This window comes from Streptomyces sp. NPDC005423 (assembly GCF_040606415.1).
Taxonomy (GTDB): domain Bacteria; phylum Actinomycetota; class Actinomycetes; order Streptomycetales; family Streptomycetaceae; genus Streptomyces.
This window is the reverse complement of the sequence record NZ_JBEXET010000010.1, coordinates 1-115343: the sequence shown is the minus strand read 5'-3', so window position 1 is coordinate 115343 and position 115343 is coordinate 1. Positions and strand designations below refer to the sequence as shown.

At 72.0% G+C, this 115343-nt stretch carries 91 protein-coding genes, 3 pseudogenes and 1 riboswitch (1 of these 95 running past the window's edge); of the genes and pseudogenes, 69 read left to right on the top strand and 25 right to left on the bottom strand.

Translation table 11 applies throughout. The annotated features are described in order from the left end of the window. The 8 genes from lepB to ABZT12_RS14230 all read left to right on the top strand — a co-directional run. Positions 1-275: the end of a signal peptidase I gene (lepB, locus tag ABZT12_RS14265; RefSeq protein WP_356382630.1), read on the top strand. Its footprint begins 502 nt before the window's first position; only the last 275 of its 777 coding nucleotides appear in the window; its start codon lies beyond the left edge, outside the window; the stop codon is at positions 273-275. Then, the gene (locus ABZT12_RS14260; protein WP_356382627.1) at positions 265-810 is read left to right on the top strand and encodes an NUDIX hydrolase; all 546 of its coding nucleotides are present in this window, start codon (positions 265-267) and stop codon (positions 808-810) included. The genes lepB and ABZT12_RS14260 overlap by 11 nt, the downstream gene beginning before the upstream one ends. Positions 811-866: 56 nt before the next feature. Next, a complete protein-coding gene (locus ABZT12_RS14255) occupies positions 867-1175 on the top strand; it encodes a DUF2469 domain-containing protein (RefSeq protein WP_003965949.1) in 309 nt (102 codons plus the stop codon). A 107-nt stretch (positions 1176-1282) separates the two neighbouring features. Then, on the top strand, positions 1283-1645 hold the full coding sequence (locus ABZT12_RS14250) for a YraN family protein (RefSeq protein ID WP_356382624.1): 363 nt from the start codon (positions 1283-1285) through the stop codon (positions 1643-1645). 1 nt (position 1646) lies between these two features. After that, positions 1647-3272 (top strand): YifB family Mg chelatase-like AAA ATPase, encoded by a 1626-nt coding sequence (locus ABZT12_RS14245; protein WP_356382622.1) that lies wholly within the window; start codon positions 1647-1649, stop codon positions 3270-3272. Next, positions 3269-4429, top strand: a complete 1161-nt coding sequence (gene dprA / locus ABZT12_RS14240; protein WP_356382619.1) for a DNA-processing protein DprA — start codon at positions 3269-3271, stop codon at positions 4427-4429. Before ABZT12_RS14245 ends, dprA begins: the two co-directional genes overlap by 4 nt. Positions 4430-4700: 271 nt before the next feature. Then, on the top strand, positions 4701-5543 hold the full coding sequence (gene whiG / locus ABZT12_RS14235; RefSeq protein WP_356382616.1) for an RNA polymerase sigma factor WhiG: 843 nt from the start codon (positions 4701-4703) through the stop codon (positions 5541-5543). 170 nt (positions 5544-5713) lie between these two features. Then, entirely contained in the window at positions 5714-6271 is a 558-nt protein-coding gene (locus ABZT12_RS14230) for a helix-turn-helix domain-containing protein (protein ID WP_356382826.1), read from the top strand. Between the two features lie 565 nt (positions 6272-6836). On the opposite strand, the pseudogene ABZT12_RS14225 reads toward ABZT12_RS14230, so the two are convergent. Continuing rightward, positions 6837-7439, bottom strand: a pseudogene (locus tag ABZT12_RS14225) (M23 family metallopeptidase); the annotation flags it as partial. 291 nt (positions 7440-7730) lie between these two features. On the opposite strand from ABZT12_RS14225, the gene rpsB reads away from it, so the two are divergent. From rpsB to ABZT12_RS14175, 10 genes are all read left to right on the top strand, one after another. Further along, positions 7731-8708 carry a 30S ribosomal protein S2 gene (gene rpsB, locus ABZT12_RS14220; RefSeq protein ID WP_356382613.1) on the top strand — a complete coding sequence of 326 codons (978 nt, stop codon included), beginning with the start codon at positions 7731-7733 and terminating at the stop codon, positions 8706-8708. A 170-nt stretch (positions 8709-8878) separates the two neighbouring features. Continuing rightward, on the top strand, positions 8879-9715 hold the full coding sequence (tsf, locus tag ABZT12_RS14215; RefSeq protein WP_356382611.1) for a translation elongation factor Ts: 837 nt from the start codon (positions 8879-8881) through the stop codon (positions 9713-9715). Positions 9716-9918: 203 nt separating this feature from the next. Further along, positions 9919-10677: a UMP kinase gene (gene pyrH / locus ABZT12_RS14210; protein WP_356382608.1), complete on the top strand. Its 759-nt coding sequence runs from the start codon at positions 9919-9921 to the stop codon at positions 10675-10677. Positions 10678-10807: 130 nt separating this feature from the next. Continuing rightward, the gene (gene frr, locus ABZT12_RS14205; protein WP_356382605.1) at positions 10808-11365 is read left to right on the top strand and encodes a ribosome recycling factor; all 558 of its coding nucleotides are present in this window, start codon (positions 10808-10810) and stop codon (positions 11363-11365) included. Beyond that, positions 11365-12492: a phosphatidate cytidylyltransferase gene (locus ABZT12_RS14200; protein WP_356382602.1), complete on the top strand. Its 1128-nt coding sequence runs from the start codon at positions 11365-11367 to the stop codon at positions 12490-12492. Before frr ends, ABZT12_RS14200 begins: the two co-directional genes overlap by 1 nt. Before the next feature lie 231 nt (positions 12493-12723). After that, positions 12724-13209, top strand: coding sequence for a hypothetical protein (locus tag ABZT12_RS14195; RefSeq protein WP_356382599.1), 486 nt, complete (start codon positions 12724-12726; stop codon positions 13207-13209). Between the two features lie 412 nt (positions 13210-13621). After that, positions 13622-14728, top strand: coding sequence for a 23S rRNA (adenine(2503)-C(2))-methyltransferase RlmN (rlmN, locus tag ABZT12_RS14190; RefSeq protein ID WP_356382596.1), 1107 nt, complete (start codon positions 13622-13624; stop codon positions 14726-14728). A 24-nt stretch (positions 14729-14752) separates the two neighbouring features. Next, positions 14753-14857: riboswitch (TPP riboswitch) on the top strand. Between the two features lie 76 nt (positions 14858-14933). Next, the gene (locus tag ABZT12_RS14185) at positions 14934-16031 is read left to right on the top strand and encodes a thiamine ABC transporter substrate-binding protein (RefSeq protein ID WP_356382592.1); all 1098 of its coding nucleotides are present in this window, start codon (positions 14934-14936) and stop codon (positions 16029-16031) included. Next, positions 16007-17749, top strand: a complete 1743-nt coding sequence (locus tag ABZT12_RS14180; protein WP_356382589.1) for an iron ABC transporter permease — start codon at positions 16007-16009, stop codon at positions 17747-17749. The genes ABZT12_RS14185 and ABZT12_RS14180 overlap by 25 nt, the downstream gene beginning before the upstream one ends. Continuing rightward, complete coding sequence (locus tag ABZT12_RS14175) at positions 17750-18769, top strand: ABC transporter ATP-binding protein (RefSeq protein WP_356382586.1); 1020 nt, start codon at positions 17750-17752, stop codon at positions 18767-18769. A gap of 63 nt (positions 18770-18832) precedes the next feature. Here the strand turns inward: ABZT12_RS14175 and ABZT12_RS14170 are convergent, their stop codons facing one another. The 6 genes from ABZT12_RS14170 to ABZT12_RS14145 all read right to left on the bottom strand — a co-directional run bounded on the left by ABZT12_RS14170 (position 18833) and on the right by ABZT12_RS14145 (position 25294). Then, entirely contained in the window at positions 18833-19522 is a 690-nt protein-coding gene (locus ABZT12_RS14170) for an LAETG motif-containing sortase-dependent surface protein (protein WP_356382583.1), read from the bottom strand. 158 nt (positions 19523-19680) lie between these two features. After that, the gene (locus ABZT12_RS14165; RefSeq protein ID WP_356382580.1) at positions 19681-20805 is read right to left on the bottom strand and encodes a Rossmann fold nucleotide-binding protein; all 1125 of its coding nucleotides are present in this window, start codon (positions 20803-20805) and stop codon (positions 19681-19683) included. Between the two features lie 382 nt (positions 20806-21187). Continuing rightward, positions 21188-22510, bottom strand: a complete 1323-nt coding sequence (locus ABZT12_RS14160; RefSeq protein ID WP_356382577.1) for a hypothetical protein — start codon at positions 22508-22510, stop codon at positions 21188-21190. After that, positions 22492-23232 (bottom strand): ATP-binding cassette domain-containing protein, encoded by a 741-nt coding sequence (locus ABZT12_RS14155; RefSeq protein WP_356382574.1) that lies wholly within the window; start codon positions 23230-23232, stop codon positions 22492-22494. Before ABZT12_RS14155 ends, ABZT12_RS14160 begins: the two co-directional genes overlap by 19 nt. Before the next feature lie 197 nt (positions 23233-23429). Next, positions 23430-24809: an aspartate aminotransferase family protein gene (locus ABZT12_RS14150; protein WP_356382571.1), complete on the bottom strand. Its 1380-nt coding sequence runs from the start codon at positions 24807-24809 to the stop codon at positions 23430-23432. Then, on the bottom strand, positions 24794-25294 hold the full coding sequence (locus ABZT12_RS14145) for an Lrp/AsnC family transcriptional regulator (RefSeq protein WP_356382568.1): 501 nt from the start codon (positions 25292-25294) through the stop codon (positions 24794-24796). The genes ABZT12_RS14150 and ABZT12_RS14145 overlap by 16 nt, the downstream gene beginning before the upstream one ends. A gap of 194 nt (positions 25295-25488) precedes the next feature. Here ABZT12_RS14145 and ABZT12_RS14140 point away from each other — a divergent pair, with 194 nt between their 5' ends. The 8 genes from ABZT12_RS14140 (at position 25489) to ABZT12_RS14105 (ending at position 31965) form a co-directional block, all read left to right on the top strand. Next, the gene (locus ABZT12_RS14140) at positions 25489-26946 is read left to right on the top strand and encodes a gamma-aminobutyraldehyde dehydrogenase (RefSeq protein WP_356382565.1); all 1458 of its coding nucleotides are present in this window, start codon (positions 25489-25491) and stop codon (positions 26944-26946) included. A gap of 203 nt (positions 26947-27149) precedes the next feature. Further along, the gene (locus tag ABZT12_RS14135) at positions 27150-28340 is read left to right on the top strand and encodes a spermidine/putrescine ABC transporter substrate-binding protein (RefSeq protein ID WP_356382562.1); all 1191 of its coding nucleotides are present in this window, start codon (positions 27150-27152) and stop codon (positions 28338-28340) included. A 9-nt stretch (positions 28341-28349) separates the two neighbouring features. Further along, positions 28350-28958: a VWA domain-containing protein gene (locus tag ABZT12_RS14130; RefSeq protein WP_356382559.1), complete on the top strand. Its 609-nt coding sequence runs from the start codon at positions 28350-28352 to the stop codon at positions 28956-28958. Continuing rightward, positions 28955-29647 carry a DUF6308 family protein gene (locus ABZT12_RS14125; protein ID WP_356382556.1) on the top strand — a complete coding sequence of 231 codons (693 nt, stop codon included), beginning with the start codon at positions 28955-28957 and terminating at the stop codon, positions 29645-29647. The genes ABZT12_RS14130 and ABZT12_RS14125 overlap by 4 nt, the downstream gene beginning before the upstream one ends. A gap of 154 nt (positions 29648-29801) precedes the next feature. After that, a complete protein-coding gene (locus ABZT12_RS14120) occupies positions 29802-30173 on the top strand; it encodes a sortase-dependent protein (RefSeq protein ID WP_356382553.1) in 372 nt (123 codons plus the stop codon). Continuing rightward, positions 30170-30781 carry a class F sortase gene (locus ABZT12_RS14115; protein WP_356382550.1) on the top strand — a complete coding sequence of 204 codons (612 nt, stop codon included), beginning with the start codon at positions 30170-30172 and terminating at the stop codon, positions 30779-30781. Before ABZT12_RS14120 ends, ABZT12_RS14115 begins: the two co-directional genes overlap by 4 nt. Before the next feature lie 118 nt (positions 30782-30899). After that, complete coding sequence (locus ABZT12_RS14110; protein ID WP_356382547.1) at positions 30900-31391, top strand: RNA polymerase sigma factor; 492 nt, start codon at positions 30900-30902, stop codon at positions 31389-31391. A 112-nt stretch (positions 31392-31503) separates the two neighbouring features. After that, positions 31504-31965 (top strand): hypothetical protein, encoded by a 462-nt coding sequence (locus tag ABZT12_RS14105; protein WP_356382823.1) that lies wholly within the window; start codon positions 31504-31506, stop codon positions 31963-31965. A 17-nt stretch (positions 31966-31982) separates the two neighbouring features. On the opposite strand, the gene ABZT12_RS14100 is transcribed toward ABZT12_RS14105, so the two are convergent. Next, on the bottom strand, positions 31983-33143 hold the full coding sequence (locus tag ABZT12_RS14100; RefSeq protein ID WP_356382544.1) for a serine hydrolase domain-containing protein: 1161 nt from the start codon (positions 33141-33143) through the stop codon (positions 31983-31985). Between the two features lie 239 nt (positions 33144-33382). On the opposite strand from ABZT12_RS14100, the gene ABZT12_RS14095 reads away from it, so the two are divergent. Continuing rightward, entirely contained in the window at positions 33383-33463 is an 81-nt protein-coding gene (locus ABZT12_RS14095) for a tryptorubin family RiPP precursor (protein WP_356382820.1), read from the top strand. A gap of 86 nt (positions 33464-33549) precedes the next feature. Then, complete coding sequence (locus ABZT12_RS14090; RefSeq protein ID WP_356382541.1) at positions 33550-34596, top strand: cytochrome P450; 1047 nt, start codon at positions 33550-33552, stop codon at positions 34594-34596. A gap of 9 nt (positions 34597-34605) precedes the next feature. On the opposite strand, the gene ABZT12_RS14085 is transcribed toward ABZT12_RS14090, so the two are convergent. Further along, complete coding sequence (locus ABZT12_RS14085; RefSeq protein WP_356382538.1) at positions 34606-35289, bottom strand: glycerophosphodiester phosphodiesterase; 684 nt, start codon at positions 35287-35289, stop codon at positions 34606-34608. Between the two features lie 19 nt (positions 35290-35308). Further along, positions 35309-36437: pseudogene (locus tag ABZT12_RS14080) on the bottom strand (adenosine deaminase); the annotation flags it as partial. A 401-nt stretch (positions 36438-36838) separates the two neighbouring features. On the opposite strand from ABZT12_RS14080, the gene ABZT12_RS14075 reads away from it, so the two are divergent. Beyond that, positions 36839-37714, top strand: a complete 876-nt coding sequence (locus ABZT12_RS14075) for a DUF4190 domain-containing protein (RefSeq protein WP_356382535.1) — start codon at positions 36839-36841, stop codon at positions 37712-37714. A 115-nt stretch (positions 37715-37829) separates the two neighbouring features. On the opposite strand, the gene ABZT12_RS14070 is transcribed toward ABZT12_RS14075, so the two are convergent. Next, positions 37830-38465, bottom strand: coding sequence for an NADAR family protein (locus ABZT12_RS14070; protein WP_356382533.1), 636 nt, complete (start codon positions 38463-38465; stop codon positions 37830-37832). A 212-nt stretch (positions 38466-38677) separates the two neighbouring features. Between ABZT12_RS14070 and ABZT12_RS14065 the strand changes: the two genes are divergently transcribed. The 7 genes from ABZT12_RS14065 (at position 38678) to ABZT12_RS14035 (ending at position 46442) form a co-directional block, all read left to right on the top strand. Next, positions 38678-40213 (top strand): gamma-aminobutyraldehyde dehydrogenase, encoded by a 1536-nt coding sequence (locus tag ABZT12_RS14065; protein ID WP_356382530.1) that lies wholly within the window; start codon positions 38678-38680, stop codon positions 40211-40213. Between the two features lie 65 nt (positions 40214-40278). Continuing rightward, entirely contained in the window at positions 40279-41526 is a 1248-nt protein-coding gene (locus ABZT12_RS14060; protein ID WP_356382527.1) for a spermidine/putrescine ABC transporter substrate-binding protein, read from the top strand. 5 nt (positions 41527-41531) lie between these two features. Next, the gene (locus tag ABZT12_RS14055) at positions 41532-42683 is read left to right on the top strand and encodes an ABC transporter ATP-binding protein (RefSeq protein WP_356382524.1); all 1152 of its coding nucleotides are present in this window, start codon (positions 41532-41534) and stop codon (positions 42681-42683) included. Further along, positions 42683-43606 carry an ABC transporter permease gene (locus ABZT12_RS14050; RefSeq protein WP_356382520.1) on the top strand — a complete coding sequence of 308 codons (924 nt, stop codon included), beginning with the start codon at positions 42683-42685 and terminating at the stop codon, positions 43604-43606. The genes ABZT12_RS14055 and ABZT12_RS14050 overlap by 1 nt, the downstream gene beginning before the upstream one ends. Further along, entirely contained in the window at positions 43607-44404 is a 798-nt protein-coding gene (locus ABZT12_RS14045; protein ID WP_356382517.1) for an ABC transporter permease, read from the top strand. Positions 44405-44442: 38 nt separating this feature from the next. Then, positions 44443-45867, top strand: a complete 1425-nt coding sequence (locus ABZT12_RS14040) for an FAD-dependent oxidoreductase (protein WP_356382509.1) — start codon at positions 44443-44445, stop codon at positions 45865-45867. 122 nt (positions 45868-45989) lie between these two features. Beyond that, positions 45990-46442, top strand: coding sequence for a hypothetical protein (locus ABZT12_RS14035; RefSeq protein ID WP_356382506.1), 453 nt, complete (start codon positions 45990-45992; stop codon positions 46440-46442). 68 nt (positions 46443-46510) lie between these two features. Here ABZT12_RS14035 and ABZT12_RS14030 read toward each other — a convergent pair whose 3' ends face one another. Together ABZT12_RS14030 and gabT are read right to left on the bottom strand one after the other, a co-directional pair. Continuing rightward, entirely contained in the window at positions 46511-47380 is an 870-nt protein-coding gene (locus ABZT12_RS14030) for a phosphatase PAP2 family protein (protein WP_356382503.1), read from the bottom strand. Positions 47381-47497: 117 nt separating this feature from the next. Beyond that, a complete protein-coding gene (gabT, locus tag ABZT12_RS14025; RefSeq protein ID WP_356382500.1) occupies positions 47498-48832 on the bottom strand; it encodes a 4-aminobutyrate--2-oxoglutarate transaminase in 1335 nt (444 codons plus the stop codon). Between the two features lie 238 nt (positions 48833-49070). Here gabT and ABZT12_RS14020 point away from each other — a divergent pair, with 238 nt between their 5' ends. From ABZT12_RS14020 to ABZT12_RS14010, 3 genes are all read left to right on the top strand, one after another. Beyond that, positions 49071-51524, top strand: coding sequence for an ATP/GTP-binding protein (locus ABZT12_RS14020; RefSeq protein ID WP_356382497.1), 2454 nt, complete (start codon positions 49071-49073; stop codon positions 51522-51524). A gap of 124 nt (positions 51525-51648) precedes the next feature. After that, the gene (locus ABZT12_RS14015; protein ID WP_356382494.1) at positions 51649-53331 is read left to right on the top strand and encodes a PucR family transcriptional regulator; all 1683 of its coding nucleotides are present in this window, start codon (positions 51649-51651) and stop codon (positions 53329-53331) included. Between the two features lie 142 nt (positions 53332-53473). Continuing rightward, entirely contained in the window at positions 53474-54919 is a 1446-nt protein-coding gene (locus tag ABZT12_RS14010; protein ID WP_356382491.1) for an aldehyde dehydrogenase family protein, read from the top strand. Between the two features lie 119 nt (positions 54920-55038). Here ABZT12_RS14010 and ABZT12_RS14005 read toward each other — a convergent pair whose 3' ends face one another. After that, the gene (locus ABZT12_RS14005) at positions 55039-57873 is read right to left on the bottom strand and encodes a glycoside hydrolase family 3 C-terminal domain-containing protein (RefSeq protein ID WP_356382488.1); all 2835 of its coding nucleotides are present in this window, start codon (positions 57871-57873) and stop codon (positions 55039-55041) included. Positions 57874-58218: 345 nt separating this feature from the next. On the opposite strand from ABZT12_RS14005, the gene ABZT12_RS14000 reads away from it, so the two are divergent. The 6 genes from ABZT12_RS14000 (at position 58219) to ABZT12_RS13975 (ending at position 66978) form a co-directional block, all read left to right on the top strand. Next, complete coding sequence (locus tag ABZT12_RS14000) at positions 58219-59907, top strand: extracellular solute-binding protein (RefSeq protein WP_356382485.1); 1689 nt, start codon at positions 58219-58221, stop codon at positions 59905-59907. Positions 59908-59934: 27 nt separating this feature from the next. Beyond that, positions 59935-60969 (top strand): ABC transporter permease subunit, encoded by a 1035-nt coding sequence (locus ABZT12_RS13995; RefSeq protein ID WP_356382482.1) that lies wholly within the window; start codon positions 59935-59937, stop codon positions 60967-60969. Further along, entirely contained in the window at positions 60966-61910 is a 945-nt protein-coding gene (locus ABZT12_RS13990; protein ID WP_356382479.1) for a carbohydrate ABC transporter permease, read from the top strand. The genes ABZT12_RS13995 and ABZT12_RS13990 overlap by 4 nt, the downstream gene beginning before the upstream one ends. 141 nt (positions 61911-62051) lie before the next feature. Continuing rightward, positions 62052-64019 carry a beta-galactosidase gene (locus tag ABZT12_RS13985; RefSeq protein WP_356382476.1) on the top strand — a complete coding sequence of 656 codons (1968 nt, stop codon included), beginning with the start codon at positions 62052-62054 and terminating at the stop codon, positions 64017-64019. Further along, positions 64016-66229: a glycoside hydrolase N-terminal domain-containing protein gene (locus ABZT12_RS13980; RefSeq protein WP_356382473.1), complete on the top strand. Its 2214-nt coding sequence runs from the start codon at positions 64016-64018 to the stop codon at positions 66227-66229. The genes ABZT12_RS13985 and ABZT12_RS13980 overlap by 4 nt, the downstream gene beginning before the upstream one ends. Positions 66230-66264: 35 nt before the next feature. Then, a complete protein-coding gene (locus tag ABZT12_RS13975; protein WP_356382470.1) occupies positions 66265-66978 on the top strand; it encodes a hypothetical protein in 714 nt (237 codons plus the stop codon). A gap of 69 nt (positions 66979-67047) precedes the next feature. On the opposite strand, the gene ABZT12_RS13970 is transcribed toward ABZT12_RS13975, so the two are convergent. Continuing rightward, positions 67048-69117, bottom strand: coding sequence for a TIM-barrel domain-containing protein (locus ABZT12_RS13970; protein WP_356382467.1), 2070 nt, complete (start codon positions 69115-69117; stop codon positions 67048-67050). A gap of 81 nt (positions 69118-69198) precedes the next feature. After that, positions 69199-70248, bottom strand: coding sequence for a LacI family DNA-binding transcriptional regulator (locus tag ABZT12_RS13965; RefSeq protein WP_356382464.1), 1050 nt, complete (start codon positions 70246-70248; stop codon positions 69199-69201). A 296-nt stretch (positions 70249-70544) separates the two neighbouring features. On the opposite strand from ABZT12_RS13965, the gene ABZT12_RS13960 reads away from it, so the two are divergent. Then, positions 70545-72485, top strand: coding sequence for an acyl-CoA dehydrogenase family protein (locus tag ABZT12_RS13960; RefSeq protein ID WP_356382461.1), 1941 nt, complete (start codon positions 70545-70547; stop codon positions 72483-72485). A 2-nt stretch (positions 72486-72487) separates the two neighbouring features. On the opposite strand, the gene ABZT12_RS13955 is transcribed toward ABZT12_RS13960, so the two are convergent. Continuing rightward, positions 72488-72937, bottom strand: a complete 450-nt coding sequence (locus ABZT12_RS13955) for a lamin tail domain-containing protein (RefSeq protein WP_356382458.1) — start codon at positions 72935-72937, stop codon at positions 72488-72490. Positions 72938-73126: 189 nt separating this feature from the next. Here ABZT12_RS13955 and dxr point away from each other — a divergent pair, with 189 nt between their 5' ends. The 6 genes from dxr to ABZT12_RS13925 all read left to right on the top strand — a co-directional run bounded on the left by dxr (position 73127) and on the right by ABZT12_RS13925 (position 80766). Beyond that, positions 73127-74407, top strand: a complete 1281-nt coding sequence (gene dxr, locus ABZT12_RS13950) for a 1-deoxy-D-xylulose-5-phosphate reductoisomerase (RefSeq protein ID WP_356382455.1) — start codon at positions 73127-73129, stop codon at positions 74405-74407. 8 nt (positions 74408-74415) lie between these two features. Beyond that, positions 74416-75708: a site-2 protease family protein gene (locus ABZT12_RS13945; RefSeq protein WP_356382817.1), complete on the top strand. Its 1293-nt coding sequence runs from the start codon at positions 74416-74418 to the stop codon at positions 75706-75708. A gap of 169 nt (positions 75709-75877) precedes the next feature. Further along, on the top strand, positions 75878-77035 hold the full coding sequence (gene ispG / locus ABZT12_RS13940) for a flavodoxin-dependent (E)-4-hydroxy-3-methylbut-2-enyl-diphosphate synthase (protein ID WP_356382452.1): 1158 nt from the start codon (positions 75878-75880) through the stop codon (positions 77033-77035). 442 nt (positions 77036-77477) lie between these two features. Beyond that, the gene (locus ABZT12_RS13935) at positions 77478-78326 is read left to right on the top strand and encodes a GNAT family N-acetyltransferase (RefSeq protein WP_356382449.1); all 849 of its coding nucleotides are present in this window, start codon (positions 77478-77480) and stop codon (positions 78324-78326) included. Between the two features lie 97 nt (positions 78327-78423). Further along, positions 78424-78990 (top strand): GNAT family N-acetyltransferase, encoded by a 567-nt coding sequence (locus tag ABZT12_RS13930; protein ID WP_356382446.1) that lies wholly within the window; start codon positions 78424-78426, stop codon positions 78988-78990. A gap of 72 nt (positions 78991-79062) precedes the next feature. Then, a complete protein-coding gene (locus tag ABZT12_RS13925; RefSeq protein WP_356382443.1) occupies positions 79063-80766 on the top strand; it encodes a proline--tRNA ligase in 1704 nt (567 codons plus the stop codon). Positions 80767-80942: 176 nt separating this feature from the next. Here ABZT12_RS13925 and ABZT12_RS13920 read toward each other — a convergent pair. The 4 genes and pseudogenes from ABZT12_RS13920 to ABZT12_RS13905 form a co-directional block, all read right to left on the bottom strand. Further along, a pseudogene (locus ABZT12_RS13920) lies at positions 80943-81017 on the bottom strand (DUF6342 family protein); the annotation flags it as partial. Positions 81018-81025: 8 nt separating this feature from the next. Continuing rightward, positions 81026-81925: an aminoglycoside phosphotransferase family protein gene (locus ABZT12_RS13915; protein WP_356382440.1), complete on the bottom strand. Its 900-nt coding sequence runs from the start codon at positions 81923-81925 to the stop codon at positions 81026-81028. A gap of 50 nt (positions 81926-81975) precedes the next feature. After that, complete coding sequence (locus ABZT12_RS13910; protein WP_356382437.1) at positions 81976-82467, bottom strand: ferritin-like domain-containing protein; 492 nt, start codon at positions 82465-82467, stop codon at positions 81976-81978. Next, positions 82464-82979, bottom strand: a complete 516-nt coding sequence (locus tag ABZT12_RS13905; protein WP_356382434.1) for a hypothetical protein — start codon at positions 82977-82979, stop codon at positions 82464-82466. Before ABZT12_RS13905 ends, ABZT12_RS13910 begins: the two co-directional genes overlap by 4 nt. A gap of 214 nt (positions 82980-83193) precedes the next feature. Between ABZT12_RS13905 and rimP the strand changes: the two genes are divergently transcribed. The 9 genes from rimP to ABZT12_RS13860 all read left to right on the top strand — a co-directional run bounded on the left by rimP (position 83194) and on the right by ABZT12_RS13860 (position 95172). After that, on the top strand, positions 83194-83712 hold the full coding sequence (gene rimP, locus ABZT12_RS13900; RefSeq protein ID WP_356382431.1) for a ribosome maturation factor RimP: 519 nt from the start codon (positions 83194-83196) through the stop codon (positions 83710-83712). A gap of 2 nt (positions 83713-83714) precedes the next feature. Then, the gene (gene nusA, locus ABZT12_RS13895; protein WP_356382428.1) at positions 83715-84725 is read left to right on the top strand and encodes a transcription termination factor NusA; all 1011 of its coding nucleotides are present in this window, start codon (positions 83715-83717) and stop codon (positions 84723-84725) included. Between the two features lie 101 nt (positions 84726-84826). After that, complete coding sequence (locus tag ABZT12_RS13890) at positions 84827-85105, top strand: YlxR family protein (protein ID WP_356382425.1); 279 nt, start codon at positions 84827-84829, stop codon at positions 85103-85105. 146 nt (positions 85106-85251) lie between these two features. Next, entirely contained in the window at positions 85252-88404 is a 3153-nt protein-coding gene (gene infB, locus ABZT12_RS13885) for a translation initiation factor IF-2 (protein WP_356382422.1), read from the top strand. 136 nt (positions 88405-88540) lie between these two features. Then, positions 88541-88834: a DUF503 domain-containing protein gene (locus ABZT12_RS13880; protein WP_019064765.1), complete on the top strand. Its 294-nt coding sequence runs from the start codon at positions 88541-88543 to the stop codon at positions 88832-88834. A 36-nt stretch (positions 88835-88870) separates the two neighbouring features. Beyond that, positions 88871-89317 (top strand): 30S ribosome-binding factor RbfA, encoded by a 447-nt coding sequence (rbfA, locus tag ABZT12_RS13875; RefSeq protein WP_356382417.1) that lies wholly within the window; start codon positions 88871-88873, stop codon positions 89315-89317. Further along, a complete protein-coding gene (gene truB / locus ABZT12_RS13870) occupies positions 89314-90219 on the top strand; it encodes a tRNA pseudouridine(55) synthase TruB (RefSeq protein ID WP_356382414.1) in 906 nt (301 codons plus the stop codon). The genes rbfA and truB overlap by 4 nt, the downstream gene beginning before the upstream one ends. Before the next feature lie 413 nt (positions 90220-90632). Further along, complete coding sequence (locus ABZT12_RS13865; RefSeq protein WP_356382412.1) at positions 90633-93971, top strand: trypsin-like peptidase domain-containing protein; 3339 nt, start codon at positions 90633-90635, stop codon at positions 93969-93971. A 244-nt stretch (positions 93972-94215) separates the two neighbouring features. Then, positions 94216-95172, top strand: a complete 957-nt coding sequence (locus ABZT12_RS13860; protein ID WP_356382410.1) for a bifunctional riboflavin kinase/FAD synthetase — start codon at positions 94216-94218, stop codon at positions 95170-95172. Between the two features lie 178 nt (positions 95173-95350). Here the strand turns inward: ABZT12_RS13860 and ABZT12_RS13855 are convergent, their stop codons facing one another. The 3 genes from ABZT12_RS13855 to eccE form a co-directional block, all read right to left on the bottom strand. Continuing rightward, the gene (locus ABZT12_RS13855; protein ID WP_356382407.1) at positions 95351-98947 is read right to left on the bottom strand and encodes an SCO5717 family growth-regulating ATPase; all 3597 of its coding nucleotides are present in this window, start codon (positions 98945-98947) and stop codon (positions 95351-95353) included. A 322-nt stretch (positions 98948-99269) separates the two neighbouring features. Continuing rightward, the gene (locus ABZT12_RS13850) at positions 99270-100037 is read right to left on the bottom strand and encodes a hypothetical protein (RefSeq protein ID WP_356382404.1); all 768 of its coding nucleotides are present in this window, start codon (positions 100035-100037) and stop codon (positions 99270-99272) included. Further along, positions 100037-101308, bottom strand: coding sequence for a type VII secretion protein EccE (eccE, locus tag ABZT12_RS13845; protein ID WP_356382814.1), 1272 nt, complete (start codon positions 101306-101308; stop codon positions 100037-100039). Before eccE ends, ABZT12_RS13850 begins: the two co-directional genes overlap by 1 nt. A gap of 321 nt (positions 101309-101629) precedes the next feature. On the opposite strand from eccE, the gene eccB reads away from it, so the two are divergent. The 7 genes from eccB to ABZT12_RS13810 all read left to right on the top strand — a co-directional run bounded on the left by eccB (position 101630) and on the right by ABZT12_RS13810 (position 109318). Next, positions 101630-103162: a type VII secretion protein EccB gene (eccB, locus tag ABZT12_RS13840; RefSeq protein WP_356382401.1), complete on the top strand. Its 1533-nt coding sequence runs from the start codon at positions 101630-101632 to the stop codon at positions 103160-103162. Between the two features lie 26 nt (positions 103163-103188). Next, on the top strand, positions 103189-104499 hold the full coding sequence (mycP, locus tag ABZT12_RS13835; RefSeq protein ID WP_356382398.1) for a type VII secretion-associated serine protease mycosin: 1311 nt from the start codon (positions 103189-103191) through the stop codon (positions 104497-104499). Positions 104500-104912: 413 nt separating this feature from the next. Beyond that, complete coding sequence (locus tag ABZT12_RS13830) at positions 104913-105359, top strand: DUF2563 family protein (RefSeq protein WP_356382395.1); 447 nt, start codon at positions 104913-104915, stop codon at positions 105357-105359. A 2-nt stretch (positions 105360-105361) separates the two neighbouring features. Continuing rightward, positions 105362-107152, top strand: coding sequence for a hypothetical protein (locus ABZT12_RS13825; RefSeq protein ID WP_356382392.1), 1791 nt, complete (start codon positions 105362-105364; stop codon positions 107150-107152). A gap of 90 nt (positions 107153-107242) precedes the next feature. After that, positions 107243-108466, top strand: a complete 1224-nt coding sequence (locus tag ABZT12_RS13820; RefSeq protein WP_356382811.1) for a S8 family serine peptidase — start codon at positions 107243-107245, stop codon at positions 108464-108466. 72 nt (positions 108467-108538) lie between these two features. Beyond that, complete coding sequence (locus tag ABZT12_RS13815; RefSeq protein ID WP_356382389.1) at positions 108539-108880, top strand: WXG100 family type VII secretion target; 342 nt, start codon at positions 108539-108541, stop codon at positions 108878-108880. 138 nt (positions 108881-109018) lie between these two features. Further along, positions 109019-109318 carry a WXG100 family type VII secretion target gene (locus ABZT12_RS13810; protein ID WP_356382386.1) on the top strand — a complete coding sequence of 100 codons (300 nt, stop codon included), beginning with the start codon at positions 109019-109021 and terminating at the stop codon, positions 109316-109318. Between the two features lie 157 nt (positions 109319-109475). On the opposite strand, the gene eccCa is transcribed toward ABZT12_RS13810, so the two are convergent. Then, positions 109476-113450, bottom strand: a complete 3975-nt coding sequence (eccCa, locus tag ABZT12_RS13805; RefSeq protein WP_356382383.1) for a type VII secretion protein EccCa — start codon at positions 113448-113450, stop codon at positions 109476-109478. Positions 113451-113783: 333 nt separating this feature from the next. Between eccCa and eccD the strand changes: the two genes are divergently transcribed. Then, on the top strand, positions 113784-115298 hold the full coding sequence (gene eccD / locus ABZT12_RS13800; protein ID WP_356382808.1) for a type VII secretion integral membrane protein EccD: 1515 nt from the start codon (positions 113784-113786) through the stop codon (positions 115296-115298). The last annotated feature ends 45 nt before the right edge of the window (positions 115299-115343 follow it).

Sequence of the window (115343 nt, the reverse complement as noted above, 5' to 3'; positions counted from 1 at the left end):
GCGCCCACCTCACGGACGCCGCCAGCGGCACCGTCGCGCGCAGCGCCGTGACCGCCCGGGTGGACGCCGTCGCCTGGCCGATGAAGGGCATGCTGGAGCGCCCCACCGGCTTCGAACAGCTCGGCGCCCTCTCGCAGACCGGACCGCTGCGCGTGATCCTCCTCCTGATCGTGGCCGGCGCGGTCCTCGTGCTGGGCGGCGGAGCGTACGGCCCGGTCGCCAAGGTTCTGGGGGGCCGTTCCCGCGCCCGGACGGAGCCCGCGAGTGCCCACTGAGGCCACGGACGGCGGCCCGCCCGGCCCGGCCGACTCGTACGACGGCGGTCTGCGCAGGGTCGCCCGGGTCATCCTGCTCGACCCGCGGGACCGGATCCTGCTCCTGCACGGCCATGAACCGGACGATCCCGCCGACGACTGGTGGTTCACGCCCGGCGGCGGCCTGGAGGGCGACGAGACCCACGAGGAGGCGGCGCTGCGGGAACTGGCGGAGGAGACCGGGATCACCCGGGTCGAGCTGGGTCCGGTGCTCTGGCGGCGCCGGTGCTCCTTCCCGTTCGCGGGCCGGCGCTGGGACCAGGACGAGTGGTACTACCTGGCCCGTACGGTCCATACGGCCGACGTGGTGCCCGCGGCGACGGCTCTGACCGAGCTGGAGCGCCGCAGTGTGGCCGGAGCGCAATGGTGGACGTGCCGAGAACTGACCCGGACGCATGAGACGGTATATCCGACGAGACTCGCCGAGCTGCTCAGCAGGCTGCTCGACGAAGGTCCCCCGCCCGCACCCGTGACCCTGGACACCGAAATCGTCTAGGGGCTCGCGGTACTGGCGCACAATGGTGGGATCGCACGGGTGAAGGGGAACATGCCATGAGCGCCGAGGACCTCGAAAAGTACGAGACCGAGATGGAGCTGAAGCTCTACCGGGAGTACCGCGATGTCGTCGGTCTGTTCAAATACGTGATCGAGACCGAGCGGCGCTTCTACCTCACCAACGATTACGAGATGCAGGTGCACTCGGTCCAGGGCGAGGTGTTCTTCGAGGTGTCGATGGCGGACGCCTGGGTGTGGGACATGTACCGGCCGGCCCGGTTCGTGAAGCAGGTGCGCGTTCTCACGTTCAAGGACGTGAATATCGAGGAGCTCAACAAGAGCGACCTCGAACTGCCGGGCGGATGACGGACCCCCGCACGGCTGAGGAAGTTTTCCACAACCGCTGAGTAACTCACCAAGATCCACTTCCGCTGCCCTGACCCGTCACGGTGGGTGCCGGAGGTGGTGCCGACATGAACGCACGCGGTGCACTCGGCAGGTACGGCGAGACGCTGGCCGCCCGGCGGCTGACCGAAGCCGGAATGACCGTCCTGAAGCGCAACTGGCGCTGCGGCAGGACCGGCGAGATCGACATCGTGGCACGGGACGGTGACGTCCTGGTCGTCTGCGAGGTCAAGACCCGACGGGCCGGTGCCTTCGAGCACCCGATGGCCGCGGTGACCCCGGACAAGGCGCGCCGCCTGCGCGGTCTCGCCGAACGCTGGATCCACGCCCACGGCGGGGCCCCGCCCGGAGGGGTCCGCATCGACCTGGTGGGAGTCGTCCTGCCCCGGCGCGGCGGCCCCGTGGTCGAGCATGCGCGGGGGGTGGCCTGAGATGGGGTTCGCTCGTACGTGCTCGGTGGCGCTGGTCGGCGTCGAGGGCGTGGCGGTCGAGGTCCAGGCCGACCTCGAACCGGGCGTCGCCGCCTTCACCCTGGTCGGGCTCCCCGACAAGAGCCTGACGGAAAGCCGGGACCGGGTCAGGGCGGCGGTGGTGAACTCGGGTGCCGAGTGGCCGCAGAAGAAGCTGACCGTGGGACTCAGCCCGGCGTCGGTACCCAAGGCCGGCAGCGGGTTCGACCTTGCCATCGCCAGCGCGGTGCTCGGCGCGGCCGAGCGGATCGACCCGCGCGTGCTCACCGACATCGTGATGATCGGCGAGCTGGGCCTCGACGGCCGGGTCCGGCCGGTCCGCGGCATCCTGCCGGCTGTACTGGCCGCGGTCGACGCCGGCTACGAGCAGGTGGTCGTGCCGGAGTGCGCCGCCGCCGAGGCGTCCCTCGTGCCCGGGGTGTCGATCCTGGGCGTCCGCACCCTGCGGCAGCTGATCGCCGTCCTGGCCGACGAACCCGTACCGGACGAGGAACCCGAGGAACAGGGCCGCCCCGACCCGCTGCTCGCGGGACTGCGCCTGCCCGGCTCCGGCGCCGCCACCGGAATGCACGGCGCGGGCGCGGCCCAGCACGACCAGGGACACGACCTCGCCGACGTCGTCGGCCAGTTCTCGGCGCGTACGGCGGTGGAGGTCTCCGCGGCCGGCGGCCACCACCTGTTCCTCGAAGGCCCGCCGGGCGCCGGGAAGACCATGCTCGCGGAACGGCTGCCCGCCATCCTGCCCCGGCTCGGCCGGCAGGATTCGCTGGAGGTCACGGCGGTGCACTCGGTGGCGGGCCTGCTGCCCCCGGGCAAGCCCCTGATCGACGTCGCCCCCTACTGCGCCCCGCACCACTCGGCCACGATGCAGGCCCTCGTCGGCGGCGGGCCCGGCATGGCACGGCCCGGTGCCGTGTCGCTCTCCCACAGAGGCGTGCTCTTCCTGGACGAGACGCCCGAGTTCGGCAGCCAGGCGCTCGACGCGCTGCGCCAGCCCCTGGAGGCCGGGCACGTGGTGATCGCGCGCAGCGCCGGTGTCGTACGGTTCCCGGCGCGCTTCCTGATGGTGCTCGCCGCCAACCCCTGCCCGTGCGGCCGGTTCTCGCAGGCCGAAGACTTCTGCGAGTGCGCGCCCTCGGCGGTACGGCGCTACCAGGCCAGACTCTCCGGGCCGCTGCTCGACCGGGTCGACCTGCGGGTGGGGGTGGAGCGGGTCACGCGTGCCCAGCTCACCGGGCGCGGCACGCGGGGCGAGTCCACCTCGACGGTCGCGGACCGGGTGCGGGCGGCCAGGGAGCGGGCGGCGGCGCGGCTCGCCCAGACGCCGTGGCGCACCAACAGCGAGGTACCGGGCCGGGAACTGCGCAGCCGCTGGCACGCCGAGCGCGGGGCCATGGACGAGGCCGAGCGCAGCCTGGAGCGGGGCATGCTCACCGCCCGGGGGCTCGACCGGGTCCTTCGGGTCGCCTGGACGGTCGCCGACCTCGTGGGCCGCGACCGCCCCGGGGCGACCGACGTCGCCCTCGCGCTGCAACTGCGCACGGGCGTACCGCGAGGCGTGCCGATGACGATCGGAGCGCTGACATGACCGGCGACACCCCCCTGGACGGCGACCTGCACGCCCGCGCCTTCCTCGCCAGGGTTCTCGAACCGGGGGACGAGGTGGGCGGCCGGTGGGTCCGGGAACTGGGGGCGGCGGAGGTCGCCCGACGGCTGCGCACCGGCGGCCCGCAGCTCGCGGGGGTGACCGACAGGCGGTGGAACGGGCTGCGCGCACGCGCCGAAGGCACCGAACCGGAGCGGGACCTGTCCGCGGCGGACGAGGCCGGGGTGCGGTACGTGTGTCCCGGGGACGTCGAGTGGCCCGCTCAGCTCGATGACCTGGGGGACGCGCGGCCCCTCGGGCTGTGGGTGCGCGGCCGGCCCAGCCTGCGGATGTGGGCACTGAGGTCGGTCGCCGTCGTCGGCGCCCGCGCCTGCACCGGCTACGGCGCCCATGTGTCCGCCACCCTCGCCGCCGGCCTCGCCGAGGCGGGCTGGGTGGTGGTGTCCGGCGGAGCCTACGGCGTCGACGGCGCCGCCCATCGCGGTGCCCTCGGGGCGGGCGGTGCCACCGTCGCCGTACTCGCCTGCGGTGTCGACCGGCCGTACCCGCGCGGGCACACCGAGTTGATCACCAGGATCGCCGAACAGGGGCTCGTGGTAGGGGAGTTGCCGCCGGGTGAGCATCCGACTCCGAGCAGATTCATCCTCCGCAACCGAGTGATCGCAGCGCTCACCAGAGGCACGATCGTCGTCGAGGCCGCCCATCGCAGCGGCTCCCTCGTCACGGCCCGGGCGGCGCGGCGCCTGGGCCGCCACACCATGGGGGTGCCCGGGCCGGTCACCAGCGGACTCTCCGCGGGCGTCCACGAACTCCTGCGCGGGGACGCCGTACTGGTCGCCGACGCGGCCGACGTGGTCGAACTCGTCGGTGACATGGGTGAACTGGCTCCGGACCGGCGCGGACCGGTGCTGCCGCGCGACCTGTTGGAACCGGCCGCCCGCCGTGTCCTCGCCGCACTGCCGGGACGCGGGACGGCGGCGCCGTACGACATCGCCCGGGGCGCGCAGACCACGGAGGACGACGCGATCGCGAGACTGTACGAACTCCGATCGCTCGGCTACGTCGAACGACACGGCGACGGCTGGAAGTTGACACGCCAGGCGGTGATCTCGGTCCGCGCCGGTCGGGGCCGCGGCTGACCGGATGGGTTCGGCCGTCCGGGGGAACCCCGACACCCTTGGGAATGCCCGCAGTTGACGCGTTCCGCTGATCGCGCGCGGCGAGCGGGGTGCCCCGGCGAGGCGTCCCGCCGGGCCCCTCCGCGCGGGCCCGACGCCCCGACGTTCGCTCACCGCGACACCCCAGTCACGCTACGCTCACGGGATTCCGGCACAGACCGGCGATCTCGGTACCAGACAGACAGCTCCCCCAGTCACCCCCACTTCACGGCAGAACGACACAAGGCGACGAATGCCCCAGCACACCTCCGGGTCCGACCGGGCGGCCTTCCCCCCAGCCGCCCGCGACGGTGGCAGCGTGCGGCCGCCCGCCCCCGCCACCCTCGACGAGCTGTGGCGGTCGTACAAGACCTCGGGCGACGAGCGGCTGCGTGAGCAGCTGATCCTGCACTACTCGCCGCTCGTGAAGTACGTGGCCGGACGGGTCAGCGTGGGGCTGCCGCCCAACGTCGAGCAGGCGGACTTCGTCTCGTCAGGGGTGTTCGGGCTGATCGACGCGATCGAGAAGTTCGACATCGAGCGGGAGATCAAGTTCGAGACCTACGCGATCACCCGGATCCGCGGCGCGATGATCGACGAGCTGCGGGCGCTTGACTGGATCCCGCGCTCGGTGCGGCAGAAGGCGCGGAATGTGGAGCGGGCGTACGCGACGCTGGAGGCGCGGCTCAGGCGCACGCCGTCGGAGTGCGAGGTGGCCGCCGAGATGGGGGTCGCGGTCGACGAACTGCACGCCGTCTTCAGCCAGTTGTCGCTGGCCAACGTAGTCGCGCTGGAGGAACTGCTGCACGTCGGCGGCGAGGGCGGCGACCGGCTGAGCCTGATGGACACCCTGGAGGACACCGCTGCCGACAATCCGGTGGAGGTGGCCGAGGACCGGGAGCTGCGCCGGTTTCTGGCCCGGGCGATCAACACGCTGCCCGACCGGGAGAAGACCGTGGTCACGCTCTACTACTACGAAGGACTCACGCTCGCCGAGATCGGGAACGTGCTGGGGGTGACCGAGAGCCGGGTCAGTCAGATCCACACCAAGTCCGTGCTCCAGTTGCGGGCGAAGCTGGCGAGCTTCGGACGCTGAGCCGAGCCCGCCCGGCCCCCGCGCCCCCTTGGCCCCCGATTCTCCGTCCGCCCCGACCTCCTTTCAGGCCCGCTGATCTCGCAGAATCGTGCCTGCATGGCCGGACTCACTCCCGCCCGGGAAGGTCCGTCCGTAGAGTGGTTGACGTGCCAAGGATTCGAGCGGCCTCCGTGGCCGAGCACCGGTCGATGCAGCGAGCCGCCCTCCTGGACGCGGCGCGCTCCCTGTTGTCCGAGGGCGGGACGGACGCGCTGACCTTCCCGGCCCTCGCCGAACGCACGGGGCTCGCGCGGTCGTCCGTGTACGAGTACTTCCGCTCCCGGGCCGCCGTGGTCGAGGAGCTGTGCGAGGCCGACTTCCCCGTCTGGGCCGCCGAGGTCTCGGCCGCCATGGCGAGCGCGGAGACGGCCGAGGGCAAGATCGAGGCGTACGTGCGCCAGCAGCTCGCCCTGGTCGGCGACCGCCGGCACCGGGCCGTGGTCGCCATCTCCGCCAGCGAACTGGAAGCGGGCGCCCGCGAGAAGATCCGCGCCGCCCACGGCGGTCTCGTCGCGATGATCGCCCAGGCCCTGGACGAACTGGGCCACGCCCAGCCGAGACTGGCCGCGATGCTTCTCCAGGGGATCGTCGACGCGGCCGTACGCCGCATCGAGCTGGGCGCGGCGGAGGATCCGCCCGCGATCACCGACGCGGCGGTGAACATGGCGTTGCGGGGCGTACGCGGCTGAACCGCCCAGGGCGGAGAAACGCCCTCGCGCGCCGCTCTGCCCGTACCGGTCTGCCCGCAGCTGGTAGGTGGCCGTGCACCGGTGCGTCTGAGACCGGTACGTGCCCGTGCACCGGCCCGTCGGCGCCCGGTGCGTGCTCGTGCACCGGTGTGTCCGCGGCCGGTATGTGCTCGCGGGCCGGTCCGCCCGCGCCCGGTAAGTAAGCGGGCACCGGTGCCTCCGCGGCCCGTAGGCCCTCGCGCACGGGTGCGTCCGTGGCCGGTGTGTGCCCGTGCGCCGGTGCTTCCGCGAACGGTGCGTGCTCGTGCACCGGTGCGTCCGCGGCCGGTATGTGCTCGCGGGCCGGTCCGCCCGCGCCCGGTAAGTAAGCGCGCACCGGTGCGTCCGCGGCCCGTAGGCCCTCGCGCAGGGGCGCGTCCGTGGCCGGTGTGTGCCCGTGCACCGGTGCTTCCGCGGACGGCGCGTCCGTGGCCGGTAGGTGCTCGGGTACCGGTCCGTCCGGTGTCGCCACGTGCTCGCGCACTCGTCCGTCCCGTGTCGCTGCGTGCTCGGGCGCCGGTGCGGTCGGCGTCGGTAGCCCGAGTACCGGGAGCAGCCTCGACGGACCCTGTCGCAGCAGCCAGGGCGGCAGCAGCGAGAGCGGATCGAGGTAGACGTCCTTCCGCAGCAGGCCCCAGTGCACGCACGGAGCGGCTCCGCAGTGGGAGCGTTCCGGTTCCACCGTGCCGAGGACCGCGCCCGCCGCGACCTCGGTCCCCTTCGTCACCGACGCCCGTACCGGCTCGTACGTCGTGCGCAGCGGCGGGGTGCCCGTGCCGGTCAGTTCGACGGAGACCACGCCCCGTCCCGCCACCCGTCCCGCGAAGGACACCCGCCCCGGCGCCACCGTCCGCACCGGTGCGCCGGCCGGGGCCGCGAGGTCCACCCCGCGGTGCCCCCGGGAGTAGGCCGTCACCGGGGGCTCCCAGCCGCGTAGCACCTGAGGGCGGGAGCCGACCGGCCAGTTGCGGGCGACCGCGGGGACCGCCGGGTCGCCGCCCGCCGGCGGGGCAGGGGGCGGAACGCCCGCTCGGGCGGCCGTGGCCGCGCAGGTCAGAGCCGTCAGCAGCAGGCTCAGCAGGAGTCCGGGCAGGACCGGTGCCGTACGCGCACTTCGCTTCGTTCGCATGACGGAACCGTCCCGCACCGCGGGCGGTCCTTGACGATCATGGCCCGGTTCTGTGCAGGGCCGCGGGGTTGTGGACAACGGCGTCACCCGGTACCTCGCGGGTCCCGTACACTTCCTTTGGCGATCCGGGTCACCGGGTCGACTTCGCACGCCCCGACATTCGGTCCACCGTCGCAAGACGAAAGCCGGTGTCAGCGCCCCTCGGTCCCTCGTGGCACGGCGCATCGCGGGCGTCAGGCGCGGGTGCCGTCCGGTACCCGCGGCACAACCGAGAAACCAAGGAGAACGGCCATGGCCGTCGTCACGATGCGGGAGCTGCTGGAAAGCGGCGTCCACTTCGGTCACCAGACCCGTCGCTGGAACCCGAAGATGAAGCGCTTCATCTTCACCGAGCGCAACGGCATCTACATCATCGACCTGCTCCAGTCGCTGTCGTACATCGACCGCGCCTACGAGTTCGTCAAGGAGACCGTCGCCCACGGCGGCACGGTCATGTTCGTCGGCACGAAGAAGCAGGCGCAGGAGGCCATCGCCGAGCAGGCCACCCGCGTCGGCATGCCCTATGTCAACCAGCGCTGGCTGGGCGGCATGCTCACCAACTTCTCCACCGTCTACAAGCGTCTGCAGCGCCTCAAGGAGCTGGAGCAGATCGACTTCGAGGACGTCGCCGCGTCCGGTCTGACCAAGAAGGAGCTTCTCGTGCTCTCGCGCGAGAAGACCAAGCTGGAGAAGACCCTCGGTGGTATCCGCGAGATGTCCAAGGTTCCCAGCGCCGTCTGGATCGTGGACACCAAGAAGGAGCACATCGCGGTCGGTGAGGCCCGGAAGCTCAACATCCCGGTCGTCGCCATCCTCGACACGAACTGCGACCCCGACGAGGTCGACTACAAGATCCCGGGCAACGACGACGCGATCCGCTCCGTCACCCTGCTCACCCGTGTGATCGCCGACGGCGTCGCCGAGGGCCTCATCTCCCGCTCCGGTGTCGCCACCGAGGCCAAGGGCGAGAAGGCCGCCGGCGAGCCGCTCGCCGAGTGGGAGCGCGACCTGCTCGAAGGTGGCGAGAAGAAGGCCGACGAGGCCCCCGCCGCCGAGGCCGAGGTGCAGACCTCCGCCGAGACCGAGAAGGTCGCCGACGCCGAGGAGACTGAGGCTGCCGCCGAGGCCGCTCCGGTCGCCGAAGAGGCCCCCGCCGCCGAGGCCGCCCCGGTCGCCGACGAGGCCCCCGCCGCCGAGGCCGCTCCGGCCGCCGACGCCGAGCAGGCCTGACCTTCCGGCCCAGCGGGCTGAACCGACAGCGGGTGGTGCCGACCGTGCCACCCGCTGTTCAGCCGCAGCCCCCAGATCTGCGTAGCCCGTAGATCCTTGGCGGGAGCCCGCTCACCCCGCGGCCGCCGCCGACTCCGAGACTTCGAACTCCGAGAAGAGATTCACAGATCATGGCGAACTACACCGCCGCCGACGTCAAGAAGCTCCGTGAGCTCACCGGCGCCGGCATGATGGACTGCAAGAAGGCGCTGGACGAGGCCGAGGGCCACGTCGACAAGGCCGTCGAGGCGCTCCGCATCAAGGGCCAGAAGGGCGTCGCCAAGCGCGAGGGCCGCTCCGCCGAGAACGGCGCCGTGGTCTCCGTCATCGCCGACGACAACACCTCCGGTGTCCTGGTCGAGCTGAAGTGCGAGACGGACTTCGTCGCCAAGGGTGACAAGTTCCAGGCCGTCGCGAGCGCGATCGCCACGCACGTCGCCAAGTCCTCCCCGGCCGACATCGAGGCGCTGCTCGCCTCCGAGATCGAGCCCGGCAAGACCGTCCAGGCGTTCGTGGACGAGGCCAACGCCAACCTCGGCGAGAAGATCGTCCTGGACCGCTTCGCGCGGTTCGACGACGGCTACGTGACGGCGTACATGCACCGCACGATGCCTGACCTGCCCCCGCAGATCGGTGTCCTTGTCGAGCTCGACAAGGAGAACGCCGAGATCGCCAAGGGTGTCGCCCAGCACATCGCCGCCTTCGCGCCGAAGTACCTCTCCAAGGAGGACGTGCCGGCCGAGGTCGTCGAGACCGAGCGCCGCGTCGCCGAGGAGACCACCCGCGCCGAGGGCAAGCCCGAGGCCGCCCTGCCGAAGATCGTCGAGGGACGCGTCAACGGCTTCTTCAAGGACGCCACGCTGCTCGGCCAGCCGTACGCGCTCGACAACAAGAAGTCGGTCCAGAAGGTTCTGGACGAGGCGGGTGTCACCCTGAAGCGCTTCACGCGCATCAAGGTCGGCATCTGAGTCCGTACCGCGATCGGCGCGCGGCGCCCGGCGGAATCCCGCTAGGGTCGTCAGCAGTCGTCCCGGGACGTCGCTGCGCACGCGCGCGTAGCGGACGACAGCAGATCTGACGAGGAGGCCATTGCCGGGCATGGGATGCGAACGACACCCCACCGGCAGTGGCCTTCTTCGTATGTGCGACACGTAAAAGAGGCGAGAACGGAATGACCACCAAGCCCCAGAAGAGCGACGACGGCAACGTACGCGGCCGGTTTATGCTGAAGCTGTCCGGAGAGGCCTTCTCCGGCGGCGGGGGCCTGGGCGTCGACCCCGACGTGGTGCACAAGATCGCCCGCGAGATCGCGGCTGTCGTGCGGGACGGCGCGGAGATCGCCGTCGTGATCGGCGGCGGCAACTTCTTCCGCGGCGCGGAGCTTCAGCAGCGCGGTATGGACCGGGCCCGTTCGGACTACATGGGCATGCTCGGCACGGTGATGAACTGCCTCGCCCTCCAGGACTTCCTGGAGAAGGAGGGCATCGACAGCCGGGTCCAGACCGCCATCACCATGGGCCAGGTCGCCGAGCCGTACATCCCGCTGCGCGCCGTGCGCCATCTGGAGAAGGGCCGGGTCGTCATCTTCGGCGCCGGCATGGGCATGCCGTATTTCTCCACCGACACCACCGCCGCCCAGCGCGCCCTGGAGATCAACGCCGAGGCGCTGCTGATGGGCAAGAACGGCGTGGACGGGGTCTACGACTCCGATCCGAAGACCAACCCGGACGCGGTCAGGTTCGACGCGCTCAGCTACGGCGAGGTCATCACCCGCGACCTCCGGGTCGCCGACGCCACCGCCGTCACGCTGTGCCGCGACAACAAGTTGCCGATCCTGGTCTTCGAGCTTCTGGCGGAGGGCAATATCGCGCGCGCCGTCAAGGGTGAGAAGATCGGCACGCTTGTGGGTGACCAAGGCAGCCAGGGCTGAGGAGCCCCGCCGGGGGATGGACAATGTCCTGCCGGTCGGGAACCGTGCAGGAACAAGACGCGACGCAGCCGGCCGCCGAAGCCGACACAGCACGGCAGCCGGGCCTACTCAAGACACGCAGGAGCAAGTGGTGATCGAAGAGACCCTCCTCGAAGCCGAGGAGAAGATGGAGAAGGCCGTCGTTGTCGCCAAGGAGGACTTCGCCGCGATCCGCACCGGTCGTGCGCACCCGGCGATGTTCAACAAGATCGTGGCCGACTACTACGGCGCGCTGACGCCGATCAACCAGCTGGCCTCGTTCTCCGTGCCGGAGCCGCGCATGGCCGTGGTGACGCCGTTCGACAAGAGCGCGCTGCGCAACATCGAGCAGGCGATCCGGGACTCGGACCTCGGCGTCAACCCGAGCAACGACGGCAATATCATCCGGGTGGTGTTCCCCGAGCTGACCGAGGAGCGCCGCAGGGACTACATCAAGGTCGCCCGGACCAAGGGCGAGGACTCCAAGATCTCGATCCGCTCCGTCCGCCGCAAGGCGAAGGACGCCATCGACAAGCTCGTCAAGGACGGCGAGGTCGGTGAGGACGAGGGCCGCCGTGCGGAGAAGGAACTCGACGACACCACCTCGAAGTACGTCGCCCAGGTGGACGAGCTCCTCAAGCACAAGGAAGCGGAGCTGCTAGAGGTCTGATGAACGACTCTCCCTGGGGCGCACCGCCACAGACCGGGTACTGGGGGCCGCCCGGCCAGGGGCCTGTCCAGGGGGCTGCCCCGGCGGGTCCCGCATACGATGTGCAGCAAGCCCAGCACACTCGCCCCATGCCCATCGTGCCCGACGTACCCGCGCAGGGCGGAGACCAGGACGACGACCGGGGGACCGCTCGGCTGAGTGGTCCCCCGGTCCTCGACGACGCCTGGCAGCAGACGACGCCCCACGGGGCCCCTTCGCAGAATCCGGAGCCCATGTCCGACGCCCCGCAACCGGCACCCGTGCCGCAGAAGAAGAGCGCGGGCCGGGACCTGGGCGCGGCCATAGGGGTCGGCGTCGGGCTCGGCGTGGTGATCGTCGCGTCGCTCTTCATCGTCAAGGCCGCTTTCGTGGGCGTGGTGGCGGTCGCCGTCGTGGTCGGCCTCTGGGAGCTCACCTCACGGCTGCGGGAGCGCAAGAACATCAAGGCGCCCCTCGTACCGCTCGCGGTCGGCGGGGCGGCGATGGTCGTCGCCGGTTACGTACGAGGTGTCGAGGGCGCCTGGGTGGCCATGGCCCTCACCGCCCTGGCGGTCCTGGTCTGGCGCATGACCGAGCCGCCCGAGGGCTACCTCAAGGACGTCACGGCGGGCGTCTTCGCGGCGTTCTACGTGCCGTTCCTGGCCACGTTCGTCGCCCTGATGCTCACCGCCGACGACGGTCCGCTCCGGGTCGTCACCTTCCTGCTTCTGACGGTGGTCAGCGACACCGGCGCCTACGCCGTCGGATGGCGCTTCGGCAAGCACAAACTGGCTCCGCGCATCAGCCCCGGCAAGACCCGAGAGGGCCTGGTCGGGGCCGTGTCGTTCGCGATGGTGGCGGGCGCGCTGTGCATGCAGTTCCTGATCGACGACGGCAGCTGGTGGCAGGGGCTCGTCCTCGGCTTCGCGGTCGCCGCCAGCGCGACCCTCGGCGACCTCGGCGAGTCCATGATCAAGCGCGACCTGGGCATCAAGGACATGGGCACCTTGCTCCCGGGCCACGGCGGCATCATGGACCGACTGGACTCACTGCTGCCGACAGCGCCGGTGGTGTGGCTCCTGCTGGTCCTCTTCGTCGGCGCCGGCTGACCGACACGCACCGCTGACCAGCGGTTCCGTACGGGAGGGGCACGTTGTCCACAGGACGGCGAGCCCCTCTTCGTATGTCTGCGACACTGACGGGGTTGTGCCCGTTCCGCGCCCTGGGATCGCAGTTCCGACGCGTCGCGGCGGAGACAGGGGGGCGGCGTAAGCGGAAACGCCGAGTGGTGCACAAGTCTCGGGAGTACGTCGAGCCTCGCGCAGAAGGATGAGGGGTCGTTGCGAAGTCTGCGGATCCGGGCCCCGAAGCAGCGGTGGCACGCGCTCCTCGCCGCGGTCCTCCTGGGCGCCATCGGGCTCATAGGAGCCATGATGCTGCGCGAGTGGCAGCAGGCGGAGTTGCTCGACGAGACCGGGATACGCGTTACGGGCGTCGTCTCCCGCGTCGTGCTGTCAACCGGCAAGGGGGAGCCCGTTCGCGGTGAGATCGTGTACACCGTGGCAGGCCGACGGCACACCGTCCGCAAGGCACCCAACGGCGGTTATCCCCCTCCCCGGAAGGGCGACCGGGTGTGCCTGGAGGCAGCCCGTGAGCGACCTCGGCTGGTCCGGCTGTGCGGTGACCGCTACCCGGACGGAGACGACGGATTCCCCACCCTTGTCCTGGTCGCCGTGGCCGCCACGATCGGACTGCTCGTCGTCGCCGGGCACTGGATCAACACGCGCCGAGAACTCCTGACCGCGTCCGCGCGCACAACGAGCTGACGGCGACGCCGGCGAAGAGGGGGCGGGCGACGCCGGCGGCCGAGTTCCCACTGCAGTCCGTGTGACTTCCGTGCCGGAACGGGCGTGGACTCAGGCTGGCTTGGCGCCAACAGCGGTGCGGGAGCGCTTACTTGCCCCGGTGCACGTCGCCTGCGGACGAGCAGCGAACGACGGCGGCAACGGGGCGACCGGCCCCCACAGTTGTCGAGATACCGCGTTGCTCCAAGCTGCCGCCACTGACGGCACCCGTCCAAGAAGTAGCGATCGCGACAGCTGAGCCCTCCGCCCCTGCTCCTGGCCCTCCCCGGCCCGTGCGGAGCCGGCCGACGCCGGCTGTCGGTAGCCACAGGTGACCACCCCCCACCCCGCTCCGGCCGGGCCACCGGAGTTGATCTGCGACACTGGAAGGGTTATGCCTGCACCCGGAGAACTTACTTTCGTCGCCCCCCGCGGAGCTCAGAAGCCGCCGCGGCATCTTGCCGACCTCTCGCCTGCCGAGCGGAAGGAAGCGGTCGCCGCGGTCGGTGAGAAGCCGTTCCGCGCTCGGCAGCTCTCGCAGCACTACTTCGCGCGGTTCGCGCACGATCCCGAGCAGTGGACCGACATCCCCGCCGGTTCGCGCGCCAAGCTGCGGGACGCGCTGCTTCCGGAGCTGATGACGGTCGTACGGCATCTGTCGACGGACCAGGACACCACCCGTAAGACGCTGTGGCGGCTCTTCGACGGGACGCTGGTGGAGTCCGTGCTGATGCGGTACCCGGACCGGGTGACCATGTGCATCAGTTCGCAGGCCGGATGCGGGATGAACTGCCCGTTCTGCGCCACCGGGCAGGCCGGGCTCGACCGGAACCTCTCGACCGCCGAGATCGTGCACCAGATCGTGGACGGGATGCGGGCGCTGCGCGACGGGGAGATTCCCGGCGGGCCGGCCCGGCTGAGCAACATCGTGTTCATGGGGATGGGCGAGCCCCTCGCCAACTACAAGCGGGTGGTCGGCGCCGTTCGCGCGCTCACCGACCCGGAGCCGGACGGGCTGGGCCTCTCGCAGCGCGGGATCACCGTCTCGACCGTGGGACTGGTGCCGGCGATCCACCGGTTCGCCGACGAGGGCTTCAAGTGCCGGCTCGCGATCTCGCTGCACGCCCCGGACGACGATCTGCGCGACACGCTGGTCCCGGTGAACACGCGGTGGAAGGTGCGCGAGGTCCTCGACGCGGGCTGGGAGTACGCGGCGAAGTCCGGGCGCCGGCTCTCCATCGAGTACGCGCTGATCCGTGACATCAACGACCAGGCGTGGCGCGGTGACCGGCTCGGGCGGCTCCTCAGGGGCAAGCCCGTGCACGTCAACCTGATCCCGCTGAACCCGACGCCGGGTTCCAAGTGGACCGCCTCGCGCCCCGAGGACGAGAAGGCCTTCGTGGAGGCGATCGCGGCGCACGGGGTGCCGGTGACCGTGCGGGACACCCGCGGCCAGGAGATCGACGGCGCCTGCGGTCAGCTCGCCGCGACCGAGCGGTAGTCTGACCGGTGCAGGTACATCTTCATATTCCGACAGGGGAGCGCCACAGCGCTGAGAGTGCGGGAGAACCGCAGACCCTCTGAACCTCGCCCAGGTCATTCTGGGTAGGAAGTTCGGTCATCACTCAAGCTGTTGCGCCCTGCCCGGGTTCCGCGAGGACCCCGGGCAGGGCCGCGTCTCTTCCTGGTCATCCAGGAGGAATCCAGTGCACGACAGAAGCCATGCCGGGACGCCCGCCAGAACGTTCCTCGCCGCGGCCCTCGGGCTCGGTCTCGTCACGCTCTCCGCGTGCGGCTCGTCCGGCGGCGGCAGCGGCGGGGACTCCAAGACCGTCACGCTCGTCAGCCACGACTCGTGGGCCGCGTCGAAGAGCGTGATCAAGGACTTCGAGAAGCGGTCCGGCTACACGGTCAGGGTCCTCAAGGACGGCGACGCCGGCCAGGCCGTCAACAAGGCGATCCTGACCAAGGACAACCCCCAGGGCGACGTCTTCTTCGGCGTCGACAACACCCTCCTCTCCCGCGCGCTCGACAACGGTCTCTTCCAGTCCTACGCCGCGAAGGGCGCCGACCGGGTCCTGCCGAAGTACCGCGTAGACCAGAGCCGGCACCGGGTCACGCCGATCGACACCGGGGACATCTGCGTCAACTACGACAAGGCCTACTTCAGCAAGCACAAGCTGGCCCCGCCGAGCTCCTTCGCCGACCTCGCCGAGCCCGCGTACAAGAACCTCCTCGTCACCGAGAACGCGGCCACCTCCTCGCCGGGTCTCGGCTTCCTGCTGGGCACCGCGGCCCAGTACGGCGACGACGGCTGGCAGGCGTACTGGAAGAAGCTCAGGGCGAACGGCGTGAAGGTCGTCGACGGCTGGGAGCAGGCGTACGACGAGGAGTTCTCCGGTTCCGCCGGCGGCAGGAAGGCGGGCGCCGACCGGCCGCTCGTCGTCTCCTACGCCTCCTCGCCGCCCGCCGAGGTCGTCTACGCGGACCCGAAGCCGTCCACCGCGCCCACCGCCGTCGCGCAGGGCACCTGCTTCCGGCAGACCGAGTACGCGGGGCTGCTGAGCAACGCGGGCAACACCAAGGGCGGCAAGGCGTTCATCGACTTCCTGGTCTCCAAAGAGTTCCAGGAGGACATGCCGCTCAACATGTTCGTCTACCCGGTGGTCGAGGGCGCCAAGGTGCCGGCCGAGTTCACCGCGTACGGTCCCGCGGCCAAGGACCCCGAGACCATGGCGCCGTCGAAGATCGCCGCCAACCGTGACCAGTGGGTCAAGTCGTGGACCTCTCTCGTACTGAAGTAGCCGGGCGCGGGCGCCGCCGGGGGAGCGCGGTGCGGCTCGGGCTGATGGCCGGGCCCGTCGCGTTCTTCGCGGTGTTCTTCGCCTACCCGGTCGCCGCGATCGTCGCGCGCGGCCTGCACCCGGACGGGGTCTGGCGGCTCGGCCGGATCGGGGACGTGCTCGCCCGGTCCGACATCCGGCACGTGCTCTGGTTCACCACCTGGCAGGCGTTCGCCTCCACCGCGCTCACCCTGCTGGTCGCGCTGCCGGGCGCCTACGTCTTCGCCCGCTTCGCCTTCCCGGGCAAGCAGGTGCTGAGGGCCGCCGTGACGGTCCCCTTCGTGCTGCCGACGGTCGTCGTCGGTACGGCCTTCCTCGCGCTCGTCGGCCGCGGCGGCCTCCTCGACGACCTGTGGGGCGTACGGCTGGACACGACCGTCTGGGCCATCCTGCTCGCGCACGTCTTCTTCAACTACGCGGTCGTCGTCCGGACGGTGGGCGGCCTCTGGGCGCAGCTCGACCCGCGTCAGGAGGAGGCCGCGCGGGTGCTCGGCGCGTCCCGGTGGGGGGCCTGGCGGCGGGTCACGCTGCCGGCGCTCGCCCCGGCCGTGGCAGCCGCCGCGCTGATGGTGTTCCTCTTCACCTTCACCTCGTTCGGTGTGGTGCAGATCCTGGGCGGACCGACGTTCTCCACCCTGGAGGTGGAGATCTACCGGCAGACGTCGGAGCTCTTCGACCTCTCCACGGCCGCCGTGCTGACGATCGTGCAGTTCGTCGCGGTCGGCGCGATCCTCGCCGTACACGCCCGGACGGTACGGCGGCGGGAGAGCGTCCTGCGGCTGGTCGATCCGGCGGGGACGGCGCGACGGCCGCGCGGGGCCGGCCAGTGGGCGCTGCTGGGCGGGGTCCTGGTCTCCGTCGCCGTGCTGCTCCTGCTGCCGTTGGCCGTGCTCGTCGCCCGCTCGCTCGACGCCCCCGGCTTCCGCTACTACCGGGCGCTGACCAGCGCCGACGGCGGCACCTTCCTGGTCGCGCCGATCGCGGCGATCGGCAACTCCCTGGAGTACGCGGTCGCCGCCACCGGCATCGCCGTGGTGATCGGCGGACTCGCCGCCGCGGCCCTGACCCGGCTCCCCCCTTCCCGGCTTCGCCAGAACGCCGGCACCCCCGTCGCGGACCGGCTGGTGCGGGGGTTCGACGCGCTGCTGATGCTGCCGCTGGGGGTGTCGGCGGTGACCGTGGGCTTCGGGTTCCTGATCGCCCTCGACAAGCCGCCGCTGGAGCTGCGGAGTTCGTGGATCCTGGTGCCGCTCGCGCAGGCGCTGGTCGGCGTGCCCTTCGTCGTACGGACGATGCTGCCGGTGCTGCGGGCGGTGGACGGACGGCTCCGGGAGGCCGCCGCCGTGCTGGGGGCGTCGCCTTCGCGGGTGTGGCGCGAGGTCGATCTGCCGCTGGTGCGGCGGGCGTTGCTGATCGCCGCCGGGTTCGCGTTCGCGGTGTCGCTGGGCGAGTTCGGGGCGACCGTGTTCATCGCGCGGCCCGACAATCCGACGCTGCCGGTCGCGGTGGCCCGCCTGCTGGCCCGGCCCGGGGACCTCAACTACGGCCAGGCGATGGCCCTTTCGACGATCCTGATGGTGGTGTGCGCGGTGGCCCTGCTGGTCCTGGAGCGGTTGGGTCCCCAGTCCCGGACAGCCTCGGCCGGCGGGAACCCCATCGACCGGACAGGGGAGTTCTAGATGCTGCTGAGCGTGGCGGGCGCGACCGTGCGGTTCGGCGGGCGGCCCGTGCTGGACGGCGTCGACCTGGAGATCGCCGAGCACGAGACGGTCTGTGTGCTCGGCCCCAGCGGCAGCGGCAAGTCGACGCTGCTGCGCGCGGTGGCCGGGCTGCAACCCCTGGACGCCGGGCGGGTGTTGCTCGACGGGCAGGACCGGACCGGGGTGCCCCCGCACAGGCGGGGTGTGGGGCTGATGTTCCAGGACCATCAGCTGTTCCCGCAGCGCGACGTGGCGGGCAACGTCGCCTTCGGGCTGCGTATGCACCAGGTGCCGCGTGCTCAACGGGACGACCGCGTGCGGGAGTTGCTGGAACTGGTCGGGCTGCCGGGTGCGGCCGGACGGGCCGTGGCCGGGCTGTCGGGGGGTGAGCAGCAGCGGGTGGCGCTGGCCCGTGCCCTCGCCCCCCGGCCGCGGCTGCTGATGCTGGACGAGCCGCTCGGGCAGCTCGACCGGTCGCTGCGGGAGCGGCTCGTGGTCGAACTCCGGGAGTTGTTCGGCAGGTTGGGCACGACCGTGCTCGCGGTCACGCACGACCAGGGCGAGGCGTTCGCGCTCGCCGACCGGGTCGTGGTGATGCGGGACGGGCGGATCGCCCAGTCCGGTACGCCACTTGATGTGTGGCAGCACCCGGCCGACGCGTTCGTGGCCCGCTTCCTCGGCTTCGACAACGTGGTCGAGGCCACCGTCGCGGGACCCGTCGCCGACACGCCGTGGGGCAAGGTGCCGGTCCCCGAGGACGCTCCCCAGGGCGCCCGCACCCTCCTGGTACGCCCCGCCGGGGTACGTCTGGTCGCCGCCGACGAGGGCCTGCGCTGCACGGTGGCCGCCCGCACCTTCCGGGGCACCCATGTCGCCGTACGGCTGCGGCCGGGGGACGCGCCGCCGCTGGAGGCGGCGTGCGCGCTGCGGGAGGCGCCGGAGACCGGGGACGTGGTCGGGGTGGAGTTCGACGCGGCCGAGGTCGTCGTGCTCGGCTGACGGCACGCGTACGGCCCGCCCCCGCAAGCGGGAACGGGCCGTACCGGTGCGGGTGTCGGGCGGTCAGCGACCGCTGTTGGCCCCACGGCGGCGCATGCCGAAGAAGACGGCTCCGGCGCCGACGACGACCAGGGCGCCCGCGGCACCGGCGATCAGGCCGGTGTTGGAGTTGGCACCGGTCTCGGCGAGGTTGGAGTCACCGGTGGCCGGGGACGGGGCGTTGCTGGCCGCCTCCGCGGGAGCGGTGCTGCTCTTGGTGGCGGAGGGGGCCGGGGTGGCGGAGTCGGCCGGCGCCGTGGCGGTCTGCGACGGCGTCGGGGAGGCCTCGGTCGGAGTCGGGGTGGGCGTCTCGCTCTGGCAGGCCTTGGACGGCGTGGTCAGGTTCGGCGAGATGTCCTTGTCGACCACATTGCCGGCCTTGACGTGGACGCGGTAGACGGCGTTCGGCTGCCAGTCCTCGCTGAAGCTGACGGTCACGCCCTCGCGGGAGCCCTTGACGGTCTGGGCCTCGCCGATCTGCTTGACGTCGGCGCCGTTGTTCTCCAGGAACACCGTGACGGTGGCCGAGGTGGCCGAGGCGTCCTTGTCGGTGACGGTGATGACACCGTTGGAGCCGTCGCAGGTGGCTTCGGCGGAGAACTCGCTGATGTTGCAGGCGAGCGCGTTGCCCGCGACTCCGAGCGCCAGCGCGACCGAGGCGGAGGCGACACCGAGGACACGCAGAGAACGTGCGGAACGTCGAGATATGGACACGTTTGCCCTTCACGGGATGTAACTGAGGGGGGTTCAGGGGGAGATGGGGCGACGTCGAGGCGAGGCACCACCACCCCCAGGCGTCTCACAGGTCTATAAGCGCGCCGTAAGCAGTGTCAATGAATATGCGCGTCACGGCCGTTGCCTTTGCCTGCTTATTAACCAGCGGAACGTTTCAGTGCGTCCGGAGCGTGCTCGATACGGTCAACGAGGGTGATTCGGGACTCCATTGACCGCTCCCGGGCGAGCGCCTGAAGAAGGGGCCACGCGGGCAGCCGTTCGGTCCAGTGCCGCACGTCGACGAGGACCATCGGCGTGGGTTCGCCCCGCGACTCGTAGTAGTTGGGCGTCGCGTTGTCGAAGATCTCCTGTACGGTGCCGGCGGCGCCCGGCAGGAAGACCACGCCGGCGTTGGAGCGGGCCAACAGGCCGTCCTCGCGAGTGGCGTTGGCGAAGTACTTGGCGATGTGTGCCGCGAAGGCGTTGGGCGGCTCGTGGCCGTAGAACCAGGTCGGGATGCCGACCGAGGGGCCGCCGCCGGGCCAGCGGTCACGGACCTCGAAGGCGGCCCGCGCCCAGGCGGTGATCGACGGCGTGAACGACGGTGCGGCGGCCAGGAGTTGGAGGGCCTCGTCGAGCATCGCGTCGTCGAAGGGGGCGGCGTAGGCGCCCAGGTTGGCCGCCTCCATCGCGCCCGGTCCGCCGCCGGTGGCCACCGTGAAGCCGTCCCGGGCGAGTCGGCGGCCGAGCCGCGCGGCACCGGCGTACGCCTCGGTCCCGCGCGCCATCGCGTGGCCGCCCATGACGCCCACCACCCGTGCGCCCGCGAGGAGTTCGTCGAGCGCGTCCGAGACGGCGTCGTCGTGGACGGCGCGCAGCATGGAGGCGAAGACGTCCCCGTCGGCCTTGGTGCGCTGGAACCAGGCGTAGGCGAGGGCGTCCGGAGTCGCCTCGTACCCCTCGCCGAGCGCCTCGAACAGCTCGTCCGGCGTGTAGACGGCACCCCGGTAGGGGTCGAAGGGCAGGCCGGGTATGGGCGGGAAGACCAGGGCGCCCGAGGCGCGGACCCGGTCGGCGGTCTCGGGCTCCATCAGGCAGCCGAGGAAGACCGCGCCGGCGGCGGGCACGGCGCGCAGAGCGGCTGAACGGCCCGTCAAGTCGACCGCTTGTATGCGGAATTGGGCGAGCGAGCCGCGCTCGGCGACGACCTGGTCGAACTCGGCGAGCGACTCGATCTCGCGGTCGTGGGCGGGATGCGGAGGCTGGGCAGGTGTGTGATCCACCCGCCCATGCTAGTGCTGTGACCGGGAGGGTTCACCGGCTCGCGACGCCCGGCACGGCACTCCCCCAGCCTTCGGCCGGGGGGACCCTCACGCCGCGTTGTCGCATCACCCGAGTACATCCAGTACGCGGGCAATGCTCCGCCTTGCGATGCTCCCCCACTGCCTGAAGGGCGTGGGAGGTGCCCCCAGCACCGGACGCCGCGAGCTTTCCGGCAAACCCTCCCGGCCACAGCACCAGGACCGCCGTCCCAACGGCTGCGGTCCGCCCGGCGGATGGTCGGGCGTGATCGGTCCGGCGGGCGCCGCCGGCTTCGCTCGTGCACCCCAAGTCCGGTGCGTGATACGGACATTGGCTGCCGGGCGGGCCGGACCGGTGCGGTGGTCAGCGGTGGGACAGCGGGAGTGCCGCCAGTTCGGCGATGACCGCGGTGAGGGGGACGAAGAGGGCGAGGAGGGCGCCCGCGCGGAGAGCGGCGGCCGTGCGCAGCATGGTGGTGGGGGCGCCGAGTCGCAGGAGGGCGGCGGTGGTGCCGGCGCGGGCCTGCTTGGCCTCGACGGCGGCCGTCAGCAGGGTGGCCACCGCGCAGCCGGCCACCAGGAGCGTGCCGAAGGTGGTCAGCGGGCCGAGAGAGGGGGCGTCGGTGTCGTAGAGCGCGGTCATCGCGTAGGCCCCGGACGCGACCGCGCAGACCACGCCGAGCGGGCGGCCGATGCGGGACGCCTCCTCCATGAGGACCCGGCCCGCCAGCAGCCGCACGGCGCCCGGGCGCACGGACTGCAGGAGCCGGCCGCACAGGTGGGTGAGGCCGGGGCCCGCCAGGGCGAGGCCGAGTGCGGTCAGCACCCAGCCCGCGAGGACACCCGCCGGGCCGCCGGCGTGCCCACCGGGCATGGAGAGCCCGTCGGTGTCCGCCGCGCGGTTCGCGTACGCCTCCACGGCGAGGCCCGCCGCGAGCACGGCCACGCCCCAGGGCAGGCCCTTGGGGACCGCGCGCGGGGCCGGCGGACGGGCCGGGTCCGGGTCGGGGGCGGGCTCGGCGACGGGCTGCGGCGCGGGGTCCGCGGTCGAGCTCCGGCCTGGGCGCAGACGCGCGCCGAACCTGCCGTACGCCCCGAAGGTCTCCCGGCCGCCGGGCCTGCCGTAGGCGCCGAAACGGCCGTACCCGCGCGGGCCCGCCTTCGCCGGGCGCCCGGCGTCCTTGGGGCGCAGGTCCAGGGCGACCGCCGCCGACGCGACCGCCGGTACGACCGCCAGCAGGGTCAGCGTGGCGGGCAGCGGCAGGGGAGCGGCGGCCATCAGGAAGCCGGCCGCCGCTCCGTCGAACGGCATGCCCGTCAGGTCGCCTCGGAGGTGGAGGAAGACGAGCAGGGCGAGCGCCGAGCCGAGCAGGCAGGACAGGGCCGTGGTGGTGGCCGAGACCGCCATCAGGCGGCCCGGGCCCAGGCCGATCGCGGAGAGGCCCGGGCGGGGTTTCGTCGACGGGTCGGTGCGGGCGACCGCCACCGCGAAGTGGACCGTGGCGGCCAGCGGTGTCGCGCACCAGGCGAGCCGCAGGAGCGCGGCGCCGGAGTGGTCCGGGTGGCCGATGGCGTAGGCGAGGGCGCACAGCAGCAGGAAACCCGTGCCCGCCGACGCCGTCGCGACCAGGAGCCGGCGCAGTTGGACGGCGGGGCGCGAGCGCCGGGTCAGACGGAGAGCGAGCACGCGGCCCGGCCTTCCGTCTCGTCGGCCGGAGGCAGGTGCACGGTGTTGACGCGCCGTCCGTCGCGCAGGGTCACCGTGCGGTCGGCGACGGCCGCGGTCTCCGCCTCGTGGGTGGCCAGCACCACGGTGATGCCGTGCGAGCGGGCCGCCGTGGTGAGGGTGCGCAGCACGTGCGCGCGGTCGGCGCGGTACAGCGGCGCGGTCGGTTCGTCGGCGAAGAGAACCGTGGGGGCCGGGGCCAGCGCCCGGGCGATCGAGACGCGCTGGCGGTCCGCCTGGCGCAGTTCGTGCGGCCGTCGCCGGGCGTGCTCGCCGACGTCGAGGCGGTCCAGCCACTCCAGGGCGGCGATCTTGGCGCGCCGCCGGCCGGTGCCGCGCAGCATCAGGGGGAGGGCCGCGTTCTCCCAGGCGTTGAGCTCGGGGACGAGCACCGGGGCCGGGTCGATCCAGCCGAAGCGGTCGCGGCGCAGCCGTTCCCGGGCGAGCGGGCCCATGGTGTGCACGGGCGAGCTGTTGAACCAGACCTCACCGCTGCCCGGCCGCACCAGGCCCGACAGGCACCGCAGGAGCGTCGTCTTGCCGCTGCCGCGCGGGCCGCTGACGGCGAGGATCTCGCCCTCCCGGACGCCGAGCGAGACGCCGCTGAGCGCGGGCGAGCCGTCGTGGTGCTGGAAGTGCAGGGCGCGTGCCCAGAGCACGTCGTTGTCCGGCGGGGCCACCATGGGCGTACACCTCGTTCAGATCCGTTTTCCCGTGCCACATCCCCCGTGCGGGGGAACGAAGGCAGGGCCGATCGGTCACTGGCACGCTAGGCAGGTGGCGCGGGGGGCCCGGACAGCACACGGCCCCGGTCCGCCGTTTCTCACTCGAACGGGCGGTACCGGGGCCGGTGTTGATCAGCTGATCGGAGGTGTGCGGATCAGAGCTTGGTCCACGCCTCGGTCAGGGTCGCGCGCAGGATCTGCTCGATCTCGTCGAAGGTCTCCTGGTTGGAGATGAGCGGCGGGGCGAGCTGGACGACCGGGTCGCCGCGGTCGTCGGCACGGCAGTACAGGCCGTTGTCGAAGAGGGCCTTGGAGAGGAAGCCGTACAGGACGCGCTCGGTCTCCTCCTCGTTGAAGGACTCCTTGGTCGCCTTGTCCTTGACCAGCTCGATGCCGTAGAAGAAGCCGTTGCCGCGGACGTCGCCGACGATCGGCAGGTCGTTCAGCTTCTCCAGGGTGGCGCGGAAGGCGCCCTCGTTGTCCAGCACGTGCTGGTTGAGGTTCTCGCGCTCGAAGAGGTCGAGGTTGGCGAGGCCGACCGCCGCGGAGACCGGGTGGCCGCCGAAGGTGTAGCCGTGCAGGAAGGTGTTGTCGCCCTGGTAGAACGGCTCGGCCAGGCGGTCGGAGATGATGCAGGCGCCGATCGGGGAGTAGCCCGAGGTCATGCCCTTGGCGCAGGTGATCATGTCCGGGACGTAGTCGAACTTGTCGCAGGCGAACATCGTGCCCAGGCGGCCGAAGGCGCAGATGACCTCGTCCGAGACGAGCAGCACGTCGTACTGGTCGCAGATCTCGCGCACCCGCCGGAAGTAGCCGGGCGGCGGCGGGAAGCAGCCGCCGGCGTTCTGCACCGGCTCCAGGAAGACCGCGGCGACCGTCTCCGGGCCCTCGAAGAGGATCTCCTGCTCGATCTGGTCGGCGGCCCAGCGGCCGAAGGCCTCCGGGTCGTCGCCGTATATCGGGGCGCGGTAGATGTTGGTGTTGGGGACCTTGTGCGCGCCCGGGACGAGCGGCTCGAAGGGCGCCTTGAGGGCCGGCAGACCGGTGATGGACAGGGCGCCCTGCGGGGTGCCGTGGTAGGCCACCGCGCGGGAGATCACCTTGTACTTGGTGGGCTTGCCGACCAGCTTGAAGTACTGCTTGGCGAGCTTCCAGGCGGTCTCGACCGCCTCGCCGCCGCCGGTGGTGAAGAAGACCTTGTTCAGATCGCCGGGGGCGTAGTCGGCCAGCCGCTCCGCCAGTTCGACGGCCTTCGGGTGGGCGTACGACCAGATGGGGAAGAACGCCAGCTCCCGCGCCTGCTTGGCGGCGGTCTCGGCCAGCTCCGCGCGGCCGTGGCCGGCCTGGACCACGAACAGCCCCGCGAGACCGTCGAGGTAGCGCCGGCCCTTGTCGTCGTAGATGTAGGTGCCCTCACCACGCACGATGGTGGGAACGGGCGCGTTCTCGTACGAGGACATGCGGGTGAAGTGCATCCACAGGTGGTCGTACGCGGTGCGGCTGAGGTCCTTGCTCACGGTTATCGGGTTCCCCACATGTAGGTCTGTTTCTTGAGCTTCAGGTAGACGAAGCTCTCGGTGGAGCGCACGCCGGGCAGCGCGCGGACACGTCCGTTGATGACGTCCAGCAGATGGTCGTCGTCCTCGCAGACGATCTCGGCGAGCAGGTCGAACGAGCCCGCGGTCATCACCACGTACTCGACCTCCGGCATGGCGGTCAGGGCGTCGGCCACGGACTCGACGTCGCCCTCGACGTTGACCCCGACCATCGCCTGCCGGCGGAAGCCCACGGTGAGCGGGTCCGTGACGGCGACGATCTGCATCACGCCCTGGTCGAGCAGCTTCTGCACGCGCTGGCGCACGGCCGCCTCGGAGAGCCCGACGGCCTTGCCGATCGCGGCGTACGGCCGGCGGCCGTCCTCCTGGAGCTGCTCGATGATGGCGAGGGAGACGGCGTCCAGGTGAGGACCGCCGTTCCTGGACTCGCGGGAGTCCTTCTGGTCTGCGCTTCGACTGGCCACCGCCTCACTGTGCCCGAGGTCTCGACGGTTTCGCAAGGCCGGTTCAATGAAATTCGTTGTTTCCGTGGTCGAGACTTGCGGATTTCGCAGGATTGGCGGCAGTGGGGGTGTTGAAAACGCGGGCCGGGCGATTAGGGTGGACTGTCTCAGTAACTGGACGACTGGACATTTCCTACCCCGACAGGAGGCCGGCAGTGAGCACCGAGCTGCGTGGGCTGCGCACACTACGGAACTACGTCGCCGGTGAGTTCCGGGACGCCGCCGACGGACGGACCACCGAGGTGGTCAACCCCGCGACGGGCGAGGCGTACGCGACCGCTCCGCTGTCGGGGGCGGCGGACGTGGACGCCGCGATGGCGGCCGCCGCGGCGGCCTTCCCCGCCTGGCGCGACAGCACACCCGCCGAGCGGCAGCGCGCCCTGCTGAAGATCGCGGACGCGTTCGAGGAGCGCGCGGAGGAACTGATCGCCGCCGAGGTGGAGAACACCGGCAAGCCGATCGGGCTGACCCGGTCGGAGGAGATCCCGCCGATGGTCGACCAGATCCGCTTCTTCGCGGGCGCCGCCCGGATGCTCGAAGGCCGCTCGGCCGGCGAGTACATGGAGGGCCTGACCTCGTTCGTCCGCCGCGAGCCGATCGGTGTCTGCGCGCAGGTCGCCCCCTGGAACTACCCGATGATGATGGCCGTGTGGAAGTTCGCGCCCGCTCTCGCGGCCGGCAACACCGTCGTCCTCAAGCCGTCGGACACCACCCCCGCCTCCACGGTCCTGATCGCCGACATCATCGGCGGGATCCTCCCCAAGGGCGTCTTCAACGTCATCTGCGGCGACCGTGACACCGGCCGCGCGATGGTGGAGCACCCGACGCCGGCCATGGCCTCCATCACCGGCTCGGTGCGGGCGGGCATGTCGGTCGCCGAGTCCGCCTCCAAGGACCTCAAGCGGGTCCACCTGGAGCTGGGCGGCAAGGCCCCGGTCGTCGTCTTCGAGGACCTCGACAGCGCGGCCATCGCCAAGGCCGTCGAGGACATCTCCGTGGCGGGCTTCTTCAACGCCGGCCAGGACTGTACGGCCGCCACCCGGGTCCTGGTGCAGGAGTCGATCCACGACGAGTTCGTGGCCGCGCTGGCGAAGGCCGCGGCGGAGACGAAGACCGGGCAGCCCGACGACGAGGACGTGCTCTACGGTCCCCTCAACAACGCCGACCAGCTGCGCCAGGTGACCGGCTTCATCGAGCGGCTGCCCGCCCACGCGAAGGTGGAGGCCGGCGGCCACCGGGTCGGCGAGAAGGGCTACTTCTACGCCCCGACCGTCGTCTCGGGTCTCCGGCAGGACGACGAGATCATCCAGAACGAGGTGTTCGGGCCGGTCATCACCGTGCAGTCCTTCACCGACGAGGCCCAGGCGGTCGAGTGGGCCAACGGCGTCGACTACGCCCTCGCCTCCTCGGTGTGGACGAAGGACCACGGCCGGGCGATGCGGCTGTCCCGGGCGCTGGACTTCGGCTGCGTCTGGATCAACACCCACATCCCGCTGGTCGCCGAGATGCCGCACGGCGGCTTCAAGAAGTCCGGCTACGGCAAGGACCTGTCGGCGTACGGCTTCGACGACTACACCCGGATCAAGCACGTGATGACGTCGCTCGACGCCTAGGCGCACGGCGCCCAGCGCACTGAACAACGCGGCCCCGAACGGGAGTTGAACCCGTCCGGGGCCGCGCCGTCTCCCGACCCCGTCGGAGACGTCCGTTCCCCGGCGCCCCTCCGCCCGGTGCTCGACAGGATGTCGCCCACGCCGACCGCCGCTCGACGCACCGTCGATTGTCCGCGCACAGACCGGCGGGTCATGCTGCCCACGTGCCCCAGACCTCCAGGACGCCCCCGTTCTCCCGCCGTTCGCTGCTCCGCGCGCTGGGCGGCACCACCGCCCTGGGCGCCCTGACCGGCTGCGGGGTGCCCGCCGCGTACGTGCGGCCCGGCGACCGCGCGGGCGTCGACCGCTCCGCCGGTGACAAGCGGCTGACGTGGGCCAACTGGCCGCTCTACATCGACACCGACGACGAGGACGCGACGGAGCGGCCCACCCTCGCCGCCTTCGAGAAGCGCACCGGGATCTCCGTCGGCTACAGCGAGGAGATCAACGACAACGACGAGTTCTTCGGCAAGATCAGCCCCTCGCTCATGAACCACCAGCGGACGGGCCGCGACCTCATCGTCGTCAGCGACTGGATGTGCGCGCGGTTCGTACGCCTGGGCTGGGTGCAGAGAATGGACCGCGCCCGTCAGCCCAACGTCGCCAAGTACCTTGACCCGCTGCTCCGTTCGCCCGCCTTCGACCCGGGCCGCCGCTCCACCGTGCCGTGGCAGTCGGGCATCACCGGCATCGCCTACGACCGCCGCAGGCTGGGCCGCGAACTCCGCCACGTCTCCGACCTGTGGTCGGCCGACCTCAAGGGACGGGTGACGCTGCTCTCCGGCCTCGACGAGGCGTTCGCGCTGCTGATGCAGGGCGACGGCGTCGACATCACCCGGTGGACGGCGGCCGACTTCCACCGGGTGTGCGACCAGGTCGAGAAGCGGGTGCACGACGGCCAGATCCGCCGCTTCACCGGCAACGACTACACCAAGGACCTGGTCAGCGGTGACGTCCTCGCCTGCCAGGCGTACTCGGGCGACGTCATCCAACTGGCCGCCGACAACCCCGACATCCGCTTCGTCGTCCCCGAGGAGGGCGCGGAGCTGTGGTCGGACTCCCTGATGATCCCCGACCTGGCCGCGCACAAGGCCAACGCGGAGGAACTCGTCGACTACTACTACGAGCCCGAGGTCGCCGCCGCCCTCGCCGCCTGGGTGAACTACGTCTGCCCCGTCCCGGCCGCCCAGTCCGTCCTCGCCGACTCCAGGGACAAGGAGACCGCCGCCCTGGCCGAGAACCCTCTGATCTTCCCCGACGCCACCATGCGAGGCCGCCTGGCGATCGCCCGCGACATCACCGCCATGGAACGGGTGGAGTTCGCCCGCCGCTGGAACCGGATCGTGGGGTTGTGAGCGAGGCCGGTGGCCGGCTCCTCCCTCGGTGAGGTCATCGCGGCTATCGGGACCGCCGTGTACCTGATCCTGGATCACGACTGGAGCATGGAGGAGTTGTACGGCTCCTTCGCGGTACAGGCGTTCGCCGAGCGCGTCCTGGCCCTGTCGGCCAACCTCGACGACGACGGCACCGTGCCGGTGCTCTTCTCCAGTGGGGAAGAGCCGTTCCTGGAGGAGATCCGGCTGGACAACTACCGAGGCCGAATAGGGCAGTTGCACACCCAGGTCGACTGGGGATCGGGCAACGTGGCCGAAGCGATGCGTCGCGCGGTCAGCCACTACCAGGAATCCGGGGCCACCGACCCCGCCTTCATCGTGAACCAGGTCGGAGACGAACCCTGGGACAAGGCCGAGGTCCGCGCACTGCTGCAGAACACCGCCTCCCTCGGCGTCTTCTGGCTGTTCGTCGGATTCGGACGCGGCAAGCTGGCGTTCTACAAGAACCTGAACGCCTCCACCTCCGCCACCTTCACCAACGTCGCCTTCTACGACGCCGGCAAGAACCCGGGATCGGTACCGGACGAGCGGTTCTACGCCGGCCTCGTCGACGCCTTCTCCGCCTGGCTCCACCGGTGAACCCGACCACGGGGGCGGTCCCCCAGCAGCCGCTGAGTCACCGGTTGAACAGCCTCATCGCCTCCGACCAGGCTGTGCTCCACCTCCGCTCCTACTTCGGCACTGGTCCGCTGGGCCAAGCGGCGCCCTTCACGGGGAGCCGTTTCGAGCAACTGGCGGGCGGGGGCGACCGTCCGGCCGTCGCGAACGTGATGACCGCCGATGACCTGATCGCCGTACAGACCCTGTCGGTGAGGGTCCCCGCGCGAGTCGCCCTCGACGTTCTGGAGGGCGACCTGGGCGTCCGGCTCAGCGAACTGCTGAGCGGCATTCCTCGCGGCCTCGACATGGTCGAGGCCGAAGTCCGTGACCTGGCTGACGGATCACCGGCCCACGAAGCCTGGCGCCTCCTGCGCGGGCAGCCCGGAATCGGGTGGGTCACCGCCGGCAAGCTCCTGGCCCGCAAGCGCCCGAGGTTGCTGCCCGTCTACGACCAGGTCGTTCGGTGCGTCCTGGGCGGGCCGGAGTCCTTCTGGCTCGGCCTGCGTACCGCGCTGCGTGCTGACGACCGGGCGGTGCACCGCGCGTTGGTGACCCTGCGGCAGGCAGCCGACCTGTCCGGGAGCGTCAGTGTGCTGCGGGTCTGTGACGTGGTGCTCTGGATGCTTCACCGCACGGATCATCAGAAGCGGACGTGCAAGAGGGTGTGACCTCCGCCGCTGTGGCTGACGGGCCGAGCGGGTCGGCCCATTTGGACTTTGCCCGCTCTTTACAACCCGCCCCCGGCCCCCGTCGTCTCTCCTCTCGATTTCCACCCCGGTCCGCTGCGTCACCCGCGGACCGGCCGATGAGAGAGAGCGATTCATGCGCCGAACTGTCTTGAGTGCGTTGGCACTTGCGGGTACCGCCCTGCTGGCGAGCGCCGTGCCCGCCTTCGCCGACGGGGCTTCCCCGTCGGCGGTCCCGTCCACGCGGGCCGCGACCCCGGCGCCGAGCGACGCGACCCAGGCGCCGAGCGACGGGACCAAGGCGTCGACCGTCCCGTCCACCGGGCGCGCGACCAAGGCGCCGGGCCAGGTCGCCACCGTACCGAGTGGTGCGCCCGACACCGGTGTGGCGCCGGCGTCGAACCGGTCCGACTCCACCGAACAGCTGATCGGCGGCGCCGCCGGCGCGGTGGTGCTGGCCGGCGGCGCCCTCGTCGTCGTACGGCGTCGGAGGGCGGCCGGGGCATGACCTCGCTCTCCCGGCGGGCCTTCGTCACCGCGGCGACGGCCTCGCTCCTCGTGAGCTGCGCGGGGAAGGCCACCACGACCCCCGCCGCCGCCCACCCCAGGAGCACGCCACCGCCCGCGTCGCCCACCGCCCGGGCCCCGCACGCCCTCGCGCGTTCGGTCCCGGTCTCGCTGCGCGTCCCGGCCATCGGCGTCGACACCCCGCTCATCCGGCTGGGCCTCGCCTCCGACGGCACCGTGCGGGTGCCGCCGATCGCCGCGCACGACAAGGCGGGCTGGTACGAGAACTCGCCGACTCCCGGCCGCACCGGCCCGTCGGTGATCCTCGGCCATGTCACGGTCGGCTCCTACGGGGACGGCGTCTTCCGCCACCTCGCCGACCTGCGCAAGGGCGACCGGATCGAGACCCGTCTGGAGAACGGTTCGACCGCCGGGTTCACCGTCACCGCCGTGCGCACGGTCGCCAAATCGGAGTTCCCGACACGGCAGGTCTACGGCGACGTCGACCGGCCGGAGCTGCGGCTCATCACCTGCGGCGGTGCCCGTACCGGTGACGGCTACCTCGACAACGTGATCGTCTTCGCCGCGCTGAGCTCCGCCACACCCTGACCCGCCACGGTAACGATCCCGGGCCGGCGGAACGTACGCCGCCGGTCCGGGGTCTCTCCCCACGGCCGCACCAGTGCCCGGCACGGGTGCGCGCACGCTGTCACGACCATGGAGAGTGTTGAAACGGTCCCGCGAGAAGGCCGCGTCCGAGCTGTTCGCCGCCCTCTACCCGCGCCTCGCCGGCTGGTGCCGCCGGCTCGTCGACGACGACGAGACGGCCCACGAGATCGCCTCCGAGGCGTTCACCCGGCTCTGGGCCCGCTGGACTGCCGTGGCGGAGCCCCGGGGATTCCTCTACGTCACGGCGGCCAACCTGGTCCGGGACCACTGGCGCAGAATGGAGCGCGAACGCCGGGCCGTACGCCGCGCCACCACCGAGGAGGCGCTCCGGCCGCCGGCCGAACAGACCGATCCGTCCGTACGGCTGCTCGTGCAGTCGCTGCCCGAACGACTGCGTGTCCCCATCCTGCTGCACTACTACGCCGACATGCCGATACGGGAGGTGTCCGCGCTGACCGGGCGCAAGGAAGGAACCGTCAAGGCCGATCTCCACGCGGCCCGCGAACTGCTCCGCGCCCATCTGAGGAGAAGCCTTGACCACACGCTTTGACGGGGACGACGAAGACGCCGGGCAGCACGGGGAGTTCCGCGGGGACGGCGCGTACTGGGGAGACGGCGCGTACGACGGGCCGGGGCTCGGTCCCGACGACCCGCTCGCCGTCATCCTGCGGCCCGCCGCCGACTATCTGGGGCCGCCCGTCGGCCGCTACGAGGCGATCCGTCGCGGCGCCGCCCGTCGCCGGGCCTGGCGCGCGGCGGCCGGAGCGGCCGTGACCTGCGCGGTCGCCGCCCTCGCCGTGCTGCCGTTCCGGATGGCGGCCCACGAGGGACCGGCGTCCCCGGTGGTCCCGATGGCCCCGCCGCCGGTGACCGGCCCCGCCTCGGCCGTCCCGTCGACGCCGGCCGACCGGAGTCCCAGCCGCGTTCCCAGTGACAGGCCCAGCTCCCCGGTCACCCGCCCCTTCCAGAGCCCGACCACCGGCGCCTCACAGGGTGTCACCGCCGAACCGCGTACCGCCGCACCCCCGACCAGCGCGACCACCAGCGGCCGGAAGGCCTCGGCGGTCCCGACGCCGATCCCGCAATCGGCGACTCGGTCCGCCGTCCGCAGCGCGAACCCGTAACTGCCCACCCGCGCCGGTTACTTGAGCGCCGCCAGTACGATGCGCTCAGCGACCGTGTTCATCGACTCGCCCTTCGCGTCCGTCGAGCCGACCGAGTAGACGAGGGTGCGGCTGAGGTCGCGGGTGGCGGCGACCACCGTGCTGTAGCCGTACCGGGCACCGGACTTGCTCCAGTACACCCTGCCGCCGTACTCGAAACGCTGGAGACCGGCGCTGTAAGTGGCGCCCTCGATGCCGGCCGGGACCGTGAACATCTCGCGCAGTTGTGGTGCGGGCACGATCCGGCCCCGGAAGAGCGCTGTGATCAGCCGCTCCAGGTCGGCGGTGGTCGAGATCATGTCGCCCGCAGCCCAGCGGTCGGTCTGGTTCCAGTCGGTGACATCCACGAACTCCGTTGTGCCGTCGGCCCGTTGGACCGCCTGGTAGCCGTGGTTGTGCGGGCCGCGGAGGTAGGGGTCGCTGCCGGGGAAGTACGTGTCCCGCATTCCGGCCGGGCGCAGCACGAGCCGGGTGGCCTCGGAGGCGTACGAGTGGCCCGTCACCTTCTCGATCAGCAGGCCGAGGACGGTGTAGTTGATGTTCAGGTAGTCCTGCTTCGCACCCGGCCGGAACTCGGGGCCCTTCGCCACCGCCGACGCCACCAGCTGCCGCGGCGCGAGGGTGTCGAAGCGGTGCGCGTACTGGTCCTCGAAGGCGTCCCCGAACCCGTCACCGGCCTGGATGCCGCTGGTGTGGTTCAGCAACCGCCGCACGGAGACGGGCTCGAACGCGGTGCCGAGCAGCCCCGGCAGATAGTGCTGGACGGGTGTGTCGAGGTCGATCCTGCCCTGGGCCGCGAGCCGCAGCACGGTCGCCGCCGTCACCACCTTCGTCGTCGAACCGGCCCGGAAGCGGGCGTCCGGGTCCGCCGCGGCCCCGCTCCGCAGATCGTGCACGCCCGCGCTGCCGCGCCAGTTGCCGTCGGTGCCGCCCACCCGGACGAGCGCGGCCGTCGCGTCCGCGTCCGGCAGCCCGGCGAGCGCGGCCCGCAGCGCCTCCGCGTCGGGTCCGGCCGTCGTACCCGCCACGGCGGCCGGTCCGGGCGCGTCCGCCGCGAGCGCGGGTACGGCCAGCGGTCCGGCGGCGAGTGCGAGGACGAGGGCGGCGGTGAGGACGGTGGTACGGGGACGTGCGCGCATCGGCTGCTCCTGAGATCTGCGTCGGCTGTCGGTGATCAGCCTCGTCGGGTACGGCCGTCCGCGGATCGTCGGCGAGGAGGGCGTCCGCCCCTGGTGCCGCCCGGAGCAACTCCCGTACGGCGTAGGGGTTTTGCTCGGGCGTCTCCCTTACGGGACGCGCGCGGTCACGGAAAGAAGTGGGTCTTGACCGCGCCCTGCCAAGCAGCGGAGACTCTTCCCACCTGAGAGGAGGTGCAGTGATGAAGCTTCTCTTCGCCATCCGTAACAAGGTCTCGGCCCGCCAGAGCCTGAAGTCGAAGGCCTGGTACCTCTGGTACTGACCCGGCCGCTCTCCGCCCCCGCCGCGACAACGTTGTCCCGTTCGCGACGGGGGCCCCGGCGCAGTCCGCCCCTCCCGGAGGCCCCGATGTCCCTGTCGTCACCGCCGCGCACCCGCACCACCGTGTTCGCGCCCCGGCTGGCCGCACTTCTGCGGGACCACCTCGGCCAGGACGTCTTCCGGCTCGAACCCGACACCGTCGGAGTCGCCGGAGTCGAGGCCACCGACCGGATCCTCGCCGCCCGGCGCGCCACGGAGACCGAACGCCCCACCTTCAAACCACTGCACGGACGCTCCATCTCGCGCACCGAGGGCGCGTCGGTGATCCGCACCGTCGGCGCCGACGTCCGCGAGGCGCTCCGTCGCCCGCTGCCCGACGACGTGGACCTGACCGGCCCCTGGCCGCTCACCGGGCACCTCTTCCTCCGTGACCTGATCCTCGGTCAGGACCCTTACCGGTTGCGGATGTTGATGAGCCGCAACCTCGAACTGACCACCAAGCTCACCTGGTCGGTGATCGCGCTGGGCGCCGCCCTGCCCGGCTGGCCCCGGCCGGACGAGCGGCTGACCGGACTGGCCGCGCGGGCCGCCGAGGCCACCGGCTACCACGACCGCCGGTACGCGATGGGCGTCTACCGCCGGGCGGCGGCCCCGGTCTGCTTCACCATCTCGACACTCGTCGCCAACGCCCTGTGGCTGGGCGCGCCGTTCGACGACGCCACCCCCAACAGCCACCTCATCCACGAGTCCCTGCGACTGCTGCCGCCCTCGTGGAACATCCTGCGCAACGCCTCACCCGAGTACCCGCGGATCGACGACCGGATCGGCGCGCGGGACGACATCCTGCTCCTCCCGCTGCTCTCCCACCGCGACCCCGCCCTGTGGGAGGCGCCGGAGGAGTTCCGCCCCGAGCGCTGGAACGACCTCGACCCCGACACCGCCCCCGGCTACCTCCCCTTCGGCCACTCCTCGGAGCGCTGCTGGGGACGGCACATGGTCATGCCGCTCGCCGAACTGCTGCTGGACCGGGTGCGCACGGCCGGACTCGTCGTCGACCCGCGCCAACAGGTGGGAAAGGTCCCGCTGTTGGGCCTCCTCGGCGTCGACGAGGTCCGGCTGGTGCGCCCCCGGTGACCGCCGGGCTCAGCCCCGGCGCAGCCCGCACAGCACGTCGACCCGGTTGGTGGTGATCGAGTCGACGCCCAGGTCGAGCAGCCGGCGCATCGAGCGCCGGGTGTCCGGTGTCCACACCGACACGAGGCGGCCGCCGCGGTGGACCCACGCGGTGAGGTCGCGGTCGGCCAGCGTGAAGCGGTAGTTGAGCCAGCGCGGGCGCACCGCGTCGAGCAGCGTCGGCCGCGGGGGCGCCAGACTCGTCCAGGTCAGCGCGATCTCGGCGGACGGATCGGCCGCGCGCACCCCCAGCATCGCCACGGCACCCGCGGTGTAGAACACCCGCTCCGCCGCCCCGCACTCACGGATCACGTCCACGATCCGCCGGACCGCGCGCGCGTCCGGCGAACCCGGCAGGTCGACCATGACCCGCGCGCCGTCGGTCGCGGCCAGCGCCTCCGCGAGCGTCGGCACCCCGCCCTCGGTGAGCCCGCGCACCTCGTCGGCGGAGAGCGACCGCAACGGCCGGTCGTGCCCCCACAGTCGGCTCAGCGTCTCGTCGTGCAGCACGACGGGCACACCGTCCCTGGTCAGCCGTACGTCGATCTCGACCGCGTCCGCGCCCAGTCGGAGCGCGGAACGCAGCGAGGCGGTGGTGTTCTCCCGGACGCGGTAGGGGTCGCCGCGGTGGGCCACGGCGGTCACGTTCTGCATGAGCCCATTGTGCTCGGTGTCACGGCGCGAGCCACGCCGAGGTGTACGTGTCGATCTCCTCGCCGAGTCGGGCCTTGCCCGCGGGGTCGAGGAAGGAGGCCTCCACGGCGTTCCGGGCGAGGGCGGCGATGCCCCGCTCGTCCAGGTCGAGGAGGCGCGCGGCGACCGCGTACTCGTTGTTGAGATCGGTGCCGAACATCGGAGGGTCGTCGGAGTTGACGGTGACCAGGACGCCGGCCCGGGTGAACTCCCTGATCGGATGCTCGTCCAGGGTGCGGACCGCGCGGGTCGCGATGTTGGAGGTCGGGCAGACCTCCAGGGCGATGCGGTGCTCGGCCAGGTGCGCGAGCAGCCGGGGATCGCGCGCGGAGCTGGTGCCGTGCCCGACGCGCTCGGCCCCGAGGAAGTTCAGCGCGTCCCACACCGTCTCGGGCCCGGTGGTCTCGCCGGCGTGCGGCACGGAGCGCAGGCCCGCGGCGATCGCCCGGTCGAAGTACGGCTTGAACTGCGGGCGGGGGACGCCGATTTCGGGTCCGCCGAGCCCGAACGAGACCAGCCCCTCCGGGCGCAGCCGGTCGTCGGTGGCGAGCCGTACGGTCTCCTCGGCCGCCTCCAGACCCGCCTCGCCGGGAATGTCGAAGCACCAGCGCAGCACGGTCCCGAACTCCGCCTCGGCCGCCTTGCGGGCGTCCTCGATCGCGTCCATGAACGCCCGCTCGTCGATCCCGCGCCGGGTCGACGAGAACGGGGTGATGGTCAGCTCCGCGTAGCGCACCTGCTGGCGGGCCATGTCCCGGGCCACCTCGTACGTCAGCAGCCGGACGTCCTCCGGGGTGCGGATGAGGTCGACCACCGACAGGTACACGTCGATGAAGTGGGCGAAGTCCGTGAACGTGAAGTAGTCGGCGAGGGCCTCCGGGTCGGTGGGGACCTGGGAGTCGGGGTGACGGGCGGCCAGTTCCGAGACGATGCGCGGGGAGGCGGAGCCGACGTGGTGGACGTGCAGTTCGGCCTTGGGCAGTCCGGCGATGAAGGCGTGCGGGTCGCGGTGGTCGGTCAAGGTTCCTCCCCGGAACGGCGTCCCCGGCCGCGCGGGGCGGGAACACGGATGATCGGCTGATCGATGACTCGGGATCATCGTAGGACGGCCCGGTCGGAGGCCGTCGGGCACGTCTGCGGTGCCGACTGGGAAGGGGCCGGTCCCGTGCGAACGGCCCGGTCCTGGTGCGCTGTCACGTCAGCGGTGCCGGTCGCGCCGGTCGTGCCGGGGGCGGTGGCGGTCTGGTCGGGCCGTCCCGTACGAACGGTGCGGGCCGGGCCCACCGGTCCGGTCGCGTCGGCGGTGCCGGTCACGAACGGGCCGGTCCCGCGCGCCCGGCACGGTCCGGGCGCGTCGGGCTCACCGGTCATGTCGGGCCCGCCGGCGCTGGTCGGCAGGCGGGGGCGGACGCGTGCGACCGACCCCGGTGCTGGCCCGCCTGTCACGTCGGCCGTGCGGGCCACGTGGGGCCGGACCCGCGCGGCGGAGCCGCCGGGGGAAGGCTTTACCATGGCCGGACGAACGACCGAGGGGGACGTGCACGTGGGGGAGCAGGCAGACCGGGACGGCGGCACGGCAGCGGACCGCGACCCGTGGGCACCGCCCGCGAGCGGTCCGTCACTGGAGAAGGGCGCCCCGCCGCCCGTGCCCGCGCAGCGGCCCGAACCGCAGGACCGGCCGCCCGCACCGCACCAGCCTCCGGAGCGGCAACCCCCGTCGGTGCACAACCAGGCCACCGTGACCGCCCTTCCGGCGGTCGACGCCTTCGCCCCGCCCGGTGCCGGTACGCCCGGCTTCGCCCCGCCCGGCCCCGCCGCCCCCGGCTACGGTCCGCCGACCGGACTTCCCCGCTACACCCCTCCCGGCGCCCCCGGCTACGGGCAGCCCGCCGCGCCCTACCCCCAGGGCGGCCGGCCGGAGTCGGCCGTCCCGCCGCCGACCGGACCCTTCGGTCCGGGCCCCGGCCCGCAGGGCCCGCCCGGCCCCGGCGGATACGGCTACCCCACCTACCCGCAGGGCTACGGCTGGCCCGGGATGCCGATGGGCCCGCAGAACGGCATGGGCACCGCGGCGATGGTGCTGGGCATCCTCTCCTGCTGTCTCTTCTGCCTCTACGGCATCGTCTCGCTCGTCCTCGGTGTCGTCGCCGTGATCCTCGGCGTCAAGGGGAAGAAGCGGGCCGACCGGGGCGAGGCCACGAACCGGAGCCAGGCCCAGGCGGGCCTGATCACGGGAATCGTCGGGATCGTCCTCGGTGTCGCCACGATCGTCGCGCTGGTCGTCGGCATCGCGTTCGCCGTCCGGCACGGCGAGGAGAACTCGACCTCCGACCCGTACTACGACTCCGCCCCGAGCCTGTCGGCGCCGGTCGTGCCGCAGGGCTGAGCCGCACCGGGCCGGTGCCCGGCCCGCGCCTCCCGCCTGCGCCTCCCCGATCCGCGCCGCCCGTGACGTCCATACCGCTCAGCCCCGCCGCAACGCGTCCGCGCGTCCGTGCCGCTCAGCCCCGCCGCAGCCGCGTCCGCGCCTCCATCAGCGCGAAGCCCAGCAGATTCGGCCCCCGCCACCGCTCCGGATCGCCGGCCGCCTCGTCGGCCGCCGCCAGTCCGATGCCCCATATCCGGTCGACGGGGCTCGCCTCGACCAGCACCCGGTCGCCGGTGCCCAGCAGGAACTCGCGCAGGGCGGGGTCCGCGGCGAACTTGTGGACGCTGCCCTCGACGACGATCCCGAGCCGCTCGCGCACCCAGGTCTCCTCGTCGAAGCCGCGCACCAGCCGCCCCGCCTTCTTGGCCTCGGACGGATGCCCGGAGGCCAGCACCCGGGCCTCGGCTTCCGCGTCCCCGAAGAGCCGCGCCTTGCCCGCCATCATCCAGTGCTCGGCCGTCGCGTACACCACGCCGTCCACGGTGAACGGCGACGGCCACCACTGACTCAGACAGCCCGCGCCCACGCGCCCGCCCGGGCCCGGACGGTGTCCCCAGAAGTGCAGGTACTTGACCCGCGCCCCGGCGCGCACTTCCCTGATCAAGGCATCCCGCGCATCGATCCGCTCAGCCTTCTCCGCTTCCCCGGCCTTTTCTGCCTGCTCAGCCTGCTGGGGTTTCTCCGGTCCCGTCCCCGTGGTCCTCTCCATGCACGCGAGTCTCGCAGGCACCACTGACACTCCGTCCGTCCTTTTCCGTGCCGACTCGACACCTGGTCGACAGATTCCGTCGCGTAACCAAAAGGCAACAACGGAATCACTTGTTGGAGTCCCTTTGCTCTGTCAGGATCGGCACTCAAATCGAGCTGGAGCTACGCCCACCCGCCTCCGGTCAAAGCGGGGCGACGGCGGAGGAGAGCGACATGCACAACCCGGGCAGCACCCTCCCGGAACGTTTCCCCGCGCGAGAGCGGTTCGCCGAGGGCGCGCAGTTCATTGCCGGGCGCCCCGCAAAGGGCACCTCGGGCCGTACCCACGCGGTCGTCGACCCCGCCACCGGCGCCGAGGTCCTCACCTACGAGCTGGCGGGAACCGCCGACGTGGACGCCGCGGTCGCCGCCGCGCGTGCCGCGTTCCCCGGCTGGGCCGGCGCCACGCCGGGCGAGCGCTCCGACGCGCTGCACCGCTTCGCCGCCGTGGTCGCCGAGCGCGCGGACGAGTTCGCCCGCACCGAGTCCCTGCAGTGCGGCAAGCCGCTCAAACTGACCCGCGAGTTCGACGTCCCCGGGACGATCGACAACATCGCCTTCTTCGCGGGCGCCGCCCGGCACCTCCAGGGCCAGTCCGCCGGCGAGTACTCCGGGGACCACACGTCGTACGTGCGCCGGGAACCCATCGGTGTCGTCGGCTCCATCGCACCCTGGAACTATCCCCTCCAGATGGCCGCCTGGAAGATCCTCCCGGCGATCGCCGCGGGCAACACGATCGTGCTCAAGCCGGCCGAGCTGACCCCGCTCACCTCGCTGCTCTTCGCGCAGGCCGCGACGGACGCGGGCCTCCCCGACGGGGTCGTCAACATCGTCACCGGCACCGGCCGGGAGGCGGGCGAGCGCCTGGTCGGCCACCCCGACGTGGCCATGACGTCCTTCACCGGCTCCACCGCCGTCGGCAGGCGGGTCGCCGAGATCGCCACCGCCACCGTCAAGCGGCTCCACCTGGAGCTGGGCGGCAAGGCGCCCTTCCTGGTCTTCGACGACGCCGACCTCGACGCCGCCGTCAACGGAGCCGTCGCGGGCTCGCTCATCAACACCGGGCAGGACTGCACGGCCGCCACGCGCGCGTACGTGCAGCGGCCGCTCTACGAGGCGTTCGTCGAGAGGACCGCCGCGCTGATGGCGGGTGTCCGGGTCGGCGACCCGTTCGCCCCCGGCACCGACCTCGGCCCGCTGATCTCGCACGCCCAGCGCGACCGGGTCGCCGGGTTCGTCGACCGGGCCCGCGGCTACGCGCGCGTGGTCACCGGCGGAGAGGCGCCCCAGGGAGAACTCAGGGACGGCGCGTACTATCGCCCCACCCTGGTCGCGGACGCCGCCCAGGACAGCGAGGTCGTGCAGTCCGAGATCTTCGGACCGGTCCTCGTGGTGCTGGCCTTCGACAGCGACGACGAAGGCATCGGTCTCGCCAACGACACCCCCTACGGTCTGGCCGCGTCGGCGTGGACCCGGGACGTCTACCGGGCCAACCGCGCCACCCGCGAGCTCAGGGCGGGCTGTGTGTGGATCAACGACCACATCCCGATCATCAGCGAGATGCCCCACGGCGGCTTCCGGGCGTCCGGCTTCGGCAAGGACATGTCCGCGTACTCGTTCGAGGAGTACACCCAGATCAAGCACGTGATGTTCGACAACACCGCGGTCGCCAGGAAGGACTGGCACCGCACGATCTTCGGGGACCGCTAGCAGACCGTCGATGACCGACGGCCGCCCGAGCCGCGGCCGTCACCTCCCGAAAGGGCACCACGCTCATGGATCAGTACGAGCCCGACCGCCTGTCACCGGCCGAGGCGGCCGCCGTGCGGCACGGCTTCCGTCGCGGACGGGCCGCCCTGCCTCGCCGTTCGGTGCTGCGCGCCTCCGCGGGCGGCGCCCTCGCGGTCGGCGGCCTCGGCGCGCTGAGCGCCTGCGGGATCCCCGCGGCCGGCAAGACGCAGGGCGGCGTCTCCGCCGACGACCACTCGGCCAAGGAGAAGGTCGTCGACTTCTCCAACTGGCCCGAGTACATCGACACGGACGAGAGCGGCAAGCACCGCCCCACGCTCGACGCCTTCGGCAAGCGGACCGGCATCCAGGTCAAGTACACCGAGGACATCAACGACAACGACGAGTTCTTCGGCAAGATCCAGCCGCAGCTCGCCGCCGGCCAGTCCACCGGCCGTGATCTGATCGTCCTCACCGACTGGCTGGCCGCCCGCATGATCCGGCTGGGTTACGTCCAGAAACTGGACGCCTCCCACCTGCCGCACGCCTTCGCCAACCTGTCGGACCAGTTCCGCAACCCCGACTGGGACCCGGGCCGCGCCTATTCGTACCCCTGGCAGGGCATATCGACCGTCATCGCCTACAACAAGAAGGCGCTTAACGGCGTCGAGGTGAAGTCGGTCTCCGACCTCCTCGACAACCCCAAGCTCAAGGGCCGTGTCGGGTTCCTCACCGAGCTGCGCGACTCCGTCGGCATGACCATGCTCGACATGGGCAAGGACCCGGCGAAGTTCACCGACGACGACTTCGACGCGGTGATCGCCCGACTCCAGAAGGCCGTCGACAGGGGCCAGATCCGCCGCTTCACGGGGAACGACTACACGTCCGACCTCACCAAGGGCGACTTCGCTGCCTGTATCGCCTGGGCCGGTGACATCGTGCAGCTCCAGGCGGACAGTTCGGACGTCGGCTACGTGGTCCCCGACGCCGGCTACATGACGTCGACGGACAACCTGCTGATCCCCAACAAGGCGCGGCACAAGACGAACGCCGAGCGGCTCATCGACTACTACTACGAGCCCGAACCGGCCGCGGAACTCGCCGCCTACATCAACTACGTGAGTCCGGTCGCGGGAGTGAAGCCCTACCTCGCGAAGATCGACAAGTCGGCGGCGGACAACCCGCTGATCGTCCCCGACAAGGCCATGCAGGCCAGGTCGCACGCCTTCCGCTCACTGAGCTCGAAGGAAGAGACGGCATACCAGCAGAAGTTCGCAAAGCTCACAGGGGCGTGACGACGATGAACACCACGGACAACAGCGGCGACGTCCGCCTCTCCGGGATCTCCAAGACCTACGGCGCCTTCACCGCCGTACACCCGCTGGACCTGACCGTGCCGCGGGGCTCCTTCTTCGCCCTGCTCGGTGCCTCAGGATGCGGCAAGACCACCACCCTGCGCATGATCGCGGGTCTGGAGGAACCTTCCTCCGGTTCCGTCTTCCTCGGTGAGCAGGAGGTCGGTCATCTCCCGCCGTACAAGCGGCCGGTGAACACGGTCTTCCAGTCCTACGCCCTCTTCCCGCACCTCGACATCTTCGAGAACGTCGCCTTCGGTCTGCGCCGGCGGGGCATCAAGTCGGTGAAGAAGCAGGTCGAGGAGATGCTCGACCTGGTGCAGCTCGGTGAGCAGGCGCGCAAGAAGCCGCACCAGCTCTCCGGTGGCCAGCAGCAGCGGGTCGCTGTCGCCCGCGCGCTGATCAACACTCCCAAGGTGCTCCTCCTCGACGAGCCCCTCGGCGCCCTCGACCTCAAACTGCGCCGCCAGATGCAGCTGGAGCTCAAGCGCATCCAGACCGAGGTCGGCATCACGTTCATCCACGTCACGCACGACCAGGAGGAGGCCATGACCATGGCCGACACGGTCGCCGTGATGAACGGCGGGCGTGTCGAACAGCTCGGCTCGCCGAGCGACCTCTACGAGAACCCGAACACCACCTTCGTCGCCAACTTCCTCGGCACCTCCAACCTCATCGAGGCCATGGTCGACTCCCAGGGCGCCGGCGAGATCGTGCTCCGGGCGGGCGGCGGCAAGCTGGTGCTGCCCGAGGCGCGATGTTCCGCGCCGACGACGACCGGCGGCAAGGTGCTGGTCGGTGTACGCCCCGAGAAGATCTCCCTCAGCCACGCCGACGAGGCCGGCGGGATACCCGCCGGCCGCAACCGGATCACCGGGACCATCGCCGACTCCAGCTTCATCGGCGTCTCTACCCAGTACGTCATCGACAGCCCGGTCTGCCCCGAGTTCGAGGTCTACGTCCAGAACATCGACCGCGACGCCCGGCTCGTGCCCGGCGCCGAGGTCGTCCTGCACTGGAACCCGGCCCACACCTTCGGCTTGGACGCCGACCAGGACATCGACGCCGGTGCCGACGTCGAGGAGGAAGCCGCCTGATGGCCGCTGTCACCGAGGCACCGCCGCTGGCCCCCGCGCCGGAGACGAAGCCGCCGCGCAAGAGGGGCCGCTGGACGCCGTACTGGCTGCTGCTGCCCGGCATCCTCTGGCTGGTCGTGTTCTTCGCGCTGCCGATGATCTACCAGGGTTCGACGTCGGTCCAGACGGGCTCCCTGGAGGACGGCTACAAGGTCACCTGGCACTTCGTGACCTACTGGGACGCGCTGTCCGAGTACTGGCCGCAGTTCCTGCGCTCGGTCTGCTACGCCGCCGCCGCGACCGTCCTCTGTCTGCTGCTCGGCTACCCGCTGGCGTACCTCATCGCCTTCCGCGCGGGACGCTGGCGCAACCTGATCATGATCCTGGTGATCGCGCCGTTCTTCACCAGCTTCCTGATCCGCACGCTCGCCTGGAAGACGATCCTCGCGGACAGCGGCCCGGTCGTCGGCGTCCTCAACACGCTGCACGTCCTGTCCGTCACCAACTGGCTCGGCTGGACCTCGGGCGACCGCGTCCTCGCCACCCCGCTCGCGGTCGTCTGCGGACTGACGTACAACTTCCTGCCGTTCATGATCCTGCCGCTCTACACCTCGCTGGAGCGCATCGACGGGCGGCTGCACGAGGCGGCGGGCGATCTGTACGCCAGGCCGTTCACCACCTTCCGCAAGGTCACCTTCCCGCTGTCGATGCCCGGTGTCGTCTCCGGCACGCTGCTGACCTTCATCCCGGCGGCCGGCGACTACGTGAACGCGGAACTGCTCGGCTCGACCGACACCCGCATGATCGGCAACGTCATCCAGACGCAGTTCCTGCGGATCCTCGACTATCCGACGGCCGCGGCGCTCTCCTTCATCCTCATGGCCGCCATCCTCCTGATGGTGACCCTCTACATCCGCAAGTCCGGGACGGAGGACCTGGTCTAAATGGCCTTCGTACGCTGGCTCAAGCGCCGTCTCGTCGTCATCGCGGGGCTGCTGACACTCGGCTACCTGCTGCTGCCGAACGTCGTCGTCACCGTGTTCTCCTTCAACAAGCCGAAGGGGCGCTTCAACTACGCGTGGCAGCAGTTCTCGCTGGACGCCTGGAAGCAGCCCTGCGGAGTCGCCGGCATGTGCGGCTCGCTCTCCCTCAGCCTGCAGATCGCCGTCTGGGCGACGATCGGCGCCACCGTCCTCGGCACGATGATCGCCTTCGCGCTGGTCCGCTACCGCTTCCGGGCCCGCGGCGCCATCAACTCGCTGATCTTCCTGCCGATGGCGATGCCCGAGGTCGTCATGGCGGCCTCGCTGCTCACCCTGTTCCTCAACATGGGCGCCCAGCTGGGCTTCTGGACGATCCTGATCGCGCACATCATGTTCTGCCTGAGCTTCGTCGTCACCGCCGTCAAGGCCCGGGTGATGTCGATGGACCCGCGGCTGGAACAGGCCGCCCAGGACCTCTACGCCGGACCGGCGCAGACGTTCCTGCGGGTCACCCTGCCGATCGCGGCCCCCGGCATCGCCGCGGGCGCGCTGCTCTCCTTCGCGCTCTCCTTCGACGACTTCATCATCACCAACTTCAACGCGGGCTCGACCGTCACCTTCCCCATGTTCGTCTGGGGATCGGCACAGCGCGGCACACCCGTCCAGATCAACGTCATCGGTACGGCCATGTTCCTCGTCGCCGTGCTGTTCGTCCTGGTCTCCATGGCGGTCACCAACCGCCGCACCAAGAAAGCCTGACCGCCCAAGTACGCAGCTTTTCGTAGGGAGTTGACATCATGGCCCCGAGCGCCATGAGCCGCAGTGGCTGGACGAGGTCCCTCGCCGGGGCGCAGCCGGTTCCGTACTGGCTGGACGACCCCGGCAGGCCCCGCCCCGAGCCCGCGCTCACCGGTGGGGAGAGCTGCGACCTGCTGGTCGTCGGCGGCGGCTACAGCGGACTGTGGACCGCGCTGATCGCCAAGGAGCGACAGCCGGACCGGGACGTGGTGCTGGTCGAAGGCCGCGAGGCGGGCTGGGCCGCCTCGGGCCGCAACGGCGGCTTCTGCGCCGCCTCCCTCACCCACGGCCTGGCCAACGGGCTCACCCGCTGGCCGGACGAGATCCACCGGCTGGAGGAGCTCGGCGCCCGCAACCTCGACGAGATCGAGCGCGCGGTCGCCCGCCACTCCCTGGACTGCGAGTTCGAGCGCACCGGCGAGATCGACGTCGCCACCGAACCGCACCAGGCCGAGGAACTCCACGACTGGTACGAGGAGTTGGAGCGCCGGGGCCTCGCCGACGGCACCGAGTTCCTGGACACCGCGGCGGTCCGCGAACAGGTCGCCTCGCCGACCTTCCTGGCCGGCCTCCACGACCGGCGGGGCGTCGCGATGCTCCACCCCGCGAAACTCGCCTGGGGCCTCAAACGGGCCTGCCTCCGCCTGGGCGTCCGCGTCTACGAACACACCCCCGCGCTCACCCTCGTACCGCACGGCGCAGGCATGGCCGTACGCACCCCGTACGGCTCGGTGCGCGCCCGCCGAGTGGCGCTCGGCACCAACGTCTTCCCCAACCTGGTCCGGCGGGTGCGCCCGTACACCGTCCCGGTCTACGACTACGCGCTGATGACCGAGCCGCTCTCCGCCGGGCAGTTGGCGTCGATCGGCTGGAAGAACCGTCAGGGGCTGGGGGATTCGGCGAACCAGTTCCACTACTTCCGGCTGTCGGCCGACAACCGCGTCCTGTGGGGCGGCTACGACGCGATCTACCCGTACGGCGGCCGGGTGCGCGCCGAGTACGACGAGCGGCCGGAGACGTACGCCAAGCTCGCCGAGCACTTCTTCACCTGTTTTCCGCAGCTGGAGGGTCTGAACTTCACCCACGCGTGGGGCGGCGCGATCGACACCTGCTCGCGTTTCTCGGCGTTCTTCGGCACCGCCCACCGGGGCAGGGTGGCCTACGCGGCGGGCTTCACCGGGCTCGGTGTCGGCGCGACCCGGTTCGGCGCGGACGTGATGCTGGACCTGCTGGCGGGGGAGCGGACCGAGCGCACCGAACTGGAGATGGTCCGCAGGAAGCCACTGCCCTTCCCGCCCGAGCCGTTCGCGTGGACCGGCATCGCGCTCACCAAGTGGTCGCTGGCGCGCGCGGACGCCGACGGCGGCCGGCGCAATCTCTGGCTCAGGACGATGGACCGGCTGGGCCTCGGCTTCGACAGCTGACCCCCCGGCGGCCGGTGTGACCCGGTTCACTCTTTCGAGGTGCCGCAACCCGCGTAATGCGCGCGGCCGGCCTCGCTCTCTCCACCGACGCGACCGGCGTCGACGTGCGAAAGGGAGGTCTCATGACTGCGGCGAAGACGGCCGTCGAGTGGCTGGCATCCGTGGCTCCGGATCCAGAGGCGTGCCGCTGGGAATGGGAGCGCAACCCTCGCAAGATCGCGCTGCTGCCCGCCGGGAAGGCGTGGGACGTCCTCATCCTGCCGGGTGAGCTCGGCTATCCCACGCTCGATGTCCTCACCCGGGTCATCGATCAACTCGGGCCGGTGCTCGTCGACTTCGGCGACGCGCGGATGGGTTTCCTGGTGCCGCCGGGCACCGCGGCCCGCTGGGTCGGCACCGGGATCCGTACGGCCGGAGCCGGTACCTGGATCGTCGTGCCGTACCCCGGCCGGCCGGTCGGGGCCGTCCGCTGGCTGGTCGCGCCGGACGGTTCCGGCACGCTCACCGACCCCGCGCTGCTCGAACTGGCGATGCACGAAGCGGCGGCGGGCCTGGCCATGCGGGAGGACGGATAGCGGAGGGGGCGGACCGGCGGAGATTCTGACGACCGAGTCGGTCCGGAGGCGGGACGGAGCCGGGCCGGTCAGGGGGAGGCCGTCGGCGCGAGGGGCGCCGGTGCCGCACCCCCCGCACGCGGCGAGCGGAGGAACAGCCACAGCGCGCCGAGCAGCACCGCGCCCAGACACCAGCTCGCCAGCACGTCCAGGGGCCAGTGGTAACCGCGCCGGACCAGGCCGACGGAGACCGCGGCGACGAGCAGGACGCAGACGCCGACCAGCGCGCGCCGGGCGCGCGCTGTGCGCAGCAGGGGGAGGAGGAGCAGGGTCGCCGAGCCGTACGCGACGGCGGCGGTCGCCGTGTGGCCGGAGGGGTAGTAGCCGGTGCCGGGACCCGTGACCGGCGGGCCGCCGCGCGCGATCAGTTCCTTCAGCGGGACGACCAGCGCCGGCACCAGCGCCATCGTCACGGCCGCCGCGAGCGGTCCCGCCCACCAGTGGTCCGTACCACTGGCACGGGCGCGTCGGCCGGCGAGGAAGAGGACGACGGCGAGCACCGGCAGCGCGACCTCGACGTTGCCGAGGTCGCAGAGGGCGCCGGAGGCGCGGCTCGGGTGCACGACGGCCCGGCTCAGGTGTTCGTCGAGGCGGAGGAGGGGGCCGTGGGCGGCGACCTGCCAGGTGATCAACGCGAAGAGCAGCGCGGGCAGGCCCAGCAGCAGGCAGAGGAAGAAGGAGGTCGGCCGCCCCGGAACAGGGGGGGTGGTTCCGGGACGGCCGACCGGACCGGGTTGCCGGCCGCCCCGGGGGGTTTGGGGCGGGCGGCCGTCCGATCGGTGAGGAGATTCGGAGCCGGAGGCTCCGGTGGTGTGCGCGAGGGCACGACCAGGTCGCAGCTGGGGAGGCCCCGACCCGGTGTCGCCCACAGTCCCCTGTGGGCGGGGTGTTTCTCTCATCTGGAGGAGAACCTACGGCAGGGGATGCGGGTACGACAGGCGGATTCCCCTCCCGCCATGCACCCCGCACACCTTCTTCACACGGCCTGCGGTTCCCCCGCGGCCCGGCCGCACGGCTCAGACGCGGGCCAGCGCCTGCTCGATGATGTCGAGCCCCTCGTTGAGCAGGTCGTCACCGATCACCAGCGGCGGCAGGAAGCGCAGCACGTTGCCGTAGGTGCCACAGGTCAGGACCAGCAGCCCCTCCTGGTGGCACGCCTTGGCGAGCGCCGCGGTCGCCGCCGGGTCCGGCTCCTTCGTCGTACGGTCCGTGACCAGCTCGACGGCGATCATCGCGCCCCGGCCGCGGACCTCGCCGATGACGTCGAACTTCTCCGCCATCGCGCCGAGCCGGGCCTTCATGACGGCCTCGATGTGCTTCGCGCGGGCGTTGAGGTCCAGCTCCTTCATCGTCTCGATCGCGCCGAGCGCGCCGGCGCACGCGACCGGGTTGCCGCCGTAGGTGCCGCCGAGGCCGCCCGGGTGCGCCGCGTCCATGATCTCGGCGCGGCCGGTCACGGCGGCCAGCGGGAGACCGCCCGCGATGCCCTTGGCGGTGGTGATCAGGTCCGGGACGATGCCCTCGTCCTCGCACGCGAACCACTGGCCGGTACGGCAGAAGCCGGACTGGATCTCGTCGGCGACGAAGACGATGCCGTTCTCGGCGGCGAACCGGGCGATCGCCGGCAGGAAGCCCTTCGCGGGCTCGATGAAGCCGCCCTCGCCGAGCACCGGCTCGATGATGATCGCGGCGACGTTCTCCGCCCCCACCTGCTTGTTGATCATGTCGATGGCCTGCGCGGACGCCTCGGCCCCGGCGTTCTCGGCGCCGGTCGGCCAGCGGTAGCCGTAGGCCACCGGCACCCGGTACACCTCGGGCGCGAACGGCCCGAAGCCGTTCTTGTACGGCATGTTCTTCGCGGTCAGCGCCATCGTGAGGTTGGTCCGGCCGTGGTAGCCGTGGTCGAAGACGACGACGGCCTGCCGCTTGGTGTGCGCGCGGGCGATCTTGACGGCGTTCTCGACGGCCTCCGCACCGCTGTTGAACAGCGCCGACTTCTTGGCGTGGTCGCCCGGCGTCAGCTCGGCGAGCGCCTCGGCGACCTCGACGTAGCCCTCGTACGGCGTGACCATGAAACAGGTGTGGGTGAAGTCGGCCAGCTGGGCGGCGGCCCGGCGGACGACGGCCTCGGCGGAGGCGCCCACGGACGTCACGGCGATACCGGAGCCGAAGTCGATCAGCCGGTTGCCGTCGACGTCCTCGATGATCCCGCCGCCCGCCCGCGCGGTGAACACGGGCAGCACGGAGCCCACACCGGCCGCGACCGCGGCGGTACGGCGGGCCTGCAACTCCTGCGACTTCGGGCCGGGAATGGCGGTGACGACGCGGCGCTCCTGCGGAAGTGCGGTCATGAGGGGCTCCTGGGGTGGTGCGGACGCATTTCTTCTGTTCTCGCAGGCTAGGGCGGTGCCCGGGGGGTGGGCATGCTCCATGTGGGCGGTGTCGGCGGGACGCCTTGTCCGCCGTGGACATAGTGCCGGGCCGACCCGGCACCGCGGGCCCGGCCACGTATGCGGTGAACTCCCCTTGCGGGGGCGTTAGATTGACTCGCTGACGGTGGACGGAACGGCAGGTCAGGGGGGAACGGCGATGGAGAGCGACGGGACGCAGGACACGCGGGGAACGCACGCGAACCCCGTGCCGCGTCCGGCGGGGCCACGGAAGGGCCCCGACGTGCCGCCGATGCCCGCCACGGCACCGGCGCCGCCCGCGGGCGCGCCGCCCCGCCCGGCGCGGGCGCCGCACCCCGGCCCCCACGCCGACTCCGCCCGGCGCCCGTCGGCCGTGGCCGACTGGCTGGACACCCCCCGTCCGGCGGCCGGCCCCGGCATCTGGCGCTTCGGCCACCGGCCGCCCAAGGCCGAGCACTCCGCGCAGCGGCTCTCCCCGGTGACCGTCGTCGGACTGCTGGTACCGCTGGTCGTGGCGCTGATCATGTGGTCCTTCTGGCGGCACGGCGCGGTGCCCTACCAGTGGGTCGTCCTGAAACTGTTCACCCCGGGCGACTGGTGGTGGGGCGGCACCGTCTCGCCCAAGGGCCTCCAGGGCCAGGAGGCCGCCGTCGTCTACGACGGTGTCTTCTTCGCCGTACTCGTGCTGGCCGTCGGCCGACTGGGCAGCTGGCCCGACGTGGTGCGCCACTTCGTCGGCCGGCGACCGCAGCCCGCCCGCGCGCTGCTCGCCGCCCTCGGCGCCCTGATCACTCTCAGCTTCGTCTTCCCCAGCGCCTTCGGCGTCGGCTGGCGGCCCCTGCCCGTCGTCGACCCGATCTTCTCCCTCATCGTCCTGGCCACGGGCAGCTACGACGTGTTCATGTCGCAGTTCTTCACCGACCTCCTGTACGCGCTCATCACCGTCCTCGTCCTGTGGCCGTTCGCCCGGGTCGGCGGCTGGCTGCCGTACGCCCGTGAACTGCTCGCCGCGCGCCGCCGCGCGGCGGCCGAGCGGGAGGCACCCCCCGTCGCCGAAGTCACCCCCGCGCACTGGCCCGAACTGCGGAGCACGGGCGACCACCGGGCGGCCGAACTCCTCACCGCCGAGGTGCTGGCCGGCCGGATGAACGACGTGGACGTCGCCCGGGTCCGGCACGCCTGGCGGGCCGCGCGCCACGACCCGGAACGCCTCGCCGCCTTCACCGACACCGTGCTGCGCCAGGGCGCCGCCGCCTGGACGCACCCCTCCGGCGCCCGGGACCTGCCCGGCCGCACCGCCCCGCACGACGTTCTCGCCGGCCAGGTCCGCATCGGCCGCTGGACCGCCGGGGAGCGGGCACCGCTCGCCTACCGGGGCGCGGGCGCGGCGCTCGCCCCGGACGTGCTGGGCACCTCGCTCCTGGTGGTGGGGCCCTCCGGCGCCGGCAAGACCCGCCAGGTGGTGGAGCCCGTGGTCGAGTCGCTGGCCCTCCAGGCGCTCACCGGCAGCTGTGCCGTCGTCGTCGTGTCGGCCGCCGGTACACCGGTCGGCCAGGACACGGCCTACGACGTCGTCGTACGGATCGGCGACCCCTCCTCCGTCCACGACCTGGACCCGTACGCCGACTCCGACGACCCGGACGAGGCCGCCGCCTTCCTCGCCGAGGCCCTGGTGGGCGATGTCGAGGGCGTGGGCGGCCAGAGCGCGGCCACCGCGCTGGCCCAGGTGCTCGGCCCCTACCGCGCGGTCCACGGCCGCTTCCCGCTGCTGCCGGTGCTGCGCGAACTCCTGGAGGGCGAACCGGCCGCCGTCTCGGCCCTGCGCACCGCGCTGTCCGCCGACCAACACCCCGTGATGCGCCGGGAGTTCGAGGCCAGGCTCCGGCAGGCCGGCAGCGCGGCCGACGCGGGACCGGCCCTCGCCGACCGGCTGGCGCTGCTGGACCGGCCGCTCTTCGCCGACTTCTTCGGCTCGGGCGGCACCGCCCGGCCGTTCTCGCTCCGCGCGCTCGCCCACCATCCGCTGCGGGTCCGCGTCGACCTGCCCGAGCGCGGCCACGAGGAGGCGGCCCGGCTGCTCACCCGGCTGCTCCTCGCCCAGTTCAGCACCGTCGTACGGGACGGCGGCCACGACCACTTCGCCTGTCTGGTCCTCGACGACGCGACCGGCGTGATCACCGCCGAGTCGGTGCGCCGGATCCAGCGGCTGCGCTCCCGCAACGCGGGTGTCGTCCTCGCCCTGCGCACCGTCAGCGACGTCCCCGAGGCGCTGCACGGGCCGCTCTACAGCGCCGTCGGCTGCCGGATGGCGCTCTCCGGGGTGACCACCTGGGACGGCAGCCGCTTCGCCGACGCCTGGGGCACGGAGTGGGTGGAGACCCGGGACGTGGCCAAGCACACGGTCTTCGCCGACCAGCCGATGACCCGCGCCATCCACGCCCTGCGCAAGCTCGTCACCGGCAAGGCCGTCACCACGGACGCCGTCACCGTCCGCCAGGTCGAACGGGAGCGCTGGTCGGCGTCGGAGCTGGCCCACGAGCTGCCGCCGGGGCACGCGGTGCTCTCGCTGACCACGGTCGACGGCGAGCACGCGCCGCCGCTGCTGCTCGACCTCCGCGACCGCGGCCAGTGACCAGGAAAGCTGGACAGACCGGCCCACGCCGACCGTACAGTGAGGCAGAATCGGCACAGGCCGTTCATACGTGACGGCCAAAAGATCACCGTGATCGTCCGGTCTCCCCAGCTCTGAAGGCACCATGCCCCCGACGCTCGCCTCGCTCGTCCACCACTCCGCGCTCAAGCTGACCGTGCGCGCGGGCGAGGACCGGCTGGAGGTGCCCGTCCGCTGGGCGCACGTCAGCGAACTCGCCGACCCCGTCCCGTACATGGAGGGCGGCGAGCTGCTCCTGATCACCGCGCTCACCCTGGACGCGGAGGACCCGGAGGCGATGCTGCGCTACGTCAAGCGGCTGGCGGACGCCGGCGTGGTGGGGCTCGGGTTCGCCGTCGGGGTCAACTACGACCGGATACCGGGGGCGCTCGTCGACGCCGCCGAGCGGGTGGGGCTGCCGCTGCTGGAAGTGCCCCGGCGCACCCCCTTCCTCGCGATCAGCAAGGCCGTGTCGGCCGCCATCGCCGCCGACCAGTACCGGGCCGTCACCGACGGCTTCGCCGCCCAGCGTGAACTGACCAGGCAGACCCTGAGCGACGGCCCCGAGGGGCTGCTCGCCGCGCTCGCCGCCCAGGTCGACGGCTGGGCCGCGCTCTACGACGCCTCAGGCGCCGTCGTCGCCGCAGCGCCGGAGTGGGCGGGCCGCCGGGCCGCGCGGCTCACCGCGGACGTGGAGCGGCTGCGGGAGCGGCCCGCGCCCGCCTCCTCGGTGGTCGCCGGATCCGACGGCGCCGACCAGGCGGACCGCGTCGAACTCCACTCGCTCGGCACCGGCCGCCGCCCCCGGGCCGCGCTCGCCGTCGGCACGGCGGCGGCCCTCGGCACCGCCGAACGGTACGCCGTCCACTCGGCCATCGCCCTGCTGACCCTGACCACCGAACGCTCCCGTTCGCTGCACGCCGCCGAGCAGCGGATCGGCGCCGCCGTCCTGCGCATGCTCCTCGCCGGCCAGCCCGACCACGCGCGGGGCGTCGCCGGGGACCTGTACGGCGCTCTCCTGGACGCCCCCTTCCGCGTGATCGTCGCCGAGTCCGGTCACGCCCCCGCCGCCCGCACCCTCGCCGACCCCCGCCCGCGCGGCCCGCACACCGGGTCCGCCGCCGGTGATCCGCTCGGCGGCCCCGGCGGCCCCGGCGGACTCGGCGGTCTCCTGGAGGTGGTCGAGTCCGCCGCCGCGCGGTCCGGCGAGGCGGTGCTCGTCGTACCCGAGGGCGAGGACCGGCTGGTGGTGCTGGCCGTCGACGGGGGCGCGGTGGCCGGGGCGTGCGCCGAGCACGCGGCGGCGCTGGAGGCCGCGCGGACCGAGACCGTACGGGACCGGGCGCCGGCCGGCGACGAGGGCGGACCGGTCGTCGGGCTCTCGGCACCGGCCGGTCCGATCGCCGCCGCCGGCGCCTACAAGCAGGCCGAGCAGGCGCTGTCGGTGGCCCGCCGGCGCGGCCGGGTGCTCGTCGAGCACGAGCAGCTGGCGGCCGGGTCCGTGCTGCCGCTGCTCGCCGACGACGCGGTCCGGGCGTTCGCCGACGGACTGCTGCGCGCGCTCCACGAGCACGACGCGACCGGGCGCGGTGATCTGGTCGCCTCGCTGCGGGCCTGGCTCTCCCGGCACGGGCAGTGGGACGCGGCGGCGGCGGACCTCGGCGTGCACCGGCACACCCTGCGCTACCGGATGCGCCGGGTCGAGGAGATCCTCGGCCGGTCCCTCGACGATCCGGACGTACGGATGGAGCTGTGGCTGGCGCTGAAGACGACGACCGCCACGGAGTGAACGGTCCCTGCCCTGCCGATCTGGAGTGTCCCCGTGCGGCACTGCTACGCCCCGGACAAACGCGCCCGCGCCTCCCGGCCCCTACCGTTGACGGGAAAACCTCTCAGCGCCACCCCCAACATGGAAGGGCCGGAACTCGCACATGACTTCCACCCACGCCTTCTGGCTCGCCGGCCGCCAGGCCACCGGTGCGGACACCTTCGACGTCACCTCCCCGTGGGACGGACGGCTCGTCGGCCAGGTCGGCGTCCCGACCGACGCGCAGGTCGAGGAGGCCGTGGCCGCCGCGTACGCCGTGCGGGACACCTTCGCCGCCACCCCGGCCCATGTCCGCGCCGCAGCCCTCGACCACGTCAGCAAGCGACTGGCCGAGCGCACCGAGGAGATCGCGCGGCTCATCACCGCCGAGAACGGCAAGCCGGTCAAGTGGGCCCGCGGCGAGGTCGGCCGGGCGGTGTCCGTCTTCCGGCTCGCGGCCGAGGAGGCCCGGCGCTTCAACGGCGGCGAGGCCCAGCGCCTCGACACCGACCCCGGCGGCCAGGGCAGGCTCGCGCTCACCCGCCGCTTCCCCAAGGGTGTCGTCCTCGGGATCGCGCCCTTCAACTTCCCGCTCAACCTCTGCGCCCACAAGATCGCCCCGGCGATCGCCGCCGGGGTGCCGATCATCCTGAAGCCTGCGCCCGCGACCCCGCTCTCCGCACTGGTCATCGGCGAGCTGCTCGCCGAGACCGACCTGCCGGCCGGGTCCTGGAGCATCCTGCCGGTCGCCAACGACAGGATGGCCGCGCTCGTCCAGGACGAGCGGCTGCCGGTCATCTCCTTCACCGGCTCCGAGAAGGTCGGCTACGCGATCATGGACTCGGTGCCCCGCAAGCACTGCACGCTGGAGCTGGGCGGCAACGGCGCGGCCGTCGTCCTCGGGGACTACGCCTCCGACGCCGACCTCGACTGGGCCGCGACCCGGATCGCCACCTTCTCCAACTACCAGGGCGGCCAGTCCTGCATCTCCGTGCAGCGGGTCATCGCGGACGCCTCGGTCTACGACCGGCTCCTGCCGCGCATCGTCGCCGCCGTCGAGGCCGAGGTCACGGGCGACCCCGCGGACCCCACCACCGACGTCGGCCCGCTGGTCAGCGAGGACGCCGCCCAGCGTGTGGAGTCCTGGGTCGAGGAGGCCGTCGGCGCGGGTGCCCGGCTGCTCACCGGCGGCAAGCGCGACGGCGCCTCGTACGCGCCGACCGTGCTCACCGACGTACCGGCCGACGCCACGCTCTCCTGCGAGGAGGTCTTCGGACCCGTCCTCACCGTGCAGCGGGCGGACGGTGAGGAGGCGGCCTTCGCCGCGGTCAACTCCTCCAAGTACGGCCTCCAGGCTGGCGTGTTCACCCACGACGTGCAGGCCGCCTTCCGGGCCCACCGCGTCCTGGAGGTCGGCGGTGTGGTGATCGGCGACGTCCCGTCCTACCGCGCCGACCAGATGCCGTACGGCGGCGTCAAGCAGTCGGGGGTCGGCCGCGAGGGCGTGCGGTTCGCGATGGACGACTACACCTACGAGCGGGTGCTGGTGCTGACCGGTCTGGCGCTCTGACCCGGCTTCTCCCGAGCCGCCCCCCCGCCGAGGGGAACCGTCCGTCCGTTCGCCGAAGGGCCCGGCACCGCCGCCTCGCGGTGCCGGGCCCCTTCCGTGCCGTCGGCCTGCCCGGACCCTCAACCGGAGAAGCCGACGTGCGCGAGCCGCACCGGGCCGCGCAGTCCGATGTGCACGTCGTGCACTCCCTCGGCGGCGATCGCGGCACCGAGCGAGGTGTAGTCGTACGGCCCCGCCGTGGGCGGGTCCAGGGTCAGCACGGCGAGTGCCGGACCGCCGCCGAGTGACAGCTCGACCGAGCCCCCGCCCGCCGCGACCACCGTCACCCGGGTGCTCCCGGTCCCGAAGTCGCAGTCGCGGAAGACCAGTTCACCGCTGCCGCCGCCGGCCGGTGTCACCGCGTCGCCGGACACCCTGGTCCGGTCGACGATGTCGGTACCCGACTGTTCGTCGAAGTCGGCCGCGTCCAGCCCGGATCGGCGCAGCTCGCGCGGCGCGGCGGGCGCACCGTCGAGCGTGACCGTCGTACGCAGCCGCACGTCCTCGCTGGAGGCGCCGACCAGGAGCTCGTAGGGGCCCGGCTCCAGCCGCCAGGCGCCGTGGGCCACGTCCCAGAACTCGAAGGCGGAGAGCGGGACTTCGAAGGAGAGCGCGGCCCGCTCGCCCGGTGCCAGCGTGACCCGCCGGTGGGTGGCCAGCTCGCGGCGGGGACGCGGCAGCGACGGCTCGGCGGCGCGCGTGTACAGCTGGGCGACCTCGTCCGCCGTCGCGTCACCGGTGTTGGTGACCGTGTACGACACCCGCACGGCCGCGTCCTCGACCCGCACGGCCAACTCGCCGTAGGAGAAGGACGCGTAGGTGAGTCCGTGGCCGAACGGGAAGAGCGGGGCGCCCTCGAAGTAGAGGTACGTCTGCCGGGCGCCGATCACGTCGTAGTCGAGGAGGCCGGGCAGGTCGCCGTCGTCGGCGTACCAGGTCTGCGGGAGGCGGCCCGCCGGGGAGACGTCGCCGGCCAGTACCCGGGCCAGCGCGGTGCCGGCCGCCTGGCCGCCGTGCGCCGTCCACAGCACGGCGGGCAGCGCGGCCGGGTCCACTGCGTACGGGTAGGAGGAGACCAGCGCCAGCACGGTGTCCGGGTTGACGGCGCGGGCCGCGCGCAGCAGCCGCTCCTGCTGGGCCGGGAGCCGCAGGGTCGTACGGTCCTCGGTCTCGCGGCCGTTGATGTGCGGGTCGTTGCCCGCGACCACGAGCACCACGTCGGCCGCCGCCGCGACCCGGGTCACCGCCTCCTCGCCGCGCTCGGCGACGACCAACTCGAAGACGTCCGCGCCCTGTTCGGCAACCTTCACGCCGTCGGCGGCGACCCGGACATGGCGACCTGTACCGAGGTGGAGCAGGAGGTGACCGTTCTCGTGGGGTTCCAGGCGGAATGTCTCCTGGACGATCCAGCCGCCGGGCTGGTCGGCGGAGGCGCGCAGGTATCCGTCGTCGGCGACCGAGAGGTAGCGGCCGTCGGGGGCGCGGAGGGTGAGGACGCCTTCACCCCAGTCGACGAGGGCGAGTTCGGTGCCGTGGGCGTCGGTGGTCAGCGGCGGCAGGTCGGTGCGGCCCGCGAGCAGCGCGGGGTCCAACGCACTCTGGTCGAGCGGTACTTCGTCGTCGGGCTCCGCCGCCGGCACGCGCAGGAAGGCGCCGTCGGCGGTCTTCAGCCGGACCCGGTCCACGCCCTCCGCGAACTCGACCCGGTCGGCGCCGAACCGTTCGTAGAGACCCTCCAGGGGAGTCGAGCGGTGGATCAACGTGCCGCTGTACCAGTCGAGTTTGCACTCGTCGGCGAGGAGGCCGACGACGGCTATCCGGGTGTCCCGGGCGAGGGGCAGCAGCCCGTCGTTCTTCAGGAGCACCACCGCCTGCTCGGCGGCCTCCAGGGCGAGCGCGCGGTGCGCCGGGGTGTCGAACTCCCCGGCGTCGCGGTGCGGGTCCTCCCGCGGGTCGAACTCGCCCAGCCGGAACCGGACCGCGAGCTGCCTGCGGACCGCGGTGTCGATGTCCGACTCGGTCAACAGCCCCTGTTCCAGGGCCCGGTGGACGCGCGCCACGATCGTCGAGCGGTCCGTGCCGTGGTCGGTGAAGCTGTCGACGCCGGCCAGCAGCGCGGCGGCGGTCGCCTCCTCGTGGGTGGCGAAGTACCGCTCGGAGTCGACCAGGTTGGAGGGCGCGCCCGCGTCCGAGCAGACGAGGAGGTCCTCCTCCGTCCAGGTGCGCAACTGCTCGCGCAGGTACGGCGAGACGTGGTTGGGGCGCCCGTTGACCAGGTTGTAGGCGGGCATCACCCCCGCCACCGCGCCCGCCTCGACCGTCTCGCGGAAGGCCCGCAGATCGTACTCGCGCAGTACCCGGGGCCGGACCGAGGAGGAGGTGACGTCGCGGCCCGTCTCGTTGTTGTGCGCCAGCCAGTGCTTGAGCACGGGGGCCGTGCGCCAGTACGCGGGATGGTCGCCGCGCAGCCCGCGGGTGTACGCGGTGGCGATCGCCGAGGTCAGCTTCGGGTCCTCCGAGTAGCCCTCCTCGTTGCGGCCCCACAGCGGATGGCGCAGCAGGTTCACCGTCGGCGACCAGACGTTGAGGCCGACCCGGTCGTCCCGGGCGCGCATCGCCCGCACCTCCAGGGAGACCGCCCCGCCGACCCGCCGCACGAGCTCCACGTTCCAGGTCGCGCCCAGCCCCACCGCCTGCGGGAAGACGGTCGCCGGGCCCATCCACGCCACCCCGTGCAGGGCCTCCTGGCCGGTGCGGAACGCGGCGATGCCCAGCCGCTCCACGGCGGGCGCGAACTGGTGCAGGAACGCGGCCTTCTCGTCGAGGGTGAGCCGCGACAGCAGGTCGTCGACGCGCTTCGCGAACGGCAGTTGCGGGTCGCGGAAAGGCGGCGTAGGCGGCGTTGGTGCGGTCACGTGGGGGTCCCCTTGTGCTGGAGCGGCGAGCCACTTTCGAAGCGCTTCGATGCTGGTTCGACGGAGTGGCGGTGTCAAGACACCCCGAGGCAACAAGTCCGACTCCCGGTCGACATCGCGTGCGGCATATGAGTCCGGCCGAAACGTGACACCTCGGAGGAATCTTGGGAGCGACCCTTGTGCGCCCCCAGGTGTTCACTTAACCTCGCAGCAACATCGAAGCGCTTCGACTATGCGTTCCCTCCCCTGGTCGGGGCATCGCTTCGGCTCAGCCAGTTCCACCAGAGACACCGCAGCCGACGGGCTCCCCGCCGGTGTCCTGGTGCGCCACGAAGGGTTGACGCAATGACGCCGAACGCCTCCGCCTCCGCTCCCAGCCGGAGAAGCTTCCTCGCCTCCACGGCCGTCGCCGCCGCGGCGGTGGCGGGAGGGATGCCGCTGCTCGCCGCGTGCGGCGGTTCGGACAGCGGCTCGGGCGGCGCGTCCTCGGCCGGCAAGGGTGTGAAGAAGCTGCTGCCGGCCTACGTGGCGGGCAACGTGGTGACCCCCGACATCCCGGCGAAGAACGGCTCCGCCCTCGGCTTCACCGGCAAGCTGGATCTCGCCACGCTGAAGGAGTCGGTGCCGAAGAAGCTCGGCAAGGGCGGCAAGGTCGAGATCATGTCGCCGTTCTGGGGTTCTCCGCCCAAGAGCGACAACGCCTACTACAAGGCGATGAACAGCCTGATCGGCGTCGACGTGGCCTGGCAGAACCAGGACGGCAACACCTACGACCAGAAGCTCGGCGCGGTCCTGGCCTCCAGCTCCATCCCGGACGTGGTGGTCGTCCCCAGCTGGAACATGGGCGGCCGGATACCCAGCGCCATCATCAGCAAGTTCGCCGACCTCGGCCCGTACCTGGCCGGCGACGCGATCAAGGAGTACCCCAACCTCGCGGCGATCCCGACGGACGCCTGGCAGCGGTGCGTCTTCGGCGGCAGACTGCGCGGCCTGCCGCAGCCGTCGCCGTACGTCACCGGCATCGTGCCGCTGTACCGCAAGGACGTCTTCGACAAGGAGGGGTACCAAGTCCCCACCTCGGCCGACGAGTTCATGGCGCTGGCCAAGGAGATCACCAACGCGAAGGCGAAGCGGTGGGCCTGTCTGGACATGAAGTGGACCGCCTTCCAGGCCTTCGGTGTGCTCTCCGGCAGTGAGAAGCCGCTCGGCTGGAACCTCGTCGACGGCAAGCTGGTCAACCGCATCGAGACCCAGGAGTACCTCGAAGCGCTGGAGTGGACCCGCAAGCTCTTCGCCGCCGGATACGTCCACCCGGACGCCCTGCTGGGCAAGAGCGCGGCCACCGACCCGGGCCCCAAGTTCGCGGCGGGCGAGTTCCTCGTCTACGCGAACAACATCTCGCAGTGGTGGAGCCGGACCGCCGAACAGGCCACCCAGAACCCGCAGTACAAGATCTGGGGCATGGACATCTTCGGCCACGACGGCGGTCACCCGGCCCTCTGGGCCGAACAGCCGGCCGGCATCTTCGCCTTCGTCAGCAAGAAGGCGTCCGAGTCGGTGATCCGGGACGTGCTGGCCGTCGCCAACGTGACCGCGGCGCCGTACGGCACCAAGGAGTACATGCTGACCAACTACGGCGTCGAGGGCACCCACTACACCGTCAAGAACGGCGTGCCCACCAAGACCGACCAGGGCAACAACGAGGTCATCAACGCCTACGTCATGGTCGCCAGCCCCGCCGCCACCATCGCCCACCCCGACTTCCCCGCGGTGGCCAAGGCGCAGGTCGAGTGGCAGCAGCGGATGGGCGCCTTCACCAGGAAGTCCTCCTTCTACGGGCAGCAGATCACCGAGCCCAGCCGGTACACCAACCTCGGCAACGACTTCGAGCAGCTGGAGGACGACATCACCCGCGGCCGCAAGAAGATCAGCGACATGCAGCAGGCCGTCTCCGACTGGAAGGGCAAGGGCGGCGACAAGCTGCGCGACTGGTACCGGAAACTGCTCGACCAGGACGGCACGGCGACGAGCTGACCGGGCGCCGAGGCGAGGAGAACGACCGTGTCGCACAGCACGGTGCCCCGCAGCGGGGCCGAGACCGGCACGAGGGAGAGGACCCCGGTGGCGTCCGGCGGCGCCACCGGCTCCCGGCCGAAACGTCCCGCCGGGAAGGTGAGCCTGCGGCACCGGTTCCGGCGCGACCGCGTCCTGCTCCTGATGACGCTGCCGGCCCTCCTGCTGATCCTGCTCTTCAACTACCTGCCGATCCTCGGCAACATCGTCGCCTTCCAGGACTACGACCCCTACGTCAGCGACAACGGCATCGTCTCGATGCTGCACAGCGCCTGGGTGGGCGTCGAGAACTTCCAACAGGTCTTCGGGGACTCGGCGTTCTGGAGTGCCCTGCGGAACACCCTCGTGCTCTTCTTCCTCCAGCTGATCCTCTACTTCCCGATTCCGATCCTGCTCGCGCTGCTCATCAACAGCGTGGTCAGACCGCGGGTGCGGGCCTTCTCACAGGCGATCCTCTACCTGCCGCACTTCTTCTCCTGGGTCCTGGTCATCGCCGTCTTCCAGCAACTGTTCGGCGGCGCGGGACTCCTCTCCCAACTGCTGCGGCAACACGGCTACGACGGCCTCGACATCATGACCGACCCCAGCACGTTCAAGTTCCTGATCACCGCGGAGAGCGTGTGGAAGGACGCCGGCTGGGGGATCATCGTCTTCCTCGCCGCGCTCTCCTCCGTCAGCCCGGACCTCTACGAGGCCGCCGCGATGGACGGCGCGGACCGCTGGCGTCGCATGTGGCACGTCACGCTGCCCGCGCTGCGGCCGGTGATCGCCCTGCTGCTCGTCCTGCGGGTCGGCGACGCGCTGACCGTCGGCTTCGAGCAGATCCTGCTCCAGCGCGACGCCGTAGGCCCGGGAGCCGCCGAGGTGCTCGACACCTTCGTCTGGTGGAACGGCGTCCGCAACCAGGACTTCGGCTACGCGGCGGCGGCCGGACTGATCAAGGGCGTGGTCAGCCTCGGACTGGTCCTCGCCGCGAACAAGGTGGCCCATCTCATGGGCGAGCAGGGGGTGTACAAGAAGTGACCGCCGTCCTCGACGAAACCGTCGACTCCGCCCGCCGACGCGGCCGTTGGGCGTCGCCCCCTCGGCCGACCTGGGAGGAGGAGCCCGGCCCGGCCGGCCTCGCGGGCAAGGGCCTGGTCCTCTCCCTCGCCTGCCTCGCCATCCTCTTCCCGCTCTGGATCGTCCTCGTGACCAGCCTCTCCTCACGGAAGACCATCGACGAGGCCGGCGGCCTGGTGATGGTTCCCAAGGGCATCACCTTCGTCGCCTACCGCGAACTGCTCAGCGGCGGCCAGGTCACCCGTGCCTCGGTCGTCAGCATCCTGATCACCCTCGTCGGCACGGTGTTCTCGATGGCGGTCTCCGTCCTGTGCGCGTACGGCCTCTCCCGCATCGGCTCGGTCGGCCACCGCGCGATCCTGATGCTGCTGCTCGCCACCATGTTCTTCAGCGCCGGCCTCATCCCGACGTACCTGCTCGTGCAGTCGCTGGGCCTGACCGACAGCTACCTCGCGCTGATCCTGCCCAGCGCCATCAGCGTCTTCAACATCCTCGTGCTGCGCGGCTTCTTCATGGGCATCTCGCCGGAACTCACCGACAGCGCCCGGATCGACGGCGCCGGCGACTTCCGCATCCTGTGGCAGATCGTGATACCGCTCTCCCGCGCGGTCCTCGCCGTCATCACCCTGTTCTACGCCGTCGGGTACTGGAGCGCCTGGTTCAACGCCTCCCTCTACCTCAACGACCAGGACATGATGCCGTTGCAGAACGTCATGATCCAGCTCGTGCAGAAGCAGGAGGCCCCGGTCGGGCTCGGCCAGGCCATCAAGACCGGGGAACTCTCCGGGCTGGCCGTGCAGATGGCGGTCATGGTGATGGCCCTGCTGCCGGTCGCGGTCCTCTCGCCGTTCGTGCAACGGCATTTCAAGAAGGGCATGTTGACCGGCGCGGTGAAGGGCTGACCGCCCGCGCCCGCCGCGCGGGGGCTCCGCCCGCCCCTCCCACCAGGTGAGTCTCCCCCTCTCGAAGAGCGAGGTAAGTGCATGGACGCGTCCCGGCCCGCGCGAGGCGGTACCCGGAAGCCAGGACGGGGAGCGGCGCTGATGCCTCACCTCGGCGACGCCACCCGGGGCCGGCTGCTCTTCGGCGGCGACTACAACCCGGAACAGTGGCCGCGGGAGACCTGGCCCGAGGACGTCCGGCTGATGCGGGAGGCCGGCGTCAACTCCGTCACCCTCGGTGTCTTCTCCTGGGCGACCATCGAACCCGAGCCCGGGGCAAGGGAGTTCGGCTGGCTCGACCGGCTGATGGAGTTGCTGCACGAGGCCGGCATCGGAGTCGTCCTCGCCACACCTACCTCCTCGCCGCCACCCTGGCTCGGACGGCTCCACCCCGAGACGCTGCCCCGGGACGCGGACGGCCGGATCGAGTGGTGGGGCGGACGCCAGCACTTCTCGCACTCCAGCGCCGTCTACCGCCGCCACGCCGCCGCCATCACCGAGGACCTCGCCGCCCGCTACGCCGGCCACCCCGCCCTCACGATGTGGCACATCAACAACGAGTACTGCACCTTCGACTACGGCGACGAGGCCGCCGCCGCCTTCCGCCGCTGGCTGCGCACCCGGTACGGCACCCTCGACGCCCTCAACTCGGCCTGGGGCACGGCCTTCTGGAGCCAGGGCTACGACACCTGGGACGGCATCCTGCCACCCCGCCGCGCGCACTACCTGAACAACCCCACCCACGTGCTGGACTTCCGGCGTTTCACCTCCGACGCGCTCCTGGAGTGCTGCACGGCCGAACGGGACATCGTCCGCCGGTACTCCCCGCACACCCCTGTCACCAGCAACTTCATGCCGCTGTGGATCGGCCAGGACGGCTGGCGCTGGGCCGAGGAGGAGGACGTCGTCTCCGTCGACCTCTACCCCGACCCGCGCGATCCCCTCGGCGCCCAGAGCGGCGCGCTGGTGCAGGACCTGACGCGGTCCCAGGCGCGCGGTCCCTGGATGCTGATGGAGCAGGCGGCCGGCTCGGTCAACTGGCGGGGCGTCAACCACCCCAAGCCGCGCGGCCTCAACCGCCTCTGGTCGCTCCAGGCCGTCGCCCGGGGCGCGGACGCCGTCTGCTACTTCCAGTGGCGCCAGTCCCGGCAGGGCGCCGAGAAGTTCCACTCCGGGATGGTCGGCCACGCGGGGGAGCGGGGCCGCACCTTCCAGGAGGTCAGGCAGCTCGGCGCGGACCTCGCCCGGATCGGCGACGAGGTGGCGGGGAGCGAGGTCACCGCCGACATCGCGCTCCTGCACGACTGGCACTCCTGGTGGGCCGGCGCCCAGGACGGCCGCCTCTCCACCGAGGTCGACCACGCCGGGCTGCTGCACGCCTGGCACCGCGCCCTCTGGGAAGCCCACCTCACGACCGACTTCGCCCACCCCGAGCACGACCTGTCGGGGTACCGGCTCGTCGTCGTCCCGCAGCTCTACCTCCTCACCGACGCGGCGATCGACAACCTCCTCGCCTACGTGCGCGACGGCGGCACCCTCGTCTGCGGCTTCCTGACCGGCATCGCCGACGAGGACGACCGGGTGCGGTCCGGCGGCATGGACGCCCGGCTGCGCGACCTCTTCGGCATCCGCACCCTGCACGAGTGGTGGCCGCTGGACGCGGGGGAGAGCGTCGACTGCGCGGACTTCAGGGGCACCCTCTGGTCGGAGGAGATCGAGGCCGAGGAGACCGCCGACCAGCCCGTCCGCTACCGGGGCGGCGAACTCGACGGCCTCCCCGCCGTCCTGCGCAAAGGAGCGGCCTGGTACCTGTCGACCCTGCCGGAGCCCCGCGCCCTGCGGGAGATGCTCACCGGTATCGCCGCCGACGCGGGGGTCCGTCCCGTCCTGGCCGGGCTCCCCACCGGAGTGGAGGCGGTACGCCGCGGCGAGCTGCTCTTCCTCCTCAACCACGGCCGCGAGCCGGTCACCGTCCAAGTCCCCGGCAGCTCAAGGGACTTGCTGACGGGAGCGACCGTCGAGGGCGAGGTCTCCCTCGGCCGCTACGGCGTGGCGGTGCTGCGGCCATGACCGACGGTCCCGTGCACGGCACCTGGGAGCCCCGGCCGGCCGCCCGCTGGGAGGACGCGTTCCTCAGCGGCAACGGCCACCACGGCACCCTCACGTTCGGCGATCCGAACGACGACCGGGTCATCGTCACCCATCACACCCTGGTCCGCCCCAACGGCGGCGAACGCGGCCGCCCGCCCCGGCTCGCGGCCCGACTCCCGGCCCTTCAGGACCGGTTGCTCGCCGGCGACCGGCACGCCGCCGACACGTTCACGGACGGCCGCCCGCTCCAGTGGGTCCAGCCCTTCCACCCGGCCTTCCAGACCCGGCTGCGCGGACCGGCCGGTGCTCCCGCCGACGACGGCCCCGGCTACCGCCGCGCCCTCGACTTCACCACCGGCGAGGCCACCGCGGTCCGCGCGGACCGCCGCAGCCGCGTCTTCGTCTCCCGCGCCGACGACGTGATCGTCCAGCACGTCACAGCCCCCGCTCTCACCCTCGACCTCACACTGGACCACCGGCTCCCCAACGCCCCGGCCGGACTGGGCGTCGGCCACGGCACGCTCCTCACCCCCGAGGGCGCCCTGCTCACCCTCCGCGCCCGTTACCCCGACAGCGACCGCGCGTACACCGGCGTCACCCTCGTCGCGGTCACCGGCGGCACAACGACGCTGTCCGCACCGGGAGTTCACGTCGACGGGGCCACCGAGGTGCTGCTGCTCACCCGCGTCCGGCGGCACACCGGCGACCTGGACGCGGTGGCGGAGGCGCGCGCCCTGCGCGAGCTGATCGAGACGCGGCAGCCCTACGACGCCCTCCTCGGCCGCCACCTCGCCCTCCACCGCACCGCCTACCGACGTGTCGCCCTCGACCTGGCCGCCGACGCCGGTGAACGCGGCCTGTCCGGCTCCGAGTTGCTCAAGCGGCCCCAGAGCGCGGCCCTGCTGGAGCGGCTCTTCGCCGCCGGCCGCTACCACCTCCTCTCCGCCAGCGGCCTCTGCCCGCCCCGGCTCACCGGTCTGTGGACCGGTGACTGGGACACCGCGTGGTCCGGCGCGTTCACCACCAACGCCAACCTCAACCTCCAGACCGCCTCGGCCGCCGCCGCGGCCCTCCCGGAGGTCACCGCCGCCCAAGCCGGGCTGATCGAGCGCCAGTTGGCGGACTGGCGGGAGAACGCCCGCGCCGTCTTCGGCGCCCGGGGCGTCGTCGCGCCCACCCACACCGACGGCGAGTCCGGGTACTCGTACCACTTCGCCCGCGAATACCCCCACCAGCTGTGGACGGCCGGCGCCGACTGGCTGCTCAAGCCGCTCGTCGACCACGACGAGACGCGCGGTGCCCGCTCCCCGCGCACCGCCGCCGCCCTCGCCGAAGTCGCCCTGTTCTACGAGGACTTCCTCACCCGCACCGGCCCGGACGGCCACCTGGTCGTCGTCCCCTCCTACTCGCCGGAGAACCGTCCCGCCAACGCCGGCTGGGGCGCGGTCAACGCGGCCATGGACCTCTCCGCCGCCCGCCACGCCCTGCGCACGGCCGCCGGCCACCACCCGGGCACCCCCGACGCCGACCGCTGGCGCGCCCTCGCCGACCGCCTCCCGCCGCACCGCGTCAACGCCGACGGCGCCCTCGCCGAGTGGGCGTGGCCGGGCCTGGAGGACACCTACGACCACCGCCACCTCAGCCACCTCTACGGCGTCTGGCCGCTCGACGAGATCAACCCCTACGACACCCCGGAGCTGGCGCAGGCCGCGCACCGAGCGCTGCGCCTGCGGGGCGCCGAGAACTACTCCGCGCACGGCCACCTCCACCACGCCCTCGTCGCCGCCCGGCTGCGCGACGGCGGACGGGTCGCGCACGCCCTCGGCCAGGTGCTGGACGGCGACTTCTTCCACGCCTCGCTGATGAGCGCGCACTACCCCGGCCGGGACGTCTACAACGCGGACGCCGCGCACGCCCTGCCCGCCGTACTCGTCGAGGCGCTCGTCCAGTCGACCCCGCACCGCCTGGTCCTGCTGCCCGCCCTCCCGACGGCCTGTCCCCGGGGCCGGCTCAGCGGCATCCGGACGAGGTTCGGTGCCGAGATCGACCTGCGGTGGACGCCGGACTCCGTCACCGCGCTCCTCAGCCCCTCCCGTACCCAGCGCGTCGAACTCCGGACCTCCGCCGGCGCGGAGCCGCTCGACCTCGTCGCCGGCGAGGACCGCCTCCTCACCCTGGGGAGGCGGTAGCACCCCCACATCCCCCCACCCATGGAAGGGACACCATGGCACCACGCACTCTCGGCAGGCTCAGCACCGTCCTGCTGGCACCCGCCCTCGCGCTCGGCGCGACCGTCGGCCTCGCCTCGGCCCCCGCCTCCGCCGCCGTCTGGAGCTCCTGCGACCAGTGGGGCAGCACGACCCTGAACGGCTACACGCTCTACAACGACATCTGGGGCTCCGGCGCCGGCAGCCAGTGCATCTGGGCCGACTCCGGCACCCACTGGGGCGTCACCGCCAACCACCCCAACACCGGCGGCATCAAGGCGTACCCCAACGCCAAGAAGGTCATCAACAAGTCGATCACCTCGCTGGCCTCGCTCAAGAGCAGCTACAACGTCACGGTCCCGTCGTCCGGCGCGTACAACACCTCGTACGACATCTGGGACACCGACTACAAGTACGAGATCATGCTCTGGGTCAACAAGACCGGGGCGGTCGGCGCGCTCGGCACTTCGCAGGGCACCCTGACGCTGGGCGGCTCCACCTGGACCGTCTACAAGGGCAACAACGGCGCCAACGACGTCTTCTCGTTCCTGCGCACCTCGAACTCGACGTCCGGGACGGTCGACATCCTGCCGATCCTCAAGTGGATCAAGGACACCAAGGGCTGGTTCGGCAACGTGACCATCGGCGACCTCCAGTTCGGTTTCGAGATCACGTCGTCGTCCGGCGGTCTGAACTTCACCACCAACAGCGAGACCGTCACCAGTAGTTGACGGTCCCGCCGAGCGGCCCGGCACCCGCACCGCGCGGGGGCCGGGCCGCACCCGCGCACCGTCCGACGGTCACTCCTCGGCCACCGGCAGCCGCGTCCCGTCCCGCAGGAAGAGCGGGATACGGTCCAGCGGCGCGTCCACCGTCACGGCCGTACCGCCCTCGTACGTCTGCCCCGTCCACGCGTCCGTCCACCGCGCGCCGGCCGGCAGATACACGGTCCGCGCGGTGGCGCCCGCCGTCAGCACCGGCGCGACCAGCAGATCCGGGCCGAACAGATACGCGTCGTCGACCGACCACGACGCCTGGTCGGCGGGGAACTCCAGGAAGAGCGGCCGCATCACCGGCAGCCCCTCCTCGTGCGCCACGCGCATCACGTGGAGGACATAAGGCCGCAGCCGCTCCCGCAGCCGCAGGTACTTCTCCAGGATCGGGGCCGCCCGGTCGCCGTAGGACCAGACCTCGTTGGGGCCGCCCGTCATCCCCGGCCCGAGCGGCATGCCCGGATCGCGGAAGCCGTGCAGGCGCATCAGCGGCGAGAGCGCGCCGAACTGGAACCAGCGGACCATGACCTCCTGGTACGCCGGGTCGTCCGGGTCACCGCCGTGGAAGCCGCCGATGTCGGTGTTCCACCAGGGGATGCCCGACAGCGCGGTGTTGAGGCCGGCCGCGAGCTGGCGGCGCAGCGTCGCGAAGTCGGTGCCGATGTCGCCCGACCACAGGGCGGCGCCGTAGCGCTGACTGCCCGCCCACGCCGAGCGGTTGAGGGTGATGATCTCGTCGTCCCCCGCGCCGGACGCGCGCAGCCCCTCGTGGAAGGTGCGGGAGTTCTCGGCCGGGTAGAGGTTGCCCACCTCAAGGCCCGGACCCGCCCAGTAGCGCAGGTTCTCCTGGAAGCCCGGCTTCAGCTCCGGCTCGCAGGCGTCCAGCCAGAAGGCGGTGATGCCGTACGGGGCAAGGTAGTTGTCGCGGATCCTGGACCACACGAACGCGCGGGCCTCGGGGTTGGTGGCGTCGTAGAAGGCCACCTGAACCGTCGACGCGACCCCCTTGTCGGGCCAGTCGGCGTGCGCGGTCGGGCCGTACTGCGTGCCGATGAAGTAGCCGCGCTGCTCCATCACCGGGTGGTTCTCGCTGAGCGGGGAGACCGACGGCCAGACGCTGACGACCAACTTCACGCCCAGCTCGGTGAGTTCGCGGACCATGGCGGCCGGGTCGGGCCACTCGGCCGGGTCGAACCGCCACTCGCCCAGGTGCGTCCAGTGGAAGAAGTCGCAGACGATCGCCGACAGGGGCAGCCCCCGGCGCCGGTACTCCCGTGCCACGGCGAGGAGTTCGTCCTGGGTGCGGTAGCGCAGCTTGCACTGCCAGAAGCCGGCCGCCCACTCCGGCAGCATCGGCGTACGGCCGGTCACCGCGCTGTAGCGGCGCTGGCCGTCGGCCGGCTCGCCCGCCGTGATCCAGTAGTCGATCTGCCGGGCCGCGTCGGCCACCCAGCGCGTGCCGTTGGCCGCCAGCTCGACCCGGCCGATCGCCGGGTTGTTCCACAGCAGGGTGTAGCCGCGGCTGGAGGTGAGCACCGGGATGCTCACCTCGGCGTTGCGCTGCACCAGATCGAGGACCAGGCCCTTCTGGTCCAGCCGCCCGTGCTGGTGCTGGCCGAGGCCGTACAGTTTCTCGCCCTCGTAGGCGGCGAAGCGCTGTTCCAGGCGGTGGTGGCCGCCGCCGACGGCGGTGTAGAGGCGCGGGCCCGGCCACCAGAAGTGGGCCCGCTCCTCGGCGAGCAGTTCGGCCGAGTCGGCGGTGCGCAGAAAGCGGACCAGGCCCTCGGCGTCGACCTCGGCGGTCAGCGCGCCGACGGTGAGCCGCGCCCGCCCGTCCCCGATCTCGACGGCGGCGTCCGCGGCGGGCGGCTGATCGAGGAGCGCGCCCGGCAGCCCTTCGAGGACCGGCCCGCCGAGCCGGGCCCTGACCCGTACCGCGTCCGGCCCCCACGGCTCGATCCGCAGCGTCTCCTGGCGGCCGCTCCACTCCAGCGCGCCGTCCCGCTCGCGGAAGGTGCCGACGGTGGGGGAGGACTGCGCGAGACTCACCGTGCCCCGGACGCCCTGGATCAACTGGTGTTCGGCAGGCTGATTCACGAGAGGTGCTCCTGGGAGGAGTGCGGACAAGGGGGTGCCCCGGCCGGCACACAGGGGCGGTTGCGAGCGGACCGGCGGGCCCTACGAGGGGCCCGGCGCCGGGCCCGTGCTCGCCCGTACCGTCAACTCGGGCGCGATCAGCACCACTTCGTCCCTGCCGCGGCCGTCGAGCTTGGCCACCAGCTGCTCCACGGCGCGGCGGCCCATCTCCTGGGCGGGAATGGCGACCGACGTCAGCCGCACCGAGGCCTGGGTCGCCACCTGGTCGGGGCAGACGGCGACCACCGACACGTCCTCCGGCACCGCGCGGCCCTGCTGGCGCAGCAGGGCGAGGAGCGGCTCCACCGCCGACTCGTTCTGCACGACGAACCCGGTGACGCTGGCCCGCTCCTCGAAGATCCGGGCCAGGGTCACCGCCATCGCGTCGTACCCGCCCTCGCACGGGCGGTGCAGCACCCGCAGGCCCAACTCCCTTGCCCGGGAGCGGAGTCCGTCGAGCGTGCGCTCGGCGAAACCGGTGTGCCGTTCGTAGACCGCGGGCGCCTCGCCGATGACGGCGATGTCGCGGTGGCCGAGCTTGGCGAGATGTTCGGCGCAGAGCGCGCCCGTCGCCCCGAAGTCGAGGTCGACACAGGTCAGTCCGGTGGTGTCGGCGGGCAGCCCGATGAGCACCGAGGGCTGGTCGTCCCCCGCCCTCGGCCGCGCGCTGTCGCGGGCGCTCGCGCCGCGCAGCAACGGCAGCCGCTCGTCGGCGAGTTCGACGTCCATCAGGATCATCGCGTCGGCGAGCCCGCTGCCGGTCACCCGGCGCACCGCGTCGGCACCCTCCTCACCGGTGAGCAGCAGCACGTCGTACCCGTGCAGCCGCGCGGTGGTGGCGACGGCGATGGCGATCTCCATCATCACCGGTACGTACATGTCGGTACGGAGTGGGACCATCAGCGCGATGATGTTCGACTTGCTGCTGGCCAGGGCGCGGGCGCCGGCGTTCGGGTGGTAGCCCAGCTCGCGGATGCTCTCCTCGACCCGCAGCCGGGTGGCTCCGGAGATGGACCGCTTGCCGCTGAGGACATAGCTCACCGTGCTCGCCGAGACTCCGGCGTGCTGGGCGACCTCGGCGAGGGTGACCATCCAGCTCTCCAAGCTCTGTGAAGCGCTTCGACAGTGCGCAGGGTTGACAAGAGGGAGTGAGGGTGGTTCGACCCTAGCTCCAGCACGGGTGGGTGTCCATAGTCCGTCGAAGCGCTTCGACAGCGTCTGTCCCGGTACCGGCCCGGCGAGAGCCCGCCGGACCGTACGCCCCGCCCATCGGCCGAACGGCCGCGCCAAGGGTGGTGGCCTCGCACCGGAGCCGGTAGATACGAAGGGGTAACCCCCGTCGGCAGCCAGCATGGACCGAGAACCCGATTCGCGGCGAGGTGAGCCTCATGTCCGCTCCACCCACCAGACCCACCCAACCCACCGTCACCGAACGCGAGGCCCGTCAGGTCGCGGAGGCCGCCCGGGAACAGGACTGGCGCAAGCCCAGTTTCGCCAAGGAACTGTTCCTCGGCCGCTTCCGGCTCGACCTCATCCACCCCCACCCCCTGCCCGCCGACGAGGACGTCCGGCGCGGCGAGCAGTTCCTCACGAGGCTGCGTGCCTTCTGCGAGAGCGAGATCGACGCGGCGCGCATCGAACGCGAGGCGCGGATCCCCGACGAGGTCGTGACCGGTCTCAAGGAGATCGGCGCCCTCGGCATGAAGATCGACACCAAGTACGGCGGCCTCGGCCTCACCCAGGTCTACTACAACAAGGCCCTCGCGCTGGTCGGTTCGGCCTCCCCGGCGGTCGGGGTGCTGCTCTCGGCACACCAGTCGATCGGCGCGCCACAGCCGCTGAAGCTCTTCGGCACGGCCGCGCAGAAGGAGGAGTTCCTGCCCCGGTGCGCGCGCACCGACATCAGCGCCTTCCTGCTCACCGAGCCGGACGTGGGCTCGGACCCGGCCCGCCTGGCCACCTCCGCGGTGCCCGACGGGGACGAGTACGTCCTCGACGGGGTGAAACTGTGGACCACCAACGGCGTGATCGCCGACCTGCTGGTCGTGATGGCGCGGGTGCCGAGGAGCGAGGGCCACCAGGGCGGCATCACGGCCTTCCTGGTGGAGAGCGGCTCGCCCGGCATCACCGTGGAGCACCGCAACGCCTTCATGGGCCTGCGCGGTATCGAGAACGGCGTCACCCGCCTGCACCGCGTCCGGGTCCCCGCCGCCCACCGCATCGGACCCGAGGGCGCCGGCCTGAAGATCGCCCTCACCACGCTCAACACCGGCCGGCTGTCGCTGCCCGCCTCCTGTGTCGCCGCCGGCAAGTGGTGTCTGAAGATCGCCCGCGAGTGGTCGGCCGCCCGCGAGCAGTGGGGCAGGCCGATCGCCGAGCACGAGGCGGTCGGCGCGAAGATCTCCTTCATCGCGGCGACCACCTTCGCCCTGGAGGCCGTCCTCGACCTCTCCAGCCAGATGGCCGACGAGGACCGCAACGACATCCGTATCGAGGGCGCGCTCGCCAAGCTCTTCGCCTCCGAGATGGGCTGGCGGATGGCCGACGAACTCGTCCAGATCCGCGGTGGCCGGGGCTTCGAGACGGCCGAGTCCCTCCGGGCCCGCGGCGAACGGGCGGTCCCGGCCGAACAGGTCCTGCGCGACCTGCGCATCAACCGCATCTTCGAGGGCTCCACCGAGATCATGCACCTGCTGATCGCGCGAGAGGCAGTCGACGCCCACCTCTCCGTGGCCGGCGACCTCATCGACCGGGACAAGTCCCTCTCGGACAAGGCGAAGGCCGGCGCGAACGCCGGGGTCTTCTACGCGAAGTGGCTGCCCAAACTGGTCGCCGGCACCGGCCAACTCCCGGGCAGCTACGGCGAGTTCCGGCACGGCGTGGACCTCTCCCGGCACCTTCGCTACGTCGAGCGGGCCGCCCGCAGGCTCGCCCGCTCCACCTTCTATGGCATGTCCCGCTGGCAGGGCCGGATGGAGACCAAGCAGGGCTTCCTGGGCCGGATCGTCGACATCGGCGCGGAACTCTTCGCGATGAGCGCGGCCTGCGTACGGGCCGAACTCCTGCGCGGCCGGGGCGAACACGGCCGCGAGGCCTACCAACTGGCCGACGCCTTCTGCCGGCAGTCCCGGATCCGCGTCGAGGAACTCTTCGGCCGCCTGTGGACCAACACCGACGACCTCGACCGCAAGGTGGTCAAGGGGGTGCTCGGCGGCGCCTACACCTGGCTGGAGCAGGGGGTCGTCGACCCGTCGGGCGACGGAGTGTGGATCGCCGACACGACCCCCGGCCCCGCCACGGCGGAGAACGTCCACCGCACGGTGAGGTGAGGTCAGCAGTACTTGTCGCTCGGATCCCGCGTCGTCCAGGAGCAGGTGTCGACCTTGCTGCCGCTCGCCCGGGTCAGGGTCGCCGTGTCACTGGTGTTGTTCCAGACGTAGGCGGCCCGGCCCTGGTAGGTGTTCGAGGCGGTGTCCGAGCCCTTGCCCGTGTGCACCTTGAGGTACTTGCCCGCGCCGATCCGGATGTCCTTGAAGACGTACCGGTGGTTGGAGACGTCCTTCAGGACCCACCCCTTGAGCGAGACCGACGACCCGCCGGTGTTCTTGATCTGCACCCACTCGCCGTTGAGGCTCGTGTTGGAGCGGGTGTCGGAGCCGGGGCTGTCGAACCAGACGTGGTGGATCACGACTCCGCCGGCCGCCTCGGCCGGAGTGCTGAGAAAGGTGCCGGTGAGTGCCACGGCTCCCGCGAGCGCGGGCAGGGCAGCGCGTATCCGCATGGTGAGGTCCCCCCAAGGACGTCGTCCACTGGTCGGTCGTCCGACGACCAGAAGTGAAGTGTTATCACATGATCTTCACTCTGTATTCACAAAGGGGGATTTCGCTTCATTCAGCGACGAGACCTGATAAGACACCCTCCCGAGGGAACCGCTGTCCATCAGGCCACCCCTTGCGGCAACAATGGGGGGATGAGCGACAGCCCAGCCCCCCTCGCCGACCCCCACCTCCTCCACGATCCGGTCGGTGGCCTGGGTGCCGATGGTCCCAGGGCCCTGGTGATCCTCGGCTCCACCGGGTCCATCGGCACCCAGGCCATCGACCTCGTGCTGCGCAACCCCGACCGCTTCCGGGTCACCGCGCTCTCCGCCAACGGCGGCCGGGTCGACCTCCTCGCCGAGCAGGCCCACCGGCTCGGCGTACGGACCGTGGGAGTCGCCCGTGAGGACGCCGTACCCGCGCTGCGCGAGGCCCTCGCCGCGCGGTACGGCCCGGGGAGGCCGCTCCCCGAGATACTCGCCGGACCGGACGCGGCGACCCTACTGGCGGGTTCGCCGGACTGCCACACCGTCCTCAACGGCATCACCGGCTCCATCGGACTCGCGCCCACCCTCGCCGCCCTGGAGGCGGGCCGCGTCCTCGCGCTCGCCAACAAGGAGTCGCTCATCGTCGGCGGACCGCTGGTCAAGGCGCTCGCCAAGCCCGGACAGATCATCCCGGTCGACTCCGAACACGCGGCACTCTTCCAGGCGCTCGCGGCCGGCACCCGCGCCGAGGTGCGCAAGCTCGTCGTCACCGCGTCCGGCGGCCCCTTCCGCGGCCGGACCAGGGCGGACCTGGCGAAGGTCACCGTGGAGGAGGCCCTCGCCCACCCCACCTGGGCCATGGGGCCGGTGATCACGATCAACTCCGCGACCCTGGTCAACAAGGGGCTCGAAGTGATCGAGGCGCACCTGCTGTACGACATTCCCTTCGATCGCATTGAGGTGGTCGTGCACCCGCAGTCGTATGTCCACTCGATGGTGGAATTCACGGACGGTTCGACACTCGCCCAGGCGACGCCCCCCGACATGCGCGGGCCGATCGCCATCGGTCTCGGCTGGCCCGAGCGGGTCCCCGACGCGGCGCCCGCGTTCGACTGGAGCAAGGCGTCCACGTGGGAGTTCTTCCCGCTCGACGAGGAGGCGTTCCCCGCGGTCGGTCTGGCCCGCCGGGTGGGACGGCTCGCGGGCACGGCTCCGGCGGTGTTCAATGCGGCCAACGAGGAGTGCGTGGAGGCGTTCCGCGCGGGGGCGCTGCCGTTCAACGGGATCATGGAGACGGTGACACGGGTGGTCGAGGAACACGGGACACCGGCCACGGGAACTTCGCTCACCGTGCCGGACGTCCTTGAAGCGGAGACCTGGGCGCGCGCCCGGGCCCGCGAACTGACAGTGCAGACGACCACGGTGAACGCGGAGGCGCGTGCATGACAGCCCTGATGATGATCCTCGGCATAGTCGTCTTCGCGGTCGGCCTGCTGGTCTCGATCGCCTGGCACGAGCTGGGCCACCTGTCCACGGCGAAACTCTTCGGCATCCGGGTGCCGCAGTACATGGTCGGCTTCGGCCCGACCATCTGGTCCCGCAAGAAGGGCGACACCGAGTACGGGTTCAAGGCCATCCCGTTCGGCGGCTACATCCGCATGATCGGCATGTTCCCGCCCGGCCCCGACGGCAAGATCGAGGCGCGTTCCACCTCGCCCTGGCGCGGCATGATCGAGGACGCCCGCTCGGCGGCCTTCGAGGAGCTCCAGCCGGGCGACGAGTCCCGCCTCTTCTACACGCGCAAGCCCTGGAAACGGGTGATCGTGATGTTCGCGGGCCCGTTCATGAACCTTGTCCTGGCGGTGGCGCTCTTCCTCACCGTCCTGATGGGCTTCGGCATCTCGCAGCAGACCACCACGGTGAGTTCGGTCTCCCAGTGCGTCATCGCCCAGAGCCAGAACCGCGACAGCTGCAAGTCCACCGACCCGGCCTCCCCGGCCGCCGCCGCGGGCCTCAAGGCGGGCGACAAGATCGTCAGCTTCGACGGCGTGCGCACGACCGACTGGAACAAGCTCTCCGACCTGATCCGCGCCACCCCGGACAAGACGGTCGCGGTCGTCGTCGACCGCAAGGGCCAGGACGTCACCCTGCACGCGAAGATCGCCAGCAACCAGGTCGCCAAGAAGGACTCCAGCGGCCAGATCGTCCAGGGCCAGTACGTCACCGCCGGCTTCCTCGGCTTCAGCGCGGCCACCGGTGTCGTCCGCCAGGACTTCGGCTCCTCGGTCACCTGGATGGGAGACCGCCTCGGCGAGGCCGTCGACTCCATCGCGGCCCTGCCCGGCAAGATCCCGGCCCTGTGGAACGCGGCCTTCGACGGCGCCCCCCGCCAGCAGGACTCCCCGATGGGCGTGGTCGGCGCGGCCCGCGTCGGCGGCGAGATCTTCACCCTCGACATCCCGCCCACCCAGCAGCTGGCCATGGCCCTGATGCTGGTCGCGGGCTTCAACCTCTCCCTGTTCCTCTTCAACATGCTCCCGCTGCTCCCGCTCGACGGCGGCCATGTCGCGGGGGCGCTGTGGGAGTCGCTGCGGCGGAACCTGGCGAAGCTGCTCAAGCGCCCCGACCCCGGCCCGTTCGACGTGGCGAAGCTGATGCCGGTCGCCTATGTGGTGGCGGGAGTGTTCGTCTGCTTCACGATCCTCGTCCTCATCGCGGACGTCGTTAACCCGGTGAAGATCTCCTAGCCACCCCTGGTTCGCGGCGGCCCCGCACCATCCCGGTGCGGGGCCGCCCTCCATCGGGTGGCTTTACCGGCGGGATGTGCCCGGGCCCGCACCGGTGCCGTAATCTCGAACTTCGGAGCCCGCTCTTCCGGCACCGGACCTTGATTCACGACTTGGGGTTGCACAGCAGATGACTGCTATTTCGCTCGGCATGCCGTCCGTTCCGACCAGGCTCGCGGAGCGCCGCAAGAGCCGGCAGATCCAGGTCGGCTCCGTGGCGGTCGGCGGTGACGCGCCGGTCTCCGTGCAGTCGATGACGACCACCCGTACGTCGGACATCGGGGCGACCCTCCAGCAGATCGCCGAGCTGACCGCCTCCGGCTGCCAGATCGTCCGCGTCGCCTGCCCCACCCAGGACGACGCCGACGCCCTCGCCACGATCGCCTCCAAGTCGCAGATCCCCGTCATCGCGGACATCCATTTCCAGCCGAAGTACGTCTTCGCGGCGATCGAGGCCGGCTGCGCCGCGGTCCGGGTGAACCCGGGCAACATCAAGCAGTTCGACGACAAGGTGAAGGAGATCGCGCGGGCCGCGAAGGACCACGGCACCCCGATCCGCATCGGCGTCAACGCGGGTTCGCTGGACCGCCGTCTCCTCCAGAAGTACGGCAAGGCGACCCCCGAGGCGCTCGCCGAGTCCGCGCTGTGGGAGGCGTCGCTCTTCGAGGAGCACGACTTCCGGGACATCAAGATCTCGGTCAAGCACAACGACCCGGTCGTCATGGTCGAGGCGTACCGCCAGCTCGCCGCCCAGTGCGACTACCCGCTGCACCTGGGCGTCACCGAGGCCGGTCCCGCCTTCCAGGGCACGATCAAGTCGGCCGTCGCCTTCGGCGCGCTGCTCTCGCAGGGCATCGGCGACACCATCCGCGTCTCGCTCTCCGCGCCCCCGGTGGAGGAGGTCAAGGTCGGCAACCAGATCCTGGAGTCGCTCAACCTCAAGCCCCGCCGCCTGGAGATCGTCTCCTGCCCGTCCTGCGGACGCGCCCAGGTCGACGTCTACAAGCTGGCCGAGGAGGTCACCGCCGGGCTGGAGGGCATGGAGGTCCCCCTGCGCGTCGCGGTCATGGGCTGTGTCGTCAACGGACCCGGCGAGGCCCGCGAGGCCGACCTCGGTGTCGCCTCCGGCAACGGGAAGGGCCAGATCTTCGTCAAGGGCGAGGTCATCAAGACCGTTCCCGAGTCGAAGATCGTGGAGACCCTCATCGAGGAGGCGATGAAGATCGCCGAGCAGATGGAGGCGGACGGCGTCGCCTCCGGCGAGCCGTCGGTGGCCATCGCCGGCTGAGCCGGACCCGCACCCGAACCCGCTTTCCCACGCCCCGTCGCTGCTCCAGCGACGGGGCGCGGCACTGCGCGAGCCGGACCGGACACCGCCCCGACGGCGGCGACGGCACGACGTCACGACGTGAGGCGGGTGCGTGGCTCAAGGCGACTTCGAGGCGAGTGCAGGGCGAGTTCACGGCGTAAGACGTCAACGGCCATGCCCCGCGCGGGAGTTGACCTCGACCTGCGGCAGGTCCGCGCAGCCGCCCCGTCCGTGACCACCCTGCCGGGCCCGCCGACGGCCGCCACCGGCTGCCGGGATGCGACGAGTCCCGGGTCCGCCGCGCCACCCCACACGCCCCGGCCGGAGCCGCCGTCCCGGCCCGCCGCACCATCGGGCGGCACGGCACAACCCCGCCGGGTACAGTGCGGAGATCAGCAGATCTTAGGGTGAGGCCCCGTACGTGTTGACCCAGACCACCTCTCGGGTGCTCGAACCGAGCGACCTGGACGCCGCGCTCGCCGTACTCGACCGCGAGCCGGTCACGAACGCCTTCGTGGCCTCCCGGGTGCAGGTCGCCGGCCTCGACCCGTGGCGGCTCGGCGGCGAGATGTGGGGCTGGTACGAGGACGGCATGCTGATGTCCCTCTGCTACGCGGGCGCCAACCTGGTCCCCATCTGCGCCACCCCCAGAGCCGTCCGCGCCTTCGCCGACCGGGCCCGCCGCGCGGGCCGCCGCTGCTCCTCCATCGTCGGCCCCGCCGAGGCCACCACCCAGCTGTGGCGCCTCCTCGAACCGAGCTGGGGACCGGCCCGCGAGGTCCGCGCCCACCAGCCCCTCATGGTCACCGACCGGATGCCCGCCGCCGTCGCCCCCGATCCCCGCGTCCGCCGCATCCGCAAGGACGAGATGGAGACGATCATGCCGGCCTGCGTGGCGATGTTCACCGAGGAGGTCGGCGTCTCCCCGCTCGCGGGCGACGGCGGTCTCCTCTACCAGGCCCGCGTGGCCGAACTCGTGGGCGCGGGGCGGTCGTTCGCCCGTCTCGACGAGCGCGGCAAGGTCGTCTTCAAGGCCGAGATCGGCGCCGCGACCCCCCGGGCCTGCCAGATCCAGGGCGTCTGGGTGGCCCCGGAGTACCGGGGGAGGGGCGTCGCGGCACCGGCGATGGCGGCGGTCCTGCGCTACGCGCTGGCGGACGTGGCCCCCGTCGCCAGCCTCTACGTCAACGACTTCAACACCCCGGCTAGAAGGGCGTACCTGAAGGTGGGCTTCCGCGAGGCCGGCGCCTTCACCAGCGTCCTCTTCTGAACCCGCCCCGGCCGGCCGTCCGTGCCACCGCGCGGAGGCGACCGGCCACCCTCCACCGGCCCCGACGGCAGCCGCCCCACCCCTGTACTCTCCCCCCATGCGCCTTCCCGGTCACGGCCACCGCCGCTCCCCAGACGACGCCGTGATCGGCCCCCTGGACCTCTCCGCGCGCGTCGATGAGGCGCTCGCCGTGCAGGCCCTGGCGTTCGGCCTGGGCGACGACGAAGTGGCCGTGCGCAGGCAGATCGTGCTGCGCCACATGACGTACCCCGGGGCCAGAGCCCTCGGCGCCACCGTCGAGGGCCGGCTCGTCGGGTTCGTCTACGGCATGCCCAACGACCGCGCCCACTGGTGGTCCACGGTCGTCGAGCCCTACCTGCGCACCGCGGGCCGCGACGACTGGCTCGACGGCTCCTTCGTCATCACCGAACTCCACGTCCACCCGCGCCACCAGAACCGCGGTCTGGGCCGCTCCCTGATCACCACGATCACCGACACGGCGAGCGAACCCCGCTCGATCCTCTCCGCGATCGACACCGACAGCCCCGCACGCGGCCTCTACCACTCCCTCGGCTACGAGGACCTGGCCCGCCGCGTCCTCTTCCCCAGCGCCCCGAGGCCGTACGCCGTGATGGGCGCCCCCCTCCCGCTCCGGCGCCCCTGACCGATTTCCACCGCCGCGCACGGCCCGGTTAACCTCCTGGCATCACCCTCACCCAGCAGGAGTACGAGAACCATGGCGAACGCACCGGTCCAGCGCATGTCCCAGTTGATGGCGAAGACGCTGCGCGACGACCCGGCCGACGCCGAGGTCCTCAGCCACAAGCTGCTGGTCAGGGCGGGCTATGTGCGCCGTACCGCCGCCGGTGTGTGGACCTGGCTGCCGCTCGGCAAGAAGGTCCTCGCCAACGTGGAGCGGATCGTCCGCGAGGAGATGGACGCGATCGGCGCCCAGGAGGTGCTGCTGCCCGCCCTGCTGCCCCGCGAGCCGTACGAGGCGACCGGCCGCTGGGACGAGTACGGCCCCGAGCTGTTCCGGCTCAAGGACCGCAAGGGCGGCGACTACCTCCTCGGCCCCACCCACGAGGAGATCTTCACGCTGATCGTGAAGGACCAGGCGTCCTCCTACAAGGACCTGCCGGTCATCCTCTACCAGATCCAGACCAAGTTCCGTGACGAGGCGCGCCCCCGCGCGGGCATCCTGCGCGGCCGTGAGTTCCTGATGAAGGACTCCTACTCCTTCGACACCGAGGACGAGGGCCTCGCCCACTCCTACGCCCTGCACCGCCAGGCGTACCAGAAGGTCTTCGAGCGCCTCGGCCTCGACTACCGCATCTGCGCCGCGACCGCCGGCGCGATGGGCGGCTCCAAGTCCGAGGAGTTCCTCGCCCCGGCCGAGGCCGGCGAGGACACCTTCGCCGACTGCCCCCACTGCGACTTCGCCGCCAACACCGAAGCGATCACGTACGAGTTGAAGCCGGTGGACGCCGACGGCGTGCCCGCCCTCGAAGAGATCCCCACCCCGGACACCCCCACCATCGAGACCCTCGCCGCCTCCCTCGGCGTCCCGGCCTCCGCCACCCTGAAGAACCTGCTGGTCAAGGTCGACGGCGAGATCGTCGCGGTGGGCGTCCCCGGGGACCGCGAGGTCGACCTCAGCAAGGTCGAGGCCCATTTCGCCCCGGCCGCCGTCGAGTTGGTCACCGCCGAGGACTTCACCGGCCGCCCCGACCTCGTCCGCGGCTACGTCGGTCCGCAGGGCCTGGGCGAGAAGGTCACCTACATCGCCGACCCGCGGGTGGCCCCCGGCACCTCCTGGATCACGGGCGCCAACAAGCCGGGCACCCACGCGAAGAACGTCGTCGCGGGCCGTGACTTCGAGGTCGCCGAGTACGTCGACGTCGTGGTGGTCCAGGAGGGCGACCCCTGCCCCAAGTGCGGCACCGGCCTCACCCTCGACCGCGCCATCGAGATCGGCCACATCTTCCAGCTCGGCCGCAAGTACGCCGACGCGCTCAAGCTCGACGTCCTCGGCCCGCACGGCAAGCCCGTCCGCGTCACCATGGGCTCCTACGGCATCGGCGTCTCCCGCGCGGTCGCCGCCCTCGCCGAGCAGAGCGCCGACGACAAGGGTCTCTGCTGGCCCGCCGAGGTCGCCCCGGCCGACGTACACGTGGTCGCGGCCGGTAAGGCCCTCCAGACCGAACTGGCCCTGGACGTCTCGGAGAAGCTGCGCGCCGCCGGGCTGCGCGTCCTGGTCGACGACCGGGCCGGGGTCTCCCCGGGCGTGAAGTTCACCGACTCCGAGCTGATGGGCGTACCGAAGATCCTGGTCGCCGGCCGCCGCTCCGCCGAGGGCGTGCTGGAGCTGAAGGACCGCAGGACCGGCGAGCGCGAGGAACTCACCGTCGACGAGGCGATCAGCCGCCTCACCGCGTAGACCGTCAGGTCCCGCGCCGAGGCGGCCCGCCGACCAGGCCGGCGGGCCGCCTCGACCACCGGGTCAGTAGGACAGGTCGCCCTGCTGCTGAATTGCTCGGCCGACGACGTAGAGGTCGCCGGCCGAGTCGAGAATGGCGAACTGATGACGACGTCCTGCTTTCCCGCGTCCGAGAACTTCGGGCTGGGGCGCAGACCGATCCGCCCGTGGGTGTCGCCCTCGTCCCAGTCAGATGCCACGCCGAGATCCATGTCAGGGATCAGAGCCAGCCGGCGAACTCCAGCAACAGCTCCGCGTCCCGTCCGCGCCCCACCCGCAGCGCCCGGACCCCGGACTCCACCGCGCGGAACAACGTCCATCCCCGCAGCCGTTCCTGGTCCACCTCCAGCGACTCCGCGAGCCGCTTCACCCGCCGCCGGGTCGTCGCCGCCCCGGACGGCGAGGCGATGAGGTCCTCCACCCGGTCCCGCACCAGCCGCGCCAGATCGAAGGCGCACTCGCCGACCACCGGGTCGGGCCCGACGGCCAGCCACGGCGACCGCCCGCCGGCCAGCACCTTGCTCTGCCTGAACGTGCCGTGCAGCAACCGCGGTTCGGGCGGCGCGAGCACCAGCTCGTCCCGCGCCCCGAGGGCCGCGTCGACCAGCGACGCCACCTCGGCGTCCACCGCGCCACCGGCCCGCATCGCCCCGGCCTGCCGCCCGGTCCGTTCCGTGACGGTCTCGAAGACGTGCCCGGCGGGCGCCTCCACCCACAGCCGCCGCAACGTCCCCGCCGCCTCCAGCAGCGCCTTCGCCTCCGGCAGCGACCGTACCGACACATCGGGATGCAACCGCTCCAGCACCAGCACGCCGTCCTCCGCGAACGGCTCGGCGAGCTGTACGGCACCCCGGCCGCCCCAGTGCTCCAGCGCGGCCCGCTCGCTCTCCGGCCGGCCCCGGCGCGGAGCCAGCTTCAGCACGGCCGGAGTGCCGTCCGCCCGCCGCACCAGCACGACCAGACTGCTGCGCCCGCCCGGCACCTGCACCCGCTCGACGGTCAACTCGCGTAGAGCGACGGCCTGCCGGGCCGTCTCGGGCAGCTTCTCCAACCAGCCGTCACCACTGGGCGCCGTCTCACCGAGCGCCCTCACCAGACGCGGCGGCGGTTCGAAAACCATGCGCGAGTAGTTCCTTCCTGCGGTCCGGCGGTCCTGCGACCCGGTGCGGTCTACGAGGTGGGTGTCGCCGGGGCCGCGGCGGCGGCGGCCCGCTCGGCGAGACCAGGGAAGGCTACGCTCCCGCCGCGCCAGCGCGCCGCGCGGACCGCCGCCTCGCGCAGCGCCTCGGCGGCCGAGCCGCGGGCGCCGTCGACGGCGGCCCGCACCACGTCGGAGTAGACCCCGGCCACCCGGTCCTCCAGCTCGGCGGCGAGCCGTTCCGCCGCGGCCGAGTCCGGCACCGCGAACGGCAGCGCGTACGCCGCCGCCGCGGCCACCGGGGCGCCGCCCAGGTCCCGCACCGCGCGCACCAGGGCGTCACGCCGGGCCCGGTGGGCGTCGTAGGCCGCCCGTGCCTCGGTGCGCCGGGCCTCGCGGATCCGGCCGCCGACCACCCCGTAGCCGTACACGGCCGCGTGTTCGGCGGCCAAGGCGGCCTGGAGGGCCGTCTCCTCCCGCCGCTTCGCGACGCTCGCCGTGCCGGTTCCGGTCGTCTCGCTCACTTCGCACTCCCCGTCAGCAGATAGGCGTGCGCGGCGCCCGCCGCCGCCACCGAGGCCAGCAGCCGCGCCAGTTCGCCCGGCAGCTCCACCAGCGCCTTGGCCCGCCGGTCCGCGAGCTCCCGCTCGGCGGTGGCCAGCGCGGCGAGGGCGCCCTTCTCGTCCGCGGGCACGGCGGAGGGCGACGCGGACGGGGTGCCGGACGGCGTCACGGAGGGCGACGCCGGCCCCGTACCGCCGAACGCCTCCGCGTGCCGTACGACCTCCGCCCGGAGCGGTCGCAGCCGCTGCGCCAGCGCCGGATGGACGGCGAGCACGGCGTCGTAGCGCTCAGCCAGGCCCTGGCTGTCGCGGGCCGCACGCGCGCGTGCCCGTTCGACGGCCCCCGAGCCGGTGCCGCCGGTCCCCTCGGTCCCGGCGGAGCAGCCCACGAGCAGGGCGGCCCCGGCGGCCGAGACGACGAGACTCCTTCTGCGCGGTCCCGGAAGGGCGCGCGACGGCGGGGGGAGCGGCACGGCAGACGTCCTCGGGGGCTCGTACGAACGGAAAGGCGGAGGGGCGGTACGGCGTGGCGTTCCGCCCGTGATCACGGTACCCGCGCACCCGCCCCGCACCACCCAGCGGCGCCGCCCGTCCACCGGTGGACGGCAACACCTCCCCGGACCGGATACCCTTTGACCGGACACGCGCCCTACCCACAACAGCACACGCGGCCGAGGAGTCACCCGGATGAGCACCACCCAGAGCGAGAGGCTGCGAGAACTGCTGGAACCGCTCGTCGGCTCTCAGGGCCTCGACCTCGAAGAGATCGAAGTGGACTCCGTGGGACGCAAGCGGGTGCTGCGTGTGGTCGTCGACTCCGACACGGGCGCGGACCTCGACCAGATCGCCGATGTGAGCCGCGCGCTCTCGGCGAAGCTCGACGAGACGGACGCGATGGGCGCCGGCGAGTACACCCTCGAAGTCGGCACCCCCGGCGCCGAGCGCGAACTCACCGAGCACCGGCACTACGTGCGCGGCACCGGCCGTCTGGTGCGGTTCCAACTGGCGGACGGCGCCGAGCTGGTGGCCCGGATCACCGGGGTGGACGACACCGGACTCGACACCGAGGTGCCCGGCGTGAAGGGGCGCAGGCCCACCGCTGGACGGCTCTCCTTCGAGGAGATCGCCAAGGCGCGCGTCCAGGTCGAGTTCAACCGCAAGGACAAGAAGGACGAGAACGACATGACGGAAGACGAGGAGGCGTAGCCGTGGACATCGACATGAGCGCCCTACGGGGCTTGGTGCGGGAGAAGGAGATCTCCTTCGACCTGCTGGTCGGGGCGATCGAGTCGGCTCTCCTCATCGCCTACCACCGCACCGAGGGAAGCCGCCGCCACGCGCGCGTGAAGCTCGACCGGGAGACCGGTCATGTGACCGTGTGGGCGAAGGAGGACCCGGACGACCTGGAGGAGGGGCAGGAGGCCCGGGAGTTCGACGACACCCCGTCGGACTTCGGCCGGATCGCCGCCTCCACCGCCAAGCAGGTCATCCTGCAGCGCCTGCGGGACGCCGAGGACGACGCGACGCTCGGCGAGTACGTCGGCCGTGAGGGCGACATCGTCACCGGAGTCGTCCAGCAGGGCCGCGACCCGCGGAACGTGCTCGTCGACATCGGCAAGATGGAGGCCATCCTGCCGGTGCAGGAGCAGGTCCCCGGCGAGAACTACCAGCACGGCATGCGCCTGCGGTCGTACGTCGTCCGGGTGGCGAAGGGGGTGCGCGGCCCGTCCGTGACCCTCTCCCGCACCCACCCCAACCTGGTGAGGAAGCTCTTCGCCATGGAGGTGCCGGAGATCGCCGACGGTTCCGTGGAGATCTCCGCGATCGCCCGCGAGGCCGGCCACCGCAGCAAGATCGCCGTCCGGTCCACGCGTTCGGGCCTGAACGCCAAGGGCGCCTGCATCGGCCCCATGGGCGGCCGGGTGCGCGCGGTGATGGCCGAGCTGAACGGCGAGAAGATCGACATCGTCGACTGGTCGGACGATCCGGCCGAGATGGTGGCGAACGCGCTCTCCCCGGCCCGGGTCACCAAGGTCGAGGTCGTCGACCTCGCGGCCCGCTCCGCCCGCGTGACCGTGCCCGACTACCAGCTGTCGCTGGCGATCGGCAAGGAGGGGCAGAACGCCCGTCTCGCCGCCCGTCTCACCGGCTGGCGGATTGACATCCGTCCGGACATCGAGCAGCCGTCCGAGCAGGAGTCCCCCAGGAGGGGGGAATAGTTCTGAGCCTCAGGTGGCTCAGATCACGACAGTTCTGACGCGGCAGGTGTTCGATCTCTCCCCCGGAGGGGTGAGGTCGCCGCGGGGAGGTAGACTAAACGGTGTCTGGCCGGACGCGAGCCCGCGCATGCCCTGAACGCACCTGTGTGGGGTGCCGGGAGCGAGCGGCCAAGAAGGACCTGCTGCGCATCGTGGCGGTCGAGGGCGAATGCGCCCCCGATCATCGCGGTACGCTGCCCGGCCGGGGTGCTTATCTGCATCCCGTGCCGGTCTGTCTCGACCTGGCGGTACGCCGCCGGGCGTTCCCACGGGCGCTGCGTGCCCAGGGATCGCTCGACACGGAGGCGTTGCGTCTCCACGTCGAGCAGGCAACACAGTAAGGAGCGTCGCGCGGAACCCCCGTGCGGCCCTGGTACCCCGCGAGTTGGAAGTAGGTCGAGATTGCGATGAGCACTCGATGAGCACGCGATGAGTACGCCCATGAAGTAGCGACGGTCCGGACGCACCCGGACCTAAAAGGAGCGAAGTGGCTAAGGTCCGGGTATACGAACTCGCCAAGGAGTTCGGGGTGGAGAGCAAGGTCGTCATGGCCAAGCTCCAAGAACTCGGTGAATTCGTCCGTTCGGCGTCCTCGACGATCGAGGCGCCCGTTGTACGCAAGCTGACAGACGCCCTCCAGCAGGGCAACGGTGGCGGCAAGTCCGCCCCCGCACGCAAGGCTGCCCCGGCCCGTCCGGGTGCGCCCTCTCCCGCGCAGTCCGCCCGTCCGGCGGCCCCGCGCCCGCCGGCCCCCAAGCCGGCCGCCGCCGTCGAGCGCCCCGCGGCTCCCGCCGCACCGGCCGCTCCCGGCCCGCGTCCCACTCCGGGCCCGAAGCCCGCGCCGAAGGCCGCACCGGTGTCCCCGGCTCCGACGACGCCCGAGTTCACGGCACCGCCGTCGGCTCCGGCCGCGCCGGCCGCCAACGGCTCCGGTGCCGCTCCCGGCAGTGCGGCCCCGCGTCCGGGCGCCCCGCGTCCGGCGAGCAGCCAGGCCCCGCGTCCCGGCGCCCGTCCGGCCGGTCCCGCCCAGGGCGGCCAGGGTCGCAGTGACCGCGGCGACCGTCCCGGCGCCCCGCGTCCGGCCGGCCAGTCCGCACGACCCGGTGCCCGTCCGGCCGGTCCCCGTCCGGGCAACAACCCCTTCACCTCTGGTGGCTCCACCGGCATGGCGCGCCCGCAGGCGCCCCGTCCGGGCGGCGCCCCGCGTCCCGGCGGCCAGGGTGGCCCCGGTGGTGCTCCCGGCGGCGCTCCGCGTCCGCAGGGAGCCGGCCAGGGCGGTCCCCGTCCCCAGGGCGCTGCGGGCGGTGCCCGTCCCGGTGCTCCGGGTGGCGCGCGTCCCAGCCCGGGCGGGATGCCCCGTCCGCAGGGCGGCGCTCCGCGTCCGGGCGGTGGCCCCGGTGGTAACCGTCCCAACCCCGGCATGATGCCGCAGCGTCCCGCCGCGGGCAGTCCCCGTCCCGGTGGCGGCCCCGGTGGCCGTGGTCCCGGTGGCGGCGGCGGTCGTCCCGGCGGTCCCGGTGCCGGTGCGGGTCGTCCCGGTGGTGGCGGCGGCTTCGCCGGTCGTCCCGGTGGCGGTGGCGGCGGTTTCGCCGGCCGTCCGGCCGGTCCCGGTGGCGGTGGCGGCGGTTTCGCCGGTCGCCCCGGTGCTCCGGGTGGCGGCGGCGGTCGTCCCGGCTTCGGTGGTCGTCCGGGTGGTCCCGGTGCCCGTGGTGGCACGCAGGGCGCCTTCGGCCGTCCCGGCGGTCCCGCGCGTCGTGGCCGTAAGTCGAAGCGGCAGAGGCGCCAGGAGTACGAGGCCATGCAGGCCCCGTCGGTCGGCGGCGTGATGCTGCCGCGCGGCAACGGACAGTCCGTCCGCCTGTCGCGTGGTGCTTCCCTGACCGACTTCGCCGAGAAGATCGGCGCCAACCCGGCGTCGCTCGTCGGCGTGATGATGAACCTCGGCGAGATGGTCACCGCCACGCAGTCCGTCTCCGACGAGACGCTGAGGCTCCTCGCGGACGAGATGAACTTCGTCCTGGAGATCGTCAGCCCCGAGGAGGAGGACCGCGAGCTGCTCGAGTCCTTCGACATCGAGTTCGGCGAGGACGAGGGCGACGAGGAGGACCTGGTGGTCCGCCCGCCGGTCGTGACCGTCATGGGTCACGTCGACCACGGTAAGACCCGTCTCCTCGACACCATCCGCAAGACGAACGTCGTCGCGGGCGAGGCCGGTGGCATCACCCAGCACATCGGTGCCTACCAGGTCGCGACCGTCGTCAACGAAGAAGAGCGTCGCATCACCTTCATCGACACCCCGGGTCACGAGGCGTTCACCGCCATGCGTGCCCGTGGTGCCAAGTCGACCGACATTGCGATCCTCGTGGTGGCGGCCAACGACGGTGTGATGCCCCAGACGATCGAGGCGTTGAACCACGCCAAGGCGGCCGGTGTGCCGATCGTGGTCGCGGTCAACAAGATCGACGTCGAGGGTGCCGACCCGACCAAGGTGCGCGGCCAGCTCACCGAGTTCGGTCTGGTGGCCGAGGAGTACGGCGGCGACACGATGTTCGTCGACATCTCCGCCAAGCAGGGTCTCAACATCGACCAGCTGCTGGAGGCTGTGGTCCTGACCGCGGACGCCTCGCTCGACCTGCGGGCCAACCCGGAGCAGGACGCGCAGGGCATCGCGATCGAGTCCCACCTCGACCGTGGCCGCGGCGCCGTCGCGACCGTCCTGGTCCAGCGCGGCACCCTGCGGGTCGGCGACACCATGGTGGTCGGCGACGCGTACGGCCGAGTCCGCGCGATGCTCGACGACAAGGGCGAGAACGTGGAAGAGGCGGGTCCCTCGACCCCGGTCCTCGTCCTCGGTCTCACCAACGTCCCGGGCGCCGGCGACAACTTCCTGGTCGTCGACGAGGACCGCACGGCGCGGCAGATCGCCGAGAAGCGGGCGGCGCGCGAGCGCAACGCCAACTTCGCCCGCCGGGGTGTCCGGTTCTCCCTGGAGAACCTGGACGAGGCCCTCAAGGCCGGTCTGGTGCAGGAACTCAACCTCATCATCAAGGGCGACGCGTCCGGTTCGGTGGAGGCTCTCGAGTCCTCGCTGCTCCAGCTCGACGTCGGCGAAGAGGTCGACATCCGCGTCCTGCACCGCGGCGTGGGTGCGGTCACCGAGTCGGACATCGACCTGGCGACCGGCTCCGACGCGATCGTCATCGGCTTCAACGTCCGCGCCGCGGGCCGCGCGGCGCAGATGGCGGAGCGCGAGGGCGTCGACGTCCGGTACTACTCGGTGATCTACCAGGCCATCGAGGAGATCGAGGCGGCCCTCAAGGGCATGCTCAAGCCGGAGTACGAGGAGGTCGAGCTCGGTACGGCGGAGATCCGCGAGGTCTTCAAGTCGTCCAAGCTGGGCAACATCGCCGGTGTCCTGGTCCGCTCGGGCGAGGTCAAGCGCAACACGAAGGCGCGACTCGTCCGCGACGGCAAGGTCATCGCGGAGAGCCTCAACATCTCCGGACTGCGTCGCTTCAAGGACGACGTCACCGAGATCCGCGAAGGCTTCGAGGGCGGTATCAACCTCGGAAACTTCAACGACATCAAGGTCGACGACGTCATCGCGACGTACGAGATGCGCGAGAAGCCGCGCGGCTGACCGGCACTGCACGCGATCGGGGCCGATCGGCGGAGAGTAATTCCGTCGATCGGCCTCGGCCGTTGCGTGTACGGTTCCCGTATCGGCGGCCGAGTCCGGCGCCCATACCCCGAGCCGGCGGGACATCCGGATACACATGTACGTGGGGACACTCTCCTTCGACCTGCTCCTCGGCGACGTTCACTCGCTGAAGGAGAAACGCTCTCTCGTCCGGCCGATCGTGGCCGAGCTCCAGCGCAAGTACGCGGTGAGCGCGGCCGAGACGGGCAGCCAGGACCTCCACCGCAGGGCCGAGATCGGGCTCGCGGTGGTCTCCGGGGACACGGGACACCTCACCGACGTACTGGACCGCTGCGAGCGACTCGTCGCCGCGCGGCCCGAGGTGGAGCTGCTCTCGGTTCGACGCAGGCTCCACAGCGACGAAGACTGAAGCAAGCGGCAAGACAGTTACTAAGGAGACGGACCAGTGGCCGACAACGCGCGTGCCAAAAGGCTGGCGGACCTCATCCGAGAGGTGGTGGCCCAGAAGCTGCTGCGCGGGATCAAGGACCCGCGGCTCGGCTCGCACGTCACCATCACGGACACCCGGGTCACCGGGGACCTACGGGAGGCGACCGTCTTCTACACCGTGTACGGGGACGACGAGGAGCGGGCGGCGGCTGCGGCCGGCCTGGAGAGCGCCAAGGGCGTCCTCCGCTCGGCCGTCGGTGCGGCGGCGGGCGTGAAGTTCACGCCCACCCTCACCTTCGTCGCGGACGCCCTGCCGGACAACGCCAAGACGATCGAGGACCTCCTCAACCGGGCACGGCAGTCCGACGAGAAGGTCCGCGAGGTCTCGGCCGGCGCCGCCTACGCGGGCGAAGCGGACCCGTACAAAAAGCCCGGTGAGGACGAGGACGACACCGCCGAATGACCCAGAAGACCCAGACGCCCGACGGCCTTGTCATCGTGGACAAGCCGTCGGGCTTCACCTCGCACGACGTGGTCGCCAAGATGCGCGGCATCGCCCGCACCCGTCGCGTCGGGCACGCCGGCACCCTCGACCCCATGGCGACGGGCGTGCTCGTCCTCGGCGTCGAGCGGGCCACCAAGCTGCTCGGTCACCTCGCGCTGACCGAGAAGGAGTACCTGGGCACGATCCGCCTCGGGCAGACCACCCTGACCGACGACGCCGAGGGCGAGACCACGGGGCGCACCGACGCCTCGAAGGTCACCCGGGACGCCGTCGACGCGGGGATCGCCAAGCTCACCGGCAGGATCATGCAGGTTCCGTCCAAGGTCAGCGCCATCAAGATCGCCGGTGTGCGCTCCTACAAGCGGGCCCGCGACGGCGAGGACTTCGAGATCCCCGCCCGCCCGGTCACCGTCTCCGCGTTCACGGTCTACGACGTTCGGGACGCCGTGGCCGACGACGGCACCCCTGTCACGGACCTGGTGGTGTCGGTGGTCTGCTCGTCCGGCACCTACATCCGGGCGCTCGCCCGGGACCTGGGCGCGGACCTGGGCGTCGGCGGCCACCTCACCGCGCTGCGCCGCACCCGGGTCGGCCCCTACAAGCTGGACGCGGCCAGAACCCTGGACCAGCTCCAGCAGGAGCTGACCGTGATGCCGGTCGCCGAGGCCGCCGAGGCCGCGTTCCCCCGCTGGGACGTGGACGACCGGCGCGCCAAGCTGCTCCTCAACGGGGTACGGCTCGAACTGCCCGAGGTCTACGCGGGTGCCGGCGCCGTCGGTGTCTTCGATCCCGAGGGCCGCTTCATCGCCCTGGTCGAGGACCAGAAGGGCAAGGCCAAGAGCCTCGCGGTCTTCGCCTGAGCGAGGCGGGTGCGGCGTCCGGAAGCGGCCGGCGCGCGCGCCCGCCCGTGGAGCGACGATCACCGGGTGCACACCGCCGCCGCTCCACAGCCCCCTCCGTTTCCCCACTCCCACTCCCAGGGGCACTCGTCCGCTCCCGCCGGTTCACCCGACCGGGCGGGCGCTCGGAGTGAAGCCAGGGAGCGGAAGGGGGCGCGTTCACCACGCGATCTGTCCCGCCGATCACGCCACGCCTACCGTCGGGCAGAGGGCACGGCACGGCGGGAGGTTCGACCATGGCGGGACGGGGGCCGCGGGCGACCGGCGTCCGTCGCACGGCGGGCGGGGCGCACGGGGGACGGGACGTCCCTGCGGACGCAGCGGCCCCGACGGGCGGTGAACCCACCTCCGCAGAGCCCGGTACCACCGCCCGGATGCCGGGCGACGAGGCGCTGATCCACCTCCGCGACCTCGCCGGACGTCCGCGCGGCACCGGATTCATGGCCGACCACCACGGCACGGTCGTCACCAGTCACGAGGCCGTCGACGGGCTGGCGCGGCTCGTCCTGTACGCCGCCGGGGGCCGCACCTGTCCGGTGACCGCCGACGCGGTGACACCGCTGCCCGCACTGAATCTGGCGCTCGTCCGCACCGAGGGGCTGGGCGTCCGCCCGCTCCCCGTCACGGTGCGGCCCCGCATCGACACCGGCACCTACGTGCGGATCGCCGCCGGCGGCTGGCGCGAGGCCCGTCTCCTCGGCGTGACCGCCGTGACCTACACCGCCACCGACCGCCTCCATCTCCTCGACACCGCCCTGGAGTTGGCCATCGGCACGGCGGGCCGTGACGCTCTCCGGATCGGCGGCGGCGCGGCCGGCGGTCCCGTCCTCGACATCGCGACCGGCACGGTCGTCGCGGTCCTGGGCACCGCCCTGCGGTCCGACCACGGCGACTCGGGCTTCGCCGTCCCCCTGTGCCCGGCGTCCGCCGAGCCCCGGCTGGCCGCCGTCCTGGCCCGGAACGCGGCGACCGTCCCGGCCTACGGCACCGACCTGAACCTGGCGGGGGTACTGGAGCTCACATCCGCGTCGCTCGGCTCGAACGGTCCAACGGGGACGCCGACAGCGCCTGTTGGGGATACGGGCTGCTGGACAGACGGCGGTGTCGCCCGGCCGCACTCGGCCGTTGCCGTGGAACGGGTTTGGCTGGCAGGCGAGTTCGCCGCGTTCGACGCAAGTCCGGCCGCCGTGCTCGGCCTTGTCGGCGATCCGGGCAGCGGTCGTACGACGGAACTCGCGGCCCTCGCCGCCCGGCGCACCACGGGAGCCGAACCGGCACCGACGCTGTGGCTGCGCGGCGCCGACCTGCGGGACACCGACGCCTCGCTCGCGGACGCGGTGCACCGGACGCTGGAACGGGCGGCACGCGTCGTGACAGCGTCCCGGGCCCACCCTCCCGGTCTCGACGACCTCACCCCCGAACGCCTCGCCCGCGTGGCCCGCGCCGCCGGACGCCCCCTCCTCCTGCTCCTCGACGGCCCCGAGGAGATGCCGCCCCCGCTGGCCCACCGCCTGCCCGAGTGGACGGGCAGGACGGCGAAGTGGCTGACGGCCACGGGTGCCCGGCTGGTGGTCGCGTGCCGGGCGGAGCACTGGGAGGCGGCGGAGTTCCCGGACCCGCTGCTCCACCCGGCCGGCCCGGAGTCCCCGGCGTCCCGGCAGGAGGCCGAGCGGTGCGACGGCGGCTCCGGGGGCGGGTCCCGGAACGGCACCCCTGGGCGGCTGCCGTCCTGCGTGCGCCTGCCGGACCTGGGCGAGGAGGAAGCCCGCCGGGCCCGTGCGGCGTACGGCGTGGGCGAAGGGATCCTCACCGGCCCCGACGCCCGTCACCCCCTCACCCTCCGCCTGCTCTCCGACGTGTGCGCCGCCCTCCCCGTCGCCCCGCACGTCCGCCTCGACCGCGACGACGTCTTCGCGGCCCACCTGGACCTGATGTGCCTGCGCGTCGCCGTCCGGCTCGCCGCGGCCGACGGGGCGCGGGGCACCGCCGTACGACGGCTCGCCGCGAAGGTGGCCGGGCAGGTGCACGAGGCGGCCCGGCGCTGTCTGGGGCCGGGGCGGGGGCAGTTGGACCGGGAGACGTTCGAGACGGTGTTCCCTCGGGGTGCCGCGCCGGCCCGGCTCGGCGGGGCCGGCGACTGGGCGTCCGCCGTCCTCGCCGAGGGACTGATCGTCCCGGCGGGCGACGGTTACCGCTTCGCCCACGAGGAACTCGCCGACTGGATGCAGGGCGCCCACCTCGACCTGGACGAGGCACTGCGCGCCCTCGTCCACCACCCCCGGGCCGCACGGGACGGCACCTCGCCACCCGTACCGCGTCACCGCGTCGGCCCCGTCGTGGAGGCGCTGCTGTTCCTCGCCCGCCGGCACGGTGCCGGTGAACTCACCGTGCGGCTGACGGAGTTGGCGTACGCGCTGGACGCCGAGCCGTGCTCCTGGTGGGCCGCCCGGCTCCTCACCGAAGTGCTGCGCCGGGTGCCCGACGCGACGCCTTACACGTCGGTGCTCCGGCTGCTCGCCGACCGGATCGTCACCGAGCGGGGTCAACGCCCCCACCTGAAAAGGGAGTTCGGGCCGGACTTCTGGACCGCGCTGCGCATGCCGGAGGCGGCCCGGTTCGCCCTGCTGCGGGAGCTCCTCCTCGCGGACGACGGCCCGCACCGCACCGGCCCCCACCGCACCGGCCAGGGGCGCTGTCTGGACGCCGTGGCCCGGCTGCTCGCCGCCCGACCCGGGCTCGTACAACCGCTGTTGACGCAGTGGTTCGACGACGAGCGGAGACTGCCCGCCACCCCGCACGCGACCGTGGCGACGGCCGCGCAGGCACTGCTGCACACGCATCGGCGGGGGGCCCTGGACGAGCTGACGGAGGCGCTGGCGGCCTCCGCGCACCGGCGCGCCGACGAACTCCTCGCCGTACTGGCCGAGGAGGAGCCGTCGGCCGTCTGCCGGGCCGTGCACCGGTGGGCGCACGACGAGCGACCGGGCCGCCGGGTCGCGGCGGTGGCGTACGGACTGACCGTCGCCCCGCACGTAGGTACGGAGGCCGACCGTCAACTCCTGTGCCGCGCCGCCGAGGCGCTGCTCGCCCGCCCCACCCACCACGCCCTGCACGGCGGCGCGCTCGCCCGCCTCGGCAAGGACCCCGAGACCCGCGCCCGCCATCTCCCGTCCGTGCCACGGCACTTCACGGCCGGCGCTCCGGAGTACCCGCCGAGCGCGCCGGGCGCTGCCCTCACCACCCATCCCGAGCCGGTCCTGGAGGCCTTCCACGCCCGGCTGGGCGGACCGGACACCGGCGCGGTCGCGCGGACCCCCGCCGACGTCACGGCTCTCGTCCTCCCCGACGTCACGGCTCTCGCCCTCGCGGACGTCACGGGTTCCGCCCTCGCGGACCGGGTCGTCGCCCTCCTGCGCGAGGCCGTCGAGCGGTGGCCCGGGACCGTCGCGGAGCCGGGGGTCCAGGTCGAGCGACGGCTGGAGCACGGGGTTGCCGCCCGGGCCGTCCTGCTCCCGCTCGTCGCCGACCTCCTGGACGGCGGCCGGGCGCACGGCCGCACGGCCCCCGCGACGGTGCTCGCCGCCCCTGGCACCCCCGTCTCCCGCCCACCGCGCCGCGAACTCCCGGAGTTCGTCCCCGCGCACGAGCTCGATCCGGCCGCACTCCGCCCCCCGCCGCGCACCTACGCCGTCGCCCCGGCGCCGCCTCCCTGACGCCCCGTCGGCCCGCTGACACCCCCACTCGGCGGGACCGTGCGGCGGTCGTCGACCCCGGCACCCGGCACCTGATCGGGGACCGCGCGGGGGCGGGGGTCCCCGTGCGGCTCCGGCAGCGATACGTGCGCCCCGTCACAGCCCCCATGCCGATGCGGGCCGGAGGCGCCCGGCATGGCACCCTTAGACCTGCGTACGAGGTCAATGGTCAATACGGACACGGGTTCGACGAGGAGCGGTCACAGTGCAGCGCTGGCGTGGCTTGGAGGACATCCCCGAGGACTGGGGGCGCAGCGTCGTCACCATCGGTTCCTACGACGGGGTCCACCGCGGACACCAGCTGATCATCCGGCATGCCGTGGAACGCGCCCGTGAACTGGGAGTTCCCTCGGTCGTCGTCACCTTCGACCCGCATCCCAGCGAGGTCGTGCGTCCGGGCAGCCACCCCCCGCTGCTCGCTCCGCACCACCGTCGCGCCGAGCTGATGGCCGACCTCGGTGTCGACGCCGTCCTCGTCCTTCCGTTCACGAAGGAGTTCTCGAAGCTCTCCCCGGCGGACTTCGTCGTCAAGGTCCTGGTCGACCGGTTGCGCGCCAAGGCGGTCGTCGAGGGCCCGAACTTCCGGTTCGGCCACAAGGCCGCCGGGAACGTGGCCTTCCTGACCGAGCAGGGCAGGACATACGACTTCGAGGTAGAAGTGGTGGACCTTTACGTGAGCGGTGCGGCCGGCGGCGGCGAGCCCTTCTCCTCGACCCTCACCCGGCGCCTGGTCGCCGAGGGCGACGTCGAGGGCGCCCGCGAGATCCTCGGGCGCCCGCACCGCGTCGAGGGCGTGGTGGTGCGCGGAGCGCAGCGGGGGCGCGAGTTGGGCTTCCCGACGGCGAACGTCGAGACACTGCCGCACACGGCGATCCCGGCCGACGGTGTCTACGCCGGCTACCTCCACGTCCTGGGCGAGGCCATGCCGGCCGCGATCTCCGTGGGCACCAATCCGCAGTTCGACGGCACCGAGCGCACGGTGGAGGCGTACGCCATCGACCGCGTGGGCCTCGATCTCTACGGCCTGCACGTGGCCGTCGACTTCCTCGCCTTCGTGCGCGGCCAGGCGAAGTTCGACTCCATCGAGGGGCTGCTGGAGCAGATGGCGCTGGACGTGAAGCGCTGCCGAGAGCTGATCTCGGCGCACACCGACGCACAGTGACCGGCCCCGACCAGCACTGACAGTACTGACCAGTCCCGACTGGCACCGTCCGGCACTGACCGGACCCGACCAGTCACCGACTGGTTCTGACTGACCTCGACTGCGGGGTCTCCGCTACGACGACGAAGGGCGGCCGGTGCCTCAAGGCACCGGCCGCCCTTCGCGTTCGCCGGCGGGGCTACCGCCGCGGGGGTGCGGGCGGGGGCGGGGCCTGCCCCTCCTCCGGCTGCTGGGCCGGGGGTGCCTGCGGCGGCCGGCCGTGACCGGGATGCTGCGGGTAGGGCTGCCTCTGCGGCGGATAGGCCGGACCCGGCTGACCCGGCTGACCCGGCTGACCCGGCTGACCCGGCTGACCCGGCTGACCCGGCTGACCCGGCTGGGCGTAGGGCTGGCCGGGCTGCGGATGCTGCGGGTAAGGGCCGGGCTGACCGGGCAGCGGCTGGCCGGGCGCGGGCTGGGGCCCGGGGTAGGGCGCGGGGTACGGCTGGCCCGGGACCTGCTGACCGGGGGCGGACGGCCCCGCGTACGGCTGCTGCTGGCCCTGCTCCGGGTACGGCCGGCCCGGGTGCTGCTGCTGGCCCGGCAGGGGCGGCGCGGCCACCGGCGGCGGATTGCCGTCGCTGGTCCACAGCCCGTGCATCTGCTGGTGGCGGACGAAGTCCTCGGCGACCAGCGACGCCAGGTGGAAGTACGCCTCGCGCACCTTCGGCCGCATCATGTCGAGGTCCACCTCGGCACCGGCGGACAGATGCTCGTCGAACGGCACCACCACGACACCCCGGCAGCGCGTCTCGAAGTGGCTGACGATGTCCTCCACCTTGATCATCTTGCCGGTCTCCCGAACCCCCGAGATCACCGTGAGGGAGCGTGAGACAAGATCGGCGTAACCGTGCGCGGACAGCCAGTCCAGCGTCGTGCTCGCGCTGCTCGCACCGTCCACGGACGGCGTCGAGATGATGATGAGCTGGTCGGCGAGGTCCAGCACACCCCGCATGGCGCTGTAGAGCAGGCCGGTGCCGGAGTCGGTGAGGATGATCGGGTACTGGTTGCCCAGCACATCGATCGCGCGCCGGTAGTCCTCGTCGTTGAACGTCGTGGAGACGGCCGGGTCGACATCGTTGGCGATGATCTCCAGACCGGAGGGCGCCTGCGAGGTGAACCGGCGGATGTCCATGTAGGACTTGAGGTACGGGATCGCCTGGACGAGGTCACGGATCGTGGCCCCGGTCTCGCGGCGCACCCGGCGGCCGAGCGTACCGGCGTCGGGGTTCGCGTCGATCGCGAGGATCTTGTCCTGGCGCTCGGTGGCGAGCGTGGCGCCGAGCGCGGTGGTGGTCGTGGTCTTGCCGACACCGCCCTTCAGGCTGATGACCGCGATCCGGTAGCAGGACAGCACCGGGGTACGGATCAGCTCCAACTTCCGCTGCCGCTCGGCCTCTTCCTTCTTTCCGCCGAGCTTGAACCGGGAGGCCGCCGCCGGGCGCCCGCTCTTCGCCTTCTGCTTCTTGTTGAGCAGTCGGTCCGAGGACAACTCCACGGCCGCCGTGTAACCCAGCGGCGCCGCACCGGGGTTGGTCGGCTGACGCTGGTCGTGCCGCATGGGCTGCGGCCAGGCGGTGCCGGTGCGCGGGTCGACCGGGGGATGCGCGGCCTGCGGGGGCTGGGGGGCGCCTTGCGGACCCGGCCCGCCCTGGGGCGGGAAGCCGTAGCCACCCTGCTCGTCAAGGGGAGCGGGGGCGGGGTGGGGCTGCGGCCCGCCCGGCGCCTGTGTGCGCGGCTGCGGCTGGGGGTGTGCCTGCGGGAAGCCGTAGCCGCCCTGGTCGTCCGGGGCGGGAGCCGGGGCCGGGTGCGGGAAGCCGTAACCCTCGTCCTGTGCCACGACAGGCGGGGCGGGCGGGGCGGGCCGGCCCGACTGTGGGAAGCCGTAGCCGCCCTGCGGCACGGCCGGGGGCGCGGGCTGCGGGAACCCGTAACCGGCGGGCGCCGCAGGGGGAGTTGGGGCCGGACCCTGCGGAGTCGGAGCGGCGTGCCCTTCCCACGCGGTGGGCGCGGGCGGCGCGGCCTGCGGCTCGAACGGGGGCTGCTGCTGCGGCGGAACGGGGGGCTGCGCCTGCCCGGCGGGGAAGGGAACTGGTGGGCCGGTCGGCTGCTGCCGCGGTACGACGACGGGCTGGGGTGCCGCCGGGTCGGCCGCCCGCTGCTGCGGCGCGACGGGCGGGGGCGTCGCCGTGTCGGCCCGCTGGAACTGCGGGGGGACGCCCTGCTCGGGCGCGGGTGGCTGGGGCTGTGACTGGGCCGGCCACTGTGCGGCCGGTGCCGGGGCGGCGGGCTGGTAGGACGGCGGCAGCGGAGGGATCCCCATCTGCGGCGCGGGTGGGGGAGTCCAGGCGGACGGGACGTTCGGCACGTCGCCCTCCTCCGGCGCCTCCGCGTGAACGGCCGCACCCTGGGCGCCATCTTCCGCGTCCGGCACGGGAGTTGGCCCCTGGGGCCAATCGTCCTGCGGCGAGTCGTGCGCAGCCGGGTCATGCTGAGCCGGGTCGTCTTCGGACACGCGGTCCGCGGACGCGTCGTGCTGGGACCCGTCGCCCTGACCACCGTCGGTGGGGTCGGTGGGGTCGGTGGGGTCGGTGGCGTTGCTGGGGTCTGCCGGATTGGCCGGGTGTGCCGGTTCTGCGGGGTCGACCGGGTGGTCGGCTTCCGGTGGGCCGGCCGCGTCGGCGAGGGTAAACGCGTCCTCGTCACCGCGCTCGTCCGCGCCCCGCTCCTCGGCGCTCGCCTCGGACCGCTCGGCCGCCGCTTCCCCGTTCGTCTCGGCCGGGCCCTCGTCCGGCACGCGGGTGCCGCCCTCGGAGGCCTCGGCGTTCAGGTCTCCGTCGGCCGACGCACCGGCGAACTCCGCTTCTGCGTCAGCCGGTTGAGGCAGAGCAGCACCCGCCTCCGCCTCCGCCTCGGGCGCAGCCGTCGTGCCCTTCGCACCGGACTCGGCAGCCGCAAGGGGCTCCTGCTCCGGGGCATGGCCGGGCTCGGCGACGGGCGCGTGCTCAGGCGCCGCAAAAGGCGCTTGGTCCGGCGCGTGGACCGGCGCCACAGAGGGAGCCTGCTCCGGCGCGGCAAAGGGAGCCTGCTCCGGGGCGTGGACTGCCTCCGCGACGGGCGCCTGCTCCGGCGCGGGCGCAGGCGCCTGCTCCGGCGCGTAGACCGGCGCTGCTACGGGCGTTTGCTCCGGAGCAGGCGCGGGCGCCTGCTCCGGCGCGTGGGCCGGCACCGGGGCGGAGCCCGGTGTGCCGGCTGCGGCAGCCGCCTCCGCTGCCGCACGTTCCGCGAACTCCCGCTTCAGCGCGGCGGAGGAGATCCGCATGGTCGCGCCGCCCGCGAAGTCGCCGCTGCCGGAGCCCGCCGCCTCCGGCGCCACGGGGGCGACGGCCGCGGGAGCCCCCCACGTGGGGGGCAGACCGGTCCCGTCCTGCGAAGTCTGTGGAGTCTGCGGAAGATGGGGAGTGTGCGGTGCCTGGAACTGCGGTGGAAACGGCGGCGTTCGCGGAGTCGGCGGTATGGCGGGAGGCTCGGTCGGCGGCGGTGGAATGGCCGGGCCGCCCGTCGCGGCCGCCCCCGGCACCTGCCCGGACGCGTCCGACGAACTCTGCGTGTACCAAGCCGGCGGCGCATAGTCGATCGTGAACTCGCCCGTCATGTCGATGGCGGACTCGTCATCGGGCTGGTCATCGCCGGGCGTGGCCCAGCCCCCGCGGATCCCGCCCCGATCGCTGCTCACAGTTCCTCCTGGTGTGGTCGAGCACCCTCATACCCTGCCGGGGCGACCGTTCGTCATGTCCGGTGCGCTGGGTTGTCTCCCTCGAGCCCCCGGGTCACGCACCGCCCGCTCGCGGGTACTCGTGATGTGCCCTGCCCCAGCCTAATCACCCATACCGCCGGCTCGGCAGGCCCGTCCACTCCTTCGTGCCCGTCCGGCACCGCGCCGCGGGGCCAAGCGCGCGGCGCCTTCCGCCCACCTACACCAAACCGTGACGAACGGGCACTCGGCTCGGGTGTCGATAGCGCCCAATTCCCCCTGTAGGCAACCCGATCCGGACAGTTCAGTCCATCCGGCGGGCCATCCCCAGCAGGCCGACCTCGGCGTCCGTCGGCTGGGTCATCACGTACTGCCGGTCCCGCTCCGTGCACCACAGCGTGACGCCGTCGGGCAGCGTGGGCAGCGTCTCCCGCTCGGTGCGCGGCAGGCCCATCACGCGCCCGATCTCCGCCGCCTCGTCCGGCGACACCCGCTGTACGCCGACCAGTCGCGCCTGGCGCATCAACCGGGGCGCGACCGGGCTCAGATACGGCAGCAGGGTGAGCACCGCCTGCCAGGGCGCCGACGTGACCCGACCGCGCGGCGGCCGCATACCGCAGTCCCGGACCACCAGCACCGGCGTACCGGCGGAGGCGCCCTGCGGGGGGACCCGGCCGACGTCGTACACCGCGAGGCCGTTCTGTCCGCCGCCCATCGCGTGCACCAACTGCGACCACGCCTGCGGGCGTCCCGTCTCCACGGCCACCCGCGCTCCGGTCGCCGCCGCGCGCAGCGCCAGCACCTGGGCGGTCCACAACCCGCTGATCAGCAGGATGTCGTACGGTGTCGGCCGGTTGACGCCGAGCACGGCGGGCTCGCCCTCCGTGTCGACGCCCACCACCACGCCGTCGTCCCCGACAGGCAGCGACAGCGTGTCCGCCTCGGCCACGCTCAGCGCGTGCCGCGGATGCCGGGGGCCCAGCAGTCCGATGCCGGTGCGCAGCCGCGCGCCGAGGCCCGCGTTCCCGGGCCCGACACCGGGCGCCGGCGAGGGGGTCGTCGTAGCGGCCATCAGCGGGCACCTCCGAGCGGCAACGTGGCGAGGACGCCGGGGAGTTGTTCACGGTCCAGGCGGGCGAGCCCGGTGCGGACCTGTCGCGCCGTCTGCTCCAGCTCGCGCCGGGCGTCGGTCAGCTCCTGGTTGCTGCGGCCGGTGATCCGGAGATGGCCGGTGAGGGTCACGTCCTGCCGCTCGCCCCGGGCCAGCGTCAGACTGAAGGTCGTCGCCAGCGCGGGCACCGCGGTCAGTCGTGCGACCAACTGCGCCAACGAGGTTCCGCCGTCGCCCAGTTGGGGCCAGCGGCGGACCCAGTAGGTGGTGTGCCGGCGGTTGTCGCAGCGCCAACTGCGGCTCGACTCCTCGGTCCTGCGCCGTGGCGCCTCGCTCCGCCCGGCCTGCGCGGTCACCATCGGGTTGGCGCACGCGGAGGTGGCGATCGCCGCCGTCAGCTCCTCCTCCGTGAGGATGGCGGCCCGCAGACCGGCACCGGCCAGCCGGCTCGACAGATGCTCAGCCGACCGGGCCAGGCACTTCTGCGCGCCGACCAGACCACCGCCGCGCGCGGCCACCGCCTCCGGGCAGAGCTCGGGGTCGAGCTTCAGCGCGATCCAGGTGATCCGCACGGCGGGGGAGCCCGTACGGGCTTGCAGCGGCGCGTAGTTGCTCACCACGACCGACTGCTGGGGCAGGTGCAGCGCGGGGGCGGGCTGGGTGTGCACCACGATCTGCGCGGATTCGAGACGGATCCCGTCGACGTCGAGGGCGTCCCGCACCAGCGCCACGGGCAGCGGTCTGCGACCGCGCTCGGCCCGCAGCGCACCGGCGTCGGACTCCACGTGGAGCACCACGGTCAGGAAGTCGCCGTCGCCGATCAGGCCCAACGGCCGCTGGTCGCGGTCGTCACCGCGGCTGTGGCTGTACGTCCGCAGACTCGGATCGCACTCCACGGCGGGCGCGAGTCCGGGATCGGTGCCCGGCGGGACCGGCACGGCCGCGGCCCGGCGCGTACGGGCGCGCAGCGCCAGCACCGTGCCCAGCCACTCCGGCAGGGAGCGCCCCCGACGCCGTACGAAGGCGAGGACGACGAGCAGCGCGGCCACCGCGATCGCGGGCGCGAGCGCCATCGGGTCGACCAGCCAGCCCGACACCACCAGCGCCGCCGCCACTTCCAGCAGCACCAGCCGCTGCACCGCGAAAGAACCACCGCGCCCGGAACGGGAGTTCAGGTGAGGCGTGCAGGGTCCGCGCGAGGGCGCGGAGCCGCCCGGTCGCGTTCCCGACAGTGATCCCGACCGCTGTGCCGAAGCCTGTGCCGGTCCCTGTGCCGGTCCCTGGACAGAACCCTGTGCCGGTCCCGGCGCGGATTGCGATCGCGACCGGGCGCGCGCTGCGGAAGCCCTCACTCCAAATCCCCCGAACTCTCCCGTGAATCCCTGCGCTCAGGTCCTCTCAAGGCCCCAGCACCCTACCCATGACACCGGCACACCCACGCAACAGGCATAGTAGGGGGCGGGTCTGACACCCGAGGTACCAGAGGCAATCGGGGGCTGGGGAGGTATCTCCCCAGGTCCTCCACGCTCCGCACGGGGAGAGAGCGGACACAGATGGCATCACGGCGCGACGAACTCAACGCCTACACCTTCGCGAAGCGCCGCACGCTCGCGTCCTTCCTTCAGCCCTCGCCCACAGGCTCGGAAGAGGGTGCGCCCAAACCGCTGGGCGCGCTGGTGCCCGGCGTGATCGTCGGCGTGGTGATCCTCGCCGTCTTCGGCGGCATCGGGATGTTCCGGCCGACCGCCCCCAAGGGCTGGGCCACCCCCGGTGAGCACGTCATCGTGGCGAGCAAGTCGACCACCCGGTACGTCGTGCTGAAGACCGGCAAGGAGGCCCAGCTGCACCCGGTCCTCAACATGGCCTCCGCCAGACTCCTGCTCGACCCCAGCAAGGCCGACGTCATCACCGTCGACGAGGACGTCCTGGACAGCGGCAAGCCCCCGCACGGCGCCACCATCGGCATCCCCTACGCCCCCGACCGCCTGCCCTCCCCGGACGAGGCAGGGTCGGCCAAGCGCTGGGCGGTCTGCGAACGCCCCTCCGCCGGCGGCCGGTCCATCCAGAAGGCCGCCTTCGTCCTCGCCCGGAAGGACTGGTCCAAAACCGAGGGCAGCGACAGACTCTCCGGCGGCGACCTGATGTACGTCGTCGCCCCGGACGGCACGTCCCAGTACGTCGTCGACGCCAAGGGCACCGCCTACCCGCTGGCCGACCCCTCCGACAGCGAACTCCTCAAGGCCCTCGACACCCAGGGCCGCGCCCCGCAGCGCGTCTCCCAGGAGTGGCTCGACACCCTGCACAAGGGCGACCCGATCGCCATCCCGAAGATCCGCCAGGGCACCCCGGGCGACGACGCGCACGCCTTCGCCTCCGCGGAACTGCGCCGGTACGACAAGGTCGGCGAGGTCATCAAGGCCTACGCCGGCCAGGTCATGCAGTACTACGTGGTGCTGCCCGGCAAGGTGGCCAGGACCTCCGAGTTCACCGCCACCCTGCTCCTCAACAGCGGTGACCTCGTCGGGGTCGGCCAGGCCGGCGAGGCACAGCAGGTCAGCCCCGGCGCGGTCGCCGACAGCACGACGTTCGACGCCGGCAAGAACTGGCCGACGTACGAACCGAAGACGGTCAACGACGGCACCGACGCCACCAGCGGCCGCAACACCGTCTGCGCCGTGCTCCGTTCGGTCGGCGGCGACAACACGACGACGCTCTCCACCTGGGCGGGCACCGACTTCCCCGCGCAGCTGCCCACCGGCTCCTCCAGCGCGTACGTCACCGCCGGCTCCGGCCAGCTCTTCCGCCAGGTCAAGGGCGTGGAGACCAAGGCGGGCCCGGTCTTCCTGGTCACCGACACCGGACTGCGCTACGCCCTGCAGTCCAACAGCGACAGCGCGACCGACGACAGCGGCATCGGTACGACGGCGAAACAGCGCCAGGACGAACTGAGCGAGGCCAAGATCGCCCAGACCCGCCTCGGCTACGAGAAGGTCACCCCCACCCCCGTCCCCGCCGAGTGGTCGACGTTCCTGCCGACCGGCCCACGCCTCTCCGAGTCGGCGGCCCGACAGCCGCAGGGCTCGTAGACGAAGCGTTGGAGGAGACCGAACCGATGCTGAGAACACGGGAGTTGACGCAGCCCGCCCGATCCGCGAGCCGAACGGCCGCGGCCACCGCCGCTCTCACCGCGACGGCCTCGGCCGCCGCCCTGCTGGCGCTGCCGCTCGCACTGGCGGCCCCGGCCCGGGCGGACGACAGCGGCCAGTGCACGTTCCCCTCCACGTCGTACGCGGGCCGCCCCTGGGCGCTGCAACGCGTCAACCTGGACGAACTGTGGGCGCAGTCCACGGGCAAGGGCGTCAAGGTGGCCGTGATCGACACGGGTGTCGACGTCAAGAACGCGCAGTTGACGTCAGCGGTGGACGCCTCGCTGGGCGAGAACCTCCTGCCCACCCGGAACTCCAAGGGCGAGAAGATCGACCGGGGCAACGCCCGGGGCACCACCGACACGGTCGGCCACGGCACGCGCGTGGCCGGCATCATCGCGGCGCGCGCCGCCAAGGGCACGGGTTTCGTCGGCCTCGCCCCCGACGCCACGATCATCCCCGTCAAGCAGAACGACGCCGAGGGCGACGGAACCGCCGCCACCCTCGCGGCGGCGATCCGCCACGCCGTGGACAAGGGCGCCGGCGTCATCAACATCTCCCAGGACACCGCCAACGCCGTGGCCCCCGCCGACAGCCTCCGCCAGGCCGTCGACTACGCCCTCGCCCACCGGGCCGTGGTCGTCGCCTCGGCCGGCAACGACGGCCTGGGCGGCAACGTCAAGGTCACCTACCCGGCGTCGTACCAGGGCGTCCTCGCGGTCGCCGCCTCCGACCGCAACAACGAACGCGCCTCCTTCTCCCAGTCCGGAGACTTCGTCGGCGTCGCCGCCCCAGGCGTCGACATGATCTCCACGGTTCCCGGAGGCGGCCACTGCTCGGACAACGGGACGAGCTTCTCGGCGCCGTACGTGGCAGGGGTGGCGGCCCTCCTCAAGGCCAAGTACCCGAAGTGGACGGCCGACGAGATCGTCGCCCAGATCGAGCAGACCGCGGAACGCTCCATCTCCGGCCACGACCGCCTGGTCGGCTGGGGCGTGGTCGACCCGGTCAAGGCCCTGACCGACGTCGACCCGGCCCACCCCGTCCGCACCCCCGCCCCCGAGGGCGGCGTCACCAAGGGCGAGGCCCCCGCAGTACCCCCCCTCCACTTCGGCGAGACAGCCGACGAACGCAACACCCGCCTGGGCACGTACGCGGTCGTCGGCGCGCTGGTCCTGGTCGCCGGCCTCGGCGGATCAGCGGTGGCGGTACGGGACGCGCGACGCAGGCGGGGGCGGCTTCCGCGAGTGCCCGGGGGCGGAACCCCCGCTTCCTGAACGCCGCCCGGCCAGGTGAAGTCGGCCGTCAACGGGGCGAGCGAGGCGTCAGCCGGAGGGAAGGATTCCTCTCGCCGCACCAACCCGTCGCGGGTGGAAACCCGCTGAAGCCCGCCCCGGGCGAACCCGGTCAGGCACCGGAACCCGCCCCTGACCGGCCGTCGCATGACTCGGCAACGATGCCCGAAGCGGTCGGAGCGACGGGAGAAGAGCGACCAAAGCGGGCAGAACGCGGCGCCTGATGCGGTCTCGTAACTGACTTAACACGCAACCCGGTTGGACCCGATGTACAGGCTGACTACAGTGGTAAAAGCGTTGTCGAACGCGGCTCGCTTTGCGATCGTACGGCGAGTGAGTGACCGTCCCCGGTCGGCCCCGGCCGGTGGACGTACGGGGAAACGGGGAGGAGCGTCGTGCTTCCGGCAGACATGGTGGGGGACGTGTCGGCGACCAGGGCCGCGAACCTGGAGGCCAGCGGCGAGGCGCTGGGCGCGTTCGTGAAACGGGTGGACGCGGTCCTGAAAGACCTCGAGGGCTCAGCGGGCAACCCGAAACGGGTGGGTGCGCAGACGATCAGCCGCGGGTCGCTCCACAGTGGGGGACATGGCGCGTTCAACGAGGCCGACGATCTGTATCACCAGTACAACGCGGTCCACGAGAAGTTGACGTCGCTGTCCAGGACCTTGCACTTGCAGATCGAGGCGATCGGTATAGCGGTACAGGGCGCGGCTCACGGCTTCGACAACCTCGAAGAGGAGCAGCGTCAGCGATTCTGGGAGATCCAGTCGGAGATCCAGGCCGGCCAGGATTCCGCGGGCGCCAAGCGCGCCGGCCACGGCAAGTCCGGCATGGGCGGGTGACGATGACTGACAAGCAGCACAAGGCGGACCTGAACCGGGTCTCCGACCAGAACAACTTCACGGACTTCGCTCGGGGCGTGGAGGAGCGACCGCGAGGAAGCGGACTCCTCGAGGACCTTGTGTTCGATCCCCTGCGGGCGGTGGTCGACAGCACAACGTACGGGCACGCCATGCATGGTCGTACGAACTTCGAGCATTACGACCTCAACCGGATGGTCGACCTGGTCGAGCAGACGAACCCGGAGGATCTGGAGTCGTCCGGCAAGGCTCTGTGGGACGCACGTGACGCCATCAAGTCGGCAGCCGAAGAGCTCGGTGGTCACATCGACACCGTTCACTGGGTCGGAGAATCGGGCGAGGCCTTCCGCACGTGGGGCAGCGAACTCGTCACCAACACCCACCTGTTGAGCGACTTCGCCGGGGGAGCGGGCGACCAGATCACCGCTGCCGCTGTCGGTCTGGCATCCGTACGCAGTGCCATGCCGGCTCGCGACACGCACACGAGCCGGAAGCGGCCCGACAAGTTCACCCCAGCCGAGAAGGCTGCGGACAAGGACGCGTACACGGCTGCCGTTCGTGTGGAGAAGGATCGCCAAGAAGCGATCAACCAGATGAATCGGCTGTCGTCGTACTACGCGGTGTCCAAGGACGAACTGGCGGCCTTGAACGAGACCGCCCCCGAGTTCAAGACCATGCCCAGCGTGGGAGTACCCCGGCCCAAGCGTTCCGTGGTCTCCGGTTCCGGACGTACCACCTCGGGCGGCGCTGGAAAGACAGTTGCGACCGGTCAGCACGGTACGGCCAAGCCGACGGTGCATGCCGTTGTGCAAGACGTTGCGCACGATCCGAAGGATGCGCCGACGCGGCCCGCGCAACACGTTGTCGAGCATGTGACGCGCCCCGAAACCCCTGTCGGCACGAGCATCGACAGTGTGGACACGCCACCGGCGCCGACGACCGTGCCCACGACGAGCCACCAGCAGCCGACCGTGGGCGCCCCCGGTACCGGAAACCCCACCGGCACGTTGGAGACGGGCTACGTGCCTCCGGCTCCAAATGGGTTCTCCAGCAGAGCCACCGGCGGACCCGGTGGCTACCGGACTCCCGCGTCCGCTGCGGGTCGCGCCGGTGCCGCGGGTTTCGGGAAGTCGAGCACCGGGCAGTCCGCGGGCCGAGAGCCCATGGGTCAGGTGGGCCGCACTGCGGAAACAGGGCGGTCGCTTGCGAAAAGCCCTGCCTCCGGAGCGAAGTCGTCCCCGATGGGTCGCGGAATCACCGGAGGCACGCCGCGGGCCGGTGGCGCCGCCCGAGCCGGAAGCGGCACCAGCGCAGGTGCCGGCCGCGCCAATGGTGTGGTGGGGGGACGGCCCACGCCGACGTCCGGAAAAGGAGCGAAAGGCGGGTCGAAACTGCCTCGCGGCACGGTCGTCGGTGCCGAGGGAAGCGCCGGCAACCGGTCGGTGGCCGGCCGGCCCGGACAGCGGGGGGTTGTCGGAGCATCCGAGACCGAAGGCAGGCCAAGCTCGAGCAGGGCGGCTTCCGCACGCGGGGCCAGGCAAACACCCGATGCCGTCACAGGCAGACCCGCTGAACGCAACTCCGTCACCCGTGCCGAGCGCAACGGCATGACCCGTGGAGGTACCGGCCTGGTACGCGGCGGGGCGGGCAGCCGGGGCAAATCCGGAGAACGACGGAACGCGCAGGGAGCCGCAGACCAGGACCACTCGGCTGAGGACGAAGAGCCGCAGCTGACATCCGAGCCGCGGCGCGATGTGCCGCCGGCCACCAACTGAGCGCGAGCGAGGACAGACAACGCCATGAAGTCAGGGATGAGCCGACGGGCCGAGCGGGCTGCGCTCCTCCGGACACGCCGGGGGCAGCGACTGCGTGCCGTGGGTGCACTCGCCGGGGCCCTGGCGGCTGTGAGTGTCGGGTTCGCCCCGAGCGCCGCAGCGTACGACGCTCAGTCGAAAGAGTGGTACCTGAAACCGATGCAGGCGCAGCAGATGTGGAAGGTCAGCACGGGCAAGGGCGTCAAGGTCGCTGTCATCGATACCGGGGTGAATGCGAACACGCCCTCCTTGAAAGGGCAGGTTCTGGCCGATGAGGTGCCCAAGTCGGTCGCCTACCGCGCGACCGACGACTACGACGGTCACGGCACCTCCATGGCGGAGCTGATCGCCGGTACGGGATCGGACGGGGGCCTCAAGGGACTGGCACCGGGAGCCAAAATCGTCCCCTACAGGGTTCAGCTGGAAGGTCTCAAGAGCGGCGCGGAGAAAGACAGAACACCCGAACCCGCGCAGGCGCTCAGGGCGGCCGCCGACACCGACGCGAAGATCATCAGTATGTCCTTCGGCGGAATGACCACGGATGAGGACAAGGCGGCAGTCGAATACGCCGCATCCAAAGGCAAGTTGATGATTGCGGCCGTCGGTAACAACGCAGGTGCCGGGAAGAGCGGGTTCATCGACTACCCGGCCGGCTATCCCTATGTGCTTGGTATCGCGGCGGTCGATTCGTCGTTCACGGTGTCGAAGATCTCCTCCTACGGAAACTACGTCGACCTCGCGGCTCCGGGCGAGGCGGTCCCTGGCTGGTGCGATGCCACCTTCCGGTCTTATTGCGATACCAAGGGCACGAGCCCGGCGACAGCACTGGCTTCGGCTGCTGCCGCTCTGATCTGGTCCGCCCACCCTGACTGGACGGTCAACCAGGTCACCCGCTCCTTGATCGACACGGCCAGCCGGTCCTGGGCGAAGGGAAACCCGAGCAAGTACGCCGGCTACGGGTTCATCCGACCCCGTGAGATTCTCGGGAACACCCACTACGACGCGGGCCCCGCGAACGTCGACCCTCTGGCCAAAGACAACGGCGGAGATCTCCTCGCCAAGTCCACTACCTCCACCCCCGCCTCGTCCCCGCCGTCCGCATCAGCCTCGTCACAAGCCGGGCAGAAGGCTTCTGCCGGCGGCACCTCCGCAGCAGCATCGACGACCGGGTCGTCCGACGACAACTCGCTCTGGATCGCGATCGGCGCCGCGGCCGCTGTCGTCGTCGTGGGCGGTGCGGGTGCGGCCGTGCTGCGTGCGCGGCGAGCCAGGTGACCTCGCGGGTTCGGGACCGTCAGACCAGCCAGACCACGACGAGCAAGTCCACACAAGAAGGGTGAGCCGACCATGTCCAACAAGCAGAAGCTCGAAGATGCCGCAGTAGTCGATATCCAGAAGCAGATGCTCGACAAGTACGAAGGCATCAGGAAGCGCGTACACGGGCTCCAGGGTGTGATCGACGGGCTTGAGGGCCAGTGGCACGGTATCGGGCGCGCCGCGTTCGACAAGAAGCAGTACGAGATCAATGAGTCGCTGCAGAAGATCGGCACCATCCTCGCCGACGTCATCGAGGCGATGACCGCGACGCGCAACATCAAGGACAGCAAGGAAGACGAGGTCCGTGCGGCGGTCAACAAGATCGACGTGCAGGACGGAGCGCCGACGGTGTCCCCGCTCAGCTCCTACTGAGCCGCACTCAGGCAGCGCACCGGCACGGCGGACACCGGCCAGTCGGCCAGTCAGTCGGCCAGCAAGTCAGTCAGGCGGCCGACGCTACGAATCGGCCGGTCATCAGCCACCCCCACGAACGAGATGAGGCAGACACGCATGAGCCGTAACTCCGACGGACTTTCCGTCACTTACGACGGGCTCGACTTCGCGGCCACGAAGATCGGCAACGAGGCGAAGCAGCTGGAGCAGGACCTCCAGGAGCTCCGTGCGCTGGTGGTGAAGAGCCTGCAGTACTGGGAGGGCGACGCCCAGGGCACCTTCAACGAGAAGCTGCACAAGTGGGACAAGGAAGCGACCGACATCCACACGGCGCTGACCGGCATCGGCCACGTGGTCCACACGTCGGGCGGTACCTACATGGAAGGCGACAAGAAGGCCGCCACCTACTTCCAGTAGGCGAACAGCGGGCGGCGCGCGAAGGCAGGCGTAGAAGCCGGTTCGGAGACAGTCACAGGGTGGGCGCGCGCGGGAGGCGCCCACCCTGTCCGTTCTCCCGCACTGTCGGCGCCGTAGGACCGGAGGGCCGGCGCCCGCCTCGCCGGCTCGTGCCGGCTCAGTCGTCCGTCTCGGCCGCCAACCCCACCTGGACCAAGGGCTTTCCGCGCTTCCGTGACACGAACACCCCGCGCCCGGCGGGCATGGGCCGCGGCCGTACCCCGCCGAGCAGGTCGCCCTCCGCCGGGTCGCCCGCCAACACCACGCCCTGCGCGCCGAGTTCCTTCATGCGCTGGAGGAAGGACTCGTAACCGGCGCGCCCCGCGCCTGCGGTGGAGCGGGCGATGATGAAACGGACGCCCACGTCCCGGGCGAACGGGAGCAGCTCCGTCAGGCCGGAGAGCGGGTTGCCGCTGGAGGTCGCGACCAGGTCGTAGTCGTCGATGATCACGAAGACCTGCGGGCCCCGCCACCAAGTGCGGTCACGCAGTTGCTGCGGGGTGACGTCCGACGTCGGCGTGCGGCGCTGCATGAGGTCGGCGAGGGCGTCCATGTGGTGCTGCATCTGGTTCGACATGGGGATGTACTCGGCCAGGTGGGAGGGCGGGGTCACGCCCAGCAGCGACCGCCGGTTGTCCACCACGAAGAGCTTGCAGTTGTCACCGTCGTAGCGCTCGCTGAGGCGCTTGATGAGCAGCTTCAGCAGGTTCGACTTGCCGGACTCGCTCTCGCCGAAGACGAGCAGGAACGGGTCCTGGTCGAAGTCCACGAACACCGGCTCCAGATTGTCCTCGTCGAGGGCGAAGGAGACGCCGCGGTGCGGGAAGCGGTCGCCCGGAGGGAGCTGGGCGGCGGCGAACTCCCTTGGCAGCAGGCGCACTTCGGGCGCACCCGGCTCCTGCCAGTGGCGCGCGACCTCGGCGGTGAGGGCCGTCGTCGCCTCGGCGAGGTCCGTGTCGGAGGAGAGTCCGTCGATGCGCGGTACGGCCGCCATGAAGTGCTGCTTCTGCGGCGTCTGGCCGCGTCCCGGCACCCCGGTCGGCACGTTGGCCGCCACCTTGCGGTCGAACTCGGAGTCCATGGGGTCGCCGAGCCGCAGCTCCAGCCGGTTCATCAGGTGGTCCTTCATGTTCGCCCGGACCTCCATGGAGCGCGAGGCGGTGAGGATCACATGGATGCCGTAACCGAGGCCGCGGGCCGCGATGTCCAGGACCAGCGGCTCCAACGCCTCGTAATCCGTACGGAAGTTGCCCCAGCCGTCGATCACCAGGAAGACGTCGCCCCAGGGCTGGTCGGTCACCGGGATGTCGCCCCGCGCGCGGCGGCTGCGGAACTCCGCGATCGAGGAGATGCCCGCGGCGCGGAAGTACTCCTCGCGCCGGGTCAGCACGCCGTAGACCTCGGCCGCCGTGCGCCGGACCCGCTCCGGGTCCAGCCGCGAGGCCACCCCGCCCACATGCGGCAGGCCGGCCACGGCGGAGAGACCGCCACCGCCGAAGTCCAGTGCGTAGAACTGCACTTCGTGCGGGGTGTGGGTGAGCGCGAACGAGGCGATGAGCGCGCGCAGCAGCGTCGACTTGCCGGACTGCGGGCCGCCCAGGATCTGCATATGGCCGGCCGCGCCGCCGAAGTCCGTCCACAGCGGGTCACGCCGCTGCTCGTACGGCTTGTCGACCAGGCCGACCGGGACGACGAGCCGGCCCGCGCCCTCGTAGCCGGGCTGGGTCATGCCCCGGCCGGGCACCGCGGCGAGTCCGGGCAGCAGCGAGTCGAGCGACGGCGGGCTGTCCAGCGGGGGCAGCCACACCTGGTGGGCGGCCGGGCCCTGCGCCTCCAGGCGCCGCACGATCACGTCGAGCACGGTGTCGGCGAGCGCGTCGTCCTTCGCCTCGGGTGCCTCCTCCTGCCGCTGTCGCGGCACGGGCGCGTACTGCACCGGGACCCGCGCCGCGGTGAAGAGCACGGGCCTGCGGTCCACCGGGAGAGGGCCGCCGAGCGCCGCCGCCTGCTGCGAACTGGAGCGGTACACCCCGGAGACGTACGCCGCCTTGAAGCGCACCATCTCGTCGGTGCCGTACTTCAGGAAGCCGGAACCGGGCACGTTCGGCAGCTCGTACGCGTCCGGGACGCCGAGCGCCGCCCGTGACTCGGCCGCCGAGAACGTGCGCAGACCGATCCGGTAGGAGAGGTAGGTCTCCAGGCCGCGCAGCCGGCCCTCCTCCAGGCGCTGCGAGGCGAGCAGCAGATGCACGCCCAACGACCGGCCGATACGGCCGATCTGCACGAACATCTCGATGAAGTCCGGCTTGGCGGTGAGCAGTTCGCTGAACTCGTCGATCACCAGCACCAGGGAGGGGATCGGCTGGAGGGGCGCACCCGCCGCGCGCGCCTTCTCGTAGTCGTGGATGTTGGCGTAGTTGCCCGCGTCGCGGAGCATCTCCTGACGGCGGTTGAGCTCGCCGCGGATCGAGTCGCCCATGCGGTCGACGAGGGTCAGGTCGTCCGCGAGGTTGGTGATCACGGCCGCCACGTGCGGCATCTGGGCCATGCCCGCGAACGTCGCACCGCCCTTGAAGTCCGCGAGGACGAAGTTCAGCGTCTCCGAGGAGTGGGTCACGGCGAGGCCCAGGACCAGCGTGCGCAGCAGCTCCGACTTCCCGGAGCCGGTGGCGCCGACACAGAGACCGTGCGGGCCCATGCCCTCCTGCGCGGCCTCCTTGAGGTCGAGCATCACGGGCCGGCCGTCCTCACCGAGGCCGATCGGCACCCGCAGCCGCTCCGCCAGGGAGCGTGGCCGCCAGGTCCGCTTCGGGTCGACGGAGGCGGCGTCACCCAGCTTCAGCAGATCGGTGAACTCCAGGTTGGCGAGCAGCGGTTCGTCGTCGTCACCGCCCGACACCACCCGCAGCGGCGCCAGTTGCCTGGCCAGTGCTTCGGCCGCCGCGTACGACAGCACGTCCGGGGTGCCCTCGTAGACCATGCCGTGGCCCGACTCCAGGCGCAGTTCCTTCGGGCGTACGACGACGGAGAGGTCGCCGCGGCCGCTGTTCAGCTCGCCGGGCACCACCTCCACGATCGTCACGCCCTGCAAACCCTCGGGGCTCGCCAGGAACGAGGTGGGCGGCAGCGAGACGCCGTCGAGCACGATCACCAGGTGGGGCTGCTCGGGAACCGGCGCCCCGGAAGGGTGGAAGCGCGGACGGCCCTGGAGACGCTCGGCGAGCAACTCCTCCAGCTCCCCCGGGTCGGTCGTGATCAGGCGCATGCTGCCCGCGCCGTCCGCGCGGTCCGGCGCCTGCGCGTGCGGCAGCCACTTGGTCCACTCCCACTCGCCCACCGACTCCCGGTCGGTGGCGACGGCGATGACCAGGTCCTCGGGGGAGTGCAGCGCGGCCAGGGAGGCGACGACCGCCCGCGCGGTGCCGCGTACGGAGACCGGTTCGCCGCTGATCGTCACGTGGTAGAAGGCGCGCAGCGATACGGCCATCGGCAGGTCGTCGAGGGTGCCGTGGGTGGCGAGGAAACGCTGCATGGCGCCCGCGGTCAGCGGCTCCAGCTCGTCCACCGGCGCGGTCTCCGGCGGGACCAGGGGAGTGGCCAGGCCCTGCGGCCCCAGGCCGACGCGCACCTGCCCGAAGTCCTCGTCGCCGCTGCGCCGTTCCCACACCCGGCTGCCCTCCGCGACCAGCGCCCACAGTTGCTCCGGCGAAGGGTGCAGGTAGTACTGGGCGTCACGCTGGGCCCGCGCGGTCGCCAGCGCGGTGCGGCGGGTCTGCGACAGGTAACGGAGGTAGTCGCGGCGCATGTCGGCCATCTGGCCCTGGTTGCCGCGGCGGTAGCGGACCAGCATGGAGACGCCCATCGCGATCGTCGAGGCGACCATCACCATGCCCATGATCTTCATGAAGGGCTGGGCGCCGGGGTTGAAGAAGAACACCACCGACCCGCCCATGCCCAGCATGGGCAGAAGCTGCATGAGCGCGCCCTCCTGCTGGCCGCGCGGAAGCTCCGGCGGAGCCTGCAGCACGACCTCGGCCGAGGGCACTTCCTTCGGCAGTGCCCTCGGCGGGCGCTTCACGACGATGTGGCTCACTAGGCACCAATTCCCTTGCCGGACCGAGCTGTTTCGTCCGCCGCCCCGTGTCGGGCGGACGTCGATCCGCACCGCCCGATCCTACTGACAAGCACGGACAACGGCGGGCGGTAGGGTGCCGTGAGACACGTCAGCAGGTGCGAATCGGACCCGGGAAAAACGGGCGAAGCGGCAGCGTTCGAAGCACGCGGCTCCCGTCGGCTCCGGGCGTGACGGCACCCCCGACCGACGATACGGTCGGCGGGGCGCGAACTGCACAGGATTTTCACGGGCGGACGCACCCGGTGACATCGCGGACCGTCCGTCACCGACAAGGGGGAACAGCGGGTGAGCATCACGGCCTCCGCGCCGTCCGGCGCGACCGGCGGAGCGGGCAGCGGAGCCCCTCCCGGGGCGGGCATGGGGTTCGGCTTCTGCCGCGTCACCATCGTGGCGCCCGACAGCCGCATCGACGTGGCCCTGCCCGACGACGTACCGGTCGCCGACCTGTACCCGGAGATCCTGCGGCTCTCCCAGCAGAGCTTCGACGAGGGCGCCCCCGTCGGCTACCACCTCGTACGGCGCGACGGCACCGTCCTCGACGGCGCCCGCTCCTTCACTGCGCAGCGCATCCTCGACGGCGAGCTGCTCACGCTGCGCCCGTTCGCCCAGTCGCTGCCGCCCGCCGTCTTCGACGACGTCTCCGAAGCGGTCGCCGCCGCCGTCACCCGCGACCGTGCCCTCTGGAACAGCGAGTTGACGCGCGCGGCCGGTCTCGTGGCCGGCGGCATCCTGCCCGCGCTGCTCGCGTTCGTGGCCTGGAACTCGCAGCTCCGCCACGACATGCACAGCCTCCAGGGCGTCCTCGCCGCCGTCGCCGGAATCCTGCTGGTCACCCTCGCGTGCGTACGGGCCCGGGTCTACGACGACCGCGGCTCGGCGGTCGCCCTGGGACTGGGCGCGCTGCCGAACATCGCCGTGGCCGGCTCCGGACTACTGCCCTTCTCCGCCGGACAGGGCATCGGCCGGCTCCAGTTCCTGCTCGCCTGCACGGCGGTCCTCGTCGCCTCCGTGGTCCTCACCCTGGTCTCGCCCGGCGGCGACGGCCCCTTCGTGGCCTTCGTCTTCGCCTCCGCGACCGGTCTGCTCACCACGTTCGTCGCGATCCTCACGGAACTGCGGCCCGTCGAGACGGCCGCCGTCTGCGCCCCGCTCTCCGTCTGCGCCCTCGCCTTCCTGCCCGGCCTCTCCATGCGCTTCGCCCGCCTCCCCATCGGCTTCGAACCGCCCAGCCCCACCCGCGGCGGCTACGCCTACGACGACGCCGAAGCCGCTCCGCAGCAGCCCGTCGACGCCGAGGGCATCGCGGCCCGGGCCCGCCGCGGCCACGAACTCCTCGTCGGTCTGGTCGGCGGCTGCGCGCTCGTCGCCGTCGGCGCGTCCATCGTCCTCGGCTTCTCCAGCGACGTATGGGCGCAGCTCCTCGCCCTCGCCACCGGCGTCGCGATGCTGATGCGCGCCCACCTCTTCCGCTACACCGCCCAGGTCGGCGCGACCCTCACCGCCGGCCTCGCCGCGCTCGTCTTCCTGGGACTCGGGCTCGCCCTGCACGCGCCGCACGCGTACGTGCTCGCCGCGGCCCAGGGCGACACGGCCTCCCTCGACATCCGCAGCGTCTGGCTCGCGGCGGCGGTCGCCGCGTCCACCGCGCTGGTCACCGCGATCGCCCTGATCACCCCGCGGCGCGGAGTCACCCCCTTCTGGGGACGCTTCCTGGAGATCGCGGAGAGCTTCGTCCTGCTCACCCTGATCCCGCTCGCCCTGGCCGTCTTCGACGTGTACGCGAAGGCGCGGGCCATGACGAGTTAGGGCCCGCGCGGAGACGTGGAAGGGGCGGCACGCGCGCGTGCCGCC

Bases quoted from the DNA above. Each gene is read 5' to 3' on its own strand.
- ABZT12_RS14030 (WP_356382503.1), bottom strand. From the start codon at position 47,380: ATGAGAGAAACACCCCGCCCACAGGGGACTGTGGGCGACACCGGGTCG.
- ABZT12_RS14115 (WP_356382550.1), top strand. From the start codon at position 30,170: ATGACCTCGCTCTCCCGGCGGGCCTTCGTCACCGCGGCGACGGCCTCG.
- ABZT12_RS14155 (WP_356382574.1), bottom strand. From the start codon at position 23,232: ATGGTGGCCCCGCCGGACAACGACGTGCTCTGGGCACGCGCCCTGCAC.
- mycP (WP_356382398.1), top strand. From the start codon at position 103,189: ATGCTGAGAACACGGGAGTTGACGCAGCCCGCCCGATCCGCGAGCCGA.
- ABZT12_RS13815 (WP_356382389.1), top strand. From the start codon at position 108,539: ATGTCCAACAAGCAGAAGCTCGAAGATGCCGCAGTAGTCGATATCCAG.
- ABZT12_RS14065 (WP_356382530.1), top strand. From the start codon at position 38,678: ATGCACAACCCGGGCAGCACCCTCCCGGAACGTTTCCCCGCGCGAGAG.
- ABZT12_RS13865 (WP_356382412.1), top strand. From the start codon at position 90,633: ATGCCGGGCGACGAGGCGCTGATCCACCTCCGCGACCTCGCCGGACGT.
- ABZT12_RS14040 (WP_356382509.1), top strand. From the start codon at position 44,443: ATGGCCCCGAGCGCCATGAGCCGCAGTGGCTGGACGAGGTCCCTCGCC.
- ABZT12_RS14200 (WP_356382602.1), top strand. From the start codon at position 11,365: ATGAACGACTCTCCCTGGGGCGCACCGCCACAGACCGGGTACTGGGGG.
- ABZT12_RS14255 (WP_003965949.1), top strand. From the start codon at position 867: ATGAGCGCCGAGGACCTCGAAAAGTACGAGACCGAGATGGAGCTGAAG.
- ABZT12_RS13850 (WP_356382404.1), bottom strand. From the start codon at position 100,037: ATGGCCGCTACGACGACCCCCTCGCCGGCGCCCGGTGTCGGGCCCGGG.
- dxr (WP_356382455.1), top strand. From the start codon at position 73,127: ATGAGCGACAGCCCAGCCCCCCTCGCCGACCCCCACCTCCTCCACGAT.
- ABZT12_RS14050 (WP_356382520.1), top strand. From the start codon at position 42,683: ATGGCCGCTGTCACCGAGGCACCGCCGCTGGCCCCCGCGCCGGAGACG.
- rlmN (WP_356382596.1), top strand. From the start codon at position 13,622: ATGCCTGCACCCGGAGAACTTACTTTCGTCGCCCCCCGCGGAGCTCAG.
- truB (WP_356382414.1), top strand. From the start codon at position 89,314: ATGACCCAGAAGACCCAGACGCCCGACGGCCTTGTCATCGTGGACAAG.
- ABZT12_RS14100 (WP_356382544.1), bottom strand. From the start codon at position 33,143: ATGCGCGCACGTCCCCGTACCACCGTCCTCACCGCCGCCCTCGTCCTC.
- pyrH (WP_356382608.1), top strand. From the start codon at position 9,919: ATGACCACCAAGCCCCAGAAGAGCGACGACGGCAACGTACGCGGCCGG.
- ABZT12_RS14175 (WP_356382586.1), top strand. From the start codon at position 17,750: ATGCTGCTGAGCGTGGCGGGCGCGACCGTGCGGTTCGGCGGGCGGCCC.
- ABZT12_RS13810 (WP_356382386.1), top strand. From the start codon at position 109,019: ATGAGCCGTAACTCCGACGGACTTTCCGTCACTTACGACGGGCTCGAC.
- ABZT12_RS13955 (WP_356382458.1), bottom strand. From the start codon at position 72,937: ATGCGGATACGCGCTGCCCTGCCCGCGCTCGCGGGAGCCGTGGCACTC.
- ABZT12_RS13965 (WP_356382464.1), bottom strand. From the start codon at position 70,248: ATGGTCACCCTCGCCGAGGTCGCCCAGCACGCCGGAGTCTCGGCGAGC.
- ABZT12_RS13945 (WP_356382817.1), top strand. From the start codon at position 74,416: ATGATGATCCTCGGCATAGTCGTCTTCGCGGTCGGCCTGCTGGTCTCG.
- ABZT12_RS13930 (WP_356382446.1), top strand. From the start codon at position 78,424: ATGCGCCTTCCCGGTCACGGCCACCGCCGCTCCCCAGACGACGCCGTG.
- rimP (WP_356382431.1), top strand. From the start codon at position 83,194: ATGAGCACCACCCAGAGCGAGAGGCTGCGAGAACTGCTGGAACCGCTC.
- ABZT12_RS14055 (WP_356382524.1), top strand. From the start codon at position 41,532: ATGAACACCACGGACAACAGCGGCGACGTCCGCCTCTCCGGGATCTCC.
- ABZT12_RS13985 (WP_356382476.1), top strand. From the start codon at position 62,052: ATGCCTCACCTCGGCGACGCCACCCGGGGCCGGCTGCTCTTCGGCGGC.
- ABZT12_RS14085 (WP_356382538.1), bottom strand. From the start codon at position 35,289: ATGCAGAACGTGACCGCCGTGGCCCACCGCGGCGACCCCTACCGCGTC.
- ABZT12_RS13980 (WP_356382473.1), top strand. From the start codon at position 64,016: ATGACCGACGGTCCCGTGCACGGCACCTGGGAGCCCCGGCCGGCCGCC.
- ABZT12_RS14010 (WP_356382491.1), top strand. From the start codon at position 53,474: ATGACTTCCACCCACGCCTTCTGGCTCGCCGGCCGCCAGGCCACCGGT.
- ABZT12_RS13825 (WP_356382392.1), top strand. From the start codon at position 105,362: ATGACTGACAAGCAGCACAAGGCGGACCTGAACCGGGTCTCCGACCAG.
- rpsB (WP_356382613.1), top strand. From the start codon at position 7,731: ATGGCCGTCGTCACGATGCGGGAGCTGCTGGAAAGCGGCGTCCACTTC.
- ABZT12_RS14245 (WP_356382622.1), top strand. From the start codon at position 1,647: ATGGGGTTCGCTCGTACGTGCTCGGTGGCGCTGGTCGGCGTCGAGGGC.
- whiG (WP_356382616.1), top strand. From the start codon at position 4,701: ATGCCCCAGCACACCTCCGGGTCCGACCGGGCGGCCTTCCCCCCAGCC.
- ABZT12_RS13925 (WP_356382443.1), top strand. From the start codon at position 79,063: ATGGCGAACGCACCGGTCCAGCGCATGTCCCAGTTGATGGCGAAGACG.
- ABZT12_RS14250 (WP_356382624.1), top strand. From the start codon at position 1,283: ATGAACGCACGCGGTGCACTCGGCAGGTACGGCGAGACGCTGGCCGCC.
- dprA (WP_356382619.1), top strand. From the start codon at position 3,269: ATGACCGGCGACACCCCCCTGGACGGCGACCTGCACGCCCGCGCCTTC.
- gabT (WP_356382500.1), bottom strand. From the start codon at position 48,832: ATGACCGCACTTCCGCAGGAGCGCCGCGTCGTCACCGCCATTCCCGGC.
- ABZT12_RS13880 (WP_019064765.1), top strand. From the start codon at position 88,541: ATGTACGTGGGGACACTCTCCTTCGACCTGCTCCTCGGCGACGTTCAC.
- ABZT12_RS14070 (WP_356382533.1), bottom strand. From the start codon at position 38,465: ATGGAGAGGACCACGGGGACGGGACCGGAGAAACCCCAGCAGGCTGAG.
- ABZT12_RS14035 (WP_356382506.1), top strand. From the start codon at position 45,990: ATGACTGCGGCGAAGACGGCCGTCGAGTGGCTGGCATCCGTGGCTCCG.
- ispG (WP_356382452.1), top strand. From the start codon at position 75,878: ATGACTGCTATTTCGCTCGGCATGCCGTCCGTTCCGACCAGGCTCGCG.
- ABZT12_RS13915 (WP_356382440.1), bottom strand. From the start codon at position 81,925: ATGGTTTTCGAACCGCCGCCGCGTCTGGTGAGGGCGCTCGGTGAGACG.
- ABZT12_RS14060 (WP_356382527.1), top strand. From the start codon at position 40,279: ATGGATCAGTACGAGCCCGACCGCCTGTCACCGGCCGAGGCGGCCGCC.
- ABZT12_RS14075 (WP_356382535.1), top strand. From the start codon at position 36,839: ATGGCCGGACGAACGACCGAGGGGGACGTGCACGTGGGGGAGCAGGCA.
- ABZT12_RS14045 (WP_356382517.1), top strand. From the start codon at position 43,607: ATGGCCTTCGTACGCTGGCTCAAGCGCCGTCTCGTCGTCATCGCGGGG.
- eccB (WP_356382401.1), top strand. From the start codon at position 101,630: ATGGCATCACGGCGCGACGAACTCAACGCCTACACCTTCGCGAAGCGC.
- ABZT12_RS14090 (WP_356382541.1), top strand. From the start codon at position 33,550: ATGTCCCTGTCGTCACCGCCGCGCACCCGCACCACCGTGTTCGCGCCC.
- ABZT12_RS14015 (WP_356382494.1), top strand. From the start codon at position 51,649: ATGCCCCCGACGCTCGCCTCGCTCGTCCACCACTCCGCGCTCAAGCTG.
- ABZT12_RS14000 (WP_356382485.1), top strand. From the start codon at position 58,219: ATGACGCCGAACGCCTCCGCCTCCGCTCCCAGCCGGAGAAGCTTCCTC.
- ABZT12_RS13960 (WP_356382461.1), top strand. From the start codon at position 70,545: ATGTCCGCTCCACCCACCAGACCCACCCAACCCACCGTCACCGAACGC.
- ABZT12_RS14020 (WP_356382497.1), top strand. From the start codon at position 49,071: ATGGAGAGCGACGGGACGCAGGACACGCGGGGAACGCACGCGAACCCC.
- ABZT12_RS14095 (WP_356382820.1), top strand. From the start codon at position 33,383: ATGAAGCTTCTCTTCGCCATCCGTAACAAGGTCTCGGCCCGCCAGAGC.
- ABZT12_RS14120 (WP_356382553.1), top strand. From the start codon at position 29,802: ATGCGCCGAACTGTCTTGAGTGCGTTGGCACTTGCGGGTACCGCCCTG.
- ABZT12_RS13975 (WP_356382470.1), top strand. From the start codon at position 66,265: ATGGCACCACGCACTCTCGGCAGGCTCAGCACCGTCCTGCTGGCACCC.
- tsf (WP_356382611.1), top strand. From the start codon at position 8,879: ATGGCGAACTACACCGCCGCCGACGTCAAGAAGCTCCGTGAGCTCACC.